Source organism: Gemmobacter denitrificans (genome assembly GCF_036964905.1).
GTDB classification, from domain to species: Bacteria; Pseudomonadota; Alphaproteobacteria; order Rhodobacterales; family Rhodobacteraceae; genus Gemmobacter; species Gemmobacter denitrificans.
Window position 1 is genome coordinate 56,588 of the sequence record NZ_JBALHR010000001.1, and the last position, 111,541, is coordinate 168,128.

At 63.6% G+C, this 111,541-nt stretch carries 112 protein-coding genes (1 of these 112 only partly in view); 70 read left to right on the plus strand and 42 right to left on the minus strand.

Features of this window, described 5'->3' with window-relative positions:
* Positions 1–32 precede the first annotated feature (32 nt).
* A complete protein-coding gene (locus tag V6590_RS00270; protein WP_335417778.1) occupies positions 33–626 on the plus strand; it encodes a TetR/AcrR family transcriptional regulator in 594 nt (197 codons plus the stop codon).
* A gap of 80 nt (positions 627–706) precedes the next feature.
* Positions 707–1,732, plus strand: a complete 1,026-nt coding sequence (gene dusA, locus V6590_RS00275) for a tRNA dihydrouridine(20/20a) synthase DusA (protein WP_335417781.1) — start codon at positions 707–709, stop codon at positions 1,730–1,732.
* A gap of 1 nt (position 1,733) precedes the next feature.
* Here dusA and V6590_RS00280 read toward each other — a convergent pair whose 3' ends face one another.
* The gene (locus tag V6590_RS00280) at positions 1,734–2,087 is read right to left on the minus strand and encodes a hypothetical protein (protein WP_335417785.1); all 354 of its coding nucleotides are present in this window, start codon (positions 2,085–2,087) and stop codon (positions 1,734–1,736) included.
* Positions 2,088–2,121: 34 nt separating this feature from the next.
* On the opposite strand from V6590_RS00280, the gene V6590_RS00285 reads away from it, so the two are divergent.
* From V6590_RS00285 to V6590_RS00295, 3 genes are read left to right on the plus strand one after another with little or no spacing between them, the layout of a single operon-like run.
* Positions 2,122–2,298 (plus strand): hypothetical protein, encoded by a 177-nt coding sequence (locus V6590_RS00285; RefSeq protein WP_335417786.1) that lies wholly within the window; start codon positions 2,122–2,124, stop codon positions 2,296–2,298.
* A gap of 25 nt (positions 2,299–2,323) precedes the next feature.
* A complete protein-coding gene (locus V6590_RS00290) occupies positions 2,324–3,142 on the plus strand; it encodes a sulfite exporter TauE/SafE family protein (RefSeq protein ID WP_335417789.1) in 819 nt (272 codons plus the stop codon).
* On the plus strand, positions 3,136–3,870 hold the full coding sequence (locus V6590_RS00295; protein ID WP_335417793.1) for a hypothetical protein: 735 nt from the start codon (positions 3,136–3,138) through the stop codon (positions 3,868–3,870). Before V6590_RS00290 ends, V6590_RS00295 begins: the two co-directional genes overlap by 7 nt.
* A 129-nt stretch (positions 3,871–3,999) precedes the next feature.
* On the opposite strand, the gene V6590_RS00300 is transcribed toward V6590_RS00295, so the two are convergent.
* Genes V6590_RS00300 through ccmI form a run of 3 tightly spaced genes read right to left on the minus strand, consistent with a single transcriptional unit; the run spans position 4,000 to position 5,949 of the window.
* Complete coding sequence (locus V6590_RS00300) at positions 4,000–4,230, minus strand: DUF1289 domain-containing protein (RefSeq protein WP_335417796.1); 231 nt, start codon at positions 4,228–4,230, stop codon at positions 4,000–4,002.
* Entirely contained in the window at positions 4,223–4,708 is a 486-nt protein-coding gene (gene ruvX, locus V6590_RS00305; RefSeq protein WP_335417798.1) for a Holliday junction resolvase RuvX, read from the minus strand. The genes V6590_RS00300 and ruvX overlap by 8 nt, the downstream gene beginning before the upstream one ends.
* Entirely contained in the window at positions 4,705–5,949 is a 1,245-nt protein-coding gene (ccmI, locus tag V6590_RS00310) for a c-type cytochrome biogenesis protein CcmI (protein WP_335417801.1), read from the minus strand. Before ccmI ends, ruvX begins: the two co-directional genes overlap by 4 nt.
* 194 nt (positions 5,950–6,143) lie before the next feature.
* Here ccmI and V6590_RS00315 point away from each other — a divergent pair, with 194 nt between their 5' ends.
* The 7 genes from V6590_RS00315 to V6590_RS00345 all read left to right on the plus strand — a co-directional run bounded on the left by V6590_RS00315 (position 6,144) and on the right by V6590_RS00345 (position 12,959).
* Positions 6,144–7,391: a sarcosine oxidase subunit beta family protein gene (locus V6590_RS00315; RefSeq protein WP_335417804.1), complete on the plus strand. Its 1,248-nt coding sequence runs from the start codon at positions 6,144–6,146 to the stop codon at positions 7,389–7,391.
* Positions 7,392–7,470: 79 nt separating this feature from the next.
* Positions 7,471–7,794: a sarcosine oxidase subunit delta gene (locus tag V6590_RS00320; RefSeq protein ID WP_335417806.1), complete on the plus strand. Its 324-nt coding sequence runs from the start codon at positions 7,471–7,473 to the stop codon at positions 7,792–7,794.
* Positions 7,791–10,769, plus strand: coding sequence for a sarcosine oxidase subunit alpha family protein (locus V6590_RS00325; protein WP_335417809.1), 2,979 nt, complete (start codon positions 7,791–7,793; stop codon positions 10,767–10,769). Before V6590_RS00320 ends, V6590_RS00325 begins: the two co-directional genes overlap by 4 nt.
* On the plus strand, positions 10,762–11,319 hold the full coding sequence (locus V6590_RS00330) for a sarcosine oxidase subunit gamma (RefSeq protein WP_335417813.1): 558 nt from the start codon (positions 10,762–10,764) through the stop codon (positions 11,317–11,319). Before V6590_RS00325 ends, V6590_RS00330 begins: the two co-directional genes overlap by 8 nt.
* Before the next feature lie 69 nt (positions 11,320–11,388).
* On the plus strand, positions 11,389–11,793 hold the full coding sequence (locus V6590_RS00335) for a hypothetical protein (RefSeq protein WP_335417816.1): 405 nt from the start codon (positions 11,389–11,391) through the stop codon (positions 11,791–11,793).
* 44 nt (positions 11,794–11,837) lie between these two features.
* Complete coding sequence (locus tag V6590_RS00340) at positions 11,838–12,239, plus strand: hypothetical protein (protein ID WP_335417818.1); 402 nt, start codon at positions 11,838–11,840, stop codon at positions 12,237–12,239.
* A gap of 117 nt (positions 12,240–12,356) precedes the next feature.
* On the plus strand, positions 12,357–12,959 hold the full coding sequence (locus tag V6590_RS00345) for a superoxide dismutase (protein ID WP_335417821.1): 603 nt from the start codon (positions 12,357–12,359) through the stop codon (positions 12,957–12,959).
* Between the two features lie 78 nt (positions 12,960–13,037).
* Here V6590_RS00345 and V6590_RS00350 read toward each other — a convergent pair whose 3' ends face one another.
* Positions 13,038–14,261 (minus strand): DegT/DnrJ/EryC1/StrS family aminotransferase, encoded by a 1,224-nt coding sequence (locus V6590_RS00350; protein WP_335417825.1) that lies wholly within the window; start codon positions 14,259–14,261, stop codon positions 13,038–13,040.
* Between the two features lie 109 nt (positions 14,262–14,370).
* Between V6590_RS00350 and V6590_RS00355 the strand changes: the two genes are divergently transcribed.
* Positions 14,371–14,724, plus strand: a complete 354-nt coding sequence (locus V6590_RS00355) for a hypothetical protein (protein ID WP_335417828.1) — start codon at positions 14,371–14,373, stop codon at positions 14,722–14,724.
* A gap of 3 nt (positions 14,725–14,727) precedes the next feature.
* Here V6590_RS00355 and V6590_RS00360 read toward each other — a convergent pair whose 3' ends face one another.
* Positions 14,728–15,405: an HAD-IA family hydrolase gene (locus V6590_RS00360; RefSeq protein WP_335417831.1), complete on the minus strand. Its 678-nt coding sequence runs from the start codon at positions 15,403–15,405 to the stop codon at positions 14,728–14,730.
* 93 nt (positions 15,406–15,498) lie between these two features.
* Between V6590_RS00360 and glmU the strand changes: the two genes are divergently transcribed.
* Genes glmU through V6590_RS00380 form a run of 4 tightly spaced genes read left to right on the plus strand, consistent with a single transcriptional unit; the run spans position 15,499 to position 19,970 of the window.
* The gene (gene glmU / locus V6590_RS00365; protein ID WP_335417835.1) at positions 15,499–16,848 is read left to right on the plus strand and encodes a bifunctional UDP-N-acetylglucosamine diphosphorylase/glucosamine-1-phosphate N-acetyltransferase GlmU; all 1,350 of its coding nucleotides are present in this window, start codon (positions 15,499–15,501) and stop codon (positions 16,846–16,848) included.
* The gene (gene glmS / locus V6590_RS00370; RefSeq protein ID WP_335417838.1) at positions 16,848–18,662 is read left to right on the plus strand and encodes a glutamine--fructose-6-phosphate transaminase (isomerizing); all 1,815 of its coding nucleotides are present in this window, start codon (positions 16,848–16,850) and stop codon (positions 18,660–18,662) included. Before glmU ends, glmS begins: the two co-directional genes overlap by 1 nt.
* A 1-nt stretch (position 18,663) precedes the next feature.
* Positions 18,664–19,224, plus strand: a complete 561-nt coding sequence (locus tag V6590_RS00375; protein WP_335417842.1) for a pyridoxamine 5'-phosphate oxidase family protein — start codon at positions 18,664–18,666, stop codon at positions 19,222–19,224.
* On the plus strand, positions 19,221–19,970 hold the full coding sequence (locus V6590_RS00380; protein WP_335417844.1) for a DNA alkylation repair protein: 750 nt from the start codon (positions 19,221–19,223) through the stop codon (positions 19,968–19,970). The genes V6590_RS00375 and V6590_RS00380 overlap by 4 nt, the downstream gene beginning before the upstream one ends.
* A 17-nt stretch (positions 19,971–19,987) precedes the next feature.
* On the opposite strand, the gene V6590_RS00385 is transcribed toward V6590_RS00380, so the two are convergent.
* Complete coding sequence (locus V6590_RS00385) at positions 19,988–20,443, minus strand: CreA family protein (RefSeq protein ID WP_335417847.1); 456 nt, start codon at positions 20,441–20,443, stop codon at positions 19,988–19,990.
* A gap of 151 nt (positions 20,444–20,594) precedes the next feature.
* On the opposite strand from V6590_RS00385, the gene V6590_RS00390 reads away from it, so the two are divergent.
* Positions 20,595–21,755, plus strand: coding sequence for an isovaleryl-CoA dehydrogenase (locus tag V6590_RS00390; RefSeq protein ID WP_335417850.1), 1,161 nt, complete (start codon positions 20,595–20,597; stop codon positions 21,753–21,755).
* Between the two features lie 83 nt (positions 21,756–21,838).
* On the opposite strand, the gene V6590_RS00395 is transcribed toward V6590_RS00390, so the two are convergent.
* Positions 21,839–22,435 carry an OmpW/AlkL family protein gene (locus V6590_RS00395; RefSeq protein WP_335417852.1) on the minus strand — a complete coding sequence of 199 codons (597 nt, stop codon included), beginning with the start codon at positions 22,433–22,435 and terminating at the stop codon, positions 21,839–21,841.
* 63 nt (positions 22,436–22,498) lie between these two features.
* Here V6590_RS00395 and V6590_RS00400 point away from each other — a divergent pair, with 63 nt between their 5' ends.
* The 11 genes from V6590_RS00400 (at position 22,499) to V6590_RS00450 (ending at position 33,283) form a co-directional block, all read left to right on the plus strand.
* Complete coding sequence (locus tag V6590_RS00400; protein WP_335417855.1) at positions 22,499–22,675, plus strand: hypothetical protein; 177 nt, start codon at positions 22,499–22,501, stop codon at positions 22,673–22,675.
* Complete coding sequence (locus tag V6590_RS00405; protein WP_335417857.1) at positions 22,672–24,276, plus strand: carboxyl transferase domain-containing protein; 1,605 nt, start codon at positions 22,672–22,674, stop codon at positions 24,274–24,276. The genes V6590_RS00400 and V6590_RS00405 overlap by 4 nt, the downstream gene beginning before the upstream one ends.
* Before the next feature lie 8 nt (positions 24,277–24,284).
* Positions 24,285–24,722, plus strand: a complete 438-nt coding sequence (locus tag V6590_RS00410) for a thermonuclease family protein (RefSeq protein WP_335417860.1) — start codon at positions 24,285–24,287, stop codon at positions 24,720–24,722.
* Entirely contained in the window at positions 24,719–25,732 is a 1,014-nt protein-coding gene (locus tag V6590_RS00415) for an NAD(P)H-dependent flavin oxidoreductase (RefSeq protein WP_335417861.1), read from the plus strand. The genes V6590_RS00410 and V6590_RS00415 overlap by 4 nt, the downstream gene beginning before the upstream one ends.
* Positions 25,733–25,736: 4 nt before the next feature.
* Positions 25,737–27,653 (plus strand): acetyl/propionyl/methylcrotonyl-CoA carboxylase subunit alpha, encoded by a 1,917-nt coding sequence (locus V6590_RS00420; protein WP_335417864.1) that lies wholly within the window; start codon positions 25,737–25,739, stop codon positions 27,651–27,653.
* A complete protein-coding gene (locus tag V6590_RS00425) occupies positions 27,650–28,309 on the plus strand; it encodes a glutathione S-transferase family protein (protein WP_335417868.1) in 660 nt (219 codons plus the stop codon). The genes V6590_RS00420 and V6590_RS00425 overlap by 4 nt, the downstream gene beginning before the upstream one ends.
* Positions 28,302–29,162, plus strand: coding sequence for a hydroxymethylglutaryl-CoA lyase (locus tag V6590_RS00430; protein WP_335417871.1), 861 nt, complete (start codon positions 28,302–28,304; stop codon positions 29,160–29,162). Before V6590_RS00425 ends, V6590_RS00430 begins: the two co-directional genes overlap by 8 nt.
* A 59-nt stretch (positions 29,163–29,221) precedes the next feature.
* Positions 29,222–30,004, plus strand: coding sequence for a crotonase/enoyl-CoA hydratase family protein (locus V6590_RS00435; RefSeq protein ID WP_335417874.1), 783 nt, complete (start codon positions 29,222–29,224; stop codon positions 30,002–30,004).
* A gap of 171 nt (positions 30,005–30,175) precedes the next feature.
* On the plus strand, positions 30,176–30,829 hold the full coding sequence (locus V6590_RS00440; RefSeq protein ID WP_335417877.1) for a protein-L-isoaspartate O-methyltransferase family protein: 654 nt from the start codon (positions 30,176–30,178) through the stop codon (positions 30,827–30,829).
* 43 nt (positions 30,830–30,872) lie between these two features.
* Entirely contained in the window at positions 30,873–32,291 is a 1,419-nt protein-coding gene (locus V6590_RS00445; protein WP_335417880.1) for a TolC family outer membrane protein, read from the plus strand.
* A 101-nt stretch (positions 32,292–32,392) separates the two neighbouring features.
* Positions 32,393–33,283 carry a hypothetical protein gene (locus tag V6590_RS00450; RefSeq protein WP_335417882.1) on the plus strand — a complete coding sequence of 297 codons (891 nt, stop codon included), beginning with the start codon at positions 32,393–32,395 and terminating at the stop codon, positions 33,281–33,283.
* A gap of 72 nt (positions 33,284–33,355) precedes the next feature.
* On the opposite strand, the gene V6590_RS00455 is transcribed toward V6590_RS00450, so the two are convergent.
* A complete protein-coding gene (locus V6590_RS00455; RefSeq protein WP_335417883.1) occupies positions 33,356–33,682 on the minus strand; it encodes a DUF6280 family protein in 327 nt (108 codons plus the stop codon).
* A gap of 214 nt (positions 33,683–33,896) precedes the next feature.
* Between V6590_RS00455 and efp the strand changes: the two genes are divergently transcribed.
* Positions 33,897–34,460: an elongation factor P gene (efp, locus tag V6590_RS00460; protein WP_335417887.1), complete on the plus strand. Its 564-nt coding sequence runs from the start codon at positions 33,897–33,899 to the stop codon at positions 34,458–34,460.
* Between the two features lie 54 nt (positions 34,461–34,514).
* Here efp and ygfZ read toward each other — a convergent pair whose 3' ends face one another.
* Positions 34,515–35,261, minus strand: coding sequence for a CAF17-like 4Fe-4S cluster assembly/insertion protein YgfZ (gene ygfZ, locus V6590_RS00465; protein WP_434063210.1), 747 nt, complete (start codon positions 35,259–35,261; stop codon positions 34,515–34,517).
* Between the two features lie 2 nt (positions 35,262–35,263).
* Positions 35,264–37,030, minus strand: coding sequence for an ABC transporter ATP-binding protein (locus tag V6590_RS00470; RefSeq protein ID WP_335417893.1), 1,767 nt, complete (start codon positions 37,028–37,030; stop codon positions 35,264–35,266).
* Positions 37,031–37,142: 112 nt separating this feature from the next.
* Here V6590_RS00470 and V6590_RS00475 point away from each other — a divergent pair, with 112 nt between their 5' ends.
* Positions 37,143–38,348, plus strand: coding sequence for a pyridoxal-phosphate-dependent aminotransferase family protein (locus tag V6590_RS00475; protein ID WP_335417896.1), 1,206 nt, complete (start codon positions 37,143–37,145; stop codon positions 38,346–38,348).
* 11 nt (positions 38,349–38,359) lie between these two features.
* On the opposite strand, the gene copM is transcribed toward V6590_RS00475, so the two are convergent.
* Positions 38,360–38,728: a CopM family metallochaperone gene (gene copM, locus V6590_RS00480; protein WP_335417898.1), complete on the minus strand. Its 369-nt coding sequence runs from the start codon at positions 38,726–38,728 to the stop codon at positions 38,360–38,362.
* A gap of 198 nt (positions 38,729–38,926) precedes the next feature.
* On the opposite strand from copM, the gene V6590_RS00485 reads away from it, so the two are divergent.
* The gene (locus V6590_RS00485) at positions 38,927–39,739 is read left to right on the plus strand and encodes a gamma-glutamyl-gamma-aminobutyrate hydrolase family protein (protein ID WP_335417900.1); all 813 of its coding nucleotides are present in this window, start codon (positions 38,927–38,929) and stop codon (positions 39,737–39,739) included.
* On the opposite strand, the gene V6590_RS00490 is transcribed toward V6590_RS00485, so the two are convergent.
* From V6590_RS00490 to kynU, 4 genes are all read right to left on the minus strand, one after another.
* The gene (locus V6590_RS00490) at positions 39,688–39,984 is read right to left on the minus strand and encodes a DUF1304 domain-containing protein (RefSeq protein ID WP_335417902.1); all 297 of its coding nucleotides are present in this window, start codon (positions 39,982–39,984) and stop codon (positions 39,688–39,690) included. The genes V6590_RS00485 and V6590_RS00490 overlap by 52 nt on opposite strands.
* A gap of 230 nt (positions 39,985–40,214) precedes the next feature.
* A complete protein-coding gene (locus tag V6590_RS00495; RefSeq protein ID WP_335417904.1) occupies positions 40,215–41,225 on the minus strand; it encodes a L,D-transpeptidase in 1,011 nt (336 codons plus the stop codon).
* A 99-nt stretch (positions 41,226–41,324) separates the two neighbouring features.
* Positions 41,325–42,158, minus strand: coding sequence for a tryptophan 2,3-dioxygenase (gene kynA / locus V6590_RS00500; protein ID WP_335417908.1), 834 nt, complete (start codon positions 42,156–42,158; stop codon positions 41,325–41,327).
* A gap of 146 nt (positions 42,159–42,304) precedes the next feature.
* Positions 42,305–43,501 (minus strand): kynureninase, encoded by a 1,197-nt coding sequence (gene kynU / locus V6590_RS00505; RefSeq protein ID WP_335417912.1) that lies wholly within the window; start codon positions 43,499–43,501, stop codon positions 42,305–42,307.
* A gap of 356 nt (positions 43,502–43,857) precedes the next feature.
* On the opposite strand from kynU, the gene V6590_RS00510 reads away from it, so the two are divergent.
* The 3 genes from V6590_RS00510 (at position 43,858) to V6590_RS00520 (ending at position 48,327) form a co-directional block, all read left to right on the plus strand.
* Positions 43,858–45,429, plus strand: a complete 1,572-nt coding sequence (locus V6590_RS00510) for a Re/Si-specific NAD(P)(+) transhydrogenase subunit alpha (RefSeq protein WP_335417916.1) — start codon at positions 43,858–43,860, stop codon at positions 45,427–45,429.
* 10 nt (positions 45,430–45,439) lie between these two features.
* Entirely contained in the window at positions 45,440–46,885 is a 1,446-nt protein-coding gene (locus V6590_RS00515; RefSeq protein WP_335417919.1) for an NAD(P)(+) transhydrogenase (Re/Si-specific) subunit beta, read from the plus strand.
* Between the two features lie 158 nt (positions 46,886–47,043).
* Complete coding sequence (locus V6590_RS00520; RefSeq protein WP_335417921.1) at positions 47,044–48,327, plus strand: DUF3422 family protein; 1,284 nt, start codon at positions 47,044–47,046, stop codon at positions 48,325–48,327.
* Positions 48,328–48,369: 42 nt separating this feature from the next.
* Here V6590_RS00520 and V6590_RS00525 read toward each other — a convergent pair whose 3' ends face one another.
* From V6590_RS00525 to V6590_RS00545, 5 genes are all read right to left on the minus strand, one after another.
* Positions 48,370–49,284 carry an ABC transporter permease gene (locus V6590_RS00525; RefSeq protein WP_335417924.1) on the minus strand — a complete coding sequence of 305 codons (915 nt, stop codon included), beginning with the start codon at positions 49,282–49,284 and terminating at the stop codon, positions 48,370–48,372.
* Positions 49,277–50,284, minus strand: a complete 1,008-nt coding sequence (locus V6590_RS00530) for an ABC transporter permease (RefSeq protein ID WP_335417927.1) — start codon at positions 50,282–50,284, stop codon at positions 49,277–49,279. Before V6590_RS00530 ends, V6590_RS00525 begins: the two co-directional genes overlap by 8 nt.
* A gap of 101 nt (positions 50,285–50,385) precedes the next feature.
* Positions 50,386–52,089, minus strand: a complete 1,704-nt coding sequence (locus tag V6590_RS00535) for a peptide ABC transporter substrate-binding protein (RefSeq protein WP_335417930.1) — start codon at positions 52,087–52,089, stop codon at positions 50,386–50,388.
* Positions 52,090–52,093: 4 nt separating this feature from the next.
* Positions 52,094–53,152 carry an ABC transporter ATP-binding protein gene (locus V6590_RS00540; protein WP_335417933.1) on the minus strand — a complete coding sequence of 353 codons (1,059 nt, stop codon included), beginning with the start codon at positions 53,150–53,152 and terminating at the stop codon, positions 52,094–52,096.
* A complete protein-coding gene (locus V6590_RS00545; protein WP_335417936.1) occupies positions 53,145–54,155 on the minus strand; it encodes an ABC transporter ATP-binding protein in 1,011 nt (336 codons plus the stop codon). The genes V6590_RS00540 and V6590_RS00545 overlap by 8 nt, the downstream gene beginning before the upstream one ends.
* A 215-nt stretch (positions 54,156–54,370) precedes the next feature.
* Here V6590_RS00545 and argE point away from each other — a divergent pair, with 215 nt between their 5' ends.
* The 3 genes from argE to V6590_RS00560 all read left to right on the plus strand — a co-directional run bounded on the left by argE (position 54,371) and on the right by V6590_RS00560 (position 58,116).
* Positions 54,371–55,534: an acetylornithine deacetylase gene (argE, locus tag V6590_RS00550; RefSeq protein WP_335419336.1), complete on the plus strand. Its 1,164-nt coding sequence runs from the start codon at positions 54,371–54,373 to the stop codon at positions 55,532–55,534.
* The gene (locus V6590_RS00555) at positions 55,531–56,877 is read left to right on the plus strand and encodes an NAD(P)/FAD-dependent oxidoreductase (RefSeq protein WP_335417938.1); all 1,347 of its coding nucleotides are present in this window, start codon (positions 55,531–55,533) and stop codon (positions 56,875–56,877) included. Before argE ends, V6590_RS00555 begins: the two co-directional genes overlap by 4 nt.
* A 72-nt stretch (positions 56,878–56,949) precedes the next feature.
* A complete protein-coding gene (locus V6590_RS00560) occupies positions 56,950–58,116 on the plus strand; it encodes a M20 aminoacylase family protein (RefSeq protein ID WP_335417941.1) in 1,167 nt (388 codons plus the stop codon).
* Between the two features lie 53 nt (positions 58,117–58,169).
* Here the strand turns inward: V6590_RS00560 and V6590_RS00565 are convergent, their stop codons facing one another.
* Positions 58,170–60,065 carry a glycosyltransferase gene (locus tag V6590_RS00565; protein WP_335417944.1) on the minus strand — a complete coding sequence of 632 codons (1,896 nt, stop codon included), beginning with the start codon at positions 60,063–60,065 and terminating at the stop codon, positions 58,170–58,172.
* A 99-nt stretch (positions 60,066–60,164) separates the two neighbouring features.
* Positions 60,165–61,319, minus strand: a complete 1,155-nt coding sequence (gene carA / locus V6590_RS00570; protein WP_335417947.1) for a glutamine-hydrolyzing carbamoyl-phosphate synthase small subunit — start codon at positions 61,317–61,319, stop codon at positions 60,165–60,167.
* Positions 61,320–61,507: 188 nt separating this feature from the next.
* Here carA and V6590_RS00575 point away from each other — a divergent pair, with 188 nt between their 5' ends.
* Both V6590_RS00575 and V6590_RS00580 read left to right on the plus strand, forming a co-directional pair.
* On the plus strand, positions 61,508–61,966 hold the full coding sequence (locus V6590_RS00575) for a GatB/YqeY domain-containing protein (RefSeq protein WP_335419339.1): 459 nt from the start codon (positions 61,508–61,510) through the stop codon (positions 61,964–61,966).
* Positions 61,967–62,067: 101 nt separating this feature from the next.
* Positions 62,068–62,601, plus strand: a complete 534-nt coding sequence (locus tag V6590_RS00580) for a helix-turn-helix domain-containing protein (RefSeq protein WP_335417950.1) — start codon at positions 62,068–62,070, stop codon at positions 62,599–62,601.
* Positions 62,602–62,607: 6 nt separating this feature from the next.
* On the opposite strand, the gene V6590_RS00585 is transcribed toward V6590_RS00580, so the two are convergent.
* Together V6590_RS00585 and V6590_RS00590 are read right to left on the minus strand one after the other, a co-directional pair.
* Positions 62,608–62,988 carry a VOC family protein gene (locus tag V6590_RS00585; RefSeq protein WP_335417953.1) on the minus strand — a complete coding sequence of 127 codons (381 nt, stop codon included), beginning with the start codon at positions 62,986–62,988 and terminating at the stop codon, positions 62,608–62,610.
* An 86-nt stretch (positions 62,989–63,074) separates the two neighbouring features.
* Positions 63,075–63,560, minus strand: a complete 486-nt coding sequence (locus tag V6590_RS00590; protein ID WP_434063217.1) for a DUF2244 domain-containing protein — start codon at positions 63,558–63,560, stop codon at positions 63,075–63,077.
* A gap of 97 nt (positions 63,561–63,657) precedes the next feature.
* Here V6590_RS00590 and V6590_RS00595 point away from each other — a divergent pair, with 97 nt between their 5' ends.
* Entirely contained in the window at positions 63,658–63,960 is a 303-nt protein-coding gene (locus V6590_RS00595) for a hypothetical protein (protein WP_335417960.1), read from the plus strand.
* Positions 63,961–63,997: 37 nt separating this feature from the next.
* On the opposite strand, the gene V6590_RS00600 is transcribed toward V6590_RS00595, so the two are convergent.
* From V6590_RS00600 to V6590_RS00610, 3 genes are all read right to left on the minus strand, one after another.
* Positions 63,998–65,572, minus strand: a complete 1,575-nt coding sequence (locus V6590_RS00600) for a methyl-accepting chemotaxis protein (RefSeq protein ID WP_335417963.1) — start codon at positions 65,570–65,572, stop codon at positions 63,998–64,000.
* A complete protein-coding gene (locus V6590_RS00605) occupies positions 65,560–65,856 on the minus strand; it encodes a hypothetical protein (protein ID WP_335417965.1) in 297 nt (98 codons plus the stop codon). The genes V6590_RS00600 and V6590_RS00605 overlap by 13 nt, the downstream gene beginning before the upstream one ends.
* 195 nt (positions 65,857–66,051) lie before the next feature.
* Positions 66,052–66,612 (minus strand): LOG family protein, encoded by a 561-nt coding sequence (locus tag V6590_RS00610; RefSeq protein WP_335417969.1) that lies wholly within the window; start codon positions 66,610–66,612, stop codon positions 66,052–66,054.
* A 114-nt stretch (positions 66,613–66,726) separates the two neighbouring features.
* Here V6590_RS00610 and V6590_RS00615 point away from each other — a divergent pair, with 114 nt between their 5' ends.
* Positions 66,727–68,100: a LysM peptidoglycan-binding domain-containing protein gene (locus V6590_RS00615; RefSeq protein ID WP_335417972.1), complete on the plus strand. Its 1,374-nt coding sequence runs from the start codon at positions 66,727–66,729 to the stop codon at positions 68,098–68,100.
* On the opposite strand, the gene V6590_RS00620 is transcribed toward V6590_RS00615, so the two are convergent.
* The gene (locus tag V6590_RS00620; protein ID WP_335417975.1) at positions 68,078–68,422 is read right to left on the minus strand and encodes an ArsR/SmtB family transcription factor; all 345 of its coding nucleotides are present in this window, start codon (positions 68,420–68,422) and stop codon (positions 68,078–68,080) included. The two genes, V6590_RS00615 and V6590_RS00620, sit on opposite strands and share 23 nt — an antisense overlap.
* Positions 68,423–68,507: 85 nt before the next feature.
* Between V6590_RS00620 and V6590_RS00625 the strand changes: the two genes are divergently transcribed.
* A complete protein-coding gene (locus V6590_RS00625) occupies positions 68,508–70,343 on the plus strand; it encodes an ABCB family ABC transporter ATP-binding protein/permease (RefSeq protein ID WP_335417979.1) in 1,836 nt (611 codons plus the stop codon).
* Position 70,344: 1 nt separating this feature from the next.
* Here the strand turns inward: V6590_RS00625 and V6590_RS00630 are convergent, their stop codons facing one another.
* Positions 70,345–71,259 (minus strand): calcium-binding protein, encoded by a 915-nt coding sequence (locus tag V6590_RS00630; RefSeq protein WP_335417982.1) that lies wholly within the window; start codon positions 71,257–71,259, stop codon positions 70,345–70,347.
* A gap of 139 nt (positions 71,260–71,398) precedes the next feature.
* Here V6590_RS00630 and V6590_RS00635 point away from each other — a divergent pair, with 139 nt between their 5' ends.
* The 6 genes from V6590_RS00635 to der all read left to right on the plus strand — a co-directional run bounded on the left by V6590_RS00635 (position 71,399) and on the right by der (position 77,176).
* Complete coding sequence (locus V6590_RS00635; protein WP_335417984.1) at positions 71,399–71,776, plus strand: ArsC/Spx/MgsR family protein; 378 nt, start codon at positions 71,399–71,401, stop codon at positions 71,774–71,776.
* Between the two features lie 34 nt (positions 71,777–71,810).
* Complete coding sequence (locus tag V6590_RS00640) at positions 71,811–72,737, plus strand: LysR substrate-binding domain-containing protein (protein WP_335417987.1); 927 nt, start codon at positions 71,811–71,813, stop codon at positions 72,735–72,737.
* A gap of 60 nt (positions 72,738–72,797) precedes the next feature.
* Positions 72,798–73,502, plus strand: a complete 705-nt coding sequence (locus V6590_RS00645) for a CbiX/SirB N-terminal domain-containing protein (RefSeq protein WP_335417992.1) — start codon at positions 72,798–72,800, stop codon at positions 73,500–73,502.
* Positions 73,503–73,611: 109 nt separating this feature from the next.
* Positions 73,612–74,259, plus strand: a complete 648-nt coding sequence (locus V6590_RS00650; protein WP_335417994.1) for a hypothetical protein — start codon at positions 73,612–73,614, stop codon at positions 74,257–74,259.
* Between the two features lie 45 nt (positions 74,260–74,304).
* A complete protein-coding gene (locus V6590_RS00655) occupies positions 74,305–75,648 on the plus strand; it encodes an outer membrane protein assembly factor BamB family protein (RefSeq protein WP_335417998.1) in 1,344 nt (447 codons plus the stop codon).
* A gap of 61 nt (positions 75,649–75,709) precedes the next feature.
* Positions 75,710–77,176 carry a ribosome biogenesis GTPase Der gene (gene der / locus V6590_RS00660; RefSeq protein WP_335418001.1) on the plus strand — a complete coding sequence of 489 codons (1,467 nt, stop codon included), beginning with the start codon at positions 75,710–75,712 and terminating at the stop codon, positions 77,174–77,176.
* Between the two features lie 53 nt (positions 77,177–77,229).
* On the opposite strand, the gene V6590_RS00665 is transcribed toward der, so the two are convergent.
* From V6590_RS00665 to miaA, 6 genes are all read right to left on the minus strand, one after another.
* The gene (locus tag V6590_RS00665; RefSeq protein WP_335418005.1) at positions 77,230–79,308 is read right to left on the minus strand and encodes a dipeptide ABC transporter ATP-binding protein; all 2,079 of its coding nucleotides are present in this window, start codon (positions 79,306–79,308) and stop codon (positions 77,230–77,232) included.
* Between the two features lie 81 nt (positions 79,309–79,389).
* Complete coding sequence (locus V6590_RS00670; protein WP_335418008.1) at positions 79,390–80,580, minus strand: ABC transporter permease; 1,191 nt, start codon at positions 80,578–80,580, stop codon at positions 79,390–79,392.
* 13 nt (positions 80,581–80,593) lie between these two features.
* The gene (locus tag V6590_RS00675) at positions 80,594–81,640 is read right to left on the minus strand and encodes an ABC transporter permease (RefSeq protein ID WP_335418011.1); all 1,047 of its coding nucleotides are present in this window, start codon (positions 81,638–81,640) and stop codon (positions 80,594–80,596) included.
* 113 nt (positions 81,641–81,753) lie between these two features.
* Entirely contained in the window at positions 81,754–83,388 is a 1,635-nt protein-coding gene (locus V6590_RS00680) for an ABC transporter substrate-binding protein (RefSeq protein WP_335418014.1), read from the minus strand.
* Between the two features lie 244 nt (positions 83,389–83,632).
* Positions 83,633–84,430 carry an AraC family transcriptional regulator gene (locus tag V6590_RS00685; protein ID WP_335418018.1) on the minus strand — a complete coding sequence of 266 codons (798 nt, stop codon included), beginning with the start codon at positions 84,428–84,430 and terminating at the stop codon, positions 83,633–83,635.
* Between the two features lie 188 nt (positions 84,431–84,618).
* Positions 84,619–85,599 carry a tRNA (adenosine(37)-N6)-dimethylallyltransferase MiaA gene (miaA, locus tag V6590_RS00690; protein WP_335418022.1) on the minus strand — a complete coding sequence of 327 codons (981 nt, stop codon included), beginning with the start codon at positions 85,597–85,599 and terminating at the stop codon, positions 84,619–84,621.
* Between the two features lie 49 nt (positions 85,600–85,648).
* Here miaA and pyrH point away from each other — a divergent pair, with 49 nt between their 5' ends.
* From pyrH to lpxB, 13 genes are all read left to right on the plus strand, one after another.
* Positions 85,649–86,383: a UMP kinase gene (gene pyrH, locus V6590_RS00695; RefSeq protein WP_335418026.1), complete on the plus strand. Its 735-nt coding sequence runs from the start codon at positions 85,649–85,651 to the stop codon at positions 86,381–86,383.
* Between the two features lie 165 nt (positions 86,384–86,548).
* Positions 86,549–87,115 carry a ribosome recycling factor gene (gene frr / locus V6590_RS00700; RefSeq protein ID WP_335418028.1) on the plus strand — a complete coding sequence of 189 codons (567 nt, stop codon included), beginning with the start codon at positions 86,549–86,551 and terminating at the stop codon, positions 87,113–87,115.
* Between the two features lie 127 nt (positions 87,116–87,242).
* A complete protein-coding gene (gene uppS, locus V6590_RS00705; RefSeq protein ID WP_434063218.1) occupies positions 87,243–87,920 on the plus strand; it encodes a polyprenyl diphosphate synthase in 678 nt (225 codons plus the stop codon).
* Positions 87,917–88,702, plus strand: a complete 786-nt coding sequence (locus V6590_RS00710; protein ID WP_335418034.1) for a phosphatidate cytidylyltransferase — start codon at positions 87,917–87,919, stop codon at positions 88,700–88,702. Before uppS ends, V6590_RS00710 begins: the two co-directional genes overlap by 4 nt.
* Positions 88,703–88,707: 5 nt before the next feature.
* Positions 88,708–89,898 carry a 1-deoxy-D-xylulose-5-phosphate reductoisomerase gene (gene dxr / locus V6590_RS00715; protein WP_335418037.1) on the plus strand — a complete coding sequence of 397 codons (1,191 nt, stop codon included), beginning with the start codon at positions 88,708–88,710 and terminating at the stop codon, positions 89,896–89,898.
* Positions 89,899–89,933: 35 nt separating this feature from the next.
* A complete protein-coding gene (gene rseP, locus V6590_RS00720; protein WP_335418042.1) occupies positions 89,934–91,271 on the plus strand; it encodes an RIP metalloprotease RseP in 1,338 nt (445 codons plus the stop codon).
* A gap of 71 nt (positions 91,272–91,342) precedes the next feature.
* Positions 91,343–91,483, plus strand: coding sequence for a hypothetical protein (locus V6590_RS00725; protein ID WP_335418045.1), 141 nt, complete (start codon positions 91,343–91,345; stop codon positions 91,481–91,483).
* Positions 91,484–91,615: 132 nt separating this feature from the next.
* Positions 91,616–94,000 (plus strand): outer membrane protein assembly factor BamA, encoded by a 2,385-nt coding sequence (gene bamA, locus V6590_RS00730; RefSeq protein WP_434063211.1) that lies wholly within the window; start codon positions 91,616–91,618, stop codon positions 93,998–94,000.
* 2 nt (positions 94,001–94,002) lie between these two features.
* Positions 94,003–94,569 carry an OmpH/Skp family outer membrane protein gene (locus V6590_RS00735; RefSeq protein ID WP_335418050.1) on the plus strand — a complete coding sequence of 189 codons (567 nt, stop codon included), beginning with the start codon at positions 94,003–94,005 and terminating at the stop codon, positions 94,567–94,569.
* 46 nt (positions 94,570–94,615) lie between these two features.
* Positions 94,616–95,092 (plus strand): 3-hydroxyacyl-ACP dehydratase FabZ, encoded by a 477-nt coding sequence (gene fabZ / locus V6590_RS00740; RefSeq protein ID WP_335418053.1) that lies wholly within the window; start codon positions 94,616–94,618, stop codon positions 95,090–95,092.
* A 5-nt stretch (positions 95,093–95,097) separates the two neighbouring features.
* Positions 95,098–95,883: an acyl-ACP--UDP-N-acetylglucosamine O-acyltransferase gene (lpxA, locus tag V6590_RS00745; protein WP_335418056.1), complete on the plus strand. Its 786-nt coding sequence runs from the start codon at positions 95,098–95,100 to the stop codon at positions 95,881–95,883.
* Positions 95,880–96,680, plus strand: coding sequence for an LpxI family protein (locus tag V6590_RS00750; RefSeq protein ID WP_335418059.1), 801 nt, complete (start codon positions 95,880–95,882; stop codon positions 96,678–96,680). Before lpxA ends, V6590_RS00750 begins: the two co-directional genes overlap by 4 nt.
* Positions 96,677–97,801, plus strand: coding sequence for a lipid-A-disaccharide synthase (lpxB, locus tag V6590_RS00755; protein ID WP_335418061.1), 1,125 nt, complete (start codon positions 96,677–96,679; stop codon positions 97,799–97,801). The genes V6590_RS00750 and lpxB overlap by 4 nt, the downstream gene beginning before the upstream one ends.
* Positions 97,802–97,834: 33 nt before the next feature.
* Here the strand turns inward: lpxB and mnmA are convergent, their stop codons facing one another.
* Positions 97,835–98,971 carry a tRNA 2-thiouridine(34) synthase MnmA gene (gene mnmA / locus V6590_RS00760; RefSeq protein WP_335418066.1) on the minus strand — a complete coding sequence of 379 codons (1,137 nt, stop codon included), beginning with the start codon at positions 98,969–98,971 and terminating at the stop codon, positions 97,835–97,837.
* Between the two features lie 127 nt (positions 98,972–99,098).
* Between mnmA and sciP the strand changes: the two genes are divergently transcribed.
* The 5 genes from sciP to V6590_RS00785 all read left to right on the plus strand — a co-directional run bounded on the left by sciP (position 99,099) and on the right by V6590_RS00785 (position 104,746).
* Positions 99,099–99,377 (plus strand): CtrA inhibitor SciP, encoded by a 279-nt coding sequence (sciP, locus tag V6590_RS00765; RefSeq protein ID WP_335418069.1) that lies wholly within the window; start codon positions 99,099–99,101, stop codon positions 99,375–99,377.
* A 94-nt stretch (positions 99,378–99,471) separates the two neighbouring features.
* On the plus strand, positions 99,472–100,185 hold the full coding sequence (gene ctrA, locus V6590_RS00770; protein WP_335418072.1) for a response regulator transcription factor CtrA: 714 nt from the start codon (positions 99,472–99,474) through the stop codon (positions 100,183–100,185).
* Positions 100,186–100,289: 104 nt separating this feature from the next.
* Positions 100,290–102,404, plus strand: a complete 2,115-nt coding sequence (ligA, locus tag V6590_RS00775) for an NAD-dependent DNA ligase LigA (RefSeq protein ID WP_335418074.1) — start codon at positions 100,290–100,292, stop codon at positions 102,402–102,404.
* A 1-nt stretch (position 102,405) separates the two neighbouring features.
* Entirely contained in the window at positions 102,406–104,490 is a 2,085-nt protein-coding gene (gene recG / locus V6590_RS00780) for an ATP-dependent DNA helicase RecG (RefSeq protein WP_335418076.1), read from the plus strand.
* Between the two features lie 133 nt (positions 104,491–104,623).
* On the plus strand, positions 104,624–104,746 hold the full coding sequence (locus tag V6590_RS00785) for a hypothetical protein (RefSeq protein WP_335418078.1): 123 nt from the start codon (positions 104,624–104,626) through the stop codon (positions 104,744–104,746).
* Positions 104,747–104,875: 129 nt separating this feature from the next.
* Here the strand turns inward: V6590_RS00785 and V6590_RS00790 are convergent, their stop codons facing one another.
* Positions 104,876–105,310: an iron-sulfur cluster assembly scaffold protein gene (locus tag V6590_RS00790; RefSeq protein WP_335418080.1), complete on the minus strand. Its 435-nt coding sequence runs from the start codon at positions 105,308–105,310 to the stop codon at positions 104,876–104,878.
* 84 nt (positions 105,311–105,394) lie between these two features.
* Between V6590_RS00790 and hisI the strand changes: the two genes are divergently transcribed.
* Positions 105,395–105,754 carry a phosphoribosyl-AMP cyclohydrolase gene (gene hisI, locus V6590_RS00795; RefSeq protein WP_335418081.1) on the plus strand — a complete coding sequence of 120 codons (360 nt, stop codon included), beginning with the start codon at positions 105,395–105,397 and terminating at the stop codon, positions 105,752–105,754.
* On the opposite strand, the gene V6590_RS00800 is transcribed toward hisI, so the two are convergent.
* From V6590_RS00800 to rpsF, 4 genes are all read right to left on the minus strand, one after another.
* A complete protein-coding gene (locus V6590_RS00800; RefSeq protein ID WP_335418083.1) occupies positions 105,732–106,760 on the minus strand; it encodes a nucleotidyltransferase family protein in 1,029 nt (342 codons plus the stop codon). The genes hisI and V6590_RS00800 overlap by 23 nt on opposite strands.
* 134 nt (positions 106,761–106,894) lie before the next feature.
* On the minus strand, positions 106,895–107,464 hold the full coding sequence (gene rplI / locus V6590_RS00805; RefSeq protein ID WP_335418084.1) for a 50S ribosomal protein L9: 570 nt from the start codon (positions 107,462–107,464) through the stop codon (positions 106,895–106,897).
* 12 nt (positions 107,465–107,476) lie between these two features.
* On the minus strand, positions 107,477–107,704 hold the full coding sequence (gene rpsR, locus V6590_RS00810; RefSeq protein ID WP_023666208.1) for a 30S ribosomal protein S18: 228 nt from the start codon (positions 107,702–107,704) through the stop codon (positions 107,477–107,479).
* Positions 107,705–107,728: 24 nt separating this feature from the next.
* Entirely contained in the window at positions 107,729–108,145 is a 417-nt protein-coding gene (rpsF, locus tag V6590_RS00815; protein ID WP_335418115.1) for a 30S ribosomal protein S6, read from the minus strand.
* 309 nt (positions 108,146–108,454) lie between these two features.
* Between rpsF and V6590_RS00820 the strand changes: the two genes are divergently transcribed.
* A complete protein-coding gene (locus V6590_RS00820) occupies positions 108,455–110,431 on the plus strand; it encodes an OmpA family protein (RefSeq protein ID WP_335418118.1) in 1,977 nt (658 codons plus the stop codon).
* Between the two features lie 260 nt (positions 110,432–110,691).
* Positions 110,692–111,541: the 5' portion of an XdhC family protein gene (locus tag V6590_RS00825; RefSeq protein ID WP_335418123.1), read on the plus strand. Its footprint extends 140 nt past the window's final position; the window shows 850 of its 990 coding nt (coding positions 1–850); the start codon lies at positions 110,692–110,694; its stop codon lies off the right edge, out of view.

Sequence of the window (111,541 nt, forward strand, 5' to 3'; positions counted from 1 at the left end):
ACAATCTGACGGGATTTCGTCATCTTGCGCCCATGGCCCGGAATTTCCCCAACGTCATTGCGCCTCAGGTGTCGGCTGACCGTCAGGATTCAATCCTTGACGCAGCTTTTCATGCCTTTGCGACCTATGGCTATCGGCGGGCAACGATGGAAGACATCGCGCGAGGTGCGGGCATTTCGCGCACGGCGCTTTATGTGCATTACCGCAACAAGGAAGACATCCTGCGCAGGCTTGTCCTGCGGTTCTTCGAACAGGCCTTGCAAGAGATCCGCATCGCCCTTGATCGCCCGGGGCAAAGCGTGGAACAGGCGCTGCTGTCGGCCTTCATCGCCAAGGATGGCAAATTCATGGAGGCGGTTCTGGCCACGCCCCATGGCAACGAACTGCTGGAGGCCGGGTTCTCGGTCACCGGCGATTTGATCGCAACGGGCGAAGCGCAGTTCATCGCGGTCTTTGCCGACTGGCTGGCGCAACGGCCGCTGCCACAAGGGGTTGGAACGGCCAGCGAAGTGGCGCAGGCGATCATGGCGGCGGTGAAGGGGCTGAAAACATCGGCCCGGACTATCGAGGAATATCGCGCCGGTCAGGCCCGGTTGGCCCGCCTGTTCGGCCTTGCCTTGTCCTGACCCCCGGTCTTGCCCTATACCCTGTTGTCCCGTCGTGGCGGGTACAGTCGGCAATGCAAGAAAACAGGATCATATCGGACATGAAGAACACGCCCCAGTCTTCTGATACGAATGAAAAATCCTGTGATGATGCCTCGTTTCGCCTGTCCGTCGCCCCCATGATGGATTGGACGGATCGGCATTGCCGGTTCTTTCACCGCCTGATGACCCGGCGCGCCATGCTCTACACCGAAATGGTCACGGCGCCTGCCATCCTGCATGGGCCGAAGAATCGTCTGCTGGATTTCAGCGATGCCGAACATCCGGTGGCGCTGCAGATCGGCGGGTCGGACCCGGGTGAACTGGCCCGGGCCACGGCGATTGCACGCGACTGGGGCTATGACGAGATCAACCTGAATTGCGGCTGCCCGTCAGACCGGGTGCAATCGGGGTGCTTTGGGGCGGTGCTGATGGAAAACCCCGTGCTGGTGGCCGAATGCATGCGCGCCATGGCGCAGGAATCCGCCGTACCGGTCACGGTGAAATGCCGCATCGGCGTGGATGATCAGGAACCGTCCGAGATCCTGCCGCGCTTCATCGAAACCGTTGCAGGGGCAGGGGTTACGCATTTCGTGATCCATGCCCGCAAGGCCTGGCTGCAAGGTCTGTCCCCCAAGGAGAACCGCGAAATTCCGCCACTGGATTACCCGCTGGTGGTTGCGATGAAGCAGCGCTTCCCGGAACTGACCATCTGCATCAACGGCGGGGTGGCGACGCTGGATCAGGCACAAGACCTTCTGGCCCAAGGGCTTGATGGCGTGATGATCGGGCGCGCGGCCTATCACGATCCGGGCCGTACGCTGATCGGGGCGGATGCGCTGTGGGGCGATGATTTTGCGCCCGATGCCCATGCGGTGGTGCAGGCGATGAAACCCTATATCGCCGCGCATCTGCAATCTGGCGGGCGTCTGCATCAGATCACCCGCCATATGCTGGGCCTGTTCACCGGCCGCCCTGGCGCACGGGGCTGGCGGCGCGTGCTGTCGGAGGGGGTGGCCCGCCCCGGCGCGGGGCTCGATCTGCTCGATCAGGCCCTGGCCGAAGTTCAGGTACCCGCCGCGCCCTGACCTATTTCAGGGCGAATTTCTTGCCTTTGTATTGGCCAGCGGTATAGATGATCGTCTTTTTTCCCTTTGCAGTCACGTCAATATAGAACACGTCCGGTTTCTTGGCGCCCGTGCGCATCCGCGTCACGACCCCGTCAGAGCCGATGGTATAGGTGCCCTTTTCCGATCCGCTGGAATGTTTGATCGAAAAAGTACCGTCGGCGGAAAATCCGAATTTGGACCCCGCGCGTGCCGAAAACCCGCCTGCCCCGAAAAAGGCCTGCACTTCGGCGGCTGACATCGGTTCCGCCTGCAAGGGGCTTGCAAGGGTGACAGCCACAAGGGCTGCGCCCACCAGAGCAGTGTAGCGTGTCACGGCCTTCTCCAATTGTTATGGGGTTGCACCGCCAATGGGCGAAGCAAGCATGGCGAAACTATCCATGGGCGAGTTGCCTGGTGCAAGACATATTCGCACTGTCCGGTTGATTGGTGGTCCGGCCCAGACCGGCATTCGTCATGCCGGCGCCTTTTTGCGCCATACCCTGCAATCCGGCTCTGGAAGCTTCTTCCGCCAGCGCATAGCGTGACGGCTGCGAAAGACAGGGGACTGCCATGGCCGAGATTGCCACCTATCTGCCGATGTTGCTGCTGCTGATCGTGATCGGCGGGTTCGCCGGGGTGATTGCCGGATTGCTGGGGGTCGGTGGCGGCATCGTGCTGGTCCCGGCCTTCTTCTACACCTTCGCCCATCTCGGCTATGACGGGCCGCAACTGATGCAGGTCTGCCTGGGCACATCGCTTGCGACGATCATGGCCACCGCCCTGCGTTCGGTGCGCGGGCATGACCGCAAGGGGGCGGTCGATTGGGCGATCCTGAAGGGCTGGGCCCCGGCCATCGCACTCGGCGCTGTGGCGGGCTTTCTGCTGGCGGCGCGGCTGAAATCGGACACTCTGCAACTGGTCTTTGGTGGGCTGGGGCTGATTGCCGGGCTCTGGATGGCCTTTGGCCGGGCCGAATGGCGGTTGGCCGATCACCTGCCGGGGGGCGGTGGCAAATGGGCCTTGGGCGGCGGGCTGGGCTTTCTTTCGGTGCTGATGGGGATCGGCGGCGGCACCTTCGGCGTGCCGATGATGACGCTGTTCGGCCTGCCCATTCACCGCGCGGTCGGCACGGCGGCTGGGTTCGGGCTGATCATCGCGGTGCCCTCTGCCCTTGGTTTTCTGACCATGCAGGTGGACGGTGCGCCGCCGCTGTCGATTGGCGCGGTGAACCTTCCGGCCTTCGCCGTGATCATGGCCATGACCTTGCTGACCACCCCTTATGGCGTGCGGCTGGCTCATGCGATGGACCCCAAACCGCTGAAGCGGGCCTTCGCGGTCTTCCTGATCCTTGTGGCGCTGAACATGCTGCGCAAGGTGGCCGGATGGTAGGCTGGCAGCGCCTGTCGCATCCCCGGATTGCCGCCTGGGCCGCTGCTGCCCTGCCGGTGGCAGAGGCGGCGCTGGCGGCCAGCCGCGAGCCCTGGCGCTGTGGCGACACATGGTTTGTTGGCGTCGATGCGCTGCCCAATGACCCGGATGGCAGCGTGAATGGCACGGCCTTCCCCTGGGAGGTGTTGGGCCTTGCCCCCGAACCGCTGCATCCGGCGCAGCTTTCGGTCATCCGGCCCGGCTATCCGCAGCCGTCGCCTGATGAAAGCCCGGCGGCCTTTGCCTTTCGCCGTGACCGCGATGCCGCCCATGTCGATGGATTGATCGCCGACAGCGCCAAACGCCGACGCATCGTCGAACCGCATGGCTGGATCATCGGGTTGCCGCTGAACGCCAGCAGCGCCGATGCCGCGCCGCTTGTGGTCTGGGAAGGCAGTCACAGGATCATGCAGGCGGCGCTGCACGCGGCCCTTGCGCCGCATCCCCGCGACCGCTGGGCCGAGGTGGATATCACGGACGCCTATGTCAGCGCCCGCAAACGCTGCTTTGAGACCTGCCGCCGGATCGAACTGCCCGCCGTCCCGGGCGAGGCGACACTGCTGCACCGGCTGACCCTGCATGGCGTTGCCCCCTGGGGCGCAAAGGCCACCGCACCCGAACCGGGCCGGATCATCGCCTATTTCCGCCCGCAACTGGCCCGCGTGGCGGATTGGATTGAACGGCCCTGATCGCGGCCAGCCCGAGCCATAGTCCCGTGCCTGCCTTCCATCCCGAAACTCTGCCTGGGGCAGGGATGCGTCAGCCGGGCCGAGGGGGTTCGATGCCCCCGAGGACCGCCCTCCGATCAGGCAAATCCCTCAGCCCTCTTGCCGTCCCATCCGGCCCCCGCGCCGCTTGTGCAGGCGCGGCGCGCGGCTTGGCAATTCGGCCATGATTGCGCGGCGCGCGTCCGGGGTCAGGCGCGACCATTGGCTGATTTCGTCGATGCTGCGATAGCAGCCGACGCAGATCCGTTCCACGGGATGAACCGAGCACAGCTTGACGCAGGGGCTTTCGATTTCGGCCCGCTTCCAGACATCGTCATTCATCACGCGTCTCCCGCCGGATATGCGCCAGACGGTCCAGCGCACCTTGCAGGATAAACCCTGCCGCCACATGGTCGATCACCTCAGAGCGACGCTTGCGTGACGTATCCGCCTCCAGCAGGGCGCGTTCTGCGGCCACGGTGGACAGACGCTCATCCCAGAACAGCACGGGCAGGGGCGTCAGCTTCTCCAGATTGCGGATGAAGGCGCGGGTCGATTGGGCGCGCGGACCTTCGCTGCCATCCATGTTGCGCGGCAGGCCGATCACGATCCCCACCACCTGACGTGCTGTCAGCAGCTTCAGCAGCGCCTCGGCATCCAGGGTGAATTTCTCGCGCCGGATGGTCTGGGCCGGGGTGGCAACCCCGCGCAGCAGATCCGATATCGCGACCCCGATGGTCTTGGTGCCAAGGTCAAGCCCGGCCAGCGCCCCCATAGCGGGCAATCGGGCCGCGAAATCGCGCGCCTCCTCAAAGCTCATGGTGCCACCCCCGCCTGTGCGCCCGCCGCGCGGATCAGGTCCAGATCCCCTTCGCGCCCGGCAAAGCGTTGCAGGGCTTCGGCATGGATCGCAGCGGCCCGCTCGGTCTGTCCCAGCACGCCCAGCGAAGAAATCAGCCGCGCCCATTCCTCGGCTGTGCCGCCTTCGCGGGCCAGCCGGTCGTTCAGTTGCGCGACCATGCCCTCGATCATCGCCTGACGGTCCCCGGCGGCCATTTCGCCTGCGGCTTCAACGGCAGCCGCATCCGGGCCAGGCAAGGCGGGTGCGGCAGCGGGGGGGGCGGGCGGCTGATAGCGTTCCCCGGCCTGTGCTGCCAGGCGCGGCAGTTCCGCCCGCAATGCCGCCGCAAAGGGTGCATCCGGCGCGCTGGTTTCCAGCAGGTCGCGCCAGAGCGGGAAGGCCTGATCCGGGCGCCCGATCTGTGCCAGCATGAGCCCGGAATAATACAGGGCCACCTGATCTTGCGGATCGCGGCTCAGCGCCTGTTGCAGCGCGGCTTCCGCCTCGGGCGAGACATAACCGCGCGCCGAGGCGATCAGCATTTCCGCCATGAAACTGAAATCGCTGGCCTTGGCCGTATTGCCCAGCAGCCGCAACACCTCGGCCTGCGCGCGCGCCGCGGCCCGGTAATCGCCCAGCCGCGCCTCGTTTTCCGCCAGAAGCCGCTGGCCCTGAAGATCATCAGGGCGCCCGGCAACCGCCTTCCGCAGCTTCTCCATCAGCGCCAGGAATTCCGGGTCCGCGCCTTCCGGCAGGGCGGGGGCAGGTTCGGCGCTTTCGGCCTCGGCCTGCGACGGGCGGGCCTTGCGCCAGTCTTCGGCTTGCGCCTTGCGCGCTGCTAGCGGCATGTCGGGATAACCGGGCGCCCCCAGATCCAGCAGATAAAGCGCTGCCCCGCCCGCCAGAACCAGCGCGGCCGCTGCAAAGCTGACCCCGAGGCCCGGCCCTTGCGCCACCTGCGGGGCCGTATCCCGCGCCGCGCGATCCGCCTCCAGCAGTCGCCGCCCGATTTCGGCACGCAGCCGTTCGGCCTCGTCCGGGGCAACGACGCCGCGCGCGCGGTCGCGCTCCAGTTCCGCCAACTGGTCGCGATAGACCTGCAGGTCATGCGCGGCTGGCCTGTCCAGTTCGGCCACGGCCTGGCCGCGCCGCAGCCCCTGCCAGATGGCCGCCGCCGCCGCGATCAGCAGCGCCCCCACCGTTCCCCAGAACATCGCCATCCTGCCCGCTCCTGCCCAAACCTTGCCCCCATGTAGCCCGTCACTGCCCCCGGCAAAAGGGGCTAGGCGTCGCAGGGCCTGCGGGCTGGCCGACACGATGTCGCAATTTTCCCGATTGTGCCGCTCGGGCGGGCGGATATCTTCGCCATCCGGTGCATCACCGATGCAGACCCGCAGGGGAGTTGGGAACGCTCATGAAACGCTATTCGGTCTTTGCCATCGCGCGTGAGGCGATGCGCTATCATCAGGGGTGGGAACGGGCCTGGGCTTCGCCCGCGCCGAAAGCCGCCTATGATGCCATCATCGTGGGGGCCGGTGGCCACGGCCTCGCCACTGCCTATTACCTTGGCAAGAACTACGGCATCACCAATGTGGCGGTGATCGAAAAGGGCTGGCTGGGCGGCGGCAATACCGGGCGCAACACCACCATCATCCGGTCGAACTATCTGCAGGACCCCTCGGCGGCGATCTACGAAAAGGCCCGCAGCCTGTATGAGACGATGAGCCAGGACCTGAACTACAACGTGATGTTCAGCCCGCGCGGCCTTCTCATGCTGGCGCAAACCCATCACGAGGTGCGCGGCTACCTGCGCACGGTGCATGCCAACAACCTGCAAGGCGTGAAAACCGAATGGATCACCCCGGAACGGGTGAAGCAGCTGGTGCCGATCATCGAAATCGACGGGCCCCGCTATCCGATCCTGGGCGCGCTCTATCAGGCGCGCGGCGGTACGGCACGGCACGATGCCGTGGCCTGGGGCTATGCCCGCGCCTGTTCGGCCATGGGCATGGACATCATCCAGCAATGCGAAGTCACCGGCGTGCGGTCGGAAAACGGCAAGGTCGTCGGCGTTGACACGACCAAGGGCTATATCGGCACCAAGAAGCTGGGCATCGTTGTTGCCGGCCATTCCGGGCAGGTGGCCGACATGGCGGGATTCCGCCTGCCGGTCGAGGCGGTGGCCCTGCAGGCGCTGGTGTCCGAACCGATCAAACCCTGCATGGATGTGGTGGTGATGGCCAACACCGTCCATGGCTACATGTCGCAATCCGACAAGGGCGAGATGGTGATCGGCGGCGGCACCGATGGCTTCAACAACTATACGCAGCGCGGCAGCTTCCACCATATCGAGGAAACCCTGCGCGCCCTGATCGAAACCTTCCCGATGATCAGCCGGCTGAAGATGCTGCGCCAATGGGGCGGGATCGTGGACATGACCGGCGACCGCTCGCCCATCATCTCGAAAACCCCGCTGGGGAACTGCTTCATCAATTGCGGCTGGGGCACTGGCGGGTTCAAGGCGATTCCGGGGTCGGGCTGGGCCATGGCCGAGCTGATGGCCAAGGGCGAACCCGGACCGCTGGCCGCCGAATTCAACATGTGGCGCTTCAAGGAAGGCCAGTTCATCGATGAATCGGTGGCTGCCGGGGTGGCGCATTGATGTCCCTTTATCTTGGCAAAAATAACCCGGGGGTCCGGGGGCAGCGCCCCTGGTGCACCGGCAATGACGAGGCCCGCACATGCTGATCCTTGAATGCCCCTATTGCGGCGTGAAGGCCGAAGAAACCGAACTCAGCCCCGGCTATGAGGCGCATCTGAAACGCTTCGGCCCCGGTTCGACCGATGAAGAGTTCGAAGCCTACATGTTCGCCCGGAAGAACCCCAAGGGCGTGCATTTCGAACGCTGGCGCCATGCCTATGGCTGCGGCAAGTGGTTCCTGGCCGCGCGCTGCACCGCCACGCTGGAGGTGTTCGGCACCTATCCCGCACAAAGCAAGGAACCGCCCGCCGATCTGGTGGAGAAGATCAAGGCCAAACGGCCGGACTGGAAGGGCTACAAATGAGCACCCGTCTCGCGAAGGGGGGCCGTCTGATCGACCGGACCGCCGCCTGTGAATTCACCTTCAACGGCAAGCGTCTGAAGGGATACAAGGGCGACACATTGGCTTCGGCGCTTCTGGCCAATGACCAGATGTTGCTGGGCCGCAGCTTCAAGTATCATCGTCCGCGCGGGCTGGTGGCCTCGGGCGCCGAAGAGCCCAATGCGCTGGTGAACATGGGGCAGGGTGGCCGCTTTGAGCCCAACCAGCGCACTACCACCACGGAACTGTTCGATGGTCTGACGGCGACCTCGCAGAACCATTGGCCCAGCCTGGAATTCGATGTGGGCGTGGTGAACAACTATGCCGCGCGCTTCCTGCCTGCGGGCTTCTATTACAAGACCTTCATCCATCCGCGTTTTGCCTGGAAGCACATCTTTGAACCGATCGTCCGCCAGTCGGCGGGTCTGGGGAAGGTGCCCAAGGATCGTGACGCCGACCGCTATGAACATGCCTATGCCTTCTGCGATCTGCTGATCGTGGGTGGTGGCATTGCCGGTCTGCAGGCCGCGCTGACGGCGGCGCAGGCGGGCAAGCGCGTCTGGCTGCTGGAACAGACCGCGCATTGGGGCGGCCGCGCCCCGGTGGACGGGGTTCAGATCGACGGCGCCCCGGCAGATGTCTGGGTGAAGACCACCGTCGAAGCCCTTGCAAAGATGGACAATGTTACCTTGCGCCTGCGCTGCATGGCGGCCGGGTCTTACGATCATGGCTATGTGCTGGCCGATGAAAAGGTGGCCGATCATACACCGGGCGATGGCCGCCCGCGCCACCGGTTGTGGCGCATCCGTGCGGGTCAGGTGGTCACCGCCACCGGCGCAATCGAACGGCCCCTGTCCTTTGCGGGCAATGATGTTCCGGGCGTCATGCTGGCTTCGGCGGTGCGCGATTATGTCGTGAACCATGCCGTTGCGCCCGGCGACCGTACGGTCGTGGTCACCAATAACGATGACGCCTATCGCACGGCCATCGCGCTGAAAGAGGCGGGGTTGGAAGTGCCGGTCATCCTTGACGCCCGCGCACAAGTCACCGGTGAACTTCCGGCGCGCGCCCGCGCGCTTGGCATCCGCATCGAGGCAGGCAAGGCCATTGCCAAGGTCAAGGGCGGCAAGCGGGTTACCGGCGTTGCGATCTGTGCCCATGCCGGGCAGGGCGCGGTGCTGGAGGAGATCGCCTGCGATGCGGTTGCGATGTCGGGCGGCTGGTCGCCTGTCGTGCATCTGTGGTCGCATTGTGGCGGCAAGCTCAACTGGGACGAGGCGCAGGCCCATTTCGCCCCCGATCCGACGCGCCCGCCGCTGAACCATGACGGCTCGGCCATGGTGGTGACGGCGGGGTCGGCCTCGGGCAAGCTGATGGCGGCGGATGTGTTGGCCGATGCGGCGGCTGCCGTGGGTGGCACGGCCAGTGCCGCAGCCAGCGCCCCCAGTGAACAACCGCTGGAACCGGTCTGGATCATGCCGCAAGGGGCCCCGCCTGCGCTGCGCGCCAAGATGTGGCTGGATTACCAGAACGACGTGAAGGTCAGCGATGTGCATCTGGCTGCACGCGAAGGCTATACCTCGGTCGAACATACCAAGCGCTATACCACGCTGGGCATGGCAACCGATCAGGGCAAGCTGAGCAATATCAACGGTCTGGCGGTGCTGGCCGACAGCCTGTCGGCCACGGTGCCGCAGGTGGGCACCACCACCTTCCGCCCGCCCTATACGCCCGTGCCCTTTGGTGCGCTGGCCGGTGAATCGCGCGCCGAGATATTCCAGCCGGTGCGGGAAAGCCCGATCCATGGCTGGCACATGGCCAATGGCGCCTATATGGAGCCGGTCGGCCTGTGGCGTCGCCCCTATTGCTTCCCGCGCCCCGGCGAAACCCATGAACAGGCCGTGCATCGCGAGGTTGTCAACACCCGTGCGAATGTCGGGCTGCTTGATGCCTCGACGCTTGGCAAGATCATCGTCAAGGGCCCCGATGCGGGCAAGTTCCTGGATATGCTCTATACCAACGTCATGTCGAACCTTGGTATCGGCAAATGCCGTTATGGGTTGATGTGCAATGAACAGGGCTTCTTGTCGGATGACGGCGTGGTGGCGCGGATCGACGAGGATACCTGGCTTTGCCACACCACCTCTGGCGGGGCGGATCGTATCCACGCCTGGATGGAAGACTGGCTGCAATGCGAATGGTGGGATTGGCAGGTCTATACCGCCAATGTGACCGAGCAATTCGCCCAGATCGCCGTGGTCGGCCCCAATGCCCGCAAGGTGCTGGAACGCCTGGGAGGGATGGATGTCTCGAAAGAGGCGTTGCCTTTCATGCAATGGGCCGATGGCATTCTGGGTGGCTTCCGGGTGCGGGCCTACCGCATCTCGTTCTCGGGCGAGCTGTCCTATGAAATCGCCGTGCCCGCCAGTGAAGGCCGCGCCTTCTGGGATGCGCTGCTGGCGGCAGGGGCCGAATTCGGCATGATGCCCTATGGCACCGAATGTCTGCATATCCTGCGCGCCGAAAAGGGCTTCATCATGATCGGTGATGAAACCGATGGCACGGTGATCCCGCAGGACCTGAACCTTGGCTGGGCGATTTCCAAGAAGAAGGCCGATTATCTGGGCAAGCGCGGGCAGGAACGCACCTATCTGGCCAGCCCCGACCGCTGGAAACTGGTGGGTCTGGAAACGCTGGACGGTTCGGTCATTCAGGATGGGGCCTATGCCCCGGCACCGGGCTTCAATGCCAATGGCCAGCGCAATGTGCAGGGGCGCGTCACCTCGACCTATTATTCGCCCACGCTGAAACGCGGCATTGCCATGGGTCTGGTGAAGGGGGGCCTGACCCGGCTGGGCGAGGTGATCGAGATGACCAAGCTTGATGGCACGACCCAGCAGGTGAAGATTGTCGATCCGGTCTTCTATGACAAGGAAGGGGAAAAGCAGAATGTCTAAGATCGTCAGTGCCCTGAACGGGGCCAGCTTTGACGGCTTTGCCCGTATCCGCGAGATCGGCCCGCTGGGGATGATAAGCCTGCGCGCCAAGCCCGATCTGCCGGGTCTGGTGGCTGCCATTCAGGCGGCCACCGGCTGCGCGCTGCCCGCGCAGCGCCGGATTGTCCACAACGGGGACAAGGCGGCGGGCTGGATGTCGCCCGACGAATACCTGCTGATCGTGCCCTATGCCGATGTCGCGGCCACGCTGGCCGTGTTGGCGGAAACGCTGGCCGGTCAGCATCATCTTGCGGTGGATGTATCAGATGCCCGTGCGGTGTTCCGCATTGAAGGCGCCCGCGCGGCCGAGGTGCTGCAGAAGCTTTCGCCGGTCGATCACGCGACGCTGGCGGAAAACGAACTGCGTCGCACCCGCGCGGCCCAGGTTGCTGCCGCCTTCTGGCGTGACGAGGCAGGTTACACGCTGGTCTGTTTCCGGTCTGTTGCCACCTATGTGATGGGTTTGCTCAAGGCCAGCGCACAGCCGGGCGGCGAGCTCTTCTCGGGCTGATCATCTTTTGATTTGACTTTCCGCCAGTTTGGTTTTGCTATCACCAAAACTGAACTGGCGGAGACTCACTTGTATTTCAATATCTTGAAGGGCGCGGTTGCTGCCCTTGCCTTGACCGTAACGCCTGCCCTTGCGGAAATGTGGCGCTGCGATCTTGCTGTGACACGGGGTTTCATCCAGTCGCCGCTGCTCTTGTCCATTGATCGCAAGACCGGCGAAGGGGCCGTCTATGATCCGATCATCGCGCATTACTATGAAGAAACCCCGGTTCGGCTGAGCCATCTCAAGCTGGGCAAGGCCGAGGTTACGGCGCGCTGGCGGCTGGAGATTATCGACCGAAGCTCGGCCCGGTCGAAAGTTGACTACAAGGCCCGTCTGGATACGGCGACCGGCAAAATCTCAGTCTCTGCCAATGTGATCGCCTATCCCGAGACGAAGGGCGCGCGCGGCACCTGCGAAAAGATCAAGGACTGACCTTGGTCAATCAATTTCCACGATCGAGTGAAAGGGGTATCCCGATGAAAAAGACTGTGCTTGCAGCTCTCGCTTTGGCGGCCCTGCCAGGCATGGCTGCCGCTGAAACTGTCAAGTGGCTTTGCGTTCAGAAGAATGTAGCCAATCGCGAATGGGTCATGAAGGAAATGGTTCTGATTCAGGAAACTGAGTTTGATGTATGGTTGGTTTTTGACGGTGTGACCAAGCACTTCACGGGTGGTTCCGTTCCGGCTGACGTGAAGCGAGATGGCCAGACCGTGAAGCTGAAATGGGATGTGCGCACCCAAGGTTCGCGGGCCAGACGCGCAACTGTTTCTTATAGTGCGACCTTCAAGATAGATCAGGGCAAGATTCAGATTTCTGCGGCGCCACGGGGCTATGACAACAGCACCAATATCGGCGGAACCTGTTCAAAGCTGAAATGACCGCTTCGGCCTTACGATCCCGCGCATGACGGAAAATCACCCGCCGCCCCTTGACCTTGCGGGGCGGCGGCCTCTTATTGGCCGCAGCGGCAATCATCCCGAACAGGAGAGACTTCCATGGCCTTCACCCTTCCCGATCTGCCTTATGCCCATGATGCGCTGGCATCGTTGGGCATGTCGAAAGAGACGCTGGAATATCACCACGACCTGCACCACAAGGCCTATGTCGATAATGGCAACAAGCTGATTGCCGGCACAGAATGGGAAGGCAAGTCGCTGGACGATATCGTCAAGGGCACCTACCAGGCGGGCGCCGTGGCGCAGAACGGCATCTTCAACAATGCCAGCCAGCACTGGAACCACAACCTGTTCTGGGAAGTGATGGGCCCGGGCGAAGACAAGAAGATGCCGGGCGATCTGGAAAAGGCGCTGGTCGAGGCGTTCGGGTCTGTCGCCAAGTTCAAGGAAGATTTCGCCGCCGCCGGTGCGGGCCAGTTCGGTTCGGGCTGGGCCTGGCTGGTGAAGGACGCAGATGGCGCGCTGAAGATCACCAAGACCGAAAACGGTGTGAACCCGCTCTGCTTTGGCCAGTCTGCGCTTCTGGGTTGTGATGTGTGGGAACATTCCTACTACATCGATTTCCGCAACAAGCGCCCTGCCTATCTGACCAACTTCCTCGACAAGCTGGTGAACTGGGAAGCCGTCGCCGCCCGCATGTAATCGGGCCGCACCGGCAGACATCAGCCCGCCCGGATATCCTGTCCGGGCGGGCTTTTTCGTGCCATCGGCAAAGGGCGGTCAGTCGGCGCGGGTGGTGGTCGCGGGGGCGCTCAGGTCGCCCTGAAACACCGCCGACACCTCGGCCCGGATGATGCGGGCGATCAGCGCGCAATCCTCCAGACTGAAGGTCAGCGGCAGGCGCATGTCCACAATGCCGTGCAGGATACGGTCGGTCGCGGGCATTGGCGCGCTTGGCGCATAACGCCAGTTTTCATAGCGGCTGGTAAAGGCCACAGGGTCCGGTGCGCCGAACCATTTCAGCTCCACCCCCCGTGCGGCGCAGCGGGCCAGGACAGCGCGGATGGCATCCGCGTTCCAGTCGAGCAGCAGGAATTGAAAGGAGGAGGCCACGAAATCCTCGGCGGCAGGGCGTTCGATCAGCGTCAACCCGGGGGTTGCGGCCAGACCCCGTTCCACCACGCGGTAACGATCGTTCCAGCGGGCACATTGGCGGGCCAGATCGGCCAGTTGCGGGCGCAGGATCGCGGCGCGCAGATTGTCCATCCGGCCCGAGATATTGGGCGTGACCAGCCGCAGGTCGGCAAAGGCTTCGGGGGGCGGGGCGGCGCGGTGGCGATCATAAAGCATATAGCTGCCCGACAGCAGCACCGCCCGCGCCATGATCTGCGGATCATCCGAAATCAGCAGCCCGCCTTCGCCGGAATTCATGTGTTTGTAGGTCTGGGTGGAAAAACAACCCACCGTCCCCCAACGGCCCGTAGGCCGCCCGGCCCAGCCCGCGCCCATCGTATGGGCACAATCTTCGATCACGATTACGCCCGCCGCATCACACAGCGCCATCAGCCGGTCCATGTCGCAGACATGCCCGCGCATGTGGCTGAGCATCAGAACCCGGGCCTGATCCAGCTTGGCCGCCAGATCCTCCAGATCGATCACCAGCCCTTCGGTCACCCCGACGAAGACCGGCACAGCACCCAGGCTGGCAATCGCGCCAGGCACGGGGGCCAGCGTGAAGGCATTGGTCAGCACCCGGTCGCCCGGCCGCACGCCTACCGCCCGCAGCGCGCAGGCAAGCGCATAGCCGCCAGACGCCACTGCAAGGCAATAGCGCGCGCCGGTCAGGGCGGCAAACTCCTCCTCCAGTGCGGCGGCTTCGGCGAGCTCGCCGGGGGCGGTGTTGTAGCGGTGCAATCGCCCCGATTGCATGACCCGCAGCGCCGCTGCGATGGCCGCCTCCGGGATCGGTTCCTGCTGGGTGAAACTGCCGGTAAAGTTTTCCATGCTTTCCTTTGCGTCGGCACTGCCTTCCTGTCAATCCGGCCGTGCGGTGATGGCTTGGCAGCGCCTGAAAGACGTGCAACCAAGGGCTGCACCTGTTCGAGGGATTTCGATGCGTCTTGCCTGCCTGTTTCCAGCCGTGCTTTCGGGGCTGTGCCTTGCCGCCCCTGCCGCTGCCGCCACCACCTATGAAGGCCGCGATCAGATGCTTCTGCACTGCGCCGGGCTTTTGCTGGAGGTCTCTGAAAGGCTGACCCGGGCAGGTCATATGACCAAGGAAAACTATGCGGACTCCCAGGCGCTTGCGCTGTTGTATCTGGCAGAGTTGCCGGGCAGCGAACGCGACCGCGTCAATGCGTTGAAATCCTTCCGCAAGCGGGTGCTTGATCCGCTCAGCTTCAATGAGCTGTCGGACGAGTTGGACCGCAAGGTCGATGGCTGCAAGAAGCTGATTGATGTCGGCTGACGATCAGCCGATCAGCCGCGCGACCAGACCGGGCAGATCGGCGTAATGGTCCAGCAGGGCCTCGGGGTTCAGGCGGGCCACGCCCGGCCCTTCGGGGCCAAAGCCCACAAGGATGCACGGCACGCCCACCGCTCGCGCCGTCAGCCGGTCGGTTTCGGTATCGCCCACGATCAGCGACCGCGACACGATGCCGCCCGCCTGTTCGACTGCGGCCAGATAGGGCGCGGGGTCGGGTTTTCGGGTGGGCAGCGTGTCGGCGCCGATCAGGCTGCCGAAGAGGCCGCGGATGCCCAGGCGGGTGACCAGCGTTTCGGCCAGACCCTCGGGCTTGTTGGTGCAGATGGCGGTGGCGTAACCGGCGCTGCGCAGTGCCTCCACCGCGTCAGTCGCCCCGGGATACAGCCGGGTATGGGTGTCGATCCCGTCAGCATAGGCTTTCAGAAGCACGGGATATTGCGCGGCGATCATCGCTTCATCCAACTGCCCCAACCGTGCAAACCCCAGCTTCAACATGGCGCGGCCGCCATGGAAGGCGGTGAGCGCATCGGCCACCGGATCGAGCAGGTCGCCATGACCCAAACCCCGGAAGCAGGCATTGGCAGCGGCGATCAGATCGGCGGAGGTATCGGCCAAAGTGCCGTCCAGATCGAACACCACGGTTGGCTTGGTCTGCAACGGCATCTTGAAACCTGCGGTAAGGATGTGTGAAAGCGGACCGCTTGCGCCGCCCGCCTGCAGGGTTAAAACGGGCGCAACGATTTAGGAAGGGGTGTCATGCCGGTTTCTCTTGTCATTCTTGCGGCCGGTCAGGGCACGCGGATGAATTCCGATCTGCCGAAGGTGCTGCACAAACTGGCCGGTGCGCCGATGCTGCACCATGCCATGCAGGCGGGCGCGAGCCTTGCGCCGGAGCGCGTGGTGGTGGTGACCGGGCATGGGGCCGATCAGGTTGCGCAGGCGGCCCTTGCCTATGACGAAACCTGTCTTACCGTGTTGCAGGCTGAACAGCTGGGCACCGGCCATGCGGTGGCGCAGACCCTGCCCGTGCTGGAGGGGTTTTCCGGCGATGTGGTGGTGCTCTATGGCGACACCCCGTTTATCCAACCTGAGACGCTGGAGGCGATGCTGGAGGCGCGCGCCCGCCATGCGGTGGTGGTGCTGGGCTTTGATGCACGCGATCCGGGCCGCTATGGCCGCTTTGTCACCGAAGGCGACCGTCTGGTGCGCATCGTCGAATACAAGGATGCGACCGAGGCGGAACGCGCGATCACCCTGTGCAATTCGGGCGTGCTTTGCGCCGATGCGGGGCTGTTGCGCGATGTGCTGGGGCTGCTGAGCAATGACAATGCCGCGGGCGAATATTACCTGACCGATGTGCCCGCGCTGGCGGCAGCGCGGGGGCTGAGCTCAGGCTTTGTCATCTGCGCGGAATCGGAAACCCTGGGCATCAATACCCGGGCTGAACTGGCGCAGGCCGAGGCCGCCTTTCAGGCCCGCGCCCGGGCCGAGGCGCTTGACAACGGCGTGACGCTGACGGCGCCCGAAACCGTGTTCTTTGCACTGGATACCCATATCGGGCGCGATGCGATCATCGGGCCGAATGTGGTGTTCGGCCCCGGTGTGACCATCGAAAGCGGGGCGGAGATCAAGGCCTTCTGCCATCTGGAGGGCTGCCATGTGTCGCGCGGGGCTGATGTCGGCCCCTTTGCCCGGCTGCGCCCCGGGGCGGAACTGGCGGAATTCGTGCATGTCGGCAATTTCGTGGAAATCAAGAACGCCATTCTGGACGAAGGCGTGAAGGTGGGCCACCTGACCTATCTGGGCGATGCCGATGTGGGCGAGAATACCAATATCGGCGCGGGCACGGTGACCTGCAATTATGATGGCGTGATGAAGCACCGCACCCGGATCGGCAAGCGGGCCTTCATCGGATCGGATACCATGCTGGTGGCGCCGGTCACAGTGGGTGACGGGGCGATGACCGGATCGGGCAGCACGATCACCGAAGATGTGCCAGCGGGGGCGATTGCGCTTGGCCGCGCCCGACAGGTGAACAAGCCCGGTCTGGCGGTGAAGCTGTTCGAACGGCTGCGGGCGATCAAGGCGTCGAAGGGGAAAGCATAATGTGCGGGATTGTCGGCGTTCTGGGCAACCATCAGGTTGCGCCCCTGCTGGTCGAGGCGCTGAAGCGGCTGGAATATCGCGGCTATGACAGTGCCGGCATTGCCACGCTGAACGAGGGTCGGCTGGACCGTCGCCGGGCGGTGGGCAAGCTGGTCAATCTGTCCGACCTTCTGGTGCATGAACCGCTGGCCGGTCGGGCAGGGATCGGGCATACCCGCTGGGCCACCCATGGCGCGGCCACGGTGGCCAATGCGCACCCCCATCGCGCAGGCGGCGTGGCGGTGGTTCATAACGGCATCATCGAGAATTTCCGCGACCTGCGGGCCGAGCTGATCGGGCTGGGCTATGGCTTTGAATCGGAAACCGATACCGAAACGGTGGCGCTGCTCATGCAGCATCAGCTGTCGCTGGGGCTGGCCCCGGCCGAGGCGACAGCGGCGGTGCTGGGGCGGCTGCATGGGGCCTTTGCGCTGTGCTTCCTGTTTGACGGGCAGGATGATCTTCTGATCTGCGCCCGCAAGGGCTCGCCGCTGGCCATCGGCCATGGCGATGGCGAGATGTTCGTGGGATCGGATGCCATTGCGCTTGCCCCGATGACCGACCGCATCACCTATCTGGAAGAAGGCGACTGGGCGGTGATCACCCGCGCAGGGGCCGAGATCTTTGACATGGCCAATCGCCGGGCCAACCGGGCGATGACGCGGATTCAGGTCGATGCGACCCGGATCGAAAAGGCCGGATACAAGCATTTCATGGCGAAAGAGATCGCCGAACAGCCGGTGGTGCTGGCCGATGCGCTGAAGCATTATCTGGGTGCAGGCGGCCTGACCTTGCCGCATGCGCTGGATTTCACCCAGGTGGACCGGATCACGCTGGTGGCCTGTGGCACGGCGCATTACGCCTGTCACGTGGCGAAATACTGGTTTGAAAGCCTCGCCAAGCTGCCCTGCGACATCGATATCGCATCTGAGTTCCGCTATCGCGATGCGCCGCTGTCGCCGCAAAGCTGGGCCATGTTCATCAGCCAGTCGGGCGAGACGGCGGATACCCTTGCGGCGCTGCGCCATGCGAAGGAACGGGTGGCCAAGGTCGTGTCGGTGGTGAATGTGGCCACGTCGTCGATCGCGCGGGAAAGTGATGTGGCGCTGCCCATTCTGGCGGGGGTGGAGGTGGGCGTGGCCTCGACCAAGGCCTTTACCTGCCAACTCGCCGTGCTGGCGCTGCTGGCCTTGAAGGCGGCGCAGGATCGCGGCACGCTGACCGCTGACCAGGTGGCGACGCATCTGGCCGATTTCCGGCTGCTGCCGGGGCTGATGAACCATGCGCTGACCCTTGCGGGCGAAATCGAGGCGCTGTCCGAACATCTGGCCGGGGCGCAGGACGTGCTGTTCCTGGGCCGGGGGCCGATGTATCCGCTGGCCTTGGAAGGCGCGCTGAAGCTGAAGGAAATCAGCTATATCCATGCCGAAGGCTATGCTAGTGGCGAGCTGAAGCATGGGCCGATTGCCTTGATCGACAACCGGGTGCCGGTGATCGTGCTGGCCCCGCGTGACGCGCTGTTTGAAAAGACCGTCTCGAACATGCAAGAGGTGATGGCGCGGCATGGCAAGGTGGTGCTGATGTCCGACAAGCGCGGCGTTGCCGAGGCGGGCGCGGGCTGCTGGCAGACGTTGACCCTGCCGGAGGTGCCGGACCTGTTCGCGCCGATGCTCTATGCCATTCCGGCGCAGCTGCTGGCCTATCATACCGCGATTGCCAAGGGCACCGATGTGGACCAGCCGCGCAATCTGGCCAAATCCGTGACGGTGGAGTGAGATGGCCAAACAGTTCCCCGGTTTTGACGATGGTCACCGTGCCTTTGTCGCCGAACAGGCGGTGTTTTTCGTGGCCAGCACCGCGCCCGGCGCGCGCATCAATCTCAGCCCCAAGGGCATGGACAGTCTGCGCCTTTTGGGGCCGAACCGCCTGATCTGGCTGAATGTCACCGGATCGGGAAATGAAACCGCCGCGCATCTTCCGCTTGATCCGCGCATGACGGTGATGTGGTGCAGCTTTGGCCCACGCCCGCTGATCCTGCGCGCCTATGGAACGGCGCGGATGCTGCATCGGGGCGATGGCGAATGGGCGGCGCTGGCGGCCCAACTGCCCGATCTGCCCGGCGCACGGCAGATCTGTGACATGGCGGTCGATCTGGTGCAAAGCTCCTGTGGCTTTGCGGTGCCGATGATGGAAAGCCCGCGTGAACGCCCGGTGTTGCACGACTGGGCGGTGCAAAAGGGTGAGGCAGGCTTGCGCGAATACTGGGACAGCCGCAACCGGCAGTCCATCGACGGGCTGCCGACCGGGATCGGTGCCAATCTGGAGGAACGCGAATGACCGAAGCCGAAAGCGTGCAGGATTGGCCGGAAGACGCGCCCGAACCGGCTCCCGTACCCGTACCCGCCGATGCGGATGCCGCCCTTGCGCAGATCGCGGAGTGTGCGGTGCCGGGCAAGGCTGCGGATATGGCCGCCTATCACAAGGTGGATCGGGTCTATCTTGGGGCGGTCGTGCCTGACATCGACGCATTGACCAAGGCCTGGCGGGCGCAGATCGGTCTGGAAGAGCGTCTGGCACTGGCGCAGGGCCTGTGGGACAGCAATGTCCATGAAGGCCGGGTCGCGGCAGCCAAGCTGCTGACCCAGGCGCGCATCCGCCCGGATGATGCCGTCTGGGCCATGATCGCGACCTGGGTGCCGCAATTCGATGCCTGGGCCATTGCCGATCATGCCTGCAGCGCCGGCCAGAAACGGGTGATGGCCGATCTGTCCCGGCTGGATCAGATCGAAAGCTGGACCCAAAGCCCGCTGATGTGGCAGCGCCGCGCCGCGCTGGTCATCACCCTGCCGCTGGCCAAGCTCAACTTCCCCAAGTCCGAGGAAACCGCAGCGCGGGAACGGGTGCTGGATTGGGCAGCCAGCTATGTGCCTGATCGCGACTGGTTCATCCAGAAGGCCGTGGCCTGGTGGCTGCGCGACCTGTCCAAACATGATCCGGTGCGCACGCAAGTCTTTCTCGATGCCCACGGGGCCGGGATGAAGGCCTTTGCGCGCAAGGAAGCTGCGCAATATCTGCCCGCCTGAGCGCCGCCGCCGCCCTGTCAGGGGCGGGGCGCGGCATTTCCCAGCGGCACTACGGAGAGCGACATCTTGCCCGACCCTTGGGTCAGCTCGCTGGCATGGCCCAGATAGATCAGGGCATTGTTCGCCTCGTCATAGACCCGCGTGACCTTCAGCGATTTGAGGATCAGCGATCGACCCTCGCTGAACACTTCCTCGCCATCGGCGCCCCGGTCGATCTTGCCCAGCGTGATCGGCCCGGTCTGGCTGCAATCCACCGCTGAATAGCTGGGGTCTTCGAACCAGTTGCCATTGCTGAACCGGTCGATCAGCGACCGCTCGAAATAGGCCAGATGGCAGGTGACGCCCTGCACCTTCGGGTCTTCGAAGGCTTCGATGACAATATCGTTGCCCACCCAATCCACCCCAACCTTGCCGACTTCCTCGGCCATGGCCGGGCTTGCCAGCAGGGCAGACAGCAGCAGAACCTTGCGCATCGCGGGGAACCTCCATTGAACCACGCTCACAATCTGGGTTCTGGCGGGCGGTGGCGCAAGGCTGACGCTGCGATTGCGCCTGCACGAAGGGCTTGACGCGACTCGGGGGAAAGCGTTTATTGAACACATGTTCAATTCCTGGGAGGGGAAGATGTTCACATCTCCGATGCAGTTCGATCTGGGCGAAGACATCGCCGCCATGCGTGACATGGTGCATGCCTGGGCGCAGGACCGGGTGAAGCCGATTGCCGCACAGGTGGACCGCGACAATGTCTTCCCGTCGGATCTGTGGCGCGAGATGGGCAGCCTTGGCCTACTGGGCATTACCGTGTCAGAGGAGTATGGCGGGGCAGGGATGGGCTATCTGGCGCATGTGATTGCGACCGAGGAAATCGCCCGCGCCTCGGCCAGCATCAGCCTGTCATATGGCGCCCATTCCAACCTGTGCGTCAATCAGATGAAGCTGAATGGCAGCACGGAGCAAAAGGCGAAATACCTGCCCAAGCTGGTCTCGGGTGAACATGTCGGTGCGCTGGCCATGTCGGAACCCGGGGCCGGGTCGGATGTGGTGTCGATGAAGCTGCGCGCGGAAAAGCGCAACGGCTATTATGTTCTGAACGGGTCGAAATACTGGATCACCAATGGCCCCGATGCCGATACGCTGATCGTCTATGCCAAGACCGATCCGGAGGCCGGCCCCAAGGGCATCACGGCCTTCATCGTGGAACGTGGGTTCAAGGGCTTTTCCACCAGCCCGCATTTCGACAAGCTGGGGATGCGTGGGTCGAATACGGGCGAACTGATCTTCGACAATTGCGAAGTACCCTTCGAAAACGTGCTGGGCGAAGAGGGGCGCGGCGTGCGCGTCCTGATGTCGGGTCTGGATTATGAACGCGTCGTGCTGTCGGGCATCGGCACCGGGATCATGGCTGCCTGCCTTGACGAAGTGCTGCCTTATGCCCGCGAACGGCAGCAATTCGGTCAGCCGATCGGGAATTTCCAACTGATGCAGGCCAAGATCGCCGATATGTATGTCGCGATGAATTCGGCCCGCGCCTATGTCTATGAGGCTGCGCGCGCCTGCGACCGGGGCACGGTCACCCGGGCCGATGCGGCGGGCTGTGTGCTTTATGCCTCGGAACAGGCGATGGTGCAGGCGCATCAGGCCGTGCAGGCGCTTGGCGGGGCCGGGTTCCTGAACGACTCGACCGTCAGCCGCCTGTTCCGCGATGCCAAGCTGATGGAAATCGGCGCGGGCACCTCGGAAATCCGCCGCATGCTGATCGGCCGCGAATTGATGGCGGCGGTCTGATCGCCATGGCGGTCTGGGGCATCATGAAAAAAGGGTACGGGGAAACCCCGCACCCTTCCGCACCTTTCTGGTCCTTTCGGGGATCAGAACTTCATGATGTAGGAGACGCCCACCACCAGCGGATCGACCTCGACCTTGCCGACCTTCGCGCCGTTCAGATAGACGTCGCTGTCGATGTCGATGTAGCGGATATCCATCCGCAGCGCGCCTTTTTCGCTGATCGCGTAATCGGCACCCAGATGCGCGGCAAGGCCCCAGCTGTCCTTGATCTTCAGATCGCCCAGCGGCGACCGGTCTTCGAAGAAGGTGGTGTAGTTGATGCCCAGACCGACGAAGGGTTTGAAGGCCCCGCCCGTCGGGAAGTGGTAGTTCAGCGAGAGCGTCGGCGGCAGGTGCTTGGTCGTGCCGACCTTCGCGCCACCGACATTGATGTCATGCTTGAAGGGCAGGGCAGCCAGCACTTCCAGACCGATATTGTCCTTGATGAAGTATTCGAAGGTCAGCGTCGGGCGAACATTGTCCTCGATCTCGGTCGCGCCGCCAGCAACAGTGCCATTGTCGGATTTCGGGGCCACCAGACCCAGGCCAAAGCCCAGCGTCATGTCGCCGGCCGATTGGGCAAGCGCGGGGGCGGCCAGCGTCGCGGCCATCAGGGCGAGGGTGAGAGAGGTCAGTTTCATGGTCGTACTCACAGTTGCATTGCGCGCCGACCATGCGCCGATGATCGCTGTCATATCGTTGACATGGATCAACTTGTTGCGATCTTTGGGCGCGACATTCTGGCGCATAGTGATTTGAAATCACAAGAAAAGATGATTTTGACATACCGCTTTTCGTCCCAGCCTGCCGCCACACAGAACCCGCTCTGCCCGGCCCGGGCGGGGTGCCGTCTTCCCTTTGTTCCGGAAATGACCCCATGAAACTCACGTCCCGCATTCTCACCGGTTCTGACGGCTTCAAGGCCAATCGCGCGGCGCATCTGGCCATGCTGGATACTGTGGCCGAGGCGGCTGCGCTGGCCGCCGCAGGCGGGGGCGAAAAGGCCATGGCCCGCCATATCGCGCGCGGCAAACTCGCCCCGCGCGACCGGGTGGCGGGGCTGCTCGATCCCGGCTCGCCCTTCCTCGAAATCGGCGCAACGGCGGCCCATGGGCTTTACGATGGTGCGGCGCCCTGCGCCGGGGTCATCGCGGGCATTGGCCGGGTGCATGGGCAAGAGGTCATGGTGGTCTGCAATGATGCCACCGTGAAGGGCGGCACCTATTACCCGATGACCGTCAAGAAACACCTGCGCGCGCAGGAAATCGCGCAGGAATGCGCGCTGCCTTGCGTTTATCTGGTGGATAGCGGTGGCGCCAACCTGCCCAATCAGGATGAGGTCTTCCCTGACCGCGATCATTTCGGCCGCATCTTCTACAATCAGGCGCGGATGAGTGCGCAGGGCATCCCGCAAATCGCCGTCGTCATGGGCTCTTGCACCGCAGGCGGCGCCTATGTCCCCGCCATGTCCGATGTCACCATCATCGTGCGGGATCAGGGCACCATCTTCCTTGCGGGCCCCCCCTTGGTGCGCGCCGCGACGGGCGAGGTGGTCAGCGCCGAAGACCTGGGCGGCGGCGATGTGCATACTCGCCTGTCGGGCGTGGCCGATTATCTGGCCGAGGATGATGCCCATGCCCTGGCCCTTGCCCGCCGCGCGCTCAGCCACCTGAACCGTAGCCGCCCCGCCACCGTGCAATGGCAGGCCCCCGAAGACCCGGCCTATGACCCCGAGGAGATCCTCGGCGTGGTGCCGGGCGATCTGCGCACACCCTATGACATCCGCGAGGTCATCGCCCGCGTGGTGGATGGCTCGTGCTTTGACGAGTTCAAACCCCGCTTCGGCGAAACCCTCGTCACCGGTTTTGCCCATGTGATGGGCTGCCCGGTGGGGATCATCGCCAATAACGGCGTGCTGTTCTCCGAAGCCGCGATCAAGGGCGCGCATTTCGTCGAACTCTGCAGCCAGCGCAATATCCCGCTGGTCTTTTTGCAAAACATCACCGGCTTCATGGTGGGCCGCAAATACGAAAACGAGGGCATCGCCCGCCACGGCGCCAAGATGGTCACCGCCGTCGCCGCCACCAATGTGCCCAAGATCACCATGCTGGTCGGCGGCAGCTTCGGCGCGGGCAATTACGGCATGGCAGGCCGCGCCTATCAGCCCCGCTTCCTCTGGACATGGCCCAACAGCCGCATCTCGGTCATGGGCGGCGAACAGGCGGCAGGGGTGCTGGCCACCGTGAAACGCGACGGGATCGAGCGCGCAGGCGGCACCTGGTCGGCCGAGGACGAGGCCGAATTCAAACGCCCCACCATCGAGATGTTCGAACGTCAAAGCCACCCGCTCTACGCCTCGGCCCGGCTCTGGGATGACGGCATCATTGACCCGCGCAAGACAAGGGCGACCCTCGCCCTCTCGCTCTCTGCCGCGTTGAATGCCCCGATTGAACCCACGCGCTTTGGCGTGTTCCGGATGTGAGGCGTCGCATGTCGCCGGATCTTCTGGTCTATGTCGCGTTGCTGCTCGCCGGGTTGCTGGCGCTGGCCGGACGTTACGCGCCTCATGAGCAACTCAGCGAACAGGGGTGTCGGATAGGGGCGGTGCTGGATGGTGATACGGTGCATCTGATCTGCGGCACTGTCACCGAAACAGCCCGGCTTCACGGCTATGACGCGCCGGAAACCCGCGATGCGGCATGCGAGGCCGAGCGCGCATTGGGCAAACGCGCAACCTTGCGCCTGCGGGAACTGGTCGCGGATGCACAGCCCGGCATTGCCGATCTGGGGCGCGACAAATATGGCCGCCGTCTGATCCGGCTGCGCCTGAACGGGCAGGACGTGGCGGATCGCATGGTGGCCGAAGGATTGGCTACGCCCTATGCGGGTGGCAAGCGGATCAACTGGTGCAAGGGGCTGCCGCAATGATCGACACGCGCTTTACCCGCGCTTTCGGTTTGGTCCATCCGGTTGCGCTGGCCCCCATGGCGGGTGCCGCCGGGGGACGGTTGGCCGCGGCCGTTGCCCGGTCCGGGGGGCTTGGCCTGTTGGGCGGCGGTTATGGCGATGCCGACTGGATCGCCCGGGAATGGGATCTGGCCGAAGGGGCCGCCATCGGTATCGGCTTCATCACCTGGAAGCTGACGGCTGACCTTCTGGCCCGCTGCCTTGATCGCGGCCCGCGTGCCGTCATGCTGTCCTTTGGTGACCCTGCGCCCTTTGCCGCCGCAATCCAAGCTGCCGGGGTGCCCCTGATCTGCCAATGTCAGACGCTGGAGCATGCCCGCGCGGCGCTGGAGTCCGGGGCGCGGATCATCGTCGCCCAAGGGGCCGAAGCGGGCGGCCATGGTGCGACGCGCGGCACGATCAGCCTGACGCCGGAGATTGCCGATCTCATGGCCGCCCGCGCGCCCGAAACCCTGCTGCTGGCGGCGGGGGGCATTGCCGATGGCCGGGGCCTTGCGGCGGCGCTCATGCTTGGGGCCGATGGCGCGCTGATCGGCAGCCGGTTCTGGGCCGCGTCCGAGGCGCTGGTGCCCGCAGGTTTTCACCGCGCCGCGCTGGCCGCCGATGGCGATGCCACGCTGCGCACCCGCGCGGTGGATGCCGTGCGCGGGCTTGGCTGGCCCGATCCCTTCACCATCCGCGTCATGCGTTCAGGCTTCACTGACCGCTGGCACAGCACCCCAGACGCCCTGCGCGCGCCCGGTGCCGCCAATGCCCGCGCCGATTGGACTGCGGCTCAGGCGATGGGCGATGCCGAAAATGGCAGCCCCGTTGCGGGCGAAGCCATTGGCCTGATCCGCGATACTGCCCCCGCTGCCGACCTGCTCGCCTGGATCGGGGCCGAGGCCGAGCAGCGTTTGTCCCTGTTCCAACTTTCCCGGGGGGAGGTGCCTGTCGCGCCCACCCCCGATCATCCCGCAGCAGAGGTCTGAGCCCATGTTCCAGAAAATCCTGATCGCCAACCGGGGTGAGATTGCCTGCCGCATCATTGCCACTGCCCGCCGTCTGGGCGTGGCGAGTGTCGCGGTCTATTCGTCGGCCGATGCACAAGCCCTCCATGTCGCCCTGGCCGATGAGGCCGTGGCCATCGGCGGCCCGGCCCCGCGCGACAGCTATCTGCGCGGCGATGCGATCATCGCCGCCGCCCTCGCCACGGGTGCCCAAGCCATCCATCCCGGTTATGGCTTCCTGTCGGAAAACCCCGATTTCGTCGATGCGGTGCAGGCCGCAGGCCTCACCTTCATCGGCCCCTCGGGTCAGGCGATCCGCGCCATGGGCCTCAAGGATGCCGCCAAGGCGCTGATGTCGCAGGCGGGCGTGCCGGTGGTGCCGGGCTATCACGGGGCCAATCAAGACCCCGCCTTCCTCGCCGATCAAGCCGCCCGGATCGGCTACCCCGTCCTCATCAAGGCGGTGGCCGGCGGCGGCGGCAAGGGCATGCGCAAGGTGACCCGCGCGGCGGATTTCCTCGACGCCCTCGCCTCGGCGCAAGGCGAGGCCGCCACCGCCTTCGGCAATCAGGCCGTGCTGATCGAGAAGTATGTCGAAAAGCCCCGCCATATCGAGGTGCAGGTCTTTGGCGATGGCAAGGATGCCGTGCACCTCTATGAACGCGACTGCTCGCTCCAGCGCCGCCACCAGAAGGTGATCGAGGAAGCCCCGGCCCCCGGCATGCCGCCCGAGATGCGCGCCGCCATGGGCGAGGCCGCCGTGCGCGCCGCCCGCACGATTCAGTACAAGGGGGCAGGCACTATCGAATTTATCGTGGATGCCTCCGAAGGCCTGCGCGCCGACCGTTTCTGGTTCATGGAGATGAACACCCGCCTGCAAGTCGAACACCCGGTGACCGAGGCGATCACCGGCCTTGATCTGGTGGAATGGCAGCTTCGCGTCGCGAGCGGTGAACCGCTGCCCCTGCGGCAAGACCAGATCCCTCTGACGGGCCACGCCTTCGAGGCCCGGCTTTACGCCGAGGATGTGCCCGCAGGCTTCCTGCCCGCCACCGGGCGGCTGGCGCATCTCGCCTTCCCGCCGGGCTGCCGGGCCGATACTGGCGTGCGCTCGGGCGACACGATCAGCCCCTGGTATGACCCGATGATTGCCAAGGTGATCGTCCATGGCCCGACTCGCGCCGCCGCGTTGCAGCAACTGGCCCGCGCGCTGGATCAGACGCAGGTGGCAGGCACCGTCACCAACCTCGCCTTCCTTGGCGCGCTGGCCCGCCACCCGGGCTTTGCGGCCGGCGACGTGGATACCGGGTTGATCGAGCGCGACTTGGCCACCCTCGTCACCACCCCGACCCCTTCGCAGGTGGTGATCGTGGCTACCCTTCTGGCGCATGGGGCTCCTCTGCCCCAGGATGCGCAACCGGTATCGCTGACGGGCTTTACCCTTTGGGCACCGCTCAGTCGCACCCTTGCAGTGCAGCACGCGGGTGAGACGATCGAGGCGCGGCTGATCTGGCGCGACGGTCAGCCTCTGGTTTGCCTGGATGGTTCCGAACATGCCGCCCCCCGCCTGCCGGTTGTGCGCTGCGGAGATGACATCCATGTCTTCGAACATGGACAGTGTTTCACTTTCACCCCGGTCGATCCATTGGCGCACGAGGCAGCTGCTGGCGCCGCTGGCAATGCCACGCTCTCTCCCATGCCGGGGTTGGTGAAGGCGGTGTTTGTCACGCCGGGGCAGGCGGTGCAGGCGGGCGATCGTCTGGCGATCCTCGAGGCGATGAAGATGGAACATACGCTCACCGCCGCCCGCGATGGTGTGATCGCCGAGATTCTGACAGCACCGGGCGCCCAGGTCGAGGCCGGGGCCGCGCTGATCCTGCTGGCCGAGGAGGCGCCCGCATGATCCGCCTGCACCACGTTCCGGGCGCGCGCAGCTTCCGCATCTTGTGGCTGCTCGAGGAATTGGGGCTGGATTATGAGGTGCAGAACTGGCGCCTCGATGATGGCTCCACCCGCAGCGCCGCCTTCCGCGCGCTCTCGCCCATGGGCCGCATCCCGGTGTTGGAATGGGACGGGTTAACCATTTCGGAGAGCGGCGCGATCCTGCAAACCCTGCTGGAACGCCACCCTGACTCTGGGCTCGCCCCCGCCGTCACAGCCCCCGACCGGCCGCGTTTCCTCGAATGGCTCCACTTCGCCGAAACCCAGGCGCCCATTCTGGAGCAGTTGAACATCCAGCACATCTTCCTCCGCCCGGTCGAGGCCCGCTCGCCGGTGCTGATGAAGCTGCTTACCAAGCGGCTGGAGGTCACGATGAAGGTGATGGAGACCGCGCTGGAGAATCGAAAAACACTCATGGAATCAGGGTTTTCTGGCGCGGATGTAATGTTGGGATTCAACATTCCCGCCGTGTTCCGCTTTGTGCGGCGCGACAGTTACCCCCGCCTGTCCGCCTATGCTGAGGCTATGGCCGCCCGCCCGGCCTATATCCGCGCCATGGCCCGCGCCGGGGCTGACACGCTCTATACCCGTGATTTTTACGAGACCCCAAATGTCTGATTTTGTTGAAATCTTTGAAATGGGCCCGCGCGACGGCCTGCAAAACGAAAAGCGTCTGATCCCGGCGGCGGACAAGATCGCGCTGGTCAACCTCTTGTCTTCCATAGGGTTTCGCCGGATCGAGGTCACCAGTTTCGTCAGCCCGAAATGGGTGCCGCAAATGGCCGACGCGGCTGAGGTGCTGGCGGGCATCTCCCGCGCGCCCGGTATCAGCTATGCCGCGCTGACCCCCAACCTCAAGGGCTATGAGGCCGCCCGCGCCGCCCGCGCCGATGAGGTGGCAATCTTCGCCTCCGCCTCCGAAGGCTTCAGTCAGGCCAACCTGAATTGCTCGATTTCTCAAAGCCTTGAGCGTTTCGCGCCAGTGGCCGAGGCCGCCCGCGCCGACGGCATTCCGCTGCGTGGCTATGTCTCGGTGGTGACCGATTGCCCCTTTGACGGCCCAACGCCCCCCGCCCAGGTGGCCCGCGTCGCCGCTGCCCTGCGCGACATGGGCTGTTATGAGATCAGCTTGGGCGATACGATCGGCCATGGCACGCCGCATACCATCCGCGCCATGCTGAAGGCTGTGCTGGCCGAGGTGCCAGCAGCCCAACTCGCCGGGCATTACCACGATACCAGGGGCCGCGCGCTGGAAAATATCGAGCAATCCTTGGCACTTGGTCTGCGCGTCTTTGATGCCGCCGTGGGCGGCCTGGGCGGTTGCCCCTATGCGCCGGGGGCTGCGGGCAATGTCGCGACCGAGGCGGTCGCGGCGCGTCTGGCCGATCTGGGGTTCGAGACCGGTCTAAATCCCGTATTGCTGGGAAAGGCCGCTGAAATGGCGCGCAGTCTGCGTCTCGAAAATCCTTGAAATGCACGCAGAATCAAAAACAAGCGGCTCATTCCTCAAGTTACACATCAAGGTGCGAAATGTTTGAAACCCTCACCCTTGCCACCGATCTGCGCGGCGTTGCGACACTGACGCTGAACCGGCCCGACAAGCATAATACCCTGTCGGCCCAGATGATTGAGGAATTGACCCAAGCCGCACATCAGCTTGGTGCCGATCCTGCGGTGCGCGTGGTTGTCCTGACAGGGGCCGGCACCAGTTTCTGCGCGGGCGGCGATCTGACCTGGATGAAGGCGCAGATCGAGGCGGATGCGGAAACCCGCCGCGCCGGAGCCACGGCGCTGGCCCTGATGCTGCAGGCGCTGGATACTCTGCCCAAGCCACTGATCGGGCGGGTGCAGGGGCAGGCCTATGGCGGCGGGGTGGGCATGATGGCGGTCTGCGATCTGTGCATCGGCGTGCCCGAGGCGAAGTTCGGCCTGACCGAAACGAAGCTGGGCCTGATCCCCGCCACCATCTCGCCCTATGTGGTGGCCCGGATGGGCGCTGCCGCGGCACGGCGGCATTTCCTGTCGGCCCGCCTGTTCGACGCAGCCGAGGCGCATCGCATCGGCCTTCTGTCTCAGATTGTCACTGCGGCGGATCTCGATGCGGCGGTCGAGGCCGAAGTGGCCCCATTCCTGCAATGCGCGCCGGGTGCGGTGGCCGACTCCAAGGCACTGGTGGCCATGCTGGCCCCGCCGCTGGACCGCGCGCTGATCGACGCCACGATCGACCGGCTGGTTGCCCGCTGGGAGAGCCTGGAATCCGCCGAAGGAATCGCCGCTTTTCTGGGCAAACGCAAACCGTCCTGGGCAGTCTGACCGGCATTCCTTTCACAGCAATCGGTCATCGCGCGAATCTGCTTGCAGTCGTATTCCGCATGTGGAATGTGAATGCACATTCACGTGATCCGACCGGGATTGCCAGGTTGCCGCGCCGTGGTTTCTGTGGCATCAGGTGGGGGACGCCGAAACTGGACCGATGAGTTTAGCATGACCGATTTCGCCACCCGCCGCACCATGATGGTCGATACCCAGATCCGCCCGTCGGATGTGACCAAATTCACCATCATCGAGGCCATGCTTGCCGTACCGCGCGAGGCATTCGTGCCACCCGCCCGCCGCGAGGTTGCCTATGTGGGCGAGCATGTGGGGCTTGGGGCTGGGCGCGTCGTCATGGACCCTCGGGTCCTGGCCAAGATGCTGGATGCGCTGGATATCCAACCCACGGATACCGTTCTCGATATCGGGTCGGGGCTGGGCTATTCGGCGGCGGTGATCGCGCGTATGGCCGAAACCGTGATTGCGGTTGAAGAAGACGAAACGCTTGCGCGCGACGCGCAGGCGACATTGTCGGCGCAGGATGTGGACAATGCGGCCGTGCAGGTCGGGCCTTTGGCTGCCGGTGCCCCCAAGGCCGCGCCCTATGACGTGATCACGCTGCAGGGCGCAGTGGAAACCCTGCCAGAGGCGCTGGTGGCACAGCTGAAAGAAGGCGGTCGCATCGGCGCCATCTTCATGGACGGCGCGCTTGGCGTGGCCCGGATCGGCTACAAGATCGATGGCCAGATCACCTGGCGGAATGCCTTCAATGCCACGGCCCCGGTTCTGCCGGGATTTGCGGTGCACAAGGCCTTCACGCTCTGATTTCCGGCGGCGGGCAGGGCGAACACAGTTACAGGAGCAGGCGATGATCGGTTGGAAACAGGTTCTTGCGGCCACGACGGCGGCCTTCGTCTGGGTGGCACCGCAGGCCCAGGCCGAAACGCTGGCCGATGCAATGATCGCGGCCTATCGCAATTCCAACCTGCTGGATCAGAACCGGGCGCTGTTGCGTGCGGCGGATGAAGATGTGGCCACGGCGGTATCGGCGCTGAAACCTGTGCTGGAATTCACGGCACGCTTCCGGCGCAACCGTCAGTTCAACGAAAATGCCGGGCAGTTCTCTGGTTTCTCGCGGATACCTAGCGAAGACCACAGCACCTCTTATTCTTTTGAATATGTCTGGCAGATCATTCTGATGGATTTCGGCCGCACCGATGGCCGGATCGCCGCCGCCAAAGAGGCCGTGCTGGCCACCCGGGCCGGGCTGGTATCCGTCGAACAGGATGTGTTGCTGGCCACAGTGAATGCCTATGTCGATGTGCGGCTGGCGCAAGAGATTGTCGATCTGCGCAGCAACAATACCCGGGTGATCGGGCAGGAACTGCGCGCCTCGCAGGATCGGTTTGATGTGGGCGAAGTCACCCGCACCGATGTGGCGGTGGCGGAATCGCGTCTGGCGCAGGCCCGTGCTGCGCTTGCCGTGGCAGAGGGCGATCTTCTTGTGGCGCGCGAGGCCTATAAGGCGGCAACTGGTGCCTATCCGGGCAATCTGCGCGCTCTGCCCAAACTGCCCAGACTGGCCGACAGTCTGGAAGCCGCGCAATCGGTTGCGCGGCGCAATCACCCCGAAATGATCCGGGCGCAGCACTTGGTCAAGGTGCGCGACCTTGCGGTAGAGATTGCCGAAGCCGAGATGAAGCCCACCATTTCGATGGACCTGACGGCCGGGGTTTACGAAGGCACCAGCAGTGCGGCGTCTGATTTCAACCAGCTCTCCACCGGCATCACCTTCAACGCGCCGATCTATACCGGGGGGCGGTTGTCGGCGCTCTATCGTCGGGCCTTGGCCGAAGCCGAGGCGCAGCGCGCCCAGTTGCACCAGACCCGGGTGCAGCTGGATCAGAACCTTGGCAATGCCTGGGCGCGGCTGGCGGTGGCTGATGCCCAGATTTCGGCCAGTGCCCGCCAGATCGAAGCAGCACAGATCGCCTTTGATGGCCTGCGCGAAGAGGCCAAGCTGGGCGCGCGCACCACGCTGGAAGTGCTGGATGCCGAGCAGGAACTGCTGGATGCCCGCGCAAGCCGGATTCAGGCCGAGGCCTTGCGCTACAAGGCTGTTTATACTGCCCTTGCAGCCACCGGGCGTCTGACGGTGGCCGATCTGAACCTTGGCATCCCCACCTATGACGTGACCTCCTATTACAACGCCGTGAAGGATGCCCCTGCGACCTCCTATCAGGGCGAGGCGCTGGATCGCGTATTGCGCAGCATCGGCAAGGAATAAGACGCCGATCTTGCAGGAATTGTTAACTGCTGTTTCCCCATCATCTTGCAGGATGGGGGCACAGCGGTTACTGTTTCCGCAAAGCAGATAACGGGGCAGGCATGAGCGGCGAGCCGATGAGTTCCAGCGAGATCGAGGACGTCTTGTCCTCTATCCGTCGACTTGTGTCCGAAGATCTGCGCCCGTCTCAGGCGCGGAATGCTGCATCGGTGCCGGTTTCGGCGCCCCCTGCGCCCGACAAAGCCGTGGCCGATGCGCCGTCGGACAAGCTGATCCTGACCCCTGCGCTGCGGGTCATTGAAGATTCCCCTGCCTGTGAAACCGCGCCTGATCCGCAAGCCGAAGACGTGGCCGAAGCGCCTGTGGCGCTGGATGTGGAGCAGGACGAGCCGGAACAGCACAGCGCACAGGTGATCGAAGGATCAACCTTTGGCGCGCTTCTGGACCGGATTGCGCAGGCCGCACCCGAGACGCAATTCGATGATGATGGCGATAACGAGGCCGAAGCCATCGAAGGCTGGGCTGTCGGGCCCGAAGTGGTGTCCATTGACGTGGACGCCGTAGAAGAGGCCGAGGTTCTGCGCAGCATCTCGCCCGACGAGGCGCGGTTGCAGCAAGCCTGGCATGACGGGGCCTGGGCCGAGGCCGTTGTTGCCAGCCTGCATGAGCCAGAGATGGCCGATTCAGCGCGCGACGAAGCCCCCCTTGATCCCGAGCTGGCCGACCTGGCCGAAGCGGCGGCCTTGGCCGAAATCGCCCGGGCTCAGGCCGAGGCGGAACAGACCGGAACCGAACCGCATCAGGCGGCCGAGGGGCTGTTCGATCTGCCCGAAGACGGGTTCGACGAAGAGGCGCTGCGCGAATTGGTCCGCGATATCATCCGCGAAGAATTGCAGGGCGTTCTGGGCGAACGTATCACCCGCAATGTGCGCAAACTGGTGCGATCCGAAATCAACCGTATCCTTGTCAGCCGCGAGATGGGGCAGGGCTGAACCAATCTGTGTTCTGCCAATGGAAAAGGCGCCCGACGGGCGCCTTTTTGCACAGTGGCAAAGGGCTGCAGGTCACGCCGCTTCGGCGTGATCCATGTCGGCAGCAGCGCGGCGTTCGCTTTCTTCGCGCGACAGCGCAACAGAGGTCCGCACACCCTTGCCCACGAATTCCATCAGGCCTTTGACCACGCGTTCATTCGGGTCGATTCCGGCACAGGACAGCACTTCGCGCCCGTCGCGCGACCGCGCCCAGCGGGCAATCTGTTCCGGACCGTTGCCATATTTCTTGTCATCGGCAATCGCGTCATCCAGGGCCGCCAGAACCACCGCCGCAAAAAGCTTGCGCGCGCGCTGCCCTTGTTCATAGTTGAAGGCGGTTCCGTCGATGAAGTCTGCCATTTCGGTCGTCCTGTTCTTGCTCTTGCATATTCCGGCGCCACGGGAATATGACGCTTTCACGACGATTCGGTATGCCGTCTTTGGAATGACTGTCATGCGCGTGTTGCATGGCTCGCCACAGAGCTTACCGTATCTAGTTGTGTTGCGCGTCAGACGCCGCCCAGATATAGGTGTCCGCAAGAATATATCAAGCTTTTGACAAGGTTTTGCCTCAATGCCGAAGATCAGCGGAAACGAAATCCGTCCGGGTGCCATCCTGGATCATGACGGCGGCCTTTGGGCCGCTGTGAAGGTCAATCATGTAAAGCCCGGAAAAGGCGGGGCTTTCGCGCAGGTTGAACTGAAAAACCTGCGCGATGGGCGCAAGCTGAACGAACGCTTCCGTTCGGAAGACAAGGTGGAAGAGGTCACGCTGGAAAACAAGGACCAGCAATTCCTGTATGAAACCGATGGTCGGCTGGTTTTCATGGATGCCGAAACCTATGAACAGATCGAAATCGATGCCGAACTTCTGGGTGACCGGCGGCCCTTCCTGCAGGATGGCATGACGGCCACCGTGCTGTTCTACGGCGAAGAAGCGCTGAGCGTGAAGATCCCGCAAAAGGTGAAGTGCCGCATTGTCGAGGCAGAGCCGGTGATCAGCGGTCAGACGGCTTCGAAAAGCTTCAAACCGGCCGTTCTGGATAATGGCGTGCGGATCATGGTTCCGCCCTTTGTCAATCAGGACGAGGAAATCTGGGTGCATACCGAATTGATGGAATATTCGGAACGCGCCTGATCGATGACGCCGATCTGATGACAGGGCCGGGGCAGTGCCCCGGCCTTGATCGTTTCAGGGCTGCGCGCGGCGGATCGTGGCTGTGCCTGCCGTCAGCGCAGCATCCAGTCGGTCAAAGCGCAGATGGGCCAGGGCATGCCCCCCGGATTGGGTGCCCAGTCGGCCCGCCTCACGACCGTCTGCCATCAGGATCGGTGTGCCGGGCGGGGCCGAGCCGTCAATCGTAACCCGGATCAACCCCTTGCGCAGATCGGTCTTGTGCTTCATCCGCGCAGTGACTTCTTGCCCGACATAACATCCCTTGCGGAAATCAACCCCATGCAGGGTTTCGAACCCGGCCTCCAGAATGAAGGTGTCATCGGGGATCAGTTCGATCCCGGTTTCAGGGATCACATGGGCCACGCGCAGGGCTGCCCAATCGGTGTTGTCTTCGGTATGTGCGGCCCCGTAATGCCGCCATCCAAGCGCCGGGTGGCGCGGATCGGGCAGGGTGCCGTCCGGGGCAGCGCCGGTGCCCCGGCTGACAGCCAATGTGGAAGGCGCGAACTGCACTTTGGCCCGCAGCCGATACAGGGTCAGCCGTTTCAACGTCGCATCGGCAATCTGATCGGGAAGATCGATCAACAACTCTTGCCCGGTATTCACCACAAAGAAATCGGCCAGATACTTGCCCTGCGGCGTCAGCAGGGCCGCATAGACAATCCCCGGCCCGCGCCCCAGCGGCAGCACATCATTCGTCACCAGGCCCTGCAGGAAGGGCAGGGCGTCGGGGCCATCCAGGGTTATCAGGCGGCGGGTCATGGTCATTCCTGAAACTGCAGACGATAGAGATCGGCATAAAGCCCGCCCTTGGCAAGCAGGCTGTCATGGGTGCCCTCTTCCACCACGCGGCCCTTGTCGATCACCACGATCTTGTCGGCGGCGCGGATGGTGGCCAGCCTGTGCGCGATCACAAGCGTGGTGCGCCCGGCATGACTGCTGGTGGCCAGCCGGGACAGCGCCTCGGACACTGCCTGTTCAGACGCCGCGTCCAGCGCCGAAGTGGCCTCGTCCAGCAGCAGGACCGGCGCATCATTGGCCAGGGCCCGGGCGATGGCGACGCGTTGGCGCTGTCCGCCTGACAGGGCGCTGCCCCGGGGACCGGCAGGGGTATCGAGCCCTTGCGGCAGTTGGGCGACCAGATCGGACAGATGCGCATCGGAAATGGCTTGCAACAAGCGGTCTTCGGCAAGGCTGCGGCCCAGGGCGATGTTTTCCCGCAGGGTCTCGTCAAACAGCATGGCATCCTGCGACACGACCGCAAACTGCGCCCGCAGATCGGCCAGTGTCAGCGCGCCGATATCGATACCCGACAAGGTGATGCGGCCTGCCTGCGCTTCGGCCAGACCGGTCAGCAGGTGGAAGATGGTGGATTTGCCCGCGCCCGACGGCCCGACCAGCGCCGTCATCCTGCCCGCCGGGGCTGTGAAGCTGAGCCCGCGCAAGACCGGAGCATCACCATAGCCGAATTCTACGTCTTGCAGCGCGATTTCGGGCGCACCTTCGGGTGGTTTTGCCTGGCCTGCGCCGGGGCGGGGCGGGCTATGGGTGTCAAACAGCCGGTAAATGCGTTCCAGCGAGGCAGCAGCAATCTGCCAGACCCCCGCCATGTCGCCCAGACGGCGGATCGGCTGAAAGGTCAGTGACATGGCGGTGAAGAAGGCCATGAACTCGCCCGTTGTGCGGTTGCCTTCGGCAATCTCGCGTCCACCCAGCATCAGCACGGTGAAGAATCCGATGCCAGTGATCACATCGATCAGCGCCGGGATCGAGGCCCGGCCCAGCACGCTGCGCACCTCGGCGCGCACGATGGCGCCGATGATCTTGCGAAAGCGCCCGGTCTGATAGTCTTCCATGCGGTTCAGCTTGATGGCCTGAATCCCGTGAAAGATCTCGTCCAGCCGGGTGGCCCGCATCCCGGCCTGATCGCGCATCTGTGCGGTCTTGCGGCGGATATAGCGCTGCACCACGGCCGCAGGCGCAATCAGTAGCGGTGCCCCGATCAGGGCTGCGGCCGTCCAGACCGGATCGATCGACAGGGCCACCACAAACAGCGACACCAGCGCAATGGTATCGCGGCCGACACCGATGATCACCGCGCTCCACACGCCCTGCACGGCACCGGTATCGCCCACCACACGTTCCATCAAGGCGCCGGGCGGGTTGGTCTGGAAGAACCGGCTGTCCAGCGTCAGGATATGGGCCAGCAGGTCGCCCTGCATCGTGGTCGAGCTTTTCTGGGCGATGGCCGTCAGCAACCCCTTGGACAGGACCGAGGTTATGGCCCGGATCAGGAACAGCCCGAAGATCGCCGCGCCCACCCAGACCAGCGCGCCCGATCCGCCGGGGGCAAAGACCTGATCGAACAGCGGCTCCAGCAGCCAGGACAGAATGCCCAGCGTGGACCCTTCGATCACCATCAGCAGGAAGGCCAGGGCCATCTTGCCCCTGTGCGGCCGCAGATAGCCGGACCAGAGCCGGCCAAACAGGCGGCGCGAGGCATAGCGCGGGTCGCTGGGGGCTTTGGTCACGGGCGTCTCCGGCAGTTTGTCTTGGTCTAGCCTGTGGGGCCGGGGGCGGCAAGGCGCGTTGACCTTCGCCGCGCCCGGGCCTAGCCATGGGACAACCGACAGGAGACTCCGCATGACCCTTGCGCATGGACGCCGTTATCTGGCCATTCCCGGCCCCTCCACAATGCCCGACCGGGTTCTGGCGGCGATGCATCGGGCCGCGCCCAATATCTATGCGGGAGAACTGCCCGAGATGGTCGGCACGCTTTGGCCCGATCTGCGGCGGCTGGCAGGAACCTCGGGGCATGTGGCGTTGTATATCGCCAATGGCCATGGCGCCTGGGAGGCGGCGAACATGAACCTGTTCTCGCGCGGTGACCGGGCCCTCGTGCTGGCAACCGGGCGGTTTGGCATTGCCTGGGCGGAAAGCGTGAAACCCCTGGGGGTTACAGTGGAGATGCTGGATTTCGGCACGGCAAGCCCGGTCGATCCGGCCCGCGTGGAACAGGCGCTGCGCGCAGATCGGCAGCACGGTATCAAGGCGGTGCTGGTGACCCATGTCGATACGGCCAGTTCGGTCAGGAATGACATTCCCGCCATTCGCGCCGCGATTGATGCGGCGGGGCATCCGGCCCTGCTTGCCGTGGATTGCATCGCGTCGATGGGGTGTGATCCGTTCCATATGGATGACTGGGGCGTCGATGTGGTGGTTTCCGCCAGCCAGAAAGGCCTGATGGTGCCGCCAGGGCTTGGGGTTCTGTGGATTTCGGATCGCGCGATGGAACGGTGCCGCGACAGCGATCTGCGCACCCCCTACTGGAATTGGACGCCGCGCGCCACCGCATCAGAATTCTGGCAGCATTGGGCGGGCACGGCCCCCACGCATCACCTGTTTGCCCTGCGCGAAAGCCTGACCATGATCGCCGAGGAAGGCCTGCCAGCGGTCTGGGCCCGGCATGCGGCGCTCGCGCAAACCGTCTGGGCGGCGGTCGAAGCCTGGGGGGAGGGCCATCCCGACATCGCGCTGAATGTGGCTGATCCCGCGCATCGCGGCCATGCGGTGACGGCGCTGCGGCTGGGGCCTGCGCCGAATGCCACGCGCCTGCGCGACTGGACCGAACAGAAGGCGGGTGTCACGCTGGGCATCGGGCTTGGCATGGCTGCGCCCGACGATCCTGCCTGGCATGGCTTTCTGCGTGTGGCGCATATGGGCCATGTGAATGCGCACATGACCCTTGGCGCGCTGGCAGTCATGCAGGCGGGGCTGATCGCATTGGATATCCCGCACGGGCTTGGCGCGCTGGAGGCGGCGGCCCGTGTGGTGGCCCGTCTGGCGTGACCCTGCCCCGATCAGGGGGCGTTCCTGGTCAGCCAATCCTGCATCCAGGCGATCTCGGCCTCTTGCGCGGCAATCACGGCCTCGGCCAGTTTGCGGACCTCGCCGTCCTTGCCATGTTCCAGCACGATGCGGGCCATGGCCACGGCGCCCTGATGATGCGGGATCATGCCCCGGATGAAATCGACATCGGCATCGCCGCTGAACGCGATCGCCATGTCGCGATGCATCACGGTATTGGCTTCCATGAAGGCGAGGGTCGAGGCGCTTTCACTGCCGGTCATCGCATGACCGCCATGGCCTGCATGGGCCTCTTCACCTTCGGCCCCGGCGGGCAGTGCTGCGGCCAGGGCGATGGGCAGGGCCAGTAGAAGGGTGCGCATCCTATCCTCCAATTTGTGAACATGGGCAGCAAGGTGCAGGGTTCCGGTTACCGGAAGGCAAGTCAACTGGGCGTGAACCCCCTGCTGTGCCGGATGCGCAGGCGTCGCGTGCAATCACGCACCGTTCCACTGCGGGTTTGCCCTTCAAACTGCATGGGGCGGCGCGTAACATGGCGATGACAGAGGAAACGGCAAGACATGCGCAGCGAATCCCAACGCCGCCCCGTGGTGGGCATCATCGGTAACTCTTACCTGATGAATGACGAATACCCGGTGCATGCCGGGGGCCACATGAATTCCGAGGCGGTCGCGGCGGTCGCAGGGGCCTTGCCGCTGATCATCCCGTCAGACCCGCGCTTTGTCTGCGTGCAGGAATTGCTGGCGCTGTGCGATGGCTTTCTGCTGACAGGGGGGCGGCCAAATGTGCATCCCAGCGAATATGGCGAGGATGAAACCCCGGCGCATGGCGATTTCGACCGGTGCCGCGATGCGATCACCCTGCCGCTGATCCGGGCCTGCGTGGAACGCGGCCAGCCCTTTCTGGGCATCTGCCGCGGATTTCAGGAAGTGAACGTGGCGATGGGCGGCACCCTGCACCCGGAGATCCGCGATCTGCCGGGCCGCATGAACCATCGCATGCCCCCCGATGGCAGCCTGAGCGAGAAATTTGCCCTGCGCCACCCTGTCCGCTTTGCCGCGGGCGGGGTTTTCGCGCGGCTTCTGGGGGCCGAAGAGGTGATGACCAATACGCTGCATGGTCAGGGCATCGCCCGGCCCGGAGCGCGCATCGTGATTGACGGGCTGGCCCCCGACGGCACGCCCGAAGCGATCTATGTCAAGGATGCGCCGGGCTTTACCCTGTCGGTACAATGGCACCCGGAATGGAATGCCAGCGGCGATCCAGTCTCGCGCCCGCTGTTCACGGCCTTTGGTCAGGCCTGCCGAGACTGGGTTGCCGGTCAGAGACCGGTGGCAAGGGCGGCAAGCGCAAGGGCTGCGGGCAGCGCCTGAATGAACAGGATCCGCCGTGACACCGTGGCGGCCCCGAACACACCGGCCACCAGCACGCAAGACAGAAAGAACAGGGCCGGAGCCTGACCTGACTCGCCGGGACCTGCGATACAGGCCCAGATCAGCCCTGCTGCCAGAAACCCGTTGTAAAGCCCCTGATTGGCCGCCATCGCCCGGGTCTGCTGGGCGAATTCAGGGCGGAGCCCGAAGGCACGCATGCCACGCGGTGTGGTCCAGAGAAACATCTCCAGCACCAGAATATAGATGTGAAGCGCCGCAATCAGCGCGATCAGAACCGTGCAATCATCGAAAGGGCCTTTGCAGGGATGTCCCGCCCATCAGGCCCATGACAGCGATCCTGTGCAAGCCCCACGCGGGCAGGCCTGACGCAACGGAATATCCAGCAGTTCAATGCCGCGAAACGACAAAGGGCAGCCCACGGGCTGCCCTTCCGTGACTATCTGTAGGTCCGGCCTCAGGGGCAGGGCTTGCCAAGCGTTGGCACACAGGCGGCCGGGGCCGGGGGCGTTACAATTGCCGGGGCCGCAGCCGGAGCGGGGGCCGCAGGCGCGACAGCCGGTGTCGCAGGTGCAGGGGCCACAGGCATGGCAGCCGGCGTTACGGGGGCGGTGGCCGCAGGTGCGATGACAGGCGGCGTCAGGATCGGCGCGGTCATGGTCGGGAAGCCCGGGGCAGGCTTGCCCGGATTGGCCGCAGTTCCCGGCTTGGGTTGCGCCGTTGCGGGCGCCGCGACCTTCTTCACCGGTTTGGGCGGCGGCAGCTTCAGCTTGGTGGGCCGCGTGCCATCGGCATTCAGAACCACGACCTTCACCCCGTCCGGCACGCGGTTATACAGGTCGATCACATCCTGATTGATCATCCGGAAACAGCCCGACGAGGCATTGCGCCCGATCGACTTCCATTCCGGCGTGCCATGAATGCGGAACCCGTAATCCACGCCATTCGTGGTCAGGTACAGCGCGCGCGCGCCCAGCGGGTTGGTCGGGCCACCCGGCTGGCCCTTTTCCCATTTTGACAGTTCCGGCTTGCGGGCGATCATCTCTTTGGGGGGCGTCCAGGTCGGCCATTGTTTCCGGGCGGTAATCAACGCCTCACCGGCCCATTGGAACCCGTCAGCCCCGACAGCGATGCCGTAGCGCATGGCGCGGCCCGGGCCGGTGACCAGATGCAGGGTCTTCTGCGTCGGGTCGATGATGATCGTGCCCACCGGATCGGTGCTGGCATAGACCACTTCCTGCCGCTTCAGATGGGCGGGCACCTTGTCTTCCGGCACGGCGGGAATGACGAATTGCCCATCCTGCCGCGCGGCATACATGTTCACGAAATCTTCGGGCACAGGCTGCTTGACTGCAGGCTGCTGTTCTGGCGCCTTGGTTGCGCCGGTCAGCGAAGGATCGGGGACGCAGGCCCCCAATGTGCCGATCAGCAATCCGCCCACCATCAGGCCCATGACATTGCGCAGCATCTTAAGACGTCTCCCGAGAATCCGAACCCGAACGGTTGCTACCGATTACACCTTTCCAACGGATAAACGACAGTACGGGTCCGGTCCATCACGGAAAATTCACAGGCTTGTGCGCAGGTGCCACAGTTCGGGGAAAAGCTCCACTTCCAGCATGCGGCGCAGGTATTGCACGCCCGAAGTGCCGCCGGTGCCGCGCTTGAAGCCGATCACCCGTTCCACCGTGGTGACATGGTTGAAGCGCCAGCGGCGGAAGTAATCTTCGAAATCCACCAGTTTTTCAGCCAGTTCATAGGCTTCCCAGTACTGCTCCGGGGCGCGGTAGACGGTTTCCCAAACTGCCTGCACACCGGGATGCGCGATCCAGGGGCTGCGCAGGTCGCGGGACAGAACATCCTCCGGCACCGGCAGGCCGGACCGGGCCAGGTGGCGCAGCGCCTCGTCATACAGGCTGGGCCGGGCCAGTTCTGCCTCCAGCCGCGCAGTCAGATCGGGGCGATGGGCATGGGGTTTCAGCATCGCCAGGTTGCGGTTGCCCACCGCATATTCGATCAGCCGGTATTGCCAGGACTGAAAGCCCGAGCTTTGCCCCAGCCCGTCACGGAACCGGGTGTATTCGCTGGGGGTCATGGTGCGCAGCACATCCCATGCGGAATTGAGCTGTTCGAAGATCCGGGCCACGCGGGCCAGCATCTTGAAGGCCTCGCGCGCGGCACCTTCGGCAATGGCGCGGCGTGCGGCATCCAGTTCGTGCAGCGCCAGCCGCATCCACAGTTCCGACGTCTGATGCTGGATGATGAACAGCATCTCGTCATGGGCGCCGGTGCGCAGCGATTGCGCATTCAGGATGGTGTCGATCTGCAGGTAATCGCCATAGGACATGCGTCCGTCGAAGGACATCTGCGCGCCGTCGCTGGCGGGATCATAGGTGGTCATTGTTTCTCTCCATGTGAAATGGCAGGGGCGGCGGTCAGCCGCGGCCCTGCCGGTTCAGCACCGAAAGATTGCCGATCCGCCGCCACAGGCAGGCCCAGCCCGCCGGACGGCACAGCGGCGGGCAGTCACCCTGGCGATGGCGCAGATCAGGTAACAAGGGCGCGGGTCTTGTATTCGGGCCGATCCCACAGCCGGTTCTGCATCACATCGGCGATGATGGCGATTGCGCGGGCCACATCCTCGGCATTAATGAACAGCGGTGTAAAGCCGAAGCGCAGAATGTCGGGGGCGCGGAAATCACCGATCACGCCCCGCGCGATCAGCGCCTGCATCATCGCATAGCCCTCGGGGTGGCGGAAGCTGACCTGACTGCCGCGGTCGTGATGGGTGCGCGGGGTGGCCAGAACCAGATCGGGGCAGGCGGCCTCGACCCCGGCGATGAATTGATCGGTCAGGGCCAGCGACACCCGCCGCAGATCATCCAGATCGACCTGATCCCAGATGTCGAGCGAAGCCTCCAGCGCCGCGAGTTGCAGGATGGGTGGTGTGCCGACCCGCATCCGCTCCACCCCGGTGCCGGGGCGATAGGACAGATCAAAGGCAAAGGGGGCGGCATGGCCCAGCCAGCCCGACAGGGCGGGACGGGCCACTTCGGCATGACGCGGCGCAACATAGATGAAGGCCGGGCCACCGGGGCCGGAATTCAGGTATTTGTAGCTGCAGCCCACTGCGAAATCGGCGCCGCCGTTGGCCACATCCACCCGGAAGGCCCCGGCCGAATGGGCCAGATCCCAGATGGCCAACGCGCCAACGGCATGGGCCCGCGCGGTCAACGCCGCCATATCGTGCCGCCGCCCGGTGCGATAATCCACCTCGGTGATCATCATCACGGCGACCGTCTCATCCAGCGCGTCCAGAACGTCTTCCGGGGCGACGGTCTTCAGCTGATAGTCCGGCCCCAGCGTGCGGCACAGACCTTCGGCCATGTAAAGATCGGAAGGAAAGTTGCCAGTATCGGAAAGCACGACTTTCCGGCCGGGGTTCATCTCCAGCGCCGAAGCCAGCGCCTGATAGACCTTGATCGACAGCGTATCCCCGGTGGCGACATGGCCCGCTTCGGCCCCGATCAACCGGGCGATCCGGTCGCCGATGCGGCTGGGCTGCGTCATCCAGCCGGCCTTGTTCCAGCCGGTGATCAGCATCTGGCCCCATTCCTCGGTCACAGTGCGGGCGACCCGGGCCGCGGCCATTTTCGGCAATGGTCCCAAGGAGTTGCCGTCCAGATAGATCACGCCTTCCGGCAGGTCGAACTGCGCGCGTGTCGCGGCGAAATCGGTGGTCATGTCTGCTGTCTTCCCATGTTGCCGCCCGGCATCAGTCTGACGCTGCCTGTCCGGTGCTGCAAGACGGTTAGCAGGGCAAGTCATATGTTTCAAGCTTGAAATTAAATTGAGGGGTGCCCTCAGGGCAGCGGCGGCACCGGTTTGGGTTGCAAAGTCGGGTTCATGCAGGAATATGCCGGTTGCGGCAGGTTCCGGTCATTCCGGCTGTCATGCCGGAAGCCCGGGGTCGCTGCGCTGCAAAGTAATTTTGCCGCATGGCAGCGATGAATATTGAAATATTGTTGCGCAGTGATATGCGTGGCGTGGGACAGAACCGGAAACTGGCGCTGCGGCGCCTGCGAATTGGGGGAGAATCCGTGAAGATCGGAGCACCAAGAGAGATATTCGAGGGCGAGAACCGGGTGGCAATGACGCCCGATTCGGCGCTGCAGCTGCAAAAGCTGGGCCATAGCTGCGTGATCGAGGCCGGGGCAGGGATCAAGGCCGGTTTCTCGGATGCGAGTTACCAGAAGGCCGGGGTCGAAATCGTCAATACCGCCGCTGACCTGTTCGCCGCCGCCGATGTGGTGGTCAAGGTGCGCGGGCCGGAAATGTCAGAGGTGGAACGGCTGCGTCAGGGGCAGACCCTGATCAGCTTCTTCTGGCCGGCGCAGAACCCCGAATTGCTGGAAGCCGCCAAGGATCGCGGTGCGACCGTCGTCGCCATGGATATGGTGCCGCGCATCAGCCGCGCGCAGAAGATGGACGCGCTGTCGTCGATGGCCAATATCGCAGGCTATCGCGCGGTGATCGAGGCCGGCAACAACTTTGGCCGCTTCTTTACCGGTCAGGTGACGGCGGCGGGCAAGGTGCCCCCGGCCAAGGTGCTGATCGTGGGCGCAGGTGTGGCGGGGCTTGCCGCCATCGGCACGGCTGTCAGCCTTGGGGCCATTGTCAATGCCTTTGACGTGCGCCCAGAAGTGGCCGAACAGATCGAAAGCATGGGGGCGAATTTCGTCTTTCTGGAATTCGAAGCCAGCCAGGATGGGGCGGCGACCGGTGGTTATGCGGCACCCTCCAGCCCGGAATTCCGCGAAAAGCAGTTGGCCAAGTTCCGCGAACTGGCCCCCGACATGGATATCGTGATCACCACCGCGTTGATCCCCGGACGCCCGGCCCCCAAGCTGTGGACCGAGGACATGGTGGCGATGATGAAGCCCGGCTCGGTCATCGTGGACCTTGCGGCCGAACGGGGCGGCAACTGCGACCTGACGGTGCCGGACGAAAAGATCGTCACCGAAAACGGCGTGACCATCGTGGGCTATACCGATTTCCCCAGCCGGATGGCGGCGCAGGCCTCGACGCTCTATTCCACCAATATCCGCCACATGCTCACGGACCTGACGCCCAAGAAGGATGGCGTCATCAACCACAATATGGAAGATGACGTGATCCGCGGCGCGACCGTGGCGCATCAGGGCGCGGTGACCTATCCGCCGCCGCCGCCCAAGGTGGCCGCGATTGCGGCCGCCAAGCCCAAGGAAAAGCCCAAGGAACTGACGCCCGAAGAAAAGCGCGCGCAGGAAGCGGCGGCTTTCAAGGCCGAAACCCGCAACCAGTTCATCCTGCTGGGTGTGGGCGGTGCGCTGATCCTGCTGGCGGGCCTGTTCGCCCCGGCCAGCTTCATGTCGCATTTCATCGTTTTCGTGCTGTCCTGCTTTGTCGGCTTCCAGGTGATCTGGAATGTCAGCCACAGCCTGCACACGCCGCTGATGGCGGTGACCAATGCGATTTCGTCGATCATCATCCTGGGCGCGCTGATGCAGATCGGATCGGGGTCATTCCTGGTGATCGTGCTGGCCGCGCTGTCGGTGTTCATGGCCGGGATCAACATTTTCGGTGGCTTCATGGTCACCCGGCGCATGCTCGCCATGTTCCAGAAGTCGTAAGGAGGCAGGGATGGAATACGGATTTACCACGGCGGCCTATGTCGTCGCAGCGGTGCTGTTCATCCTGAGCCTTGGCGGGCTGTCGGGGCAGGAAAGCGCCAAACGTGCGGTCTGGTATGGCATTGTCGGCATGGCGCTGGCGGTGGCGGCCACGCTTTACGGCCCGGGTGCCGGTTACTGGTGGCTGTCGGCCCTCTTGATCGCGGTGGGCGGCGCGCTTGGCTGGGGTGTGGCACAGCGGGTGCAGATGACGGAAATGCCGCAACTGGTTGCGGCGATGCACAGCCTTGTCGGTCTGGCTGCCGTGTTCATCGGCTATAACACCCAGATCGAAATGGCCGGGATCGCCGCGCTGCAGGCAGCAGGCGATGCCGATGCGCTGACGGCTTTGTCGGGCTTTGCCCACAAGATTGCCGAGAAGTCGGGCGCGGCAATCGCCATCCTGCGGGTGGAAACCTTCCTTGGCGTCTTCATTGGTGCCGTCACCTTCACCGGTTCGGTCATTGCCTATGGCAAGCTGGCGGGCAAGGTGGATGGCAAGGCCAAGAAACTGCCGGGTGGCCATCTGCTGAATGCCGCTGCGGCGGCGATCTCGGTCGTGCTGCTGGTGGTCTATCTGCAGAACGGCTCCAGCCTTGCGCTGATCATCATGACGGTGGCGGCGTTGTTCATCGGCTATCACCTGATCATGGGCATCGGCGGGGCGGATATGCCGGTCGTTGTGTCGATGCTGAACAGCTATTCCGGCTGGGCTGCGGCGGCCATCGGCTTTTCGCTGTCGAATGACCTGCTGATCGTGGTGGGCGCGCTGGTGGGTTCGTCGGGTGCGATCCTGTCCTACATCATGTGCAAGGCAATGAACCGGTCGTTCATCAGCGTGATCCTGGGCGGCTTTGGCGGCACCACGGGCCCCGCGATGGAAGTGACCGGCGAGCAGATCGCCATCGATGCCGATGGCGTGGCGGCGGCGCTGAATGATGCGGATAGCGTCATCATCATCCCGGGCTATGGCATGGCAGTGGCACAGGCGCAGCAATCGGTCAGCGAACTGACCCGCAAGCTGCGCGCCAAGGGCAAGAATGTGCGTTTCGCCATTCATCCGGTGGCGGGCCGTCTGCCGGGCCATATGAACGTGCTGCTGGCCGAGGCGAAGGTGCCTTATGACATCGTTCTGGAAATGGACGAGATCAACGAGGATTTCCCCGAAACCGACGTGGCCATCGTCATCGGCTCGAACGACATCGTGAACCCCGCCGCGCAGGAAGACGCCAACAGCCCCATCGCCGGGATGCCGGTGCTGGAATGCTGGAAGGCCAAGCAGGTGTTTGTCTCGAAACGTGGGCAGGGCACCGGCTATTCGGGCATCGAGAACCCGCTGTTCTACAAAGAGAACACCCGGATGTTCTATGGCGATGCCAAGAAAAGCATCGATGCCCTGCTGCCGATGATCGAATAAGCCGGATTTTCAGGCACATGATCCGCAAGGGCCCCGGGCACACCCCGGGGCCCTTTGCATTTGTGCAACAGGCAGTTTGCATACCCGCGTATGCCTCGATTTGGCTGGAACAGGGCCGGGGGGCTGACCCATCAAGAGCAAAACGCCGGAAAAACGACATGCCTGCCATTCCCGACCATCCGCTCCGCTATCCGCTGGTGAACGAACTTCATGCCCGGCCCTTTCCGGTGCTGGAGGCCCCCTGCATGGCCGCCTATGTGGCCATCAAGGAACCGCAGGAGGCGCATAACCGCGACCGCAATGCCGACAGGGCGCATCTGATCGATCTGCTGGACCGGCATGGATCAGCCCATCCCCAGCCCGGCGCGACGCATTTTTCAGGCCCGATCGGGCGCGCATCGCTGAAATGGGAAAGCCATACCGAATTCGTGACCTATTCGGCCTTCTCCCCCGGCCTGTCGGATCGGCCCTTCGATCCGATGGAGGCGCGGGTCTTTCCGACCGACTGGCTGGCCGAAGCCCCAGGCAAGCGTGTGGCCTCGGTGCTGATCCGGGTGGAACGGATGCCCGACACCGAAGCCGAGATGCTGGACCGGGTCGATGGCTGGTTCGTGGCGGAAAGCCTGGCCATGGCGCGCGTGGTCGATGGGGCCGCCGTCATTGCGGGGGATTTCCGCATTGATGAAAATGGCCATATGCGCTTTGCCGTCTTTGTGCGCCCCGATACCGGCGCGCGGCGGGTGGGCCGGATCGTGCAGCGCCTGTGCGAGGTGGAAACCTATCGGGCCATGTCGATGCTGGGGTTGATGCGGGCGCGTGAACTGTCCAGCCGGCTGAATGAACTCGATCCCCGGCTTTCGGCGCTGGTCACCAGCCTGGATACGCTGGACCGCAGCCCCGAAGCCCTGCTGCACGATCTGCTGTCGATCTCGGCCGAGCTGGAGGCGCTGTCGGTGCGGTTTTCCTTCCGCTTTGGCGCAACCGCGGCCTACGAGGCCATCGTGAACCAGCGCATCACGGTCATGCGCGAGGAACGCATCGCCGGGCGCCAGACCTTTGGCGAATTCATGATGCGCCGCTATGATCCCGCGATGCGTACTGTGAAATCGGCCGAGGCGCGGCTGGCCACCATGGCCGAACGGGCCGCACGCGCCGCCGAATTGCTGCGCACCCGGGTCGATGTGGATCGCAGCGCGCAGAACCAGAAACTGCTGGAAAGCATGGACCGCCGCGCCGATCTGCAATTGCGGCTGCAGCATACGGTCGAAGGCCTGTCGGTCGTCGCGATCAGCTATTATGCCGTCAGCCTTGTGGCCTATGCGGCCTATCCGCTGGGCAAGGCGCTTGATCTGTCGAAGGAAAGCCTGACGGCGCTTCTGGTGGTGCCGGTCATTCTGGGGGTCTGGTTGATGATCCGCCGTATCCGGCAGGCCATGCACTGATCCCGGGGGCAGGGGGCGCGTGGTCGCGCCCCCGTTTCGCAGTCAGCGGCCGCGAATACGCGGGTCCAGCGCATCACGCAGGCTGTCGCCCATGTAGTTCACGCTCAGCACCGTCAGCGAAATCGCAAGGCCGGGGAAGATCACCCGTTCCGGATACATCTGCATGTATTCCAGCCCTTCGAACAGCAGGCGGCCCCAGGTCGGGAAATCAGGCGGGAAGCCAAGTCCAAGGAAGGACAGCACGGATTCGGTGATGATCGCCTCGGCCACGCCGAGGGTGGCAGCCACCATCACCGATGACACCACATTGGGCAGGATGTGGCGCAGGATCACACGGCGCGGCGGGGCCCCGATCGACCGTGAGGCCAGCACATATTCGCGCTCCTTCAGTGCAAGCACCTCGCCCCGTACGATACGTGCCGCATGCATCCAGCTTGTGACCCCGATGGCCGTCACAATCAATGTGAAGGCCCCCATTTCCGGCCCCATGATCCCGGCCAGCCGATCCCGGAACAGCATCACCATGACAAGGAGCAGCGGCACCAGCGGCAGCGCAAGGAACATGTCGGTCAGGCGCATCAGCGGGCTGTCCAGCCGTTTGAAATAGCCCGCCAGCACGCCGATCAGCGTGCCAAGGAAAATGGCCAGCACCATGGCGACAAAGCCGACCGCAAGGCTGACCTTGCCTGCCGCCATCATCCGCTGCATCTGGTCGCGGCCCAACTGGTCGGTGCCCATCGGATGGGCCAGACTGGGGCCCAGATTGCGCGATTTCAGCGCCTCGGCCACCGACAGCTTTTCCGGCTGCCAGACCAGCGGCCCCAGCACGGAAAAGGCGATCAACAGCCCCAGCACAACCAGCCCGAACAAGGCCCCCTTGTGCTTCTTGAACTGGGTCCAGACGGCACGGCCAAGCGAATCCGGGCGGGAAGCAACCGAAGATTGGGTATCAGTCATAGCGGATCCTCGGGTCAAGCATGCCATACAGGATGTCGGCGATCAGGTTGAACAGAACGATCAGGATGGCAAAGATGAAGGCGAGGGTCTGCACCATCGGCAGATCATTGCCACGGATGGCCTGGATCAGGGCCGAACCGATCCCGTTCACCCCGAACAGGTTTTCTGTGATGATCGCCCCGCCAAAGATTGACGGGATGCCAAGCGCGATCACCGTAACGACCGGGATCAGCGAATTGCGCAGCACATGTTTCAGCACCACGGTGCGTTCGCTCATGCCCTTGGCGCGGGCGGTGCGGACGTAATCCTGCCCCATGTTTTCCAGCATGGACGACCGCATGTAGCGGCTGATGGCTGCGGCATTGGCCAGACCCAGCACCATCACCGGCATCGCCATCTGCCGCAATTGCTGCAGAAAGCTGTCCCAGTCGGTGACCACAAGCGAAGTGTTGTATTTGGTCGGGAACCAGCCCAGACCCACGGCGAAAATGATGATGAACAGGGTTCCGGTGAAGAAGGTCGGCACTGAAAATCCGATCATCGCGAACATCGTGCCGAACTGGTCGAACAGCGAATACTGGCGATAGGCGGAATAGATGCCGATCGGCAGGGCGATCATCACACCCACCAGATAGGCCGTGCCGATGACGGTCAGGGTCTGGGGCAGGCGTTCCGCGATCAGGGCAAAGACCGGCGAGCGGCTTTGATAGCTGATGATGCGCTGCATGCCCTCGGCATAACTGGTGCCGAAGATGGCGTCGATGCCGTTCAGCGGTTCAACCCAGAAAAACTGTTTCAGCCACAGCAGATAGCGGACATGGACAGGCTCGTTCACCCCCATGGATTCGAGAATCTTCGCGCGCACTTCTGGCGGAACTGTCAGCGGAATCTCTGAAGCCGGGCTGCCGGGGGCAAGATCCACCAGCAGGAAGATCAGAAGGCTGATCAGCAAAAGGGTGGGAATCGCCGTCAAAAGCCGGCGCAGCGTGAAGGTGAGCATGGGCGGGTAATCTCGCTTGGGGTGAGGCTGAACAATAGGCGGGGGCGTCATCGCCCCCGCCCGCAGGCCGACAATCCTGCGCGGCCTACCTCAGGTCACACTTACTTGATGCGGAACCAGTCCTGGGCGTTCCACATTTCGGTGTCCCAGGTGTTCAGGATCACACCGCCAAGGGTGTTCGAGGCTGCCGAAAGACGTCCGCGATCCACCAGCGACACCACGGTATAGCTGTCCTTGGTCAGCATGTCGTTCAGCTTCTTGGCGATTTCCGCGCGCTTGGCCATATCTGCGGTCTTGGCCAGTTCAGCCCAGAGCGTGTCATAGGCCGGATCGCAGAAACGGTTGATGTTTTCACCCTGCCACTGGTTGGCGGGGCCGGGGATCTTGTCGCACAGATACTGGCCCAGATAGGGTTCCGGATCGGTGCCGTCGAAGTTGTTGGCATACATTTCGACATCGGCATAGAACTTCTGGAACGTGTCGGGCGAACCGGCATCACCGCCAAAGAAGACGCTGGCATCGATGTTCTTCAGTTCGACTTCGACGCCAAGTTCGGTCCACCAGTCCTTGATCACGGCCTGGAAGTCCTGACGCACGGGGTTGGTCGAGGTCTGGTACACAAGCTTCAGCTTGGCGCCATCCTTGTCGCGGATGCCGTCGCCATCGCTGTCTTTCCAGCCAGCCTCTTCCAGCAGGGCCTTGGCGCCATCCATGTTCTGCGGAATGCACTCGGTATTGTCCGAGGCGAACATTTCCGGGGCGGGCACCAGGTTGCAGGTCGCGCGGCCAGCCGAGCCATAGCCGATATCAACCAGGATCTGCCGGTCGATCGCCATCGACAGCGCCTTGCGGACGCGCAGGTCGCTCAGGATCGGGTGCGGATGCTTGGTGGTGGACCGTTCGCCTTCCGGCAGGGCCGGGTCAGGGTTGGTCATGTTCATCTCGATCCGCTCGACCAGCGTGCCGAAGCCGTTCAGCAGCACGCCCTTGCCGGCGGCAGACATCTGGGCCTGCATTTCCGGGTTGATCTGGGTGTTCCAGGCGTAATCGAATTCGCCGGTTTCCATGACAGCACGCGCAGCCGCCTGCGCATCGCCGCCACCCTTCACGGTCATCGTGGCGAAGGCGGGCTTGGCCGCGTCGCGGTAATTCGGGTTGGCTTCCAGCTCGACCACGTCATTGACCTTGAAGTCCTTGACCATGAAGGGGCCGGTGCCGATCGGCTTGAAGTTCTGCTCGGTGCAGGTCGAGGCTGCCGCGCCAAGGCAATTGGCGAACTGGGCGGCCTGCAGGATCGGCGAGGTGCCGCCGACAAAAGCCTGATAGGGGTTGGGCTTGGGCGCTTCGAAGGTGATCACGATGGTCTGATCATCGGGCGTGTCGATCGACTTGATGCCTTCATAGCGCGCGGCCTGGGCACAGCCGCCTTCGGGATGGGTGCAATATTCCCAGGTGAACTTGGCGTCTTTCGAGGTGACCGGCGTGCCATCCGACCACAGCATCCCCGACTTGATCTTCCAGGTGATCTGGGTCAGGTCGGCGGAAACGCCACCATTTTCAACGGTCGGGATCTGTTCGGCAAGACGTGCGAACACTTCGCCCCTTTCGTCAAAACCTGCCAGACCCTCCAGGATCAGCGACGAGGTTTCGACATCCTTGGTGCCCGACGACAGGTAGGGATTCAGGATCGACGGAGCTTGCCAGTACAGCACATTGACATGGCCATCGGCGCCACGGTCCGCAAAGGCTGCGGGGGCAAGGCCCACCAGCGCCACGGCACCCAGAAGGGCGGTTTTCATATTCATCGGTTTACACTCCTTGTTGTTGGCTGTGCTCTTGTGCCCCGGATCGGCCGGTTTGCCCGGCTCTCGCGGCGTCTATCGGGGTGATCAGGTGACAGGCGACATAGCGCCCGGGTTCGGCCTCGGTCAGCACCGGCTCCACTTCGCGGCAGATGGGCATGACCTTGGGGCAGCGGGTGCAGAAGTTGCAGCCCTGCGGCGGATTGGCGGGCGAGGGCACATCGCCCTTCAAAATGATGCGTTCGCGCTTTTCGGCGCGCGACGGATCGGGGTCCGGCACCGCGGATAGCAGCGCCTCGGCATAGGGGTGCAGCGGGCGTTCATACAGCGCGTCGCAAGGCGACAGTTCCGCGATCTGGCCCAGATACATCACCGCCACGCGGTCGGCGATATGGCGCACCATCGACAGATCATGGCTGATGAACAGATAGGTCAGCCCAAGCCGGTCCTGCAGATCCTCCAGCAGGTTCACCACCTGTGCCTGGATCGAAACATCAAGCGCGGCAATCGGTTCGTCGCAGACGATGAATTTCGGGTTCAGGGCCAGCGCCCGTGCGATGCCGATCCGCTGCCGTTGCCCGCCCGAAAATTCATGCGGATAACGATTGGCAAAGCGGCGGTTCAGGCCGACCTGATCCATCAATTCGTACACCCGCGCCAGCTTTTCATCACGGGTCATGCTGGTGTGTTCATCCAGCGGTTCGGAGATGATGTCGGCCACGGTCATCCGCGGGTTCAGGCTGGCCTGCGGGTCCTGGAACACCATCTGCATCTTGGGGCGGATCGCGCGCAATTCGCTGCTGTCCAGCGCCAGAACATCGGCCCCATCCAGCATGACCGACCCTTCGGTCGGCTCGTACAGCCGGATCAGACTGCGCCCGACCGTGGATTTGCCACAGCCGGATTCGCCCACCAGCCCCAGCGTCTCGCCTTCGAAAATGTCAAAGCTGACATTGTCCACGGCCTTTACATTGCCGCTATGGCGCCGCAGCAGTCCGCTATAGATCGGGAAGTACATTTTCAGATTGCGTACCCGGACCAGCGGGCGAAGGGCGTCGTCACGCATGGCCGGGCTCCGGGCTCCAGTGGCAGGCAACGTCATGGCCAAAGCCCAGCGGCTGGCCATCGACGGGGCGGCGTGCGGGGTTCTGGCTTTCGCAGACCGGCATCACATGGGTGCAGCGGCCCCGGAACGGGCAGGCAACCGGAGGGCCGACAAGGATCGGCGGCTGGCCTTCGATGGCCTGCAGCCTTTCGCCACGCTGCCCGCCAAGGCGCGGAATGGTGCGCAACAGCGCGCGGGTATAGGGGTGCTGCGGGTTGCGGAACAGCTCTTTCACCGGGGCCTGTTCCACGACCTGACCGCCATACATCACCAGAACGCGGTCGGCAATTTCGGCCACAACGCCCAGATCATGGGTGATCCAGACAATCGCCATGCCCAGCTTCTGGCGCAGTTCCTTCACCAGTTCAAGGATTTGCGCCTGAATCGTCACATCCAGTGCCGTGGTCGGTTCATCGGCAATCAGCACCTCGGGGTCGCAGGCCAGGGCAATGGCGATCATCACCCGCTGGCGCATCCCGCCGGAAAACTGATGCGGATAGGCTTTCAGGCGTTTGCGCGCATCCGGAATACCGACCAGTTCCAGCAATTCCACCGCCCGCGTTTCGGCTTGGGCTTTCGTCATGCCCATATGGGTGCGCAGCGGTTCCATGATCTGATTGCCGACGGTGAAAACCGGATTCAGGCTGGTCATCGGGTCCTGAAACACGAACCCGACCCGCGCCCCGCGCACCTGACGCAGTTCTTCGGGGCTGGCCTTCAGCAGGTCCAGCCCGCCCAGCAGCACCTGCCCGCTTCGCATTTCGGCCGGGGGCGAGGGCAGCAGGCGGATCAGCGACATCATCGTCACCGATTTTCCCGAACCGCTTTCGCCCACAACGCCCAGCAATTCGCCCGGCATCAGGTGAAAGTTCACGTCATTGACGGCATGAACCTCGCCGCCGCGGGTGTGAAACACGGTTTTAAGGCCGCGAACATCAAGCACGGGCTGCGCCCCATCGGGCATAGGTAACCCCCCAGTTCTTTGTTTTTGTTCTTATTTCGTGCCAAGATTACGGCCCTTGGCTTCGTTTCTTCCTCGAGTGTTAGAGATTTTTCAACGTCTCGCAAGCGGCTTTCGGCAGAATGCCCGCTGCGAATGGCAGGCTGCTTATCGCGCTGACCGGGCTTGCCTTTGCCTTTCCCCGGCGGCAGGCTCGGCCCGACAAGACGGAGAAAGACATGCCCGATCAGCACGCGGCCCGTGAAATCCTGCAACATCTGGTCAGCTTCCCCAGCGTCAGTCGGGACAGCAATCTGCCCCTGATCGATTGGGTGGAAGCCTGGCTTGCAGGGCATGGCATCACCGCGACACGGGTCTGGCACCCGGGCGGGCAGAAATCTGCACTCTATGCCCAGATCGGTCCGGATGTGCCGGGCGGGGTGATTCTGTCCGGGCACAGTGACGTGGTGCCGGTAGACGGGCAGGACTGGACTTCGGATCCCTGGACTGTCACCGAACGCGATGGTCGGCTGTACGGGCGCGGGGTCTGCGACATGAAGGGCTTTGTCGCCCTTGCGCTGGCGGCGATGGGGCGGGCGGCGCAGGCCCCGTTGAAGCGCCCGCTGCAGATCGCGATTTCCTATGATGAAGAACTGGGCTGCATCGGGGCAGAACCGATGATCGCCGAAATGGCTGCCCGCCTGCCGCGCGCGGCGGCAGTGGTGGTGGGCGAACCCTCGCAGATGCGCATGGTGAACGGGCACAAGGGCGGACACGGATTTCGCGTTCATGTTCAGGGGTTTGAGGTGCACAGTTCCATCATGCACACCGGGGTTTCCGCCATCATGGAAGGCGCGCGGCTGATCGACTGGGCCAACCGGATCAATGCCGAAAATGCCCTGCGCCCGCCGTCTGCCATGGCGGCGAGCTTTGATCCGTCCTGGACGACGCTGCATGTCGGCACGATCCGGGGGGGCACGGCCGAAAACATCACTGCCGCCGAATGTCAGTTCGGCTTTGGCTTCCGCGTTGTGCCTGGCGAAAACCCGCAGGATTGGGTGGCAAAGCTGCGGGCCGAGGTGGCACGGATCGAAACCGGCATGCAGGCGATCCGGCCCGAAACCGGCATCCGTCTGGAACAGGTGTTCTTTGTCCCGCCGCTTGTGCCTGAAACCAATGGCGCAGCCGAGGCGTTGGTGCGCAGGCTGACCGGGGACAATGCCACATCCGTGGTGAGCTATGGCACCGAAGCCGGGCAGTTCCAGGCCGTCGGCTATTCGACGGTTGTCTGCGGCCCGGGCGATATTGCACAGGCCCATCAGCCCGATGAATGGTTGGCCGTCAGCCAGTTCGAGGCCGGCTGGCGCTTCATGGAGGCATTGGTTCAGGACCTGTGCCAATGACGCCCTTCCCGATTTCCGAAGCAAGCCCGATCCGCTTTCCCGGCCCTGCGCCCAAGGCCTGCGATGCGGTGGTGATCGGCGGGGGCGTGATTGGCGTCATGACCGCCTGGCATCTGGCCGAACGCGGGCTGAAGGTGGTGCTGTGCGAAAAGGGCCGGATTGCCGGTGAGCAAAGCAGCCGCAACTGGGGATGGGTGCGTCAGCAGGGCCGCGATCTGGGCGAATTGCCGATCATGATCGAATCGCTGCGGCACTGGAAAGCCCTGTCGCAAGAGTTTGGCGAAGCGTTGGGGTTCCGTCAGGAAGGCGTGCTGTATCTGGCCAAGACCGATCGCGAAATGGCTGGGTTCGAAGATTGGTTGGCCCATGCCCGCGCCCATGGGCTGGATACGCATATGATGACCGGGGCCGAGGTTGCAGGCCGGATAGATGGCGCAGCCAAGGTCTGGAAGGGTGGATTGTTCACCCCCTCTGATGCGCGGGCGGAACCTTGGGCTGCGGTGCCCTTGTTGGCGAAAGGCGCGGTGGCGCGCGGTGCGGTGATCGTGGAAAACTGCGCCGTGCGCGGGCTGGATCTGGCGGCGGGTCGCGTGGTCGGTGTCGTGACCGAACAGGGCCGCATTGCCTGCGATCAGGCAGTGCTGGCAGGCGGGGCATGGTCGTCGCTGTTTGCCCGGGCGGAAGGCGTGGTGATCCCGCAGCTTTCGGTGCGGGCCACGGTTCTGGCCACGGTGCCCTTGCCGCAGGTCTTTGCCGGCAATGCGGCCGATGATGATTTCGCGTTCCGCCGCCGCGCCGATGGCGGCTATACTCTGGCGCCGGGGGCGTCCCATGATTTCTTCATAGGCCCGGATGCGTTTCGCAACTTCGGCGCATATCTTCCTGTTCTGAAAAAGGATTTCAGGTCAACACGCTTTCATCCGCGCGCCCCTGCCGCCTATCCCGATGCCTGGGGCACGCCGCGCCGCTGGGACAAGGACAGGCCGAGCCCGTTTGAACGGATGCGGGTCCTGAACCCTGCGCCATCGGCCCGGATCGTGGCCGAGCTGCAGCAGGAATTTGCCCGCGCCTTTCCGGCAATCGGCCAGCCCAAGCTGCAATCGGCCTGGGCGGGCATGATCGACACCATGCCCGATGTGGTGCCGGTGATCGACCGGGTGGCGGCGATCCCCGGCTTTGTGCTGGCTACGGGCATGAGCGGGCATGGCTTTGGTATCGGCCCGGGGATGGGGCGCGTTGTGGCCGATCTGGTCGCCGGGCAGGCCGTGGGGCATGACCTGCAACGATTCCGCTTGTCGCGTTTTACCGATGGATCAAAAATCGCGCCCGGACCGTCACTTTGACAGGTTCGGGGGGCTTGCGGGCGGCGGGGCTTCGGCGCAGGCTGGAGGCCTGACTGCAACAGGACGAAGAACATGCCGCCCAAGAACCGCTTTGCCGAATTGCTGCCCGAAATCACCGCCTGGCGCCGTGACTTTCACGAAAACCCGGAACTGCTGTTCGAAGTGCATCGCACGGCTGCGAAGGTGGCCGATCTGCTGCGCAGCTTTGGCTGTGACGAAGTGGTCGAAGGCATCGGTCGCACCGGCGTTGTGGGCGTGATCAAGGGGCGCAGCGATACGTCGGGTCGCGTCGTGGGGCTGCGCGCCGACATGGATGCGCTGCCGATCACCGAACAGACCGGGCTCGATTACGCCAGCAAGGTGCCGGGCAAGATGCATGCCTGCGGCCATGACGGCCACACGGCCATGCTGTTGGGCGCGGCCCGCTATCTGGCCGAGACGCGCAATTTTGATGGCACGGCTGTTGTGATCTTCCAGCCTGCCGAAGAAGGCGGCGGCGGCGGGCGGGAAATGGTGCAGGACGGAATGATGGACCGGTTCGGCATTCAGGAAGTTTATGGCATGCACAACATGCCCGGCATCCCGGTTGGCCATTTCGCCATTCGTCCCGGTGCGATGATGGCAGCGGCGGATCAGTTCGACATCGTGGTCACGGGCAAGGGCGGCCATGCCGCCAAGCCGCATGACTGCGTCGATACCACGGTTGTCGCGGCCCATATCATCGTGGCGGCCCAGACCATTGCCAGCCGCACTGTCGATCCGCTGAAACAGGTGGTGGTGTCGATCTGCACGGTTCAGACCGACAGCACGGCCCATAATGTCATTCCCCAGGTGGTGAAGATGAAGGGCACGGTGCGCACGATGGATGCGGCGGTGCAGGATCAGGTGGAACAGCGCCTGAAGGAAATCGTCGAGGGCACGGCTCTGGCGCTTGGGGCCCGCGCCGAACTGCACTACCAGCGCGGCTATCCCGTGACGGTGAATGCCGCGGAGAATACCGCCTTTGCCGCCGAGGTCGCTCGGGCTGTTTCAGGCAAGGTCGATACCGATACAGCGCCACTGATGGGTGCCGAGGATTTCAGCTTCATGCTGAACGAACGTCCCGGTGCCTATATCTTCCTTGGCAATGGCGATACGGCGATGGTGCATCACCCCGCCTATAATTTCGACGACAGTGCCATCCCCTTCGGTTCCAGCTGGTATGCCGGCATGGTGGAAAGCCGGATGCCCGCCGCCTGAGAACCGGGCTGACACAACCGACCGGGGCCTGACCATGGCCCCGGCCCATGACATCAAAGATGATCATGCGGGTCAAACAGGCCGTGCGAAGTCTTGTCCCACCAGAACGGGGCCTTGACCATTTCCCAGACGGCCTTGTAGGCCGCTAGCGCACCCAGCGGAAAATAGAAATGCAGAACCAATGCCCAGACTGGGTTGATCCGGTTGGGCGACTGCCGCATTGCCGCGAGGGTGACGGCCAGCAGCACTGCCTCGGTAAAAAGAAAGGTGCCTGACAGGGCAATACCCATGAGCGGGGGCAGCGCGTCAGCCACCGGGTGGGGCAGGCCGAGAGGCACGGCCCAGAAAGTCCAAAGCACGGGAGCCAGCAGGAACTGCGACAGGGTGGTCAGGAAAAACACCTGAAAGCCCGCAAACTTCCACCATCCCAATTGCCGCAGCAGCAGGCCAGGGCGGCGCATATGCACGGCATAGGTCATCATGTACCCCTTGAGCCAGCGCGATCGTTGCTTGATCCAGGGTACAGCCCGGCAGTTGGACTCCTCAAAGGTGGTGGTGTCGATCAATTCGGTCCGAAAGCCATGCCGGGCCAGCCGCATCCCCAGATCGGCATCTTCGGTCACATTCCACGCGTCCCATGCCCCCAGCGATTCCAACGCTCCGCGCCGGAAGAACAGCGTGGTGCCGCCCAGCGGGATGGGCAGCCCCAGGCGTTCCAGTCCTGGCAGGATGATGCGGAACCAGGCCGCATATTCCATGGTGAAGCAGCGGCTGAGCCAGTTTGTATGTGCATTGTAGAAATCCAGCACGCCTTGCAGGCAGGCCACCTCGGGGCCGCGATTGTGGAAGCGCTGGACCACGCGTCGGATCTGGTCGGGCTCAGGGGCGTCTTCGGCATCATAGACCCCGATGATGCTGCCGCGACAACAATCCAATGCGTGGTTCAGCGCCCGCGGCTTGGTCTTCAATCGCCCGTCGGGGACAACCACAATCCGCATCCAGGGTGGCAATTCCGCCTGTTGCAGGGCGCTGCGGGTCATCTCGTCCTCTTCTTCGACGACAAGAAGAATATCGAGCAATTCGCGCGGGTGATCGAGCCGGGACAAGCGACGCACCAGTCGCGGCGCAATGGTGCTTTCGTGATAGAGCGCCACCATGATCGAAACGACAGGCTGGCGTTGCACAGGTTCATGGTCGGGTTCGGGGGGCGGGCGATGCAGGGCTGCGAAAGCGGCCGCAGTTTTCAGAACAGTGGCCAGAAACAATGTACCGACAGCCCAGATGACCAGCACCCAAAGCAGACTGAGCGGCGCAAGCCAGAGCCAGATCGCCAGAAACGCGACGCCGAAGCGAAGCCAGTTGCGCTGTGTGTCGCTGCCCCAGCCACGGCAGCTTTCCTCGGCGGGCACACTGGTCAGCGCGCGCCGGTCCATCTCGGGGCCGCGCATGGCAAGGATGGCCGCCTCGATCTGGCCCAAAGGGGCCAGAGCCATCGAAACCTGACCGAATACCGAAATCAGGCCGGCACGATGCCGTTTGAAATCCTCGGGATGTGCGGTGACGACCACGGTCACATTGCCAATCTGTCGCCACGGCAGCAGACCGTCTCGCAGGGCGGTGGCTGTTCCCAATTTGTCAATCAATCGTGGGTCCGGGGGATCCTGTTGCAGATCGACGATCTGCGCGGTCCATTGTCGCGCCAGCGCCCTGAACAGCGCAATTTCGCTGATCATGCCGCGTGAAAGCAGGATGTCTACCAGCCGCCCCCGCTGCTGGGCATGCAGAGCCAAGGCCTGCACAAGATCGTCGGGCGCAACCAGACCATCGCGCACCAATTGAATGCCAAGGGTTTCGGCGTTTGGCCCGCCCGGTGCCCAAGGCTTGGAAACCCCAAAGGGCTGCATCGGCGGTGTGAGGTCCGGAAGCAGGCCTTGGCGTTGCAGCGTCATGGGGTTTCTCTTGCGACACACAAGCATCGCAGAGAAAAGGTTAATGAATGGTTAACGCGAGCGAGTGATCTGCGGCGTATTCAACTGAAATGCCGGATATCAGCCCGCACGACGTTCCTGCATCGCCTTGGCGAAACGGTCGAACAGATAGAAACTGTCCTGCGGTCCGGGGCTGGCTTCGGGGTGATGCTGCACCGAGAAAACCGGCTTGCCTTCAATCGCGATGCCGCAATTGGTGCCATCAAACAGCGAGACATGGGTTTCAATCACCCCTGCCGGCAGGGTCTGGGCATCGACCGTGAAGCCGTGGTTCATCGAGGTGATTTCCACCTTGCCGGTTTGCACTTCCTTGACCGGATGGTTGGCTCCATGGTGGCCATGGCCCATCTTGACAGTCTTGGCCCCAAGCGCCAGCGCCAGCATCTGGTGGCCAAGGCAGATGCCAAAGACCGGCAGGTCACGCGCCAGCACGCCCTGGATCATCGGAACTGCATAGACGCCGGTCGCCGCCGGATCGCCGGGGCCATTCGACAGGAAGACCCCTTCGGGGTTATGGGCCAGCACCTCTTCGGCGGTGGCTGTTGCGGGCAATACGATCACCTCGCAGCCTACTGATGCCAGACAGCGCAGGATATTGCGCTTTGCGCCATAATCCACCGCCACCACCTTCAGACCGGGGCCTTCGCGGCGGGTATAGCCGTCCGGCCAGGCCCAACGCTGTTCATCCCAGACATAGGATTGGGTACAGGATACACCCTTTGCCAGATCAAGCCCGACCAGCCCTTTCCAGGCCCGCGCCTTGGCGACGAGCGCCGCGATGTCAAACTGGCCCTCGGGGTTGAAGGCCAGCGCCACATGCGGTGCGCCCTGCTGGCGGATCGCCCGGGTCAGGCGGCGGGTGTCGATGCCACCAATACCGATCCGTCCCTTTGCCGCCATCCATTGCTGCAGGTCCGACGTCGCGCGCCAGTTGGACGGCTCTGTCGGGTCCCATTTCACCACCATGCCTGCCGCAACGGGATCGGCCGTTTCGTCATCTTCTGCCGTCACCCCGGTATTGCCGATATGGGGAAAGGTGAAAGTCACGACTTGCCCGGCATAGGAAGGATCGGTCATGATCTCCTGATAGCCGGTCATTGCGGTGTTGAAGACCAGTTCCGCCACCGTTTCACCCGGGGTGCCGAATCCTTTGCCGTAGAAGATCGTTCCGTCTGCAAGGGCAAGGCAGGCGGTGGGTGCGGTCTGGCTGGGCATGGCGACTCTCCGGATAAACGGCTGGGAACCTACGGGCAGGGCGATCCATGGTCAAGGGCGCATCGGTCGACAAAGGGTAAATTAAATAATCGTGCACGATCAATGGCTTGCCTTGGCCGTTCACAGTTGTCACGCCTGCAGCCAGCCTGTATCCTCACAATCTGGCGAAACCGATGGATGACATGACCATGAGCTTGCGTGAGCAGCTGCAAACGGCGCTGAAAGAAGCGATGAAGGCCAAGGAGGCGGATCGCCTCTCCACCCTGCGCCTGATCAACGCCGCAATCAAGGATCGCGAGATCGCGCTGCGCGGCGAGTCCGAGGCGGGCGAAGTGGATGATACCGCGATCACCGCGATCCTGGGCAAGATGGTGAAGCAGCGGCAGGAAAGTGCCCGCGCCTATGAAGAAGGCGGGCGGCTGGAACTGGCGGAAAAGGAAATGGCGGAAATCGGGGTGATTTCCGAATTTCTGCCACGTCAGCTGGAGGCCGGTGAAGTGGGGGCTGCGATTGACGCGGCGATTGACGCGGCCGGGGCGACCAGCATTCGCGACATGGGCAAGGTGATGGCCGTTCTGAAGGCCAAATATACCGGCCAGATGGATTTCGGCGCGGTGGGTCCGATGGTGAAGGACAAGCTGGCCTGACAGATCGGGGCATCATTCGGGCGAGCTGGCATGTATCGCGGCTGCAATCCGGGCCGGTTTGCATCTGGCCCGATGGCTGTCGCGATGTGATCTGGGTGCAGATGCCCGGTGTCGCCCCGTTCTGGAAGCTTTCCACGCTCGATCCGCAGCGGCGGGTGTTGACAGGCGCGGCAGGGGCCGCGCTGATCGGGCATCGGCTGGCACCCGGCGCGCAGGTGCCTGACGATCTGTTCCATCAGTTGAAGGCGGATGATCCCGAAGCCGGGCAGGCGGCTGTGGCGGCGCTATGTCATGTGCCCGCCCCGGTAGAGGATCTGCTGGTCGAGGCACGGCAGTACCCGGCGGTCGGGGTTACGGGCCTTGCACGACGATTGGGGGTCAGCCCGCGCAGCCTGCAGCGGATGGCGCGACACCTGACCGGCCAGCCGCCGCTGTTCTGGCTGCGGCTGATCCGGTTGCGGCAGGCGCTTTCCCTTGCGCGGCAAGGCATCCCGCTGGTCGAGGCGGCGGTGGATGCCGGGTTTGCCGATCAGGCCCATTTCACCCGGGAGGCGCGCCAGTTTCATGCCGCCACGCCCGCCCGGTTGTTGGCCGATGCCAGGGCCATGGACGCCATTCTTGCGCCCGGACTTTAGGCCGGATCAGCCGACTGCGGTGCAGATTTCGACCATGGTGCCGTCCGGTGTGCGCACATAGGCGGTGGTCTGGCCCCAATCCATCTGTTCGACCCCCTGCACCAGTTCGGCCCCGGCGGCCAGAGCGCGGTCCAGCGCCGCCTGCACATCATCGGTTTCAAAGGCAATTTCAAAGGCGGGCAGGGCGGACGGTTCGGTTGCAACCTTCTTGCCCAATTGTCCCATCAGCGCGATGGAACAGAAGCTGAGTTTGGTTTCGCCGGTCTGCAATTCGCCGAAATCGCCCGAGTCGTGCAGAAATCCCTGCGTCTGGCCAAAGGCACGGGCATAGAAATCCAGCGTGGCGCGCACGTCCTGCACATAAAGAATGGTATAGCGGAAGATCATCGTCAGGCTCCTGTCTGATGGTCTTGCCATATGGGCCGAATTGCGCGCCGCTGTATTGAAGAAACGCGCCAGAAGCCCCCTGACACTCAGCGCCGGGTCGCCAGCCGCAAGGTCAGGTCGCGTGCCAATGCCTGCCGTTCCTCGGGGGTCAGGAAGGCGCCAAGCTCCACCTCGCGTGGGCCGCCCTGCAGCGTCAGATAGTGCGGCACCGGCCCGCCGGTCGTATGCAGCGCGATACGCACCCAATAGGGATTTGCCTCCCACTCCCTGCGGGTGCCGCGTGGGCCGTGGCGCGTCAGGGTAATGCGGCTGTCGGTCAGCTGCAGGTCTTCCAGAATTTCGCCATCACGATAGGATCGCTGCAAGGCCCACCACAGGAAGGCAATGGCCAGGCAAAGAAAGGGCAGCAGCCCCCAAAGCACGGGCGAGCCGATCACCGTCAGCAATGGGACTGCGATCAGGGCAGCCGTTCCGCCCACAAACCAGACAAAGCCCCTGCGCGGCAAGGACCGGTAGGGCCAAAGGTGAAGGCGGTCACCTTCTGAGGAGGAAGGAAGCCATTCATAGGGCATGGGCGAAATCATATGTCCGGCGCGACAAAAGAAAAGGGGGTTGAACCGGCAATGGGTGGCTGCAATGCTGCAACATCAGCCTCAGAAAGGATGCCCTATGCCCAAGCGTGCCCTCGCAGTCTTGGCCCTGATTGCGGCGCAGCCCGCGTTGGCGGCGCTTTCGCCTTATTACGACAGCGCCGAAAAGATCACGGCGATCCTGGGTGATGCGGCCGTGGCCGATGCCGTCCGGCAGGCTCCGATCGGTGCGATCAGCAATTCGGGCACAACCAAGGACGGGCGCGATATCTGGACAGTGCGGGTGCAAGACTGCGATCTGACCGTGCATTTGACGGCGGTTCTGCCCCAAGGCCCAGGCAAGACCACCTATCTGGTGGAGCTTGCTGGCCCTTGTTCATAAGCGGCAATAGCCTTTAGGGCTTGGCCGTCGGACAGGTTCAGGCCACCCATTTCGGCATTCTTCCGCCCGATGCCCTGATCTGGAACCGGGACATCAGCCCTGCGAGACGACTTGCATCCGTATGCAGCGCCTTGCAGGCAGAGGTGGCTTCCTCGACCATCGCGGAGTTGCGCTGCGTGGCCTGATCCAGTTCGCGCATTCCGGTGTTGATCTCGTTCAGGCCATTGGCCTGTTCCATTGCGCCCTGCGAGATGTTTGTCACCAGACCCGAGATTTCATTGACCCTGTGAACGATCTGGCCAATCGATTCCCCGGCATTCCGGACCAGCAGGACGCCCTTGTCCACTTGCTGGGTGCTGTCACTGATAAGCTGTTTGATCTCGGTCGCGGCATCGGCCGAGCGCTGTGCCAATCCCCGCACTTCGGTTGCGACGACGGCAAAGCCGCGACCGGCATCGCCTGCGCGCGCGGCTTCTACCCCGGCATTCAGGGCCAGCAGGTTGGTTTGGAAGGCAATTTCGTCGATCACATTGATGATCTGGGCAATTTTCTTGGCCGAGCTTTCGATTGCCTGCACCGCGACCACGGCGTTGCGGACAATGGCGCCGCTTTGTTCGGCTTCGGTACGGGCCTGCCCCATCACCTGTTCCACATTCCGTGCCCCCTCTGCCGCGGACCGGACAGAGGCTGTCATCTCAGCAATGGCAGCGGCGGTTTCTTCCAGGGTTGCCGCCTGGCTTTCCGACCGACGGGACATGTCTTCCGATGCCCGCGTCACGTCTTTTGCGGTGTCGTCGATCCCCATGGACGCGGCGACGACCTCGTTGATCGTTTCGTTCAGCGCGGCAACCGTGGCGTTGAAGGTTTCGCGCAATTGTTCATATTCCGCCGGGAAGTTCTGCGGAATTTCACAATTCAGATTGCCCCGTGCAAGCTCGGCCAGATGTTCACCAAACACGGCGACAACCTGTGCCGCATATCTCTGGTTTTCGATGGCTGTGGCCTCTGCGATGGAGGCGGCTTCGGCCTGGGCCTTGACAGCTTCTTGCTGCAGCAGCACTTCGGCGCGCGCTTCGCTTCGCAGCTTCATGCTGATCAGCAGAACACCGGTTTCCATCAGAACGATGACCGCGTGAAGCACCGTCCGCGCCAGGTTCGACAGCAGATCACCCCCCGGATAGACAAGGCTTGGTATCACGATGCTGAACGACAGATGGTGAACCGCCACAAGCGCCGTGGCAAAGAGCAATGCCATCGGATTGCCCAGGGTTGAAACGATCGCCAATGCCGCGAAAAACAGCATATGCGTATCCATCTGCCACGGATGGCCCGTCAGCGATGCGGTGAACAAGATGCAATGGGCCACGAAACAGAAGCTCAGCACATAGTCGCGCGTGTCGGGCTGCATGGATTTTGTCTGATCGGTCAGAACCCCAAGGCCAATACTGATGGCCGCGAAAATCCACCAGGTGGACAGATCATTCAGGATCAGCGCCGCCAAAGCGGGAACCGGGATCATCACCCATGAACAGACCTTCAGCGCGGCACTTTCATTGCCGACGAATGACGTTCCTTCTGCCAACCATGACAGGTTGCTTTTCAACTGCTGCATAATTCCAGAATCCTTTGCCCATTGACCACAAACCAGGCACCGTTTTCGTAGAGCCGGGTGACAGAGCCCTCGTCTCCCAACTTAACCAGAACACCGATCGGCGCGCGTTCCGGGCCGATTTCCTGGATGTGCGCATCCTGCGCGACTTGCGCGGCTGCCTTGCCCCAGGGCGCGGCGACCACGAGCGCAACCCCCCCTTCAGGCGGGGGCGCAGCGGCAAACAGCGCCAGAAGCGGCGAAAGAGCCACGGCCACCACCGAACTGCCCATCACAAATCCATTCATCGCGACCTCTCCACATCTGGCCTTATACGGAGGATTTCTTTCCCAATGCTTTCCGGGGATGAAATCAGGCGCGATCCCTGGGGCTTCGCTTCCGTAGCGGCATGTGTTGGCCCAATACGGGACGGCCGGGCCACACAAATGGGGCCGGATCATCAAGGCTGTGGGGGGCAGGCCTGTTCAGGCAGGTTATGGGCTTCAGCCCCGGGTCAGGGCGTCACTAAGATCGGCTTGCAGGCGCGTCACATCCGGCACGATGGAAAACAGCTGCCGCATCGTGGCATCGGCAAACCCTTCGGCGATAATGTGATCGAGAAGCCCGATCAGGGGCTGCCAATAGCCCTTCACATCCAGCAGGAAGATCGGTTTGCCATGCAGCCCGATCTGCGCCCAGGTCAGCACTTCGAAAAATTCGTCCAGCGATCCGGCACCGCCCGGCAGCACCACAATGGCATCGGAATTCATGAACATGACCTTCTTGCGTTCATGCATGTCCTGCGTGATCACAAACTGGGTCAGGTCGCGCTTGCCGATTTCGCGCTGCATCAGATGAACGGGGATCACCCCAAGGCTGGATGCACCGGCGGACATGGCACTGCGCGCCACTTCGCCCATCAGCCCGACATCCCCCGCCCCATAGACCAACCGCCATCCTTGGGATGCGATCATCGCCCCGGTTTCGCGCGCTGCGGTCGCATGGGCAGGGTTGGTGCCGCTGCGCGCGCCACAGAAGACACAGATGGAATGGGTGAAGGACATGGCGACCCCTGAAATCCTGTTTCTTGCCCTGAATCCTGTTGCTTTTTCAGGGTGTATCGGGGTTTCTGGGCAAAAGGAAGCGGCGCCGGACAAGAGCGTCGGGAAGGGGATGTGATGTCTGGAAACAAGATCTTCGGCGGGGCAGGTGCTGCAACGGCGGGGGCCGTGGCGGTTGGGGTTGCAGCGGTGGTGGCCTTGTTGTGGTATGTGCAGCGCCCACCTGCACCCGCCCCGGTGCCCCTGATCAGTGCGGGATCAGAGCCTGCGTCGGTGCCAACCCCCGAACCCGTGCCGTCCGCAGAGCCGGCACCTGTGGCAGAACCAACAGGCCAGCCGGTTTCGGGGCAGGCCACCGTTGCCGATCCCGCACCCCTGGCGGCCCCCAGTTTTGATACTGTGCGGATCACACCCGAGGGCGAGGCGCTGGTCGCCGGACGTGCGCCGGTCGGCGCCTCGGTCGCGCTGTTGGTGGATGGGGCGGAAACCGCGCAGGCCGTGGCGGATGGGGCCGGGGCTTTTGTGGCGATGTTCAGCCTGCCTGCCTCGGATCAGCCACGGCTACTGACCATGGTTGCAAGGCTGGACGGACAAGAAAGCGTTTCGGACCAATCCGTTGCCATTGAACCTGTGGTGGGTCCGGATCCGGCAACCGTCGCAGAAGCCACGACGCCAGAGGGCGCAGCCGTGGCCGAGTTGGCGGCAGAGCCTGCCGCAGCAGAACCGCAGGCGCCCCCAACGGCCATTCTGATTGATGACACCGGGGTTCAGGTTCTGCAGGGCGAAGGCTCTACAGCCGACCTGACCATTGCCGCCATCACCTATCTGCCCGATGGGGCGGTGCAATTGTCGGGGCAGGGCCAGCCCGGGGCGACGGTGCGCCTTTATCTCGACAATGCCGAAATTGCGCAGGCTCTGGTGTCGGCCAATGGCAGCTGGATGAAGGTGCTGCGCGATGTGGCGCCCGGGCTTTACACCCTGCGCGCCGATCAACTCGATGGCAGTGGCGCAGTGACCGCCCGGTTTGAAACGCCGTTCCAGCGCGAAACGATTGAGGCGCTGGCCGCTGTCATCAAGCCCCCTGCCGCACCCGGTGTGCCGCTGGCGTCAGGTGCGCAGGCCGGTGCGACCGAGACCAGCCCCGCCGCACAGGCCCAGCCCGACCCCGCGCCGCAAGCTGGCACCGTGCCCGACACACCCGCCGAGCCTGCAGCCACGGCTGCGGCCCCGGCCACTCCTGCGGCTGAACCGGACGCGGTGGCTGCGACGGGTGCCGCAGCGCCTGCAGCCACCACAACGGCCGAACCCGCGCCAGCTCCCCAGCCGGTTACCGTAACCGTGCAGCCGGGCTTTACCCTGTGGCGCATCGCACGCGACAATTTTGGCGACGGGGTGCTTTATGTGAAGGTGTTCGAGGCCAACAAGGATCAGATCCGCGACCCGAACCTGATCTATCCGGGGCAGGTGTTCACGGTGCCGACAGGGAACTGAGCCCGCGCGCACCATCGCAACAGGCGCGCACTTCGGGATGATCGGCGCAGCAATCGGCCAGAAGATAGTGAATCATCTGGCCGATGGCCGCCGTGTCCACCGCATAGATCACATTGCGCGACACCCGCTGCGATCGCAACAGCCCGGCCTGTTCCAGCGCGGCCAGATGAAAGGACAGGCGCGAGGCGGTCAGACCCAGTTCCCGCCCGATATCGCCGGCTGCCATCCCGGCTTCGCCCCGGCGCACCAGCAGGCGCACCAGATCAAGCCGGGCCTCATGGGCCAGGGCGGACAGGCAGGCGAGGACTTTACTCCGCTCCATCTTTCAACTACTCATGAAACGTTGAATTGAACCTGTGTAACCCAGCCTTGCCGCGCGATCAACCGGCAAGGGCAAGGAAGCCCGCATGCGCCGACCGACCGACTCGATGACTTCTTCCGATGCCGATACCCCCAGCACCAGCGGCTGGGTGACTCTGCGCCGCGTGGCCCCCTATCTCTGGCCCCGGGGCGAAAGCTGGGTAAAGCGCCGCGTTGTCATGGCGCTGGCAATGTTGGTGGCGGCCAAGATCGTGTCGGTCTCGACCCCCTTCTTCTACAAACAGGCAGTGGATGCGCTGGCGGGCGATACCCCCGATACTGGCACGCTGATCGGGCTGACAGCGGTGGGGCTGACGGTGGCCTACGGCCTTGCGCGCCTGGGGGCAGTGGCGTTTGGCGAATTGCGCGACGCGGTGTTCGTGCGGGTCGGGCAACGGGCGCTGCGCAAGCTGGCCTTGGAAACCTTTACCCACATCCATGCACTGTCGCTGCGCTATCACATCACCCGCAAGACCGGCGGGCTGTCGCGCATCATCGAACGCGGGGTGAAGGGCGTCGATTTCCTGCTCCGCTTCATGCTGTTTTCGATCGGGCCGCTGATCCTCGAACTGTCCATGGTCGCCGCGATCTTCGCCTTGCTGTTCGGCTGGCAATATATGGTGGTCGTGGTCGTGACCATCGCGCTGTATGTCACCTTTACCCTGAAGGTGACAGAATGGCGCGTGGCGATCCGGCGCCAGATGAACGATCAGGACACCGACGCAAATCAGAAAGCCATCGACAGCCTGCTGAATTTCGAAACTGTCCGCTACTTTGCCGCCGCCGGGCGTGAAGCCGCGCGTTATGACCGCGCGATGGAGGGATATGAGGCCGCGGCCGTCAAGACCGGGCAGTCGCTGGCGTTTCTCAATGCCGGGCAATCGCTCATCATCACCAGCGGTCTGGTGGCGGTCATGGTCATGGCGGCCAAAGGTGTGCAGGCGGGGGTGCTGACCGTGGGCGATTTCGTCATGGTCAATGCCTATATGATCCAGATCACCATGCCGCTGAACTTCCTGGGCACGGTCTATCGCGAAATCCGTCAGGCGCTGGTCGATATGGGGCAGATGTTCGGCCTTTTGCTGCAGCCGGCTGAAATCACCGACAAGCCGGGCGCAGCTGCGCTGCGCGTCGCGGGGGGGCATATCCGGCTGGAAGATGTGCATTTCGCCTATGACCCGGAACGGCCGATCCTGCAGGGCATCACGCTGGATGTGCCACCCGGTCAGACTGTGGCGCTGGTGGGTCACTCGGGGTCGGGCAAATCGACCATCGGACGGTTGCTGTTCCGGTTCTATGACGTGACCGCCGGGCGGCTGACGATCGACGGGCAGGATATCCGCGAGGTGACCCAAGACAGCCTGCACCGGGCCATCGGGGTGGTGCCGCAGGATACCGTGCTGTTCAACGATACAATCTATTACAACATCGCCTATGGCCGCGCCGATGCCACTCAGGCAGAGGTGGAGGCCGCAGCCAGGGCCGCGCGCATCCATGATTTCATCCTGTCGCTGCCCGATGGCTATGCCACCACGGTGGGGGAGCGCGGATTGAAGCTGTCAGGTGGGGAAAAGCAGCGCGTGGGCATTGCGCGCACCTTGCTGAAAAATCCGCCGATCCTGCTGCTGGACGAGGCCACTTCGGCGCTGGATACCCAGACCGAAAGCGACATCCAGCATTCGCTGCGTGAAATGGGGCAGGGCCGCACCGTGATCACCATTGCGCACCGGCTTTCGACCATTGCCGATGCCGACCGCATCGTGGTGCTGGAGGCAGGCCGCATTCTTGAAGAAGGCACCCATGAGGCGCTTCTGGCACGTGGCGGGCGTTATGCGGCCATGTGGGCGCTACAGGCCGCCGAGGAAGAGGCCGAGGCCGCTTGACCTAGGGGCGGCTCGGGTCTGTCACCAGCGCGATGTCATCGAGCGTCAGGTTCTGGCCCCCCAGAACCTCGGCGATCACCGCGCCGTCAAAGCGGATGATGCCAGCCGTGCCATCCTCATTGGCGGTGACGGTAATCTCCGGGGTGATCGCATTGCCCTCATCATCGGTGGCAGGGGTGTAGAACAGCTCCAGCCGGTCGCCTGTGCCGTAATCGGTGATCTGGGTGATCTGATCCAGTTCATCGTTGCGCCGGTCGATCTGGAACAGATCATTGCCCGCGCCACCGGTGCCACGATCCCCAAGGCCCAGCAACAGCCGGTCATTGCCCGCGCCGCCTTCCAGCGTGTCGAGCCCATCCACCTGGGCATCGCCTTCATTTTCGCTGCGGGTTTCCGACATGCCCGACAGGAAATCATCACCATCCCCGCCATAAAGCATGTCTGATCCGCTGCCGCCCAGGACGGTATCATTGCCGACATGGCCGGCAAGCAGATCATTGCCGCCATTTCCATCCAGTTCATCGTCGCCCTCGCCACCGGAAACCGTATCGAAGCCCACGCCGGAATCGATGGTGTCATTGCCGGTGCCGCCCATCGCGATGTCGTTGCCCTCCCGCAGAAGGGCCAGATCATCGCCCGCGCCAAGATTGGCGTAATCATCGCTGTCTGAACCGTCCAGACTGTCATCGCCATCCAGAAGGAACCAGGCAAGGTTCTCTTGGCCGGCGGGCGGTTCAAGGTCATCATCGCCATCGGTTCCGTCGATACGGGCTGAATAGTCTTCGGCCTCGTAAAGCGGGTTCTCGGGATCGACGGGCGTTGGCGTTTCCTCGTCGTCATCCGAACTGAACAGGCCCAGATCCATGCCCATGAAACCCAGGAACATCAGGATGTACAAAGTATAGGTCGGATCCATCTTCTGCCCCGGCACATGAACGATTGGGCTGGGTCTAGGCGATAATTGTGGTGAATCATGGGCAATTCTCCTGCATTTCCGTGCCCTGCCGGAACTGCGGCGGTTGCATCCGGGCAAGGGGCTGACCTAGGATTGGACCATGACGAAAAGCAATCCCGCAGCCACGATCTGGCACAATCCTGCCTGTTCCAGCTCGCGCAAGGCTTTGGCCGCGCTGGAGGATGCGGGCCTGACGCCGCGGGTGATCCGCTACCTGGATACGGGCTGGACAGAGGAAAGCCTGCAGGATTTGCTTGCGGCGGCAGGCCTGCGTCCTTCCGATGCGTTGCGCCACAAGGCGCCCGGTGCTGCGGCGCTGCGGGGCGCCGCAGAAGCCACGATCCTTGCTGCAATGCTGGCGGATCCGGTTCTGGTGGAACGGCCCTTTGTGCAGACAGACCGGGGCACCGCGCTGTGCCGCCCTCTGGCGCGGCTTGAGGATCTGTTGCCTCTTGGCGCAGACCCTGCCAAGGGTTAGGCTGACCCTAACCCAAATCAGCGAAAGGCGACGGATGCCCCTGCGCTTTACCTTGCGCCAGTTGGAATATCTGGTCGCTGTCGGCGAATATGGGTCCATTGCTCAGGCGTCGGACAAGGTGAATGTGTCATCGCCTTCCATTTCGGCGGCCATTGCACAGTTGGAACAGGAATTCGGACTGCCGCTTTTCGTGCGCAAACACGCCCATGGCCTGTCGCTGACTCAAGGCGGGCGGCAATTTGTCGAACAGGCCCGGGTGGTGCTGGCCCAGGCGGCGCAGTTGAACGATCTGGCCAACCGCATCACCGGGCAGGTGGGTGGGCCCTTGGCGGTAGGCTGCCTTGTGACCTTTGCACAGGTCGTCCTGCCGCGTCTGCGTCGCAGTTTCATCGACCGGTATCCGGCTGTCGATTTCCATCAGTTCGAACGCAATCAGCAGGAAATCTTTGATGGGTTGCGCCGGGCCGATCTGGATCTGGCCCTGTCATATGATCTGATGATCCCGCCCGATCTGGAATTCGTGCCGCTGGCCGAGCTGCCGCCCTATGCGCTGTTTCCGGCGGGGCATCCGCTGGCCGGGCGGGGTTCGGTCAGCCCGGGCGATCTGGCCCCGCATCCGATGGTGCTGCTCGACCTGCCGCTGTCGGCCGACTACTTTCTGTCGCTTTTCGCCGCTGCCGGTCTGCGCCCCCGCATCGCCGAGCGCACCCGCGACATGGCGGTGATGCAAAGCCTTGTGGGGCAGGGCTTTGGTTATTCCATCGCCAATATCCCGCCCTGGTCGGATCGCAGCCCCGATGGCTGCCCGCTGGTTTTTGTGCCACTGGACGGCGGCGCATCTGCGCCTGTGCGGACGATCCGTCTTGGGCTGGTTCTGGCCGAAGGCGCGCGTGCCGCCCAGACAGTGCGGGCCTTCATCAGCCATTGTGCCGCCGAAATGACCACGGGTTTCGCCCGTTGAAGGCAGGTGCTGGACAATCGCCATGCCCCGGCTATCTCTGGCCTCAGCCAAGGGGGACCCATGACCGATGAAGCCAGCCGCCGTGCCATTCTTGTGGCCCATGGGTCGCCCGCCGATCCGCAGCCGCAAGAAGGCTGGATGATGGCGCTGGCGACACGGGTGCGCCTGTGGTTGCCGGGCTGGCAGGTGGCGGGCACCACGCTGGCCTTGCCGGGCGCCTTGGAGGCCGCATTGGCGGCCTTGCCCGATGCGGTGATCTATCCATTTTTCATGGCCGAAGGCTGGTTTACCCGCAAAACCCTGCCGCGCCGGTTGCAAGAGGCGGGGGCAGGAGGTTCCGAGCAACTGCCTGCCTTCGGCCATGACCCGGGCATGGCCGATCTGCTGGGCCAGACGGCTGCGGCGGCCCGTGTCGCCCATGGCCTGCCTGCTGACGCCACGTTGCTGCTGGCAGCGCATGGCTCGCAGGTGTCACGCGCCTCGGCCACAATAACCGAATCCCTTGCTGCGCGGCTGCGCGCGGCGGGGCCCGCGCCGGTTGTGACAGGCTATGTGGAAGAAGCCCCTTTTCTGGCCGATGCGGCAGCGGCGATCCGTGGGCCTGCGCTTTGCCTGCCCTTCTTTGCCACTCGTGCGGGCCATGTGTCGGATGATGTGCCGCATGCCCTGCGTCGGGCGGGCTTTTCGGGCCCGCTTTTGCCTGCCATCGGCGAACATCCGGATGCCGCACGGATGATTGCGCAGGCTTTGATGAACGGACGTTAGATTTCCCGCACCAGGCCCTGCGGTGCCTTGAACGCCGTCCTCCCGCCATCCTGCCCTTGGCAAGCCCTTGGCCTTGCGTGTAAGACAGCACAAAGAATGGGAGAGACCGGTGAGCAACCCCGAAAGTTTCATCGACGAAGTCACCGAAGAGGTGCGCCGCGACAAGCTTTTCGCGATGTTCCGCAAATATGGCTGGATCGGCGTCGTGCTGGTGCTGGCCGTGGTCGGGGGCGCCGCCTGGACGGAATGGCAGCGTGCCAGCGCCGCAGCGCGGGCGCAGGCCTTTGGGGATGCGCTGCTGACGGCGCTGGAGGCCGACACGCCCGAAGCCCGCAGCGCCGCCCTGGCAGCCGTGCCTGCCGATGGTGAACAGGTTGCGTTGCGCGATCTGATGCTGGCATCTGATCCGGCGCGCGACCGGGCGGCAGCACTGGCCGCATTGGACAAGGTGGCGAATGATGCCAGCCTGCCGCAGGTCTGGCGCGATCTGGCCGTCCTGCGCCGGAGCGCCCTGCAGGGCGCTGATATACCGCTGGCCGATCGCCGCGCCGCGCTGGAACCTTTGGCCCAGCCGGGCCGGGTGTTCCGGGTGATGGCATCAGAACAACTGGCCTATCTTCTGATCGAGGAAGGCCAGACCGATGCGGCCATTGCCAGCCTGCGTGCGCTTGTCTCGGATGCCGAGGCCCCCGGGGGCTTGCGCAACCGGGCCAGCCAGATGATTGTGGCCCTTGGCGGCGATCCGGCGCAGGGCTGATTTGCGCTGTCCCACCACGCCTTTTGCCTGACCGGGAGTGATACCGTGACGCTGCTGAAATCCGCCGTATCCGGCCTTGCCCTTGTGGCGCTGCTGGCCGCCTGCGAGAAAGAGGTCATCCTGCCGGGTGAACGCTTTGGCACCCGTGTCGATCTTGAGGCCAGCCAGCCCAGCGAAACCAATCCCCGGCCCAGCGACCCGACGGCGCAGGTGGTGAATGCAGCGCGGCCCATCGCCTTGCCCGCCGCCCAGGCCAATGCCGAATGGACACACCGCGCCGGCAATGCCCGTCATCTGTCGCCGCATGGCGCGCTGTCAGCGGCACCGCAGCGGGTGTGGAGCGTGGCGATCGGTACAGGCTCCAGCCGCCGCAACCGCATCTCGGCTGCTCCCGTTGTGGGCGATGACCGCATCTATACGCTGGATGCCAATGCCGGGCTGCAGGCCACCGGGTTGAACGGGGCGGTGCAATGGTCCATCGATCTGACCCCGGCCACCGACCGCGCGTCCGAGATTTCGGGGGGCGGGCTGGCCTATGGCGGGGGCAAGGTGTTCATTGCCACGGTCTATGGCGAGTTGATCGCCGTGGAAGGGGCCTCGGGGCGCATCCTGTGGCGGCAACGTCTGGGGGCCTCGGTCGCCGGTGCCCCGGCGGTGGAAGGCAATACCGTCTATGTGGTCGGCCGCGATGGCTCGGCCTGGGCGGTTGAAACCACCGATGGCAAGGTGCGCTGGCAAGTGCCGGGCAGCGATGCCGCGCTTGGGGTTGTCGGGTCCTCCGCCCCTGCGGTGATGGATGGATCGGTGCTGTTCCCGATGGTTTCGGGCGAGCTTGTCTCGGCGCTCAAGGCAGGGGGCACGCGGTCCTGGGGGGCCAATGTCGTCGGCAACCGGCTGGGCAAGGGCTATGCCGGGATCACCGATCTGACCGGCGATCCGGTTGTGGCGGGTGATCGCATCTATGTGGGCAATATGGCCGGGCGCACCTATGCGCTCGATACCGCTGGCCAGACGGTCTGGGTTGCACCCGAAGGGGCGCAAGGGCCGGTTCTGGTGGTGGGCGGTTCGGTGTTCCTGGTCAATGACGAGGCCCGCCTGGTCCGTCTTGATGCCACGACGGGCGAGCGTATCTGGTCGGTGGAAATGCCCTATTTCGAAAAGGCCAAGACCAAGAAACGCCTGCGCGTGACGCCGCATTATGGCCCGGTTCTGGCAGGCGGTCGGATTGCAGTTGCGTCTGGCGATGGTGTGCTGCGGCTGTTTTCGCCCTCCGATGGCACGCTGGTCGCGACGGCAGAAATTCCCGGCGGGGCTGCGGCGCAACCGGCACTGGCCGGGGGGATGCTGCTGGTCGTCGGCACCAACGGGCAACTTCACGCTTTCCGTTGAGGCCGATCCGGTGTAAGGCCGTCCGCTTGACCTGTATGACCCGCGCCCCCGGAGGGCAGAGATGACCTTTACACTCGCCATTGTCGGCCGTCCCAATGTCGGCAAATCCACGCTGTTCAACCGTCTGGTGGGCCGCAAGCTGGCACTGGTCGATGACCAGCCCGGCGTGACCCGCGACCTGCGCGAAGGCGATGCCCGGCTGATGGACCTGCGCTTTACCGTGATCGACACGGCAGGGCTGGAAGAGGTCACCGATGACAGCCTGCAGGGCCGGATGCGGCGGCTGACGGAACGCGCTGTCGATATGGCCGATATCTGCCTGTTCCTGATTGATGGCCGGGTGGGGGTTACTCCGTCAGACGAGGTGTTTGCCGATATCCTGCGCAAGCGGGGGGCCACCGTGATCCTTGGCGTGAACAAGGCCGAAGGCAAGGCCGGCGATGCCGGCGCGATCGAGGCCTGGGGGCTGGGTCTGGGTGAGCCGGTCCGGCTGTCTGCCGAACATGGCGAAGGGATGGAAGACCTTTACCACATCCTGCGCCCCCATGCCGAAGGCTTTGCCGAACGCGCGGCCGAAGATGCCCCGGTGGTCGATGTCGATGTGACCGAGGCCGAGGCCGAGGAAGAGGCCGATCTTGAGGCGCACAAGCCCACCGCAAAGCGCCCGCTGCAGATCGCGGTGATCGGGCGGCCCAATGCCGGAAAATCGACGCTGATCAACAAGATCCTTGGCTATGACCGGTTGTTGACAGGCCCCGAGGCGGGCATCACCCGCGATGCGATTTCGGTGCGCACCGAATGGATGGGCACGCCCACGCGCATTTTCGATACGGCCGGGATGCGCAAGAAGGCGCGGATCAATGACAAGCTGGAAAAGCTGTCGGTGGCCGATGGTATCCGTGCCGTGCGTTTCGCCGAGGTGGTCGTTGTTTTGCTGGATGTCGAAATCCCGTTTGAAACTCAGGACCTGCGGATTGCCGATTTCGCGGAAACCGAAGGCCGCGCCGTCGTGGTGGCGGTGAACAAATGGGATCTTGAAGACGAGAAGCAGGAAAAGCTGGCCGAACTGAAAGAGATGTTCGAACGCCTGCTGCCGCAATTGCGCGGGGCGCCGATGGTGACCGTTTCGGCCAAGACGGGCCGCGGGCTTGATCGCCTGCACGCGGCCATCCTCAAGGCGCATGATGTCTGGAACCGCCGCATCACGACGGCGCGGCTGAACACCTGGCTCAGCGCGATGACCGAGGCGCATCCGCCGCCCGCCCCGCAGGGCCGCCGCATCAAGCTGCGTTACATGACCCAGGTGAAGACCCGTCCGCCGGGCTTTGTGGTGATGTGTTCGCATCCCGATCTGATGCCCGAAAGCTATCGCCGCTATCTGGTGAACGGCTTGCGCGATCATTTCGACATGCCGGGAACACCGATCCGCGTCACCTTTCGCGGGCAGGGCGAGAAGAACCCGTTCAAGGATCGCAAGTTCCACACGCCGAGCCGCTTGCGCAAGCATATCGAAGGCCGCAAGGATTGATGAAAAGGCCGCCCCGAAGGGCGGCCTTTCGCATTTGGGCGGGCCGTGGCGCGCTATTCCGCCGCGATCTGGATCACCGGCTCCATCGTGGCAAATACCTCGGCAGGAAGGTGGCACTTGATCTGATGGCCCGAAGCCAGATCGCGGATCGGCGGCACCTCGCGTTCGCATAGCCCACCCGGAACCTGCGATTTCCAGCGGCAGCGCGTCTGGAACGGGCAGCCCGGTGGCGGGTTCATCGCCGAAGGGATATCGCCCTCCAGCACGATGCGGTTCTTCTTCACATGGGTATCGGCAATCGGCACGGCAGACAGCAGCGCCTCGGTATAGGGGTGATAGGGCGGCTGGAACACCTGATCGGTGCTGCCCATTTCCACCACATGCCCCAGATACATCACCATCACCCGGTCTGACAGATACCGCACGATCGACAGGTCATGGCTGATGAACAGAAGCGTGGTGCGGTTCTCGCGCTGAATATCCATCAGCAGATCGGTCACCGCCGCTTGCACCGAAACATCCAGCGCCGAAACTGGTTCATCCGCCACCACCACCTTGGCGCCGCCCGCAAAGGCGCGGGCGATGCCCACCCGCTGCTTTTGCCCGCCCGAAAGCTGGCGCGGCATCCGGTCGGCAAAGGCGCGCGGCAGTTTCACCAGATCAAGGAGTTCCAGCATCCGCTGCTTGCGGTCTTCATCGGACGCGCCCTGCCCAAAGATTTCCAGCGCCCGGATGATCTGGCGGCCCACGCTCATCGACGGGTTCAGCGTGTCGAACGGGTTCTGGAACACCATCTGCACGCCCGACACCGTATCGACATTGCGCTTTTCGATGGGCGTATTCTGGATGTCGCGATCATAGAGCATGATCTTGCCGCTGGTCGCGGTTTCCAGCCCCATCAGCACCTTGGCAAAAGTGGATTTGCCACAGCCGGATTCGCCCACGATGGCCAGCGTTTCGCCTTCGCGGGCCTCGAAGCTCAGGGTTTCATTGGCCTTGACCACCTTCTTCATGCCGCCGCCAAAGACGCCACCGCCGGCTACTTCATAGTATTTGCGCAGGTCTTCCATGCGCAGCACCACCTCGCCCACCGGGGTCTTTTCATGGGTCTTGCGCGCGGCAATCGGTGCATCCCAGTCGATTTCAGACCAGCGCAGGCAGCGGCTTTCATGGCGCGGGCCCACATCGGCCATCGGCACATCAGCCCCGTTGCAGCGACCATCCTGAAAATAGTCGCAACGCGGCCCGAAATTGCACCCCTGCGGGCGTTCATGCGGCAGCGGGAAATTGCCCGGAATGGCCACCAGCGGGCGCGAATTCTTGTCGGCCCCGGGCAGTGGGATCGACCGGAACAAGGCCTGCGTATAAGGGTGGCGCATGGTGTTGAACACTTCGGCCACGGCGCCGGTTTCCACCGCTTCGCCGGAATACATCACGGTAATGCGGTCACAAACTTCCAGCACGAGCCCAAGGTTATGGCTGATGAACAGCATCGACGTGCCGTATTTCTCGCCCAGATCCTTGACCAGATCGACGATCCCGGCCTCGACCGTCACGTCCAGTGCGGTGGTGGGTTCATCCAGGATCAGCAGCGCCGGTTTCGACATCAGCGCCATGGCAATGACGATGCGCTGCTGCTGCCCACCCGAAAGCTGATGCGGATAGCTGGCCAGCATCCTGTCAGGGTCGGGCAGGCGCACATCGGCCACGATCTGCCGGGCCAGTTTCAGCGCATCGGCCTTTGACATGCCTTCATGGATCATCGGCACTTCGGCCAGTTGTGCGCCGATGGTCATGGCCGGATTCAGGCTGGCCATGGGTTCCTGATAGATCATCGCGATTTCACTGCCACGGATACGCGCCAGTTCGGCCTCGGACATGGTGGTCAGGTCACGGCCCTTGAAGCGGATCGACCCTTCGGTGATCCGGCCCGTCTTGCCCAGATAGCGCATCACGGCCAGCGCCACGGTGGATTTGCCGCAGCCGCTTTCGCCCACCAGCCCCATGGCCTCGCCCGCCATGACAGAGCAGGAAAAATCCATCACCGCCGGGATTTCGCGCAGCCGGGTGAAGAAGGAAATCGACAGATTGTCGATTTCAAGGATCGGTTGGTCGGGGGTCCAGTCTGCCATGGCGGTTCTCGCTTGGTTGGGGTCGGGACCGGGGGCCTGATGGCCCCCCGTGAGAGATGTCTGCGGCGCTGCGACGCGAGGTCAGTCCTTCAGGCTTTCCTCGCGCAGCCCGTCGGCCAGCAGGTTCAGGCCCAGCACAAGGCTCATCAGGGCCAGCGCGGGCACAAGGGCCGGATGGGGGAATTGCGACAGAAGCTTGCGCCCGGAATTGATGGTTGATCCCCAATCCGGGCTTTCGGGCGACACACCCAGACCAAAGAAGCCCAGCGTTCCCAGCAGGATGGTGGTATAGCCGATGCGCAGGCAGAAATCGACGATCAGTGGCCCGCGCGCATTGGGCAGGATTTCCCACAGCATGATGTACCATGGCCCTTCGCCCCGGGTCTGCCCCGCCGCCACATAATCGCGCGATTTGATATCCATCACGATGCCGCGCACGATGCGAAACACCGTCGGCGCATTCACGAACACCACAGACACAAAGACGTTCAGCAGGTTCGGCTCCATCGCCCAGATGCCAGTGGGATCGGCATTGAAGGCCAGCCCGATATAGACCCACAGCCCTAGGGCCAGTGTGATGCCCACATAGATGTTGCGCTGGCGCGGGTTGGTGAAGAAGCGCGAATTCCACAGGATGGTGAAGAACACGATGGGAAAGGCAAAGAGCACCGCCGCCAGAACGTTGGGGATTGACGCACGCCAGCCCAGAATGGCCGGGCCTGCTGCCTGAATTTCGGGGGTGACCAGCAGGTAGAACAGCAGGATCACCGGGAAAGCCAGCACGAGATTGGCAGCAAAGCTTAGCGATGTATCGAGCCGCCCACCGAAATAGCCCGCGGGCAGGCCCAGCGTGATCCCGACCATGAAGGCAAAGGCGGTGGCGGCAGGCGCGATTGACAGCACCGATTGCGCTCCCATCACCATGCGCGAAAACACATCGCGGGCCAGGTTGTCGCCGCCCAGCAGATAGTGCTGATAGATGCCTTCGCCGGGATTCTTCACCGCCGCGCCGGGCCAGGCGTTCTTCATGCCCGACAACTGGGTCAGCGGATCATGGGTAATGATGAGCGAGGCAAAGATCGCGGTAAAGACCCAGAACATCACGATGGCAAAGCCGGTCATGCCCACCGGGCTGTCAAACAGCTTGCCATAAAGGCCCAGACGGCGCTTGAAGCGGATCGACAGCGCAAAGGTCACCGCCAGTGCCAGCCAGACCGGCCAGAACTGGCCGATGATCGCAGTGGTGATTTGAAGGGCGGTCAGGTTTTCCATAGGTCTTGCCCTTTCACGACAACCGGATACGCGGGTTCAGCCAGGCATAGCCCAGATCGGAAATCAGCTGCGTGATCAGCACCACCATTACAGCGACAACCGAACAGCCCAGCAGAAGATTGATGTCGTTGTTCCCGGCAGCCTGCACCAGTGTCCAGCCAAAGCCTTTGTAATTGAACAGTGTTTCCACGATCACAACACCATTCAGCAGCCATGGGAATTGCAGCATAATCACGGTGAATGGGGCGATCAGCGCATTGCGCAGCGCATGACGGATCACCACCTGCCGGAACGACAGACCCTTGAGCAGCGCCGTGCGGATGTATTGCGCCGTCATCACCTCGGTCATCGAGGCGCGGGTCATCCTGGCGATATAGCCAATCCCGTAAAGCGCGATGGTCAGCACTGGCAGGAAAAAGTTTTCAAAGGTGATATCATCCATCGCGCTGGTGGCCGACCCCTTGAACCATTTCAACCCGGTGACGGATGAGGCAAAGATGGTGATGAACAGCACGCCCGACACATATTCCGGTGTCGCGGTGGTGGCGATGGAGAAGGTGGAGAGAGTGCGGTCGGTCTTTGACCCTTCGCGCATCCCGGCCAGAACCCCGATCAACAGCGATACCGGCACCATCAGCAGCATGACCGACATCATCAGCCAGCCCGTCAGCCCAAGCCGCACCGCGATGATCTCTGACACCGGCTGCTTGAATACGTTCGACCAGCCCCAGTCACCCTGCAGGATGCCGCAATAGCGCGGGGCCAGTGCCGCGTCGCTGCCGCGCGGGATGCAGCGGCCTGTCACCGTGCCATCCTCGGCCGTGTGGGTCCAGCCCGGCACAACGCCCAGCCATTCGCCATACCGCAACAGGGCAGGGCGGGCATAGCCGTTCTTTTCAAGCCAACTGGCCACTTCGGCATCCGAAATCCGGCTTCCGGCCTCGGACTTGGCGATTTTTTCCAGGTTGGGGGCAAGGTTGGTCAGCAGGAACACCAGAAAGGTCAGGCACAAGGCCGTGGCAATCATGGTGAACAGGCGACGGAACAGGAATTTGGCCATAGGAAACGGGCCTTTCCACGCAAAGGAGAAAGGGGCGCGGGCATCAGATGTGCCCACCACGAAAATGGAAAGGCGCGCGCGCCAGTGGCCGCGCGCGCCAGTCAGTCAGCCGATCAGGCAGCCATCCACCACTTGTAGTGGTGATGTTCAAAGGTCGGGTGCATTTCGGCGCCCTTCACTTTGTCGGTCATGTGGCGATAGAGCGAGCGCCAGTAGGGCTGGATCAGCACGCCCTGCTCTTGCATGATCTGCTCCAGCCGCACCATCACTTCGCGCCGCTTGTCGGCATCCAGAATGGCCAGCGCCTCGGCCAGCTTGGCGTCGAACTCTTCGTTCGAGAAGGCGGTTTCGTTCCATGCCACGCCCGACTTGTAGGCCAGCTGCAGGATCTGCACACCCAGCGGGCGCATGTTCCATTCGGTGGCCGAGAACGGGTATTTCAGCCAGTCGTTCCAGAAGGTCGAACCCGGCAGGATGGTCCGCTTCACATTGATCCCGGCATCGCGCATCTGCGCGGCGACGGCATCACAGGTGGCGGCCTGCCAGTTATCATCCAGCGAGATCAGCTCAAACTCGGTCGCGCCGTGGCCGGCGGCGTCCAGCGCGGCCTTGGCCGCGGCAGGATCGACGGTCAGCGGCGGAAGTTCGGCGTATTCCGGATGGATCGGGCAGACATGGTGGTTTTCCGCGACCTGGCCCAGACCGGCATAGCCCAGTTCCAGCACGACCTTGTTGTCCACGGCAAGCTGCAGCGCCTTGCGCACTTCAACATTGTCATAGGGTGCAGCGGCGTGGTGGAAGCGCACGGCCAGCGTGCCTGCGGTGATGGCTTCCGATTTGCCCCAGCCCAGACCATCGAAGACCGAAACGAAATCGCCCTCGGTGCGGTAGGTGGCGTCAATCTCGCCCGATTCCGCAGCGGCGACGACAGCAGCCGGATCGGTGCCGTAATCGATATATTCGATCCGGTCGAGCCAGGCACCTTCGCCCCACCACTTGTGGTTGGCATTCTTCACCAACACCTGCTTTACGCCCACTTCGTTGGTTTCGGGCAGGTAGGGGCCGGTGCCGATCGGATTGGCGGCCGGATCGCCATTGTCATAGGATTTGTGCACGATGGCGGCGGGATAGTCGGCCATACCCGCGATGATCGAAATATCGGGCGCCGGCAGAACCAGCTTGACCGTGTGGTCATCAACCTTGGTCACGGCACCGGCGCGTACTTTCTTGGTGGTCTCATCGACCAGACCGCCCATGCGCGCTGCCATCGAGTTGCCTTCAACCCCGGCATCGCACCAGCGCTCGATGTTGTGGACAACGTCATCGGCGGTGAAGGCATCGCCATTGTTCCAGGTCACACCCTTGCGGACATTGAGCGTGTATTCGGTGGCGTTGTCATTGGCAGTCCAGCTTTCCAGCAGGCGGCCTTCGAACGAACCGTCGCTGTTATACTGCACCAGGTATTCCAGCCAGCCACGGGCGAAGTTCGCCAGTTCCGACCAATCCCAGGTGCGCGGGTCTTTCAGCGCGCGGGTTTCCATGTTCATCCGCAGCGTGCCACCGGCGACCGGGGTTTCCTGGGCCAGGGCCGGGGTGGGCAGCGCGGCACCGAGCAGCCCATAGGCCGCAGCAGCAGACACGCCAAGCGCGGTGGTGCGGGTCAGAAATTCGCGGCGAGACAGCGTGCCCGCACGCACCTCATCGGCATAGCCGAGGGCGGCGTGGTGCAGCGGCTTGTGGTGGATCATCTTCAACTCCCTGACAGTTTGGTTATGCGCATTCCGGTCTGGCGGTTTTGGCGGCCGATCCGGCGGCCCCCGCTCTTGAAGTTTGACTGTTTCGCCATTGCGCCCTGTTTTCGCCCATACGTCAACGCCCGCTTTGCGCGGTTCTATGTCTGTTTGCGACACAAGGGGACGTAATCTTGGTATTTGCCCAGCGAAAGCCATCGCAGCGGGCAAAGCAGTTCCGTTAAAACGGAATCACTCGGGTTCAGGGCGCGCGGCGGAAAGCCGACGGCGACTTGCCGACCTGATGCTGAAAGGCGCGGGTGAAATAAGCGGGCGAAGTAAAGCCGAGGCTGGATGCGATGAAGCCCACCGGCAGATCGGTTTCGGTCAGCAAGCGGCGGGCCTCGAAAATCAGCCGGTCATGCAGCAATGCGCTGGCGGGCCGCCCGCAGGCCTGTTTGCAGCAACGGGTCAGATGGGTGGGGGTGACCCCGAGTTTGGCCGCAAATTCCGCGACCCCCATGCCCGACCGGAATTCCTTTTCCAGAAGGCTGGTATAGCGCGCCACCAGCCGCTTGGCAGCATCGGGCTTTTGCACATCGGGCGCAGCCTTGGCGATCTGCCGCTCCAGCCAGACGCCCAGCAGCCCAAGGTAATGCAGTGTCGCCCGGTCATTGGCAGGGCTGGAACTGTCCATCTCGCGCAGAATGGCGTCCAGCGTGATGTTCATTTCCTGCGCGGCAAAGGTTTCGCGGATGCGCAGGTGATGCGGTTCCTTCGGCAGGGTGATGTCGGTATCCTTGCCAAAGAAGACAGCGGTGCCGAAGACCTGCGGGCCGACCTCGAACCCATGCATGACGCCGGGCGGAATGAAGATCGCATTATTCGCGGTATAGCCACGGGTCGATCCGGCCAAGGTGATTCGGCCCTGGCCCTTGGTGAACCACAGCAGGCAGGGTTCGGAATAGGCCCGCATGGCCTCAACCCGCCAGCGACCACCGGCGGCCAGGCGCGGAATCGCCACCAGACGCAGTTGCGAGACGGGATTTTGCTCATTCATCGGGTAGGTCTTTCCGGCGGTGGCTGAGGGCAGACGACAACAGGTTCACTCGGCGACATGCCCAGATAAACCGGCCTTGCCCCCGGACCCAAGCGAAAAGATGGCAAAGGCGTGAAACTGTCGCGGCCTTGGCTCAATCACACCTAAATATGTGGATAAGCCGGTGGATAAGGCTGTGAATTTACATTTTACAACAATTTGACCGTTTGCCACGCGCCCATGCGCGACCGGAACCATGTGCGCTGGCGTTTGGCATATTGGCGCGACGCCAGCTTGGCTGCAGCGATCGCTTCATCCAGGGGCAGACGGCCTTCAAGATGGGCCACCAGTTCCGGTGCACCGATGGCGCGCGCCGAAGGCCGCTCAGGCTGCCAATGCGGCCATTCGGCGCGCACTTCCTCCAGCGCGCCTTCTGCCATCATCTGATCGAAACGGCGGTCGATCCGGGCATTGAGCCAATCGACATCGGGGCGCAGCACCAGACAGTCGGCCTGTTCGGGCGGCAGCAGTGGGGCAGGCGTTGCCTTCTGCCAGTCGGCCAGCCCGCGCCCGGTGGCGCGTTGCACCTCCCATGCGCGCTGCACCCGCGCCAGATTGGCCAGATCGGTGCGCGCCGCCGTTTCCGCATCCAGCGCCGCCACCATCGCAGAAGGGTCGCCGTGTCGCAGCGCATCGCCTTCGGCCCGTACCTCGGGCGGGATCGGCGGGATTTCGGCCAGCCCTTCGGTCAGCGCCATGAAGTAAAGCCCGGTGCCTCCCACGATCACCGGGCGCGGCCCCTCGGCCAGCACTGCGCGCAGATCACGCAGCCAATGGCCGACCGAATAGTCCTGATCGCGCTCGACATGCCCATAGAGCCGATGGGGCGCCGCCGCTTCCTCGGCTGCCGAGGGCCGCGCTGTCAGCAGCCGCCAGCAGCCATAAACCTGCAGCGCATCCGCGTTGACGATGATCCCGCCTTGTCGTGCCACGATCTCCAGCGCCAGCGCCGATTTGCCGCTGGCGGTGGGCCCGGCAATCAGCACGGGCCGTTCTGCCGACAGGCCTTGCAGCAGCTTTTCCACCCTTGCATCCCCGCTTTCCGCCAACAGCCCCGGCAAAGCGCCGGTGAGCGGTTGATCCTGCCCGCGTTTTCCGACATTTTGCGCTGCAGTCAACACGGGTGCCATCCGAGCGCCCGAACAATCACGCCACAACCAGACCCAAAAAGGTTCCCCCATGACCGCCGAGACCGCGCATCCGCCCCTGAAATACAGCCGTGTCATGCTGAAAATCTCGGGTGAGGCGCTGATGGGCGATCAGGGCTTTGGCCTGCATCCGCCCACCGTGGCCCGCATCGCCGCCGAGGTGAAATCGGTGCGCGACATGGGCGTCGAGGTCTGCATGGTGATCGGTGGCGGCAATATCTTCCGCGGCCTGGCCGGTTCGGCACAGGGGATGGAGCGCACCACCGCCGATTACATGGGCATGCTCGCCACCGTGATGAACGCGCTGGCCATGCAATCGGCGCTCGAACAGCTCGGCGTCTTCACACGCGTCATCTCGGCCATCCCGATGGATCAGGTCTGCGAGCCCTATATCCGCCGCCGCGCCGTCCGCCATCTGGAGAAGAAGCGGGTCTGCATCTTTGCAGCCGGCACCGGCAACCCCTATTTCACCACCGATACCGCCGCCACGCTCCGCGCCAATGAAATGGCCTGCGAGGCGATCTTCAAGGGCACCAAGGTTGATGGGGTCTATGACAAGGACCCGAAGAAGCACGCTGATGCCAAACGCTATGACAAGGTCAGCTATGATGAATGTCTGGCCAAGCATCTGGGCGTGATGGATGCCAGCGCCATTGCCCTGGCGCGTGACAATGATCTGCCGATCATCGTCTTTTCGCTGGATGAACCCGGTGGTTTCCGTGGCATCCTTGCGGGGCAGGGCACCTATACCACCGTTCAGGGCTGAACGTCGCAGCCCCTCTGCCCGATCCGGGCACGGGCAAGGCCCTGCCGATCCACCGAAACCCCGGTATCCATGCGCGGGCCAGCCTGCTATAGAGCGGCGAAGCGTTCGCGCAAGAATTGACCGGCCTGCATCACGACCTGCCTGCCAAGAAAAATGAGGACTGCAATGTCTGCTGACGATCTCGATATCGACCTTGACGCCATCGAGCGCCGGATGGATGGCGCGCTTGCGGCGCTGAAGATGGAATTCGCCTCGCTGCGCACGGGCCGCGCCTCGGCCCAGATCCTCGATCCGATCCAGGTCGATGCCTATGGCCAGATGACGCCGATCAACCAACTGGGTACCGTGAACGTGCCGGAACCGCGCATGGTGGTGATCAATGTGTGGGACAAGGGCATGATTTCCAAGGTGGAAAAGGCAATCCGCGAAAGCGGGCTGGGTATCAACCCGGTGACCGATGGGCCGCTGATCCGCCTGCCGATCCCCGAACTGAACGAACAGCGCCGCCGCGAACTGACCAAGGTCGCCGCGCAATATGCCGAAAGCGCCAAGATCGCCATTCGCAATGTGCGCCGCGACGGGATGGATCAGATCAAGAAGGCCAAGGCCGCCGGCATGGGCGAAGACGATCAGAAGATGTGGCAGGACGAAGTTCAGGACCTGACCGACAAGCATATCGTGCTGGTGGACAAGCTTCTGGAAACCAAGCAGCAGGAAATCATGCAGGTCTGAGGACTTGCATGATCCCCTTTCCCCGCGTCCCGATCCGCGACGGAGTCTGATCTTGGCCCCCAGCCCCTCTTCCGTAAACGCCGCCGAAGCCGGTTCCGGTCGCCGCGCCGAGCATGTTGCCATCATCATGGACGGCAATGGCCGATGGGCCACCGAACGCGGCTGGCCGCGTCTGGTGGGCCATCGCAAGGGGGCCGAACGGGTGAAGGAAATCGTGCGTTGTGCGCCCGATCTCGGCATTCGCTGGCTGACGGTCTATGCGTTTTCCACCGAAAACTGGAAACGCTCCACCGAAGAGGTGCTGGGCCTGATGGCAATCTTTGCCCGCTATATCGAGCGCGAGGCCGACCGGCTGGCGGCGGAATCGGTGCGCATGCGGTTCATCGGGGATCGGTCGCGCCTTGATCCGAAATTGCAGCGCCTGATGGCCGGGATTGAATCGCGCACGGCCGCCTATGACCGGCTGAATTTCACCATTGCCATCAATTATGGCGGCAGGGACGAAATCACCCGCGCCACGCGTGACATTGCCCATGCGATTGCTGCGGGCCTTCTGAAACCCGAACAGGTGACCGACCAGCTGATCAGCCAGCATCTGGATACCGCCGATCTGCCTGACCCGGATCTGGTGATCCGCACCAGCGGCGAGACGCGGACCTCAAACTTCCTGCCCTGGCAGACGGCCTATGCCGAATATGATTTCACCCCGACACTCTGGCCCGATTTCACGCCAGCCGAACTGGCAAAGATCGTGGGTCGCTTTGGCCATCGTGAGCGCCGCTTTGGCGGGGTTGTCGGCGCATGAGCGCGGATTGGAGCGATCTGCGCACCCGGCTGCTGTCTGCCTTGGTGCTGATTGCCGTGGGCGGGGCTGAAATCTGGCTGGGCGGCTGGAATTTTGCGGCGCTGGTCATCATCGCCACCGGCTTCATGATCTGGGAACTGGCCCGGATGACCGAAAGCCCGGGCGCCATGCCTGCCCCGGTTCTGGGGGGGATTGCGGCGATCTGCCTGTTGGCGATCAAACTGCTGCCGGGTCTTGGCTGGTTGTTCCTGTTGCTGATCCCCTCGCTGGCCGGCAATGCGCTGCCGCGCCGCGACCGCGCTGTCTGGTCGGCCTATGCGCTGGTCATCATGCTGACCGGGCTTGGCCTGATCGTCTTGCGAGACGGGTTCGGTGTGGTGGTGATCCTCTGGCTGGTGCTGGTCGTCGTGGCTTCGGATGTCATGGGCTATTTCGCGGGTCGCGCGCTTGGCGGGCCGAAATTCTGGCCGAAGGTCAGCCCCAAGAAAACCTGGTCGGGCACCATTGCAGGATGGATTGGTGCGGGTCTGGTGGGGCTTGGGTTCTGGTTCGGCGGCTGGGCCAATAGCGCTGCGATCTGGCTTTCGCCCTTTCTGGCCTTTGCCGGGCAGTTGGGTGACATTGCCGAAAGCGCCATCAAGCGCCGTGCCGGCGTGAAGGACAGCTCGCATCTGATCCCGGGGCATGGGGGTGTGCTGGATCGCTTTGATGCGCTGGCCTTCGCCGTGGTGCTGGCCGTGCTGCTGGCCCATCTGGGCGGGTTGCCCTTTGCAAAGGTCTGATTAGGATGCGGCGGGTTTCGGTCTTTGGCGCCACCGGCTCGATCGGGGAAAGCACCTTCGACCTGCTGATGCGGCAGGGTGGGCCGGAGCGGTATCGCACCATCGCCCTGACCGGCGGGCGCAACATCGCCCGGCTGGCCGAAATGGCCCGCGCCCTGCAGGCCGAAATCGCCGTGACCGCCCATGACGAATTGCTGCCCGATCTGCGCGCGGCATTGGCGGGCAGCGGGGTTACGGTCGCTGCCGGTGCCGCTGCCTTGCTGGAGGTCGCAGACCGCCCTGCGGATTGGGTCATGTCGGGCATTGTCGGGGCGGCGGGACTTGCGCCAGGCTTTCGTGCCTTGCGCCATGGCGGCACGCTGGCATTGGCCAACAAGGAAAGCCTGGTGACGGCAGGCCCGCTGCTGCTGGCCGAGGCCGCGCGCCACAAGGCCCGCATCCTGCCGGTAGACAGCGAACATAGCGCGATCTTTCAGGCGCTTGCGGGCGAAGACATCACGGCGGTCGAACGCATCATCCTGACGGCTTCGGGGGGCGCGCTGCGCGACTGGCCGCTGGAACGGCTGCAACATGCCACCGTGGCCGAGGCGCTGGCCCATCCCAACTGGTCCATGGGGCCGCGCATTACGATCGACAGTGCCTCGATGTTCAACAAGGCGCTGGAAGTCATTGAAACCCGCGAATATTTCGGTGTCGCCCCGGAACAGGTGGAAGTGATCATCCACCCCGAAAGCATCATTCATTCCATGGTCGGCTTTCGCGATGGGGCGATCATGGCGCATCTGGGCGTGGCCGATATGCGCCATGCCATCGGCTATGCCCTGAACTGGCCTTCGCGCGAGGCATTGCCCGTGGCGCGGCTGGATTTCGCAGGGCTGACCCGGCTCAGTTTCCGCGCGCCCGACGACATCCGCTATCCTGCCCTGCGCCTTGCGCGCGAGGTGATGGCGCTGCGCGGCGGCGCAGGCGCGGTGTTCAACGCCGCCAAGGAAATCGCGCTGGATCATTTCATTGCGGGTGGCATCGGCTTTGCCGATATGGCCGCCGTGGTGGAAGACACGCTTGCCGCACAATCGCGCGAGTCTGGCCTTGGAAATGCCCCCGGCAGTCTTGAGGATGTGCTGGCCATTGACCATCTTGCACGCAGGATCGCCACCGGCATCGCCGAAACCCTGGCCCGTCGCCGCGCGGGCTGACCGCACGCCTGCCGGGCTGACAGAAGGAAGACCCGTTGGATCTCTCGACTTTTCTGCCGGATTTCGGCTCGGCCTCGTTGACCTTGATCGCCTTCATTGTCGCCATTTCGATCATCGTGGCGGTGCATGAATATGGCCATTACATCGTGGGCCGCTGGTCGGGCATTCATGCCGAGGTCTTCAGCCTGGGTTTTGGCCGGGTGTTGTGGAGCCGGGTGGATCGCCACGGCACCCGTTGGCAGATCGCAGCCTTGCCCTTTGGCGGATACGTCAAGTTCATGGGTGATGCCGATGCGGCGTCCGGCAAGGATGGCGAGGTGATGTCGGGCCTGTCTGACGCCGAACGCCGCCGCACGATGCATGGCGCACCGCTTTGGGCCAGGGCGGCGACGGTGGCCGCGGGGCCGATGTTCAACTTCATCATGTCAGTCCTTGTTTTCGCTGGGTTTTTCTGGATCAACGGGATCGCGACAGATGATCCCGTCGTGGGCGAGGTGAAAGACCTGCCGGGCATCGCCGACGCCCTGCAGCCCGGGGATCGCATTCTGGCTGTCGCGGGTCAGGAGACCCCGGATCTGGCGCGTTTTCTGGAAGTTGTGCGCGATCTGCCACCTGCGACCTCGACCGAATATCGTGTCGCGCGGAGCGGGGCTGAACAGGTGGTTCAGGGGCCCTATCCCTTTCCGCCACTTGTCGATTCCGTCCAGCCAATCAGTGCGGCCGCCGATGCCGGGGTGCAGCCCGGCGATTACATCCGTGCCATCAATGGCCAACCGGTCATGGCCTTTGGCGATATGCCGGCGATGGTCGAGGCGACAGGTGGCAAGCCTGCGGTGCTGACGGTAGAACGGGAAGGCGCGCAGATCGACCTGAACATCATCCCGCAGCGCCGCGATCTGCCCTTGCCGGAGGGTGGTTTTGAAACCCGATGGCTTCTGGGGTTGAATGGTGGTCTGGTTTTCGTGCCCGCAACGCGCAGCGCAGGCCCCTTTGAGGGAATTCAATTGGGTGTGCAGCAACTCGGGGCTGTTGTTTCCACCAGCCTCTCAGGTTTGTGGCATATGGTGACCGGCGGCATTTCGCATTGCAATCTGCAAGGCCCGGTCGGGATCGCGCGTGCTTCGGGGGCTGCCGCCTCAATGGGGGGCGAAAGTTTCATCTGGTTCATAGCCATGTTGTCGGCGGCGGTGGGGTTGATGAACCTGTTTCCCATTCCCGTGCTGGATGGGGGGCATCTGGTGTTTCACGCCTATGAGGCCGTCACCGGCAAGCCTCCTTCGGATGGGGCAATGCGGGTGTTGATGACTGTGGGGCTTTCCTTGCTTCTGGGCCTGATGGTCTTTGGTCTGGGCAATGATCTGATCTTCTGCTGATCGCTGGTTCTGCGCCCCAATCGTGCCACATTCGCCTGCTAGATGGGCATCGTGGGGAAAGGGGTATCATCATGCAAACCGTCATGAATGGCTATCGTGGGCTGTCTTTTCTGGTTGGCCTGAACTGGGACTGGCTTTTCACGCTGGGCACCATCGTCGTGGGGCTTCTTGCAGGGGCCTTCCTTGGCACGCAACTCGTTGCTCTGCAGTGATTTTCCCTTCGGACAGGGCAGGGCTAGTGGCAAGACGACACTTTTCCCCAAAGCCTTGATTTCAGGCTTTTGACAAGCCCCGCCAATCCCGCTAGTCAGGTGCAAGGATTTGCATAAGGTGTGGGACGGGCCATGGATCAGGGCAAGCGCGCAATCGGGCCGCAGGGCAATCGCAAGGCGCATCTGATGCGGACCGCGGCAATCACGGTTTTTCTTGCATCTACAACACTTTCTGCGCCGATGTTGATGCAGGCCCACGCGCAGGGCCTGAATGTCAGCCAGGTGACGGTCGAGGGAAATCAGAACATTGATGCCGCATCGATCCTGAAACTGGCCGGAATCGGGCGGGGCGAGACCACGGCAGCCCAGTTGAACGATGCCTATCAGGCGCTGCAGAATTCCGGCCTGTTCGAGACAGTCGAGGTTCTTCCGCAGGGCTCGCGCCTTGTGATCCGGGTCAAGGAATATCCGCTGGTCAACGTGATTTCCTTTGAAGGCAACAAGCGCCTGAAGGATGAGGCGCTGGCCGAAATCATCCAGTCCAAGGCCCGCCGGGTCTATTCGCCCGCCAAGGCCGAGGCGGATGCCGCGCTGATTGCAGAAGGTTATCGCGAACAGGGCCGTCTGGCCGCTTCGGTCGAACCCAAGATCATCCGCCGGTCTGACAATATGGTCGATCTGGTGTTCGAGATCGCCGAAGGCAAACCGACCGAAATTGAGCGGCTGGCCTTTGTCGGCAACCGCGCCTTCAGTGACCGCCGTCTGCGGCAGGTGCTGGAAACCAAACAGGCAGGTCTGCTGCGCACCTTCATCCGCCGCGACACGCTGCAGCCCGACCGGCTGGAACTGGACAAGCAGTTGCTGAAGGATTTCTACCTGTCGCGCGGCTATGTCGATGTGCAGATTCTGGATGCCAGCGCCGAAGTGGCGCGCGAGCGCGATGGTGTCTTTGTCACCTTCACCCTGCAGGAAGGCCAGCAGTTCACCTTTGGCAAGATCAGCGCCGCCAGCGAGATCGAAGGTCTGGATGCAACGGAATTCGAAGCGGCGCTGAAACTGCGCCCGGGCAGCGTCTATTCGCCCTCCGGCGTGGAAACCAACATCACCCGGCTGGAAAACCTGGCTCTGAAAAAGGGCCTGACCTTCGTGTCGATCGAGCCGCGGATCACCCGCAACGAAAAGACGCGGGAACTGGATGTGGTCTTCACCCTGGTGCGCGGGCAGAAGATTTTCGTTGAGCGCATTGATATTGAAGGAAATACCACGACCTTGGATCAGGTGGTGCGCCGCCAGTTCCGTACGGTCGAAGGCGATCCCTTCAATCCGCGCGAAATCCGTCAGTCGGCCGAACGCATCCGTGCGCTTGGCTATTTCGCCGATGCACGGGTGAATGCCGAACCGGGCACCAGCCCGGATCAGGTTGTGGTCAATGTGGATGTGGAAGAACAGCCGACCGGATCGCTGTCCTTCGGTGCAAGCTATGGCGTGTCTTCGGGGCTTGGATTCTCGATCGGGTTGACCGAGACCAACTTTCTTGGTCGTGGTCAGACGGTCGGCTTCAATATCTCGACCGGAACCGACAATACCAACAGTTCCATCACCTTTATCGAACCGGCGTTTCTGGGCCGCGATCTGAAGCTGAAGTTCAACACCTTTTACAACGAAACCGACAATCAGGATGCCACCTATGATACCCGCCTTGCGGGGATCGTTCCGGCCATTGAATTCCCGGTCAGCGAGTTGGGTCGGCTGGAACTGCGCTATTTCCTGCGCTACTCGGATCTGAAGGATCTGCGGCAGGCGGTGGCGGATGATCCGGCAACGCCGGATGTCGATGAAACCGTATTGCCCACCTCGCCGATCATCGGGCGGGACGAGGCACGCGAAGGCCTGTTCTATTCGGGCATCGGTGCGACCTACAGCTATGACAGCCGGATTTCCGGGGTGAACCCGAATGGCGGAGTGCTGCTGCGTTTCGGGGTGGATTATGCCGGTCTGGGCGGCGATGTGGACAGCATTACCGCGACAGCTCTGGCCTTGGCTGAAACCAAGGTGTGGAATGAAGAGGTCACCCTGCGCGCCGTGTTTGAAGGTGGCGCGCTGCATATGCTGAACGATGACCCCAGCCGGGTGACCGATCGCTATTTCGGCGGCGGCAAGATCCGTGGCTTTGAACCGGGTGGCATTGGCCCGCGCGATCTTGCCACCGATGATGCACTGGGTGGCAACTTTTTTGCTGTTGCCCGGTTCGAGGCCGATTTCCCGCTGGGCCTGCCCGAGGAATATGGCATTTCCGGCGGTCTGTTTGCCGATTTCGGTTCGGTCTGGAGCCTGGATGACGTGGCAGGCCAAAGTGGCGCGGTGGATGACGGGTTCCACCTGCGGTCCTCTGTCGGTGTCTCGATCTTCTGGACCACACCGATCGGCCCGCTGCGGTTCAACTTCTCCAAGGCGCTGGACAAGCAGGACTACGACAAGGAACAGTCCTTCGACCTGACGATCTCGACCAAGTTCTGATCATGTCGGGGGCGATCCGCGCTCTGACCCTGATGGCGCTGCTGATGGCGGCGGCGCCAACCTATGGCCAGCAGCCGCAAAGTGATCTGGCGGTAATCCAGATGGATCAACTGTTCCAGCGCACGATTTATGGCAAGGCAATGCAGGCGCGGGATGACCAGGCACGGGCCGATCTTCTGGCGGAAAACCAGCGGATCGAAGCCGCGCTCGAGGCCGAGGAACGCGATCTGACTGCCCGACGTGCCACGATGCCGGCCAGTGAATTTCGTGCCTTGGCGGATGCCTTCGATGCCAAGGTCGAAGATATCCGCAATTCGCAAACCACCAAGAGCAGGGCGCTGGTCCGACAGGCCGAAGAGGACCGTCAGCGGTTTTTCGACGTGGCCGGGCCGGTGCTGTCAGACCTGATGGTTGCCTTGGGGGCCACGGTTCTGATCGACCGGGCCAATGTGATTCATGCCACCGGCACCGTTGACATCACCGATCAGGCCATTGCCCGGATCGATGCCGTGCTGGGCGATGGCACCGCCCTGCCACCCCCATCCTCACCGGGCCAGACCGCGCCCTGATCCCACGACGCCGCGCGCAAGTCGCGCGGGCAGCCAGGAGACCCAGATGACCGACACCGCGACCCAGACCGCCGCGCCGCTGACCGCCGATATCGCGCTGATCCAGCGCATCCTGCCGCATCGCTACCCGTTTCTGCTGGTGGACAAGGTGCGCGACATCGTGATCAATGAAAGCTGCGTCGGCATCAAATGCGTCACGATGAATGAACCGCAATTCACCGGCCATTTCCCCGAAATGCCCGTGTTTCCCGGCGTTCTCATCATCGAGGCCATGGCGCAGACCTCGGGCATCCTCGTCGGCCTGTCGATGGATCTGGTCGATAAAAACGCCAAGGTCTTCTTCATGGGCGTCGATGGCGTGAAGTTCCGCCGCAAGGTTGGCCCGGGCGATGTGCTGGAACTGCATGTCAAGGCGCTGCGCGGTGGCGGTCGGGTCTGGAAATTCGAAGGTCGGGCCATGGTCGATGGCGAATTGTGCTGCGAAGCGCAATTCACCGCCATGTTTGACGTACCAAAGGCCTGATCCCCATGGAAAGCCGCATTCACCCGATGGCCGTTGTCGAACCCGGTGCCCAGATCGGCCCGGGCTGCGAGATCGGCCCCTTCGCCGTCATCGGTCCCGAAGTCACGCTGGGCGCGGGCGTGGTGGTCAAACCGCATGGCATCGTGACCGGCTGGACCGAAGTGGGCGAGGGCACGGTAATTTTCCCCGGCGCTGTGGTGGGCGAGGTGCCCCAAGACCTGAAATTCCGGGGTGAGCGTACCCGGCTGATCGTTGGCAAGCGCTGCAAGATCCGCGAAGGGGCGACGCTGAACACCGGCACCGAAGGCGGCGGCGGGCTGACACGGGTTGGCGATGATGTGCTGATGATGACGGGGGCCCATATCGGCCATGATGCGATGGTGGGCGATCGGGTGGTGCTGGCCAATCAGGCCGCCATCGCAGGCCATTGCCAGATCGGCGATGATGTGATCATCGGCGGTCTGTCGGGGGTGCATCAATGGGTGCGCATCGGGCGCGGGGCGATCATCGGCGCGGTGACCATGGTCACCAATGATGTGGTGCCCTATGGCCTTGTGCAGGGGCCGCGTGGCGTGCTTGACGGGTTGAATCTGGTCGGGCTCAAGCGGCGTGGGGTGGACCGGTCCGAAATCACCGCCTTGCGTGCTGCCTACCAGATGCTGGCGCAGGGCGAGGGCTCGTTTCTGGATCGTGCCCGCCGTCTTGCCGATGAAACGGACAGCCAGCATGTGCGCGAGATGACCGATTTCATCCTTGCTGCCACCGACCGCAGCTTCCTGACCCCGAAATGAGCCGTATTACCATCATCTCGGGGGCGGGTCGTCTGCCTGCGGCGCTGGCGGCGGAGCTTGACGCGCCGCTGATCTGCGCGCTGGACGGCTTCGCGCCCGAAGGGCTTGAGCCCGATGTGACATTCCGCGTGGAACGCCTGGTGCCTTTCCTGCGCGACCTGACGGATCGCGGGGTGGAGCGGGTGATTTTTGCAGGCGCCGTCAGCCGCCCGCGATTGGACCCTTCTCTGTTCGACATGGGCACCGCGCAGATGGTGCCGCGCCTGCTGGCCGCCATGCAGGGCGGTGATGATGCCACGCTGCGGGTGGTGATTGCGCTGTTCGAAGAAGCAGGGTTCGATGTGGTCGGCGTTCCCGATGTGGCGCCCGGCCTGTTCCTTGCGCCCGGCGTCTATGGCGCAACGGTTTCAGACGCTGATCAAGCCGATGCCACCCGCGCGGCGGCCATTGTCGCGGCCCTTGGTTCGGTGGATGTGGGGCAAGGTGCAGTTGTGGCGCAGGGCTTGTGCCTGGCGGTGGAAACCCTGCCAGGTACGGATCAGATGCTGGATTTCGTGGCCAGAACTGCCCGCCGCCCCAATCCGGCAGGCGCGCGCGGGGTATTTTTCAAATCCGCCAAACCTGGTCAGGACCGCCGGATCGATCTGCCGACCATTGGCCCCGAAACGCTTGCCCGCGCCCATGCCGCAGGGCTTGCGGGGATTGCCTTTCCGGCCCGGGACGTGATCGTCCTGGATCAGAAAACAGTCTTGCAAGATGCGGAGCGGCTTGGCCTTTTTCTTTGGGCGCAGCCGTGAAGCTGTTTCTGGTGGCCGGTGAGCCCTCGGGGGATCGCCTGGGTGCCGCGCTGATGGCAGGGTTGAAAGCCCTGTCCCCTGATGTGCGGTTCGAAGGTGTGGCCGGCCCCCTGATGCAGGCCGAGGGGATGGGCAGTCTCTTCCCGATGGAAGAGTTGTCCGTCATGGGTATTGCCGAGGTTTTGCCAAAATATTTCAAGCTCTTGGCGCGCATTCGCGAGACGGCAGATGCCGTTCTGGCCTCGCGCGCGCGGGCGCTGGTCACGATCGACAGCCCGGATTTCTGCCTGCGCGTGGCGCGGCTGGTCAAGGAAAAACGCCCTGAAATCAGGGTGATCCACTATGTTGCGCCCTCGGTCTGGGCCTGGCGACCGGGTCGTGCGGCCAAGATGGCCAAGGTGGTGGATCACGTTCTGGCGCTGCTTCCGTTTGAACCCCCTTTCATGACCGCCGCTGGTATGACCTGCGATTTCGTCGGTCATCCGGTTGTTGCGGAACCCCTTGCGCGCCCCGAGGAATGCGAAGCTTTCCGTGGCAATGGCCCCTTGATCCTGGCGCTTCCCGGCTCGCGTCGGGGCGAGGTCAGCCGATTGGCCCCGGTGCTGGGTCAGGTGTTGGCACAGGTGAAATCTGCCTATCCGCTGGCCCGGGTTGCTTTGCCTACGCTGCGTGGCGTGGCCGATCTGGTGGGCGAACTGACTGTCGATTGGCCGATCCGCCCCGAGATCATCACCGACCCCATGCGCAAACGTGCGGCCTTTGCCGCCGCAGATGCGGCCATCGCGGCTTCGGGCACCGTCAGTCTGGAACTGGCGGCGAATTCCTGTCCGATGGTGATTGCCTATAAACTGCATCCGATCAGTTTCTGGCTGATGAAACGCGCGGCCCTGATCGATACGGTGACGCTGGTGAATCTTGTGTCCGATACCCGCGCCGTGCCGGAATTCCTTGGGCCCGAGTGTCAGGCTGATGCCATTGCCCCGGCGCTGCTGGAGCTGTTGCAAGACAGCCCCCGGCGCCAGGCCCAGCTTGGGGCCATGGCGCTGACCATGCAGCGTCTGGGGCAGGGCGGAGAGCCGCCGGGCCTGCGGGCGGCGCGATCGGTGCTGGCCGCGCTCTGAGCGCCAGCTCTCGCAATTGGCCGCGACAGCGGATCAGCGCCCGCGCCAGATCCAGCCGCCCCCCAGAACGCGCGTGCCTTCGCTGGCGTAAAATACGCAGGCCTGCCCGGCGCTGACGCCGTCTTCGGGGTTCAGCAGTTCCACAGTGGCTTCGGTCGCTGAAACCGGCCGCACCACAGCCGGGCGCGGTGGCCGGGTGGAGCGGACCTTGACCATGACCTGCCATTCCGGCTGGCTGTCAAAGGGTGCGTCGCCCAGCCAGTTGATCTCGCGCAGCGGCACCACCCGCGTTGACAGCGCCGCCTTTGGCCCCACCACCACGCGGCGGGTTTCCGGGTCCAGCCGCACGACATAGACCGGCTCGCCCAGCCCGCCGATGCCCAGCCCCTTGCGCTGCCCGATCGTGTAATGGATCACGCCGCGATGCTGGCCCACCACGCGGCCCTCCAGATCGACAATCTCGCCCGGTTCGGCTGCACCGGGGCGCAGCTTTTCGATCACGGCGGCATAATTGCCATCGGGCACAAAGCAGATGTCCTGACTGTCTGGCTTGTCCGCCACCGGCAGCCCATATTTCGCGGCCAGCGCCCTGGTTTCGGCCTTTGACACCAGATGCCCCAGCGGAAAACGCAGGTAATCCAGTTGGTCCTGCGTCGTGGAGAACAGGAAATAGCTCTGGTCGCGGGCCGGATCGGCGGCGCTGTGCAACTCGGCCTTGGCCGCGCCCATCTGGCGCTGGATATAATGCCCGGTGGCCATGCAATCCGCCTCCAGATCCCGTGCCGTGGCCAGCAGATCCTTGAATTTCACCCGTTCATTGCAGCGGATGCAGGGCACCGGTGTCGCGCCCGCCAGATAGGCATCGGCAAATTCCTCGATCACCGCCTCGCGGAAGGTGTTTTCGTAATCCAGCACATAATGCGGAAAACCCATCGCCTCGGCCACGCGGCGGGCATCATGGATGTCGCGCCCGGCGCAGCAGGCCCCTTTCTTGGCCAGGGCTGCGCCATGATCGTAAAGTTGCAGCGTCACGCCCACCACATCATAGCCCTGATCCTTCAGCAGCGCGGCCACGACCGAACTGTCCACACCGCCCGACATGGCCACCACCACGCGGGTTTCCGACGGGGGCTTGGGCAGCCCCAGCGAGTTCAACGGCTGGTCAAGCATGATCTGGTTCCGGGGATGGGTCTGACTTCGCTGCAATATAGGAAAATGCAAGACACTCTCAAGGTCACGTTTCACCAAGGGTTAAGCGAGATTGCCGACACTTCCCCGCATGGAGAAGGGGTTTGCCATGTATCTGAAACGTGTCGATGGTCCGCGTCAGGTGACCTTGCCGGATGGCTCGGTTCTGACGCGGGCCGATCTGCCGCCTGCCGATACGCAGCGGTGGGTGGCCTCGCGCAAGGCAACCGTTGTGCGGGCGGTGCAACATGGGTTGATTACGGAATCGGAGGCTCTTGAACGCTATTCCCTGTCGGAGGAAGAATTCGCCTTGTGGCGTGCTGCGGTCGAACGACATGGGGTCAAGGCGCTGAAGGTAACGGCGATCCAGAAATACAGACAACTTTAAATTGTTTTTTGCGCAGTCTCTGTCACAGTAACCGCCAGTTAACCATTGCCCCCCAGTATCATTAACGAAGTTGGCGCCGGCGTGGAGGCAATAGATGCGCATTCTTTTGGTCGAAGACGATCCCACCACCTCGCGCAGCATTGAACTGATGCTGACCCATGCGAATCTGAACGTGTACTGCACAGATCTTGGGGAGGACGGTATCGATCTAGCCAAACTGTATGATTACGACCTCATCCTGCTTGATCTGAACTTGCCGGACATGAGCGGGCATGAAGTGCTGCGTCAGCTGCGTCTGGCCCGAATCGAGACGCCTATTCTGATTCTCTCTGGCGCGGACGATACCGAAAGCAAGCTGAAGGGATTCGGCTTTGGCGCGGATGATTACATGACCAAACCCTTCCACCGCGAAGAACTGGTCGCGCGTATCCATGCCATCATCCGCCGGTCGAAGGGGCATTCGCAATCGGTGATCCGCACGGGTCGGGTGACTGTCAATCTGGATGCCAAGACGGTCGATGTCGATGGCAAGACGGTGCATCTCACCGGTAAGGAATACCAGATGCTGGAGCTTTTGTCGCTGCGCAAGGGCACCACGCTGACCAAGGAGATGTTCCTCAATCATCTCTATGGTGGGATGGACGAACCGGAACTGAAGATCATCGATGTCTTCATCTGCAAGCTGCGCAAGAAACTGGCCGAGGCGACCGGGGGCCAGAACCATATCGAAACGGTCTGGGGCCGTGGCTATGTGCTGCGCGATCCGGCCCCGGCGGAAGTGGACCGTCGTTTCGCCCTTGGTGCCTGATACCCGCCATGATCGCCGCATGGGCCCAGACGGCCTGCGGCGGCTTTACCTCTGCGCGCGGCTCTCCTACATCTGACGGGCAAGGTGGTGAGGGAGACAGGCGGATGATCCCGGTGGAACGGATGACCGAGGCCGAGGCGCGCGCAGAACTGGCCCGGTTGGCGGCAGAAATCGCCCGGGCGAATACGGCCTATCATCAGTTGGACGCCCCCGAGCTTTCGGATGCGGATTATGATGCCCTCAGACAACGCAATGCAGCCATCGAAGCGCGCTTTCCTGATCTGAAGCGCGCCGATAGCCCGTCAGATCGGGTGGGCGCAGCGGTGGCTGATGGCTTTGGCAAGGTGCGGCACGATGTCCGTATGCTCAGCCTCGAAAACGCCTTCGCCGCCGCCGATGTTGCCGATTTTGAAGATCGCATCCGCAAATATCTGGGGCATGACTCCGCGCTGAGCTATACAGCCGAACCCAAGATCGACGGGCTGTCCTTGTCGCTGCGCTATGAAGATGGGGTTCTGGTGCAGGCGGCCACCCGGGGGGACGGCGAGACCGGCGAAAATGTCACTGAAAATGCCCGCACCATCGCCGATATTCCGCAACTTTTGACCGGTGCGCCCGCGCTGCTGGAGGTCCGGGGCGAGGTGTACATGTCGCACGGGGATTTTGCGGCACTGAACGCGCGGCAGGTGGCTGCGGGCGACAAGACCTTTGCCAATCCGCGCAACGCGGCGGCCGGATCACTGCGCCAACTGGATGCCACTGTCACCGCCAGCCGCCCGTTACGCTTTTTTGCCTATGCCTGGGGCGCCCTTTCAGAACCGCTGGCCGATACGCAGGCCGAGGCCATCGCCCGGCTTGGTGCGCTTGGGTTTCAGGTCAATCCCTTGACCCGGTTGTGCCACGGGCCTGACGAGTTGTTGGAGCATTACCGCCGGATCGAGGCGCAGCGCGCCACCTTGGGCTATGATATCGACGGCGTGGTTTACAAGGTCAACGATCTGGCGCTGCAGCGCCGCCTTGGCTTTCGCTCGGCCACACCTCGCTGGGCCATTGCCCACAAGTTTCCCGCCGAACTGGCCTGGACCCGGTTGGAAGCCATCGACATTCAGGTCGGTCGCACCGGGGCGCTCAGCCCGGTGGCGCGGCTCACCCCCGTGACGGTGGGGGGCGTTGTCGTGTCAAACGCCACGCTGCACAACGAGGATTACATAGCCGGTCGCGACAGCAAGGGTGAACCGATCCGTGGGGGCAGGGATATCCGGGTTGGCGATTGGGTGCAGGTCTATCGGGCGGGCGATGTGATTCCCAAGATCAACGATGTCGATCTGGACCGGCGCCCGGCTGACAGCATCCCCTTTGCCTTTCCGATCCTCTGCCCGGAATGTGGATCCGAGGCGGTGCGTGAGGAAGGCGATGCTGTCCGTCGGTGCAGCGGCGGTTTGATCTGCCCAGCACAGGCGGTGGAGCGGTTGAAGCATTTCGTCAGCCGCAACGCCTTTGATATCGAAGGTCTTGGGGCCAAGCAGGTCGAGGCTTTTTTCAACGATCCCGACCTGCCGATCAAGGCCCCGGCCGACATTTTCACGCTGGAACAGCGCGATGGTGAAAGCCCGTTGAAAAAGCTGAAGAACCGGGATGGCTGGGGTGAAACTTCGGTCCGCAAGCTGTTTGCCGCCATCGAGGCGCGCCGCACCATCCCTTTGAACCGCCTGATCTTTGCGCTTGGCATCCGCCATGTCGGCGAAAGCTCGGCGGCCCTGCTGGCCACGCATTACGGCAACTGGGCGGCGTTTGAAGCAGCCATGACGGCCGCCCGGATCGGCGAGGGCGCGGAATGGGCGGAACTGACGGCCATCGATGGCGTTGGCGCGGTGCTGGCCGGATCGCTGGTCACCGCCTTTCATCAGGGGGCCGAACGCGCCGCGATCGATGATCTGGTCACCCATCTGACGGTGCAGGACGTGCAGGCCCGCGCCCCGGTGGACAGTGCGATCGCCGGCAAGACCGTGGTGTTCACCGGCACTTTGGAGAAGATGAGCCGTGCCGAAGCCAAGGCCCGCGCCGAGGCGCTTGGGGCCAAGGTCGCCGGGTCTGTCAGCGCAAAGACCGATCTGGTCATTGCCGGCCCGGGTGCGGGCAGCAAGGCCAAGCAGGCCGAAACCCTGGGCATCCGGATCATTGATGAGGATGCCTGGCTCGCGCTGGCCAGCCAGGGCTGACATGAGCCGGCCCGAAATCCTCTACCCGCTCTTTGCCGATCTGGAGACATTGGAGGGCGTGGGCCCCAAGACCGCGCGGGCAATGGCCGGGTTGGGGGTGGAAAAGCCGAAGGACCTGTTGTTCCTGTTGCCCCATTCCGGCATCGACCGCCGCCGTAGGGCCAGCCTGCGCGATGCTCAGCTGCCCGGAGTGGCGACGGTCGAGGTGATGGTGGGCAATCACCTGCCGCCGCGCCAGAAGGGGCGGCCCTACCGGATCAATGTGCGCGATGCCGAGCTGGATTTTCAGCTGGTCTATTTTCATGCCCGTGGGGACTATCTGACGAAACTGTTGCCGACAGGGCAGCGCCGTCTGGTGTCCGGCAAGGTGGAGCTTTTTGATGGACTGGCGCAGATGGTTCACCCCGATCATGTGCTGCGCCCCGAAGAGGCGGCAGAGATGCCGGAATTCGAACCGGTCTATCCTCTGGTCGCGGGCGTGACACAACGTGTGCTGGCCAAGGCGGCGCTGGCCGCCCTGGCGCGAACGCCCGACCTGCCGGAATGGATCGATGGTCCGCTGAAGCTGCGCGAAGGCTGGCCGGATTGGCGTGATGCCGTAACTGCGGTGCATGCCCCGCGTACGGCTGCCGATCTGGCCGCCCATGCACCCTATCGGCAAAGGCTGGCTTATGACGAGTTGTTCGCCCATCAGCTGACGCTGGGGTTGGCGCGGGCACAGGCCCGCAGGGGCAAGGGGCGATCTTCAAAATCTGATGGAGGATTGCAGCGGAAGACATTGGAATCCCTGCCATATGCCCCAACGGGCGCCCAGCTGCGCGCAGTGGCCGAGATTGCTGCTGATATGGCATCTCCGCTGCGCATGAACCGTTTGCTGCAGGGGGATGTGGGGGCGGGCAAGACCTTGGTGGCCTTTCTGGCGCTGCTGATCGCGGTCGAGGCGGGTGGCCAAGGCGTGATGATGGCCCCGACCGAGATTCTGGCGCGTCAGCATCTGGAAAGCCTGGCCCCTCTGGCCGCCGCTGCCGGAATTCGGCTGGACGTTCTGACAGGCCGCGACAAGGGGGCCGAACGGGCGGCCAAGTTGGCGGCCCTGGCTGCGGGCGACATCGCGGTTCTTGTTGGCACCCATGCGGTGTTTCAGAAAGACGTTCAGTTTCGTGATCTCAGGCTTGCCGTGGTCGATGAACAGCACCGCTTTGGGGTAGCGCAGCGCATGGAACTGGGGGCCAAGGGGGCAGCAGCGGATGTGCTGGTGATGACGGCAACACCGATTCCGCGCAGCCTTGCCCTGGCCAGCTATGGTGACATGGATGTGTCGGTGCTGGACGAGAAACCCGCCGGGCGCAAACCGGTCAAGACGGCCATGGTCAGCACGCAGCGGATAGACGAGGTGGTCGCCCATCTGCGCAAGGCGGTGGCCGAGGGGCGGCAGGCCTATTGGGTCTGTCCGCTGGTCGAAGACAGCGAGGTGGTCGATTACGCCAGCGCCGAAGCACGGTTCGAACATCTGCGCGCGGCTTTGGGGGATCGGGTCGGATTGGTGCATGGGCAGATGCCTGCGCCCGACAAGGATGCCGCCATGGCCCGGTTCGTGGCAGGCGAGACATCGGTTCTGGTGGCCACAACTGTGATCGAGGTGGGGGTAAACGTGCCCAATGCCTCGATCATGGTGATCGAGCGGGCAGAGGTTTTCGGCCTGGCGCAACTGCACCAGTTGCGGGGGCGGGTGGGCCGGGGTTCGGCGCAATCCACCTGCCTTCTGCTCTATCAGGCACCGCTGAACGAAAGCGGTCAGAAACGGCTTCAGACCCTGCGCGATACCGAGGATGGGTTCCGCATCGCCGAGGTTGACCTGGCGATGCGGGGGGCGGGCGATCTGATCGGCACGGCGCAGTCAGGTCTGCCCCGCTTCCGGGTGGCCGATCTGGAACGACAATCCGCCTTGATGGAGATCGCACAAAGCGATGCCCGGCGGCTATTGGCCGAAGACCCCGCGCTGGAGGGCCCCCGGGGGAGAGCCGCGCGCAATCTTCTCTGGCTGCTGGATCAGGATCGCGCGATCCGCTTGATTTCGGTCGGGTAAGCTCCTTTCCGGCCAGGCTACGGGAACAAGGCGGGCAGGGGTGTTCCGCTTTGTTCTCAAATGTTCCCAAAAAGTTCTTTACAGATCGTGAATCATGTGAGAACAATTGGGCAACAAAGCACAGGAGGCACCGATGCTGAAGGAAGTGAAGGCCATCATCACCCGTTCATCCGCCACTCTGGTCGAGGATGTTCTTGGCACGGTATCGCTGTTTGTGCTTTTGATCGCCGGCCTGCATCTGCCGGGGATTGTCTGAGGAATTTCAACTGCCTGCGGTCTGCCCTGCGGGTGCATCGGTCCCCAAGCGATGCCCGCGCCTGTCCCGGCGCCCATGCCCGCCAGACACGCCACTTGCCGCCGCAGCCCAAGGGTTGCGGCGGTTTTTTCATTCCACCTGGGCCATCGCCTCGGTCAGCGCATCCAGGGCCAGCAGGATAGAGGCATGGCGGTTGCGATAATCGCGCGCCGGGATCAAGACCTCATATCCGTCAAAGGGTGCGGCGGGCGGCGGGGCGCCGTCTTTCAGCATGGCGGCAAGCGAATCGCGGGCCGCCATCACCTCGGCCCGGTTGCGGCCAAGGGCAACGGCCCCCAGAATCGCCGCCGAGGCCTGACCGAGCGCGCAGGCCTTCACATCCTGGGCGAATTCCGCAATCCGGCCATCCCGCAGCACCACATCGGCGGTAACGGTCGAGCCGCAGATCGGCGAGCGTTTGCGGGCGCTGCCTTGCGGCGCGGCCAGACGGCCCTGATGCGGGATCGCGGCCGCCAGTTCCAGAATGCGCCCCGAATAAAGCTTGATGAGATCGCTGTCGCTCATGCCTGACGTCCCTGGCCCGGCTTCCCTTGTCCGGCCACAGCGCATAGATAGACCCGGTTCATCCGATTGCAAAGGAGGGCCGCGATGGCTTTCGACCCGACCAGCCTGAAATATGATGCCCAAGGCCTGATCCCCGCCATTGCCCAGGATCATGCCACGGGCGAGGTGCTGATGATGGCCTGGATGAATGCCGCCAGCCTGCAGCGCACACTGGACAGCGGGATCGTCACCTATTGGTCGCGATCGCGTCAGGCATTCTGGGCCAAGGGCGAAACCTCGGGCCATGTGCAGCATCTGGTCGAACTGCGCATTGATTGTGATCGCGATTGTCTGCTGCTGCAGGTGACCCAACAGGGCCCTGCCTGCCATACCAACCGCCGGTCCTGCTTTTACACGCTGGTGGAAAACGGCGCGGAACGGATCACATCCGATCCAATCTGCTAAGCAGTGCGGCAGTCTGCGGCATCCGTGCCAGGCTGCGGCCGATATGGTCGCGCCACTTCGGCCCGCGTGACAGCGCATCCTGCCAGGCTTCGGCCAGTTCATCAGGCCGGTCTTCGATCAGGGCCGCGATCAGAAAGGCCGCCTGCCTGCGGTCTTTTTCCGATTTCAGCGCATCCGGGCCACCCTGACGGCGATCCGCCACGATCAGCTTGTGGATGGCAAAGGCCTCGGGGCGCGGGATCTGGATCAGCACGCCCGACCGATAGAGCAGTGCAGCCGGAATCGGCGCGGCAATCAGGAAGTTCAGGAAATGCAGCGATTGCGCCGAAACGCCAAGCGCGGGCAAGGGGCGGATGTCTTCCTCGGGGCGGAAGGACGGGGTCAGAAACTCGACCAGCGTATCCGACCGGGTCTGGCTCCACCGCCAGATGGCGCCCGGCTGCAGGGCTGGAACGGGGGTAAAATCCAAGGACTGAAAGGTAGTTGCAAGCTGATCTTCAACCTGATCGCCAAGCGCCAGTGACAGGCGTTCAAACTGGGCAATATCCAGATCGCCGGTCTGGGCCGTATCGTCAAAGCTGTAGCGTATCCCCAATTCGCCTTCATACAGCCGGAAGGCATGGGTGCCCACGATGGTGCCACCCAGCCGGAACACGCCCTGATCGGCCATCGCTTTCAGGATCGAACCAAAGCGCGCCTCAACCGGCAGGAAATCTTCGCCGCGCAGCAGCCGGACAAGCCGGGTCCGATGGGCCGCGCGATCCTTGGCTTCGGCCTGCAGGCGGGCACGTTCGGCGAGATCGGCGGCAAGCTCAGGGCTGTCTTCGCCGATATAGCGGCGGCGCACCGTGCTGCCGATCCGCCGGGTTTCATACCAATAGGCACGGCCATTGGCGCGTTCTTCACGCATGACCGACCCACGCACCTCGGCCGCACGGTCAGATTTCAGACTGCGCAGCAGATCGTGATAGGCGCTGTGGGCAAGGGTGGAATGGCGGTCTGGCATGGGCCTGTACTACATTTTCAATGATTGTAGTACAGGGTTCTGTACTACGCCAGGTCCTTTTGTAGTACACGCACTCGGCAAAAGAAAACCGCGCGAAGGTTGCCCCCCGCGCGGCAGTGTTTCGGATCGTCAGATCACTCGTCCGAAGCGGCAGCCCCGACTTCGTCGAACAGTTCTGCGATTTCGAATTCAGCAGCGGCTTCGGCTTCGGCGGCCAGCTCCTGGATCGATTTGCCCGAAGCCTGCAGTTCGGCTTCTTCCACCGAACGGGCCACGTTGATCGTGATGCGCACCGAAACTTCGGGGTGCAGCACGACGGACACAGAATGCAGGCCCAGGTCCTTGATCGGACGGTCCAGCACAACCTGGCCACGGCCAACCGAGAAACCGCCAGCGGTCGCGGCATCTGCCACGTCGCGGGTGGTCACCGAACCATACAGCGCACCAGCGTCGGATGCCGAACGGATCACGATGAAGGCCTGACCGTCGAGCTTGGCGCCCACGGCTTCGGCTTCTTTCTTCGTTTCCAGGTTCTGGGCTTCCAGCTGGGCCTTGCGGGCTTCGAAACCTTTGATGTTGGCTTCGGTGGCGCGCAGCGCCTTGCCTTGCGGCAGCAGGAAGTTCCGGCCGTAGCCGTCCTTCACCTTAACCACATCGCCCATCTGGCCAAGCTTGGCCACGCGCTCAAGAAGGATCACTTGCATGGAAGTCTCTCCTTATTTCACGGCATAGGGCAGCAGGGCGAGGAAGCGGGCACGCTTGATGGCCTGGGCCAGTTCGCGCTGCTTCTTGGCCGAGACGGCGGTGATGCGCGACGGAACGATCTTGCCGCGTTCGCTGATATAGCGCTGCAGCAGACGCACGTCCTTGTAGTCGATCGCCGGGGCATTATCGCCCGAGAAGGGGCAAACCTTGCGGCGGCGGAAGAAGGGTTTGTTCGCCATGATGATGGTCCTTTCCCTGTCAGATCAACGACGACGGTCGCCGCCGAAGCTGCGCTCACGGCGTTCGCCGCGGTCACCACCTTCGGGACGGTCACCACGATCGCCACGCTCACGCTCGTCGCGCTTCTGCATCTGGACCGACGGGCCTTCGGCATGGGTGTCAACCTTGATGGTCAGCACGCGCATCACATCGTCATGCAGGCGCATCAGGCGTTCCATTTCCTGCACGGCAGCGGCGGGCGCGTCCGACTTCAGGAAGGCATAGTGGCCCTTGCGGTTCTTGTTGATCTTGTAGGCCATCGTCTTGACGCCCCAGTACTCGTGTTCGACGACCTTGCCGCCGTTATCCGCGAGGACGGTGGAGAAATGTTCGATGAGACCTTCGGCTTGCGTGTTGGACAGGTCCTGACGCGCAATCATGACATGCTCGTAAAGCGGCATGTAAGCTCCGTATCTGTCTGGGCGCATTTCATAGGTCGGGCCTTTTGCCTTCCGCGGCCCGTCCACGAGAGGCTGCGCCGGTTCATGGGTCTTGCGGAAGGATGTGTGCCCTTACACGCAAGGCTACCCTTGGGCAAGCGCGGCCCGCATGAAATCGGCCCATGGGCAAGAAAATGCCACTGAAATCCGGCGACAGGCTGTGTGTTATCGCATAGCGGGGCATCCCGGGGCATTGAGGATGGCAATGGCGAGGCCGGGCAGGGTACCGCGATTCGCCATGACCAGACGTTGCAGGAAAGGACAGCCCGCATGAAACGGCTTTTCATCACCACCACCGCGCTTTCGGTGGCCCTGAGCCAGATCAACCCGGCGATGCTGATGGCGCAGACCGCCATCGACATTGACGGCCAGGCGGTCGTCTGCCTGCCCGGCAAGAAGGCTGCATGTCCCGAAGGGGCGTTTTGCGTGGTGGCCAAGAACCCGGCCAATTGCGAACGCAATGCCCGCAAGGCGCTTGGCCTGACACCGGATGAAGAACCTGCCGCCGGGGAAGACTCGGCTGCCGCAGAGGCCGAGGCTGCCGCAGAGGCCGAGGCTGCCGCCAAGGCCGAACGCAAACGCAAGAAGGCCGAAGCTGCGGCTGCCGAGGAAGCCGCCGCCGCCGAAGCGGCTGCCGCTGCCGAAGCCGAGGCCGCCGCCAAGGCCGAACGCAAACGCAAGAAGGCCGAAGCCGCAGCTGCCGAGGAAGCCGCCGCCGCCGAAGCGGCTGCCGTTGCCGAAGCCGAGGCCGCCGCCAAGGCCGAACGCAAACGCAAGAAGGCCGAAGCCGCCGCTGCCGAAGAAGCCGCTGCAGCGGCAGAGACCGCTGGCGAGGCCCCTAATGCCAGTCCGGCACCTTCCGAATCTGCCGCAGGCGAGGCGGTCGAACAGGTGCTGACAGCCGAAGAACGCGCCGCATTGCGCGCCGAACGCAAGGCGAGGCGGGAGGCCGCCCGCGAAGCCGCTGCCCTTGCCGCCGCCGAAGGCGCGCAGCCGGTGGCCGAGGATGGAACCCTTCTGCCGGTCATTGCCCCGGCGGAAGGCGTGGCCGCTCCAGAACCGGAAGCCGTCGCAGCCCTGTCAGAGATTCTGACCGATGATGCAGAGCCCCTTGCCGCCGAAGTGGTGGACGGTGGAGCCGAGGCGGCCCCCGCTGAAACCCCGCGCAAGAAGCGCAAGAAAAAGCCGGCGGCAGCCGATACCGAAACCGCCGCACCTGCCGTGACAGTGACCGAAACCACAGTGACGGCCGAAGATGTGCGCGGGTCGGATGAGGATTTCGCAACCGGCGCCCTGACGCCCACTGCCGAAGCCGAGGCCGCACCCAAGGCCGAAAAGAAGCGCAACAAACTGTCCGATCTGGAAAAGGCCGGTCTGGTGGTTCTTGGCGCGCTGGTGGTCGGCTCACTGCTGAAGAATGGCGAAAAGGTCGTATCGAATACCGGTGACCGTGTGGTGCTTGATCAGGGCGACGGGCGCTATGTGCTGTACAAGGATGACGATACGCTGATCCGCCAGCCGGGCAGCAATGTGCGCACCGAAACCTTCAATGACGGCTCCACCCGCACCACCGTTCTGCGCGCCGATGGCACCAGCATCGTGACCATCCGCGACGCGGCGGGCCGCGTGCTGCGCCGCGCCCGGGTCAATCTGGATGGCAGCCAGACCCTGCTGATCGACGATCTGCGCGATGACGTGGTGGTCTTCGATCCGCGCGACCTGCCCAAACCCCGGCCCGGCGGCATGGTGATTTCGACCAAGGCCGAAGATGCCGCCTTGCGCGCCGCCCTTCTGCGCTTGCAGGCCGAGGAACTGGATCGTGATTTCACGCTGGGCCAGATCCGCGATTATCGGCAGGTGCGTGAACTGGCGCCGATGGTGGATGTCGAAAGCATCACCTTCGAAAGCGGCTCGGCGGCGATCCGCGCGACCGAGGCTGCCAAACTGGCGGAACTGGGCCGTTTCATGACCGAGATGATCGACACCAATTCCGGCGAGATGTTCCTGATCGAAGGCCATACCGATGCGGTTGGCAATGCCGCCTATAATCTGGCGCTGTCGGATCGGCGGGCGGAAAGCGTGGCCAAGGCGCTGACCGAATATTTCGGGGTGCCGCCAGAAAACATGGTGGTGCAGGGCTATGGCGAGGCGGAACTGCGCATCCCCGTGCTGACGGACGAGCCGCGCAACCGCCGCGCCGCCGTGCGCATGATTTCGCCCTTGATGCGCAAACTGGCGGCAAACTGACCATGGCTTGACACACATCAAGGAAAGGGCTGCCGGATCGGGCCAATCTTTCGGATATCGGCCCTTTCCTCCCTGTTCGGGCCGCGACTTCCCTGCCGGGGCCTTTGGGGGCACCCAGGCGCTCACGCCGCGGCTGCTTGCAGCCTGCGGCGTTTCTTTTGAAGGCTTGCCAGGCCCCGACCTTGGTAGGATGGTCGGTCATGCGGGGCCGTGGCACAGTTGCGGCCATTCGGGCCACAGGGCCGAACAGGGGGCAGGGCATGGAGTATCGGCACGACCAGATCCCGGAAATCGCGCTGGACTGGCATCGTTCGGGGCGCGGGGCCGCATTGGCCACGGTGATCGAAACCTGGGGGTCGGCCCCCCGCCCGGTGGGCAGTCAGTTGGTGATCGATGGTGCGGGGCGGATCATGGGATCGGTTTCGGGCGGTTGCGTGGAGGGCGCGGTGATCCTGGAGGCCGAGGCCGCGCTGGCCGACGGCATGGCGCGCCTGCTGACCTTCGGGGTCAGCGATGACAGTGCCTTTGCCGTGGGTCTGGCCTGTGGCGGCACCATCCGTATCCTGCTGGAACCGGTGGGTGCGGCGCTGCCTGAGGCGCTGCTGGCCGATCTTGTGGCGGCCCGTGCCGCCCGCGCCCCGCGGGCCTATGTGGTGAACCTGACAAGCTGGGAGCGGCGTTTGACCGCAGGCCCCGGCGATCCGCTGGAAGCCGCGATTGCCACCCGACTGCGGGCCGATCGGTCCGGGCTGGAAGAGGGCGACTGGTTCATCGGTCTGCACAATCCGCCGCTGCGTATGGCCATCGTGGGTGCCGTGCATATCGCCCAGCCGCTGTGCCAGATGGCCCGGGCCTGCGGCTATGACGTGACGCTGATCGACCCGCGCGATACCTTTGGCAGCGCCGAACGGTTTCCGGGCGAAACCATCCGCGACGATTGGCCTGACGAGGCGCTGGCCGCACTTGGGCTGGATGCGCGCACCGCAGTGGTAACGCTGACCCATGATGCCAAGCTGGACGATCCGGCGATCCGCGCCACGCTGGGATCGGATGCCTTCTATCTGGGCTGCCTTGGGTCTACCCGCACCCATTCCAAACGGGTGGAACGGC

Excerpts from the sequence above, each read along its gene's own strand:
- dusA (WP_335417781.1), top strand. The coding sequence starts at position 707 with ATGAAGAACACGCCCCAGTCTTCTGATACGAATGAAAAATCCTGTGAT.
- lpxA (WP_335418056.1), top strand. The coding sequence starts at position 95,098 with ATGGAAAGCCGCATTCACCCGATGGCCGTTGTCGAACCCGGTGCCCAG.
- V6590_RS00530 (WP_335417927.1), bottom strand. The coding sequence starts at position 50,284 with ATGCTCACCTTCACGCTGCGCCGGCTTTTGACGGCGATTCCCACCCTT.
- V6590_RS00285 (WP_335417786.1), top strand. The coding sequence starts at position 2,122 with ATGGGCGAAGCAAGCATGGCGAAACTATCCATGGGCGAGTTGCCTGGT.
- V6590_RS00725 (WP_335418045.1), top strand. The coding sequence starts at position 91,343 with ATGCAAACCGTCATGAATGGCTATCGTGGGCTGTCTTTTCTGGTTGGC.
- V6590_RS00680 (WP_335418014.1), bottom strand. The coding sequence starts at position 83,388 with ATGATCCACCACAAGCCGCTGCACCACGCCGCCCTCGGCTATGCCGAT.
- V6590_RS00485 (WP_335417900.1), top strand. The coding sequence starts at position 38,927 with ATGCGCAGCGAATCCCAACGCCGCCCCGTGGTGGGCATCATCGGTAAC.
- kynA (WP_335417908.1), bottom strand. The coding sequence starts at position 42,158 with ATGACCACCTATGATCCCGCCAGCGACGGCGCGCAGATGTCCTTCGAC.
- V6590_RS00585 (WP_335417953.1), bottom strand. The coding sequence starts at position 62,988 with ATGATCTTCCGCTATACCATTCTTTATGTGCAGGACGTGCGCGCCACG.
- V6590_RS00525 (WP_335417924.1), bottom strand. The coding sequence starts at position 49,284 with ATGACTGATACCCAATCTTCGGTTGCTTCCCGCCCGGATTCGCTTGGC.
- V6590_RS00315 (WP_335417804.1), top strand. The coding sequence starts at position 6,144 with ATGAAACGCTATTCGGTCTTTGCCATCGCGCGTGAGGCGATGCGCTAT.
- V6590_RS00425 (WP_335417868.1), top strand. The coding sequence starts at position 27,650 with ATGATCCGCCTGCACCACGTTCCGGGCGCGCGCAGCTTCCGCATCTTG.
- V6590_RS00620 (WP_335417975.1), bottom strand. The coding sequence starts at position 68,422 with ATGGAGCGGAGTAAAGTCCTCGCCTGCCTGTCCGCCCTGGCCCATGAG.
- V6590_RS00355 (WP_335417828.1), top strand. The coding sequence starts at position 14,371 with ATGCGTCTTGCCTGCCTGTTTCCAGCCGTGCTTTCGGGGCTGTGCCTT.
- ruvX (WP_335417798.1), bottom strand. The coding sequence starts at position 4,708 with ATGAGCTTTGAGGAGGCGCGCGATTTCGCGGCCCGATTGCCCGCTATG.
- V6590_RS00625 (WP_335417979.1), top strand. The coding sequence starts at position 68,508 with ATGCGCCGACCGACCGACTCGATGACTTCTTCCGATGCCGATACCCCC.
- V6590_RS00595 (WP_335417960.1), top strand. The coding sequence starts at position 63,658 with ATGCCCAAGCGTGCCCTCGCAGTCTTGGCCCTGATTGCGGCGCAGCCC.
- V6590_RS00300 (WP_335417796.1), bottom strand. The coding sequence starts at position 4,230 with ATGAATGACGATGTCTGGAAGCGGGCCGAAATCGAAAGCCCCTGCGTC.
- glmU (WP_335417835.1), top strand. The coding sequence starts at position 15,499 with ATGCCGGTTTCTCTTGTCATTCTTGCGGCCGGTCAGGGCACGCGGATG.
- V6590_RS00565 (WP_335417944.1), bottom strand. The coding sequence starts at position 60,065 with ATGACGCTGCAACGCCAAGGCCTGCTTCCGGACCTCACACCGCCGATG.
- V6590_RS00610 (WP_335417969.1), bottom strand. The coding sequence starts at position 66,612 with ATGTCCTTCACCCATTCCATCTGTGTCTTCTGTGGCGCGCGCAGCGGC.
- V6590_RS00670 (WP_335418008.1), bottom strand. The coding sequence starts at position 80,580 with ATGGAAAACCTGACCGCCCTTCAAATCACCACTGCGATCATCGGCCAG.
- carA (WP_335417947.1), bottom strand. The coding sequence starts at position 61,319 with ATGCCCAGCCAGACCGCACCCACCGCCTGCCTTGCCCTTGCAGACGGA.
- V6590_RS00295 (WP_335417793.1), top strand. The coding sequence starts at position 3,136 with ATGGTAGGCTGGCAGCGCCTGTCGCATCCCCGGATTGCCGCCTGGGCC.
- V6590_RS00605 (WP_335417965.1), bottom strand. The coding sequence starts at position 65,856 with ATGAATGGATTTGTGATGGGCAGTTCGGTGGTGGCCGTGGCTCTTTCG.
- ctrA (WP_335418072.1), top strand. The coding sequence starts at position 99,472 with ATGCGCATTCTTTTGGTCGAAGACGATCCCACCACCTCGCGCAGCATT.
- V6590_RS00820 (WP_335418118.1), top strand. The coding sequence starts at position 108,455 with ATGAAACGGCTTTTCATCACCACCACCGCGCTTTCGGTGGCCCTGAGC.
- rpsR (WP_023666208.1), bottom strand. The coding sequence starts at position 107,704 with ATGGCGAACAAACCCTTCTTCCGCCGCCGCAAGGTTTGCCCCTTCTCG.
- V6590_RS00375 (WP_335417842.1), top strand. The coding sequence starts at position 18,664 with ATGGCCAAACAGTTCCCCGGTTTTGACGATGGTCACCGTGCCTTTGTC.
- der (WP_335418001.1), top strand. The coding sequence starts at position 75,710 with ATGACCTTTACACTCGCCATTGTCGGCCGTCCCAATGTCGGCAAATCC.
- V6590_RS00400 (WP_335417855.1), top strand. The coding sequence starts at position 22,499 with ATGGATCAACTTGTTGCGATCTTTGGGCGCGACATTCTGGCGCATAGT.
- V6590_RS00800 (WP_335418083.1), bottom strand. The coding sequence starts at position 106,760 with ATGCCAGACCGCCATTCCACCCTTGCCCACAGCGCCTATCACGATCTG.
- kynU (WP_335417912.1), bottom strand. The coding sequence starts at position 43,501 with ATGACCACCGATTTCGCCGCGACACGCGCGCAGTTCGACCTGCCGGAA.
- V6590_RS00440 (WP_335417877.1), top strand. The coding sequence starts at position 30,176 with ATGACCGATTTCGCCACCCGCCGCACCATGATGGTCGATACCCAGATC.
- V6590_RS00495 (WP_335417904.1), bottom strand. The coding sequence starts at position 41,225 with ATGCTGCGCAATGTCATGGGCCTGATGGTGGGCGGATTGCTGATCGGC.
- uppS (WP_434063218.1), top strand. The coding sequence starts at position 87,243 with ATGGACGGCAATGGCCGATGGGCCACCGAACGCGGCTGGCCGCGTCTG.
- V6590_RS00675 (WP_335418011.1), bottom strand. The coding sequence starts at position 81,640 with ATGGCCAAATTCCTGTTCCGTCGCCTGTTCACCATGATTGCCACGGCC.
- ccmI (WP_335417801.1), bottom strand. The coding sequence starts at position 5,949 with ATGGCGATGTTCTGGGGAACGGTGGGGGCGCTGCTGATCGCGGCGGCG.
- V6590_RS00630 (WP_335417982.1), bottom strand. The coding sequence starts at position 71,259 with ATGGATCCGACCTATACTTTGTACATCCTGATGTTCCTGGGTTTCATG.
- V6590_RS00555 (WP_335417938.1), top strand. The coding sequence starts at position 55,531 with ATGACGCCCTTCCCGATTTCCGAAGCAAGCCCGATCCGCTTTCCCGGC.
- V6590_RS00515 (WP_335417919.1), top strand. The coding sequence starts at position 45,440 with ATGGAATACGGATTTACCACGGCGGCCTATGTCGTCGCAGCGGTGCTG.
- V6590_RS00520 (WP_335417921.1), top strand. The coding sequence starts at position 47,044 with ATGCCTGCCATTCCCGACCATCCGCTCCGCTATCCGCTGGTGAACGAA.
- dxr (WP_335418037.1), top strand. The coding sequence starts at position 88,708 with ATGCGGCGGGTTTCGGTCTTTGGCGCCACCGGCTCGATCGGGGAAAGC.
- V6590_RS00790 (WP_335418080.1), bottom strand. The coding sequence starts at position 105,310 with ATGAGCGACAGCGATCTCATCAAGCTTTATTCGGGGCGCATTCTGGAA.
- V6590_RS00580 (WP_335417950.1), top strand. The coding sequence starts at position 62,068 with ATGCCCGGTGTCGCCCCGTTCTGGAAGCTTTCCACGCTCGATCCGCAG.
- V6590_RS00385 (WP_335417847.1), bottom strand. The coding sequence starts at position 20,443 with ATGCGCAAGGTTCTGCTGCTGTCTGCCCTGCTGGCAAGCCCGGCCATG.
- V6590_RS00415 (WP_335417861.1), top strand. The coding sequence starts at position 24,719 with ATGATCGACACGCGCTTTACCCGCGCTTTCGGTTTGGTCCATCCGGTT.
- V6590_RS00735 (WP_335418050.1), top strand. The coding sequence starts at position 94,003 with ATGTCGGGGGCGATCCGCGCTCTGACCCTGATGGCGCTGCTGATGGCG.
- rpsF (WP_335418115.1), bottom strand. The coding sequence starts at position 108,145 with ATGCCGCTTTACGAGCATGTCATGATTGCGCGTCAGGACCTGTCCAAC.
- V6590_RS00750 (WP_335418059.1), top strand. The coding sequence starts at position 95,880 with ATGAGCCGTATTACCATCATCTCGGGGGCGGGTCGTCTGCCTGCGGCG.
- V6590_RS00490 (WP_335417902.1), bottom strand. The coding sequence starts at position 39,984 with ATGTTTCTCTGGACCACACCGCGTGGCATGCGTGCCTTCGGGCTCCGC.
- V6590_RS00420 (WP_335417864.1), top strand. The coding sequence starts at position 25,737 with ATGTTCCAGAAAATCCTGATCGCCAACCGGGGTGAGATTGCCTGCCGC.
- V6590_RS00345 (WP_335417821.1), top strand. The coding sequence starts at position 12,357 with ATGGCCTTCACCCTTCCCGATCTGCCTTATGCCCATGATGCGCTGGCA.
- V6590_RS00445 (WP_335417880.1), top strand. The coding sequence starts at position 30,873 with ATGATCGGTTGGAAACAGGTTCTTGCGGCCACGACGGCGGCCTTCGTC.
- V6590_RS00325 (WP_335417809.1), top strand. The coding sequence starts at position 7,791 with ATGAGCACCCGTCTCGCGAAGGGGGGCCGTCTGATCGACCGGACCGCC.
- V6590_RS00360 (WP_335417831.1), bottom strand. The coding sequence starts at position 15,405 with ATGCCGTTGCAGACCAAGCCAACCGTGGTGTTCGATCTGGACGGCACT.
- V6590_RS00640 (WP_335417987.1), top strand. The coding sequence starts at position 71,811 with ATGCCCCTGCGCTTTACCTTGCGCCAGTTGGAATATCTGGTCGCTGTC.
- V6590_RS00455 (WP_335417883.1), bottom strand. The coding sequence starts at position 33,682 with ATGGCAGACTTCATCGACGGAACCGCCTTCAACTATGAACAAGGGCAG.
- mnmA (WP_335418066.1), bottom strand. The coding sequence starts at position 98,971 with ATGCTTGACCAGCCGTTGAACTCGCTGGGGCTGCCCAAGCCCCCGTCG.
- V6590_RS00635 (WP_335417984.1), top strand. The coding sequence starts at position 71,399 with ATGACGAAAAGCAATCCCGCAGCCACGATCTGGCACAATCCTGCCTGT.
- bamA (WP_434063211.1), top strand. The coding sequence starts at position 91,616 with ATGGATCAGGGCAAGCGCGCAATCGGGCCGCAGGGCAATCGCAAGGCG.
- recG (WP_335418076.1), top strand. The coding sequence starts at position 102,406 with ATGAGCCGGCCCGAAATCCTCTACCCGCTCTTTGCCGATCTGGAGACA.
- V6590_RS00475 (WP_335417896.1), top strand. The coding sequence starts at position 37,143 with ATGACCCTTGCGCATGGACGCCGTTATCTGGCCATTCCCGGCCCCTCC.
- V6590_RS00290 (WP_335417789.1), top strand. The coding sequence starts at position 2,324 with ATGGCCGAGATTGCCACCTATCTGCCGATGTTGCTGCTGCTGATCGTG.
- copM (WP_335417898.1), bottom strand. The coding sequence starts at position 38,728 with ATGCGCACCCTTCTACTGGCCCTGCCCATCGCCCTGGCCGCAGCACTG.
- miaA (WP_335418022.1), bottom strand. The coding sequence starts at position 85,599 with ATGGCACCCGTGTTGACTGCAGCGCAAAATGTCGGAAAACGCGGGCAG.
- V6590_RS00390 (WP_335417850.1), top strand. The coding sequence starts at position 20,595 with ATGTTCACATCTCCGATGCAGTTCGATCTGGGCGAAGACATCGCCGCC.
- V6590_RS00330 (WP_335417813.1), top strand. The coding sequence starts at position 10,762 with ATGTCTAAGATCGTCAGTGCCCTGAACGGGGCCAGCTTTGACGGCTTT.
- V6590_RS00270 (WP_335417778.1), top strand. The coding sequence starts at position 33 with ATGGCCCGGAATTTCCCCAACGTCATTGCGCCTCAGGTGTCGGCTGAC.
- V6590_RS00340 (WP_335417818.1), top strand. The coding sequence starts at position 11,838 with ATGAAAAAGACTGTGCTTGCAGCTCTCGCTTTGGCGGCCCTGCCAGGC.
- efp (WP_335417887.1), top strand. The coding sequence starts at position 33,897 with ATGCCGAAGATCAGCGGAAACGAAATCCGTCCGGGTGCCATCCTGGAT.
- glmS (WP_335417838.1), top strand. The coding sequence starts at position 16,848 with ATGTGCGGGATTGTCGGCGTTCTGGGCAACCATCAGGTTGCGCCCCTG.
- V6590_RS00545 (WP_335417936.1), bottom strand. The coding sequence starts at position 54,155 with ATGCCCGATGGGGCGCAGCCCGTGCTTGATGTTCGCGGCCTTAAAACC.
- V6590_RS00435 (WP_335417874.1), top strand. The coding sequence starts at position 29,222 with ATGTTTGAAACCCTCACCCTTGCCACCGATCTGCGCGGCGTTGCGACA.
- V6590_RS00405 (WP_335417857.1), top strand. The coding sequence starts at position 22,672 with ATGAAACTCACGTCCCGCATTCTCACCGGTTCTGACGGCTTCAAGGCC.
- V6590_RS00785 (WP_335418078.1), top strand. The coding sequence starts at position 104,624 with ATGCTGAAGGAAGTGAAGGCCATCATCACCCGTTCATCCGCCACTCTG.
- ligA (WP_335418074.1), top strand. The coding sequence starts at position 100,290 with ATGATCCCGGTGGAACGGATGACCGAGGCCGAGGCGCGCGCAGAACTG.
- V6590_RS00615 (WP_335417972.1), top strand. The coding sequence starts at position 66,727 with ATGTCTGGAAACAAGATCTTCGGCGGGGCAGGTGCTGCAACGGCGGGG.
- V6590_RS00320 (WP_335417806.1), top strand. The coding sequence starts at position 7,471 with ATGCTGATCCTTGAATGCCCCTATTGCGGCGTGAAGGCCGAAGAAACC.
- V6590_RS00560 (WP_335417941.1), top strand. The coding sequence starts at position 56,950 with ATGCCGCCCAAGAACCGCTTTGCCGAATTGCTGCCCGAAATCACCGCC.
- V6590_RS00590 (WP_434063217.1), bottom strand. The coding sequence starts at position 63,560 with ATGCCCTATGAATGGCTTCCTTCCTCCTCAGAAGGTGACCGCCTTCAC.
- V6590_RS00710 (WP_335418034.1), top strand. The coding sequence starts at position 87,917 with ATGAGCGCGGATTGGAGCGATCTGCGCACCCGGCTGCTGTCTGCCTTG.
- frr (WP_335418028.1), top strand. The coding sequence starts at position 86,549 with ATGTCTGCTGACGATCTCGATATCGACCTTGACGCCATCGAGCGCCGG.
- argE (WP_335419336.1), top strand. The coding sequence starts at position 54,371 with ATGCCCGATCAGCACGCGGCCCGTGAAATCCTGCAACATCTGGTCAGC.
- V6590_RS00540 (WP_335417933.1), bottom strand. The coding sequence starts at position 53,152 with ATGCGTGACGACGCCCTTCGCCCGCTGGTCCGGGTACGCAATCTGAAA.
- rplI (WP_335418084.1), bottom strand. The coding sequence starts at position 107,464 with ATGCAAGTGATCCTTCTTGAGCGCGTGGCCAAGCTTGGCCAGATGGGC.
- pyrH (WP_335418026.1), top strand. The coding sequence starts at position 85,649 with ATGACCGCCGAGACCGCGCATCCGCCCCTGAAATACAGCCGTGTCATG.
- V6590_RS00645 (WP_335417992.1), top strand. The coding sequence starts at position 72,798 with ATGACCGATGAAGCCAGCCGCCGTGCCATTCTTGTGGCCCATGGGTCG.
- V6590_RS00395 (WP_335417852.1), bottom strand. The coding sequence starts at position 22,435 with ATGAAACTGACCTCTCTCACCCTCGCCCTGATGGCCGCGACGCTGGCC.
- sciP (WP_335418069.1), top strand. The coding sequence starts at position 99,099 with ATGTATCTGAAACGTGTCGATGGTCCGCGTCAGGTGACCTTGCCGGAT.
- ygfZ (WP_434063210.1), bottom strand. The coding sequence starts at position 35,261 with ATGACCCGCCGCCTGATAACCCTGGATGGCCCCGACGCCCTGCCCTTC.
- V6590_RS00600 (WP_335417963.1), bottom strand. The coding sequence starts at position 65,572 with ATGCAGCAGTTGAAAAGCAACCTGTCATGGTTGGCAGAAGGAACGTCA.
- V6590_RS00380 (WP_335417844.1), top strand. The coding sequence starts at position 19,221 with ATGACCGAAGCCGAAAGCGTGCAGGATTGGCCGGAAGACGCGCCCGAA.
- V6590_RS00575 (WP_335419339.1), top strand. The coding sequence starts at position 61,508 with ATGAGCTTGCGTGAGCAGCTGCAAACGGCGCTGAAAGAAGCGATGAAG.
- V6590_RS00535 (WP_335417930.1), bottom strand. The coding sequence starts at position 52,089 with ATGAATATGAAAACCGCCCTTCTGGGTGCCGTGGCGCTGGTGGGCCTT.
- V6590_RS00410 (WP_335417860.1), top strand. The coding sequence starts at position 24,285 with ATGTCGCCGGATCTTCTGGTCTATGTCGCGTTGCTGCTCGCCGGGTTG.
- V6590_RS00685 (WP_335418018.1), bottom strand. The coding sequence starts at position 84,430 with ATGAATGAGCAAAATCCCGTCTCGCAACTGCGTCTGGTGGCGATTCCG.
- fabZ (WP_335418053.1), top strand. The coding sequence starts at position 94,616 with ATGACCGACACCGCGACCCAGACCGCCGCGCCGCTGACCGCCGATATC.
- V6590_RS00665 (WP_335418005.1), bottom strand. The coding sequence starts at position 79,308 with ATGGCAGACTGGACCCCCGACCAACCGATCCTTGAAATCGACAATCTG.
- V6590_RS00350 (WP_335417825.1), bottom strand. The coding sequence starts at position 14,261 with ATGGAAAACTTTACCGGCAGTTTCACCCAGCAGGAACCGATCCCGGAG.
- V6590_RS00430 (WP_335417871.1), top strand. The coding sequence starts at position 28,302 with ATGTCTGATTTTGTTGAAATCTTTGAAATGGGCCCGCGCGACGGCCTG.
- V6590_RS00450 (WP_335417882.1), top strand. The coding sequence starts at position 32,393 with ATGAGCGGCGAGCCGATGAGTTCCAGCGAGATCGAGGACGTCTTGTCC.
- hisI (WP_335418081.1), top strand. The coding sequence starts at position 105,395 with ATGGCTTTCGACCCGACCAGCCTGAAATATGATGCCCAAGGCCTGATC.